The organism is Ruminococcus flavefaciens 007c (assembly GCF_000571935.1).
GTDB classification, from domain to species: Bacteria; Bacillota; Clostridia; order Oscillospirales; family Ruminococcaceae; genus Ruminococcus; species Ruminococcus flavefaciens_F.
Genome location: NZ_ATAX01000024.1, coordinates 115,344 through 197,742, shown reverse-complemented (window position 1 = coordinate 197,742; position 82,399 = coordinate 115,344). Strand labels below are relative to the sequence as shown.

The window sequence follows — 82,399 nt, the reverse complement described above, 5'->3', positions numbered from 1 at the left end:
TGATGAGTATCGGATTTTTTTATGCCATTGACTATTTTTCTGCGTTATGATATAATGTTAATTAATATAAAAGCGCTTCGTTCGCTTAAAAAAGGAGGAGTTTTATGATAGATCGCGATAAGGCATTTCGCACTCTGTCAGAATACGGACAGGAACATCTTATGGCACATTACGATGAACTGGATGAATCAGAAAAAAAAGATCTCCTGGATCAGATAGGCATTATTGATTTTTCCGTTCTTGATAATCTTGACGCAGAGAAAAACAGCAATTCTGTACGCGGCGTTTTTGAACCTCTCGGCGCTGTTACAATTGATGATATTGCTTCCAATAGTGTTAATTACGAGAAAACCGGAATAGAGGCTATAAAGTCCGGAAGAGTTGCAGCTGTTCTGCTCGCCGGCGGACAAGGAACAAGACTTGGCTTTGATAAGCCTAAGGGAATGTTCAATATAGGTGTTGATAAGGAATTATATATATTCCAATGTCTTATAAATAATATGCTTGATGTGGTGAAGCTCACAGGTGCATGGATCCCTCTCTATATCATGACAAGCGAGAAAAACCATAATGAAACAACAGCTTTCTTTGCAGAAAAGAATTATTTCGGTTATGATCACGGTTATATCCGCTTCTTTATACAGGACATGGCTCCTTCTGTTGACTTTAACGGAAAGATCATGATGGAAAGCAGATCAAGAATATCTGTTTCACCAAACGGCAACGGCGGCTGGTTCTCATCCCTCGTAAGAGCAGGTCTTCTTGATGAAATAAAAGAAAAAGGCGTAGAATGGATAAATGTTTTTGCTGTTGATAATGTCTTACAGCGAATTGCCGATCCCGGATTTGTAGGAGCTGTCATAGAGTCCGGGATGCAGTCGGGAAGCAAGGTCGTGAGCAAAGCATTTCCTGAAGAACGTGTTGGTGTACTTTGTCTTGAGGACGGTATGCCTTCAATTGTTGAGTATTATGAGATGACAGAAGAAATGAGGACTTTACGTAACGAAAAGGGTGAACTCGCTTATAAATACGGGGTTATACTCAATTATCTCTTTAACGTTGAAAAGCTTGAAGAGATATGCGACAGAAAGCTTCCTATTCATGTAGTCGAAAAAAAGATACCATATATGGCGGAAAACGGCGAACTTATCAAGCCTGATACTCCTAACGGTCATAAATTTGAGACCCTTGTGCTTGATATGGTTCATATGCAGGACAGCTGTCTTGCTTATGAAGTGGTTCGTGAAAAGGAATTTGCGCCTGTAAAGAATGCGACTGGTACGGATTCCGTTGACTCTGCCCGTGAGCTTCTGAAGGCGAATGGCATCGAAATATGATCTTATGCGGTATTTCATATTGAAATGCCGCTTTCATCGTATTGAATAAATTGACAAGCAGGTGAAGATACACTAATGAGAGAGCTTTTGAAATATCTTAAAAATTATAAAAAAGAACTTGTTTTGGGTCCTTTTTTCAAGCTTTTGGAGGCCATTTTTGAGCTTATTGTTCCGATAGTGATGGCAAAGATAATTGATAAGGGGATTTCACAGAATGAAAGCTCATATATTTTCAAAATGAGCGGTGTTATTGTCCTTCTCGGAGTCAGCGGACTGTGCTTTGCACTGACTTGTCAGTATTTAGCCGCAAGATGTGCATATGGTTTTGGAACCGAGTTGAGAACAGCGCTTTACAAACATATAAATTCTCTTTCATATACCAGTATCGATAAGATCGGAACTTCTTCGCTTGTAAACAGACTTACAAATGATACAAACACTGTTCAGAACGGCGTGAATATGTTCATTCGCCTTGCCGTGAGAGCTCCTTTTCTTGTAATAGGTGCTGCTGTCATGGCGATGATCATTGATCTCAGGCTGTCCCTTGTGTTTTTGGTAGTGGCCCCTCTGATTTCTATAATAATATTTATTATAATGAAAAAAACAGTACCTATGTACAAGAAAACGCAGCAATGTCTTGACAGAACATCCGTGCTTACACGGGAAAGTCTTGAGGGTGCAAGAGTAATTAGAGCTTTTTCGCGGCAGCAGGAGGAGATTGATGAATTCAAAGAAGCAGTTGATGATATAGCAGCAAATTCTGTTGCCGTGGGAAAAATATCAGCGATACTTAATCCTGCTGCATTTATGGTTATGAATCTCGGCATAATTGCTGTTATCTGGTTCGGCGGCAAGAGAATTAATATCGGCGGCCTGACCCAGGGCGAACTCACCGCCTTTACAAACTATATGACGCAGATACTTTTTGCTTTGGTGGTTCTTGCAAATCTTGTTGTTATTTTTACAAAAGCATTTGCATCAGCAAACCGTATAAGCGAGGTTCTGTCTCTTCCGTCGGAAGAGGATGGAAATATGCTTCCCGACTACAATAATGAAAATATAATAACATTTAATGATGTTTCTTTTGCTTATGAAGGCGCAGGCGATTATTCTTTGCGCAATATAAGCTTTTCAGTAAAAAAAGGGCAGATGCTTGGAATTATCGGCGGTACAGGCTGTGGTAAGTCAACGCTCGCAGGCCTGATACCATGCTTTTATAAAGCAACTGAAGGAAGTGTTCATGTTTGCGGAACCAATGTTGCAGAACTCGGAAATTCAGTTTTACGCGGCAGGATCGGCTGCGTTCCGCAGAAAGCTGTACTTTTTACGGGAACGATACGCGATAATATGAGATGGAGAAAGGCAGATGCCTCCGATGAGGAGATCATCAATGCTCTTAAAACGGCTCAGGCATGGGAGTTCGTTGAACGTTTGCCTGATAAACTTGATACTGTTATTTCACAGGGCGGAAAAAATTTATCCGGAGGTCAGAAGCAGAGAATTGCTATTGCAAGAGCCCTTGTCGGTTCTCCGGATATTTTGATACTTGATGATTCCACAAGTGCCCTTGATTATAAGACAGATCTGTCATTCAGGCACTCATTAAGCAGTGATCTTCCGGATACAACGGTTGTAATGATCTCTCAGCGTTCTACTTCACTGAAAAATGCGGATAAGATAATTGTAATGGAAGATGGTGCGGCAGTCGGCATAGGCACTCATTCACAGCTTCTGAAAACCTGTGATGTATACCATGATATATATATTTCTCAGATGAATGAAAAGGAGGATAAGGCCGATGCTTGAGACATTAAAAAGAGTATTTGTTTACGCAAGGCCTTATCTGCGTTTTTTTCTTATGACATTGCTTTTTGCAGCGCTCGGTGTGTCCATGTCTCTTGCGGTTCCTGTATTTATAGGCGAAGCTGTAGATTGCTGTGTAGGAAAGGGGAGTGTCGACTTTGAAAAACTTGTAAAAATAATAATCCTTCTTGCTCTGACCGTTATATTCAGCACTTTTTTTCAATGGCTTATGAGCTTATGCACCAATAAGCTTGCATTTCTTACTATACGTGATCTGAGAGCAGATGTTTTCAATAAACTTGAAAGAGTTCCGCTGAAATATATCGACGGTCATACAAAAGGCGAACTGACAAGCCGCGTAATAAATGATATTGAAATAGTATCCGATGGTCTATTGCAGGGATTTACTCAGTTTTTCAGCGGAATAATGACTATCATAGGCACTCTTATATTTATGATGATGATCAATTACAAGATAGCTATTGTTGTTGTAATTCTGACGCCTCTTTCTTTTATTGCAGCATCTAAAATAACCAAGGCGTCACATGATTCGTATATGAAGCAATCAAAGCTTCGGGGGGATATGGTTGCTTTTGCTGAGGAAATGGCCGGCAATCAGAAGATCGTCAAGGCTTTCGGATACGATAAGCGTGCGGAAGAAAAATTTGATGAGATCAATAATGCCTATGGAAAAATAGGCGTAAAGGCGACCTTTTTCAGTTCAATGACAAATCCGACAACACGTTTTGTCAACGGACTTATCTATGCTTCCGTTGGTCTTCTTGGAGCTCTGGGCGTTATAGGCTATTCTACATTCATCGGAACAATGACAGTAGGTAAGCTTTCAAGTTTTCTTGCATATGCAAACCAGTACACTAAGCCTTTCAATGAGATCTCAGGCGTTTTTGCCGAACTTCAGAATGCCGTTTCATCTGCAGAAAGAGTATTCAGTATTCTTGATGAAGAAGAAATTGCTGATGATTCAGACAAGGAAGTATTGACTTCTTGTGACGGTACACTAAGTTTTTCCAATGTTTTCTTTTCGTATGATCCTAAAGTAAAACTTATTCGGAATTTCAGTCTTGATGTCAAATCCGGACAGCGTATAGCTATCGTTGGTCCAACAGGATGCGGAAAATCCACTATCATAAATCTGTTACTGCGTTTTTATGATATTGACAGCGGAAAGATAGAATTATCAGGAAAAAGCATTTCCGATATAACAAGGGATAGTCTGAGAAGCTGCTTTGGTATGGTTCTTCAGGAAACGTGGGTATTTACGGGAACTGTTGCCGAAAACATAGCATACGGAGTTCCTGATGCTGACAGAGAGAGGATTATTGAGGCAGCAAAGGCTGCATATGCTCACAGCTTTATCAAACGCCTTCCGCAGGGATATGATACTGTTATAAGTGAAGACTGTGGACTTTCCCAGGGACAGAAGCAGCTGATATGTATCGCAAGGATTATGCTGATGGATCCGCCGATGCTGATACTTGATGAGGCTACAAGCTCTATTGATCTTCGTACTGAACTGCGTATACAGCGTGCTTTTTTGAAGCTTATGGAAGGACGTACAAGCTTTGTTATTGCTCATCGTCTTTCGACTATCAAGAATTCGGATGTTATACTTGTTATGAAGCAGGGGAATATCATCGAGCAGGGAAATCATGCGCAGCTTATCGAGAAAGGCGGCTTTTACGCCGAGCTCTACAATAGTCAATTCGTTTCGTGAGAATTATTTAAAACTCCATAAGTATTGGGGGGATTTTGATTGAACAAAGAATGGTCTGAACTGAACAAAACTATGCAGCTTCAGTTAAAAAAGGAAGAAACGTATAATAGCGGAAAAGAAACGCTGTTTAATCTCAGAGAACAGCTTATGGGTGTTTTGCTTTCTTTAAAAAGCGAGCTTATAAGGGAAGATTTTTACGCTATGCCTTTTATTAATGCGGAAGGCTATCATTCAAAGAGCATTGCTTATTCTGTGTGGCATATTTTCCGCATCGAAGATATAGTTGCTCATACACTTATTAACAATGACGAGCAAGTCTTCTTTAAAGATGGCTATAAAGAGCGTATCAATTCTCCTATAATCACTACAGGGAATGAACTTGTCAAAGATGAGATAGCTGCTTTTTCAAAAAAGTTAGACATCGATGAGCTGTATTCATATGCTGCAGCTGTCAAAAGCAGTACAGAGATTATAGTAAATGCTCTTACTTTTAAATCGCTGAAGAATAAGATCCCAAATGAACTAAAAGAAAAACTGGTGGATATGAATGTAGTCGATAAAGGCGAGAATTCGGCGTGGCTGATAGATTATTGGTGCGGGAAAGATATTCGCGGATTAATACAGATGCCTTTTTCAAGGCATTGGATAATGCACATCGAAGCCTGCCTGCGTATAAAAAATAAACTGAATAAGTAGCTTGTATAGAATATCCCGAGAGTATTTATGATGTTTTCGGGATATTCTTTTTATGTATAATCTTAAGTGTAAAAAAATACTTTGTTTAATTCTTGACAAACTGATCGAAATGATGTAAAATAAAATAGTATACTTATGTATTGAAAGGAATGGTCTTCAATGGGTTTAACTTTAACTGAAAAGATCCTCAGAGCACATTTAGTTGACGGTGAATATGTCAAAGGACAGGAGATCGGTATACGTATCGATCAGACTCTTACACAGGATGCTACTGGTACAATGGCTTATCTTGAATTTGAAGCTATAGGTGTTCCTCGTGTAAAAACGGAGCGTTCCGTTGCTTATATAGATCATAACACACTGCAAAACGGTTTTGAGAACGCTGATGATCACAGATTTATCGGAAGTGTAGCTAGAAAGCATGGTATTTACTTCTCACGTCCGGGTAACGGAATCTGTCATCAGGTACATCTTGAGCGTTTCGGAATCCCCGGTAAAACTCTCATAGGCTCTGACAGCCATACTCCCACAGGCGGCGGTATCGGTATGATAGCTATCGGCGCAGGCGGACTTGATGTTGCTGTTGCAATGGGCGGCGGTGCTTATTATATCACTTGTCCTAAGGTTGTTAAAGTTGAACTTACAGGCAAGCTCAGACCTTGGGTGGCTGCAAAGGACGTTATTCTTGAAGTTCTGAGAAGAATGTCTGTCAAGGGCGGCGTCGGAAAGGTTATCGAGTATTGCGGCGAAGGCGTAAAGACACTTTCTGTTCCCGAGAGAGCTACTATCACAAACATGGGAGCAGAGCTTGGTGCAACAACTTCTATTTTCCCATCTGATGAGATCACAAAGCAGTTCCTTAAGGCTCAGAAGCGCGAGGAAGTATGGACTCCTCTTGCTGCTGATCCCGATGCTGTATATGACGAAGAGCTTCAGATCAATCTCAGCGAGCTTGTTCCTCTTGCTGCCTGTCCTCATTCTCCCGATAACGTTAAGAGCGTTGAAGAGATAGGCAGACTCAAGATAGATCAGGTTTGTATCGGTTCATGTACAAACTCTTCGCTCCTTGATATGCTCAAGGTCGCTCATATCCTCAAGGGCAAGACTGTAAACCCCGATGTTTCGCTTGCAATCGCTCCCGGTTCAAAGCAGGTACTCAATATGCTTGCTCAGAACGGTGCACTTTCCATCCTTATAGACGCAGGAGCAAGGATCCTGGAGAGTGCTTGCGGTCCTTGTATCGGTATGGGACAGTCACCTAACTCAAAGGGTATCTCACTCCGTACATTCAACAGAAACTTTGAAGGACGTTCCGGCACTAAGGATGGTCAGATATATCTTGTATCTCCTGAAATGGCAGCTGTTTCTGCTCTTACAGGCTATCTTACTGACCCCAGAGAGCTTGGCGATATGCCTGATTTCCAGCTTCCCGAGGAATTTATTATCAATGACAATATGGTCGTTCCTCCTGTTGATGAAGCTGATATGGACAGCGTTGAGATTCTTCGCGGCCCCAACATCAAGCCTTATCCCGAGACATCACCTCTTCTTGAGACAATCGATGCTCCCGTATCTCTAAAGGTCGGTGATAATATAACCACAGACCATATTATGCCCGCCGGTGCAAAGATACTTCCTCTTCGTTCAAATATTCCGAAGATCTCACAGCACTGCTTTGCAGTATGCGACGAGAGTTTCCCTGAGAGAGCGAAATCTCTCGGAAAGAGCATTATTGTCGGCGGTTCAAATTACGGCCAGGGTTCTTCAAGAGAGCATGCTGCACTTGCGCCTCTTTATCTCGGTGTAAAGGCTGTTCTTGTAAAGTCTTTTGCAAGAATTCACCGTGCTAACCTTATAAACGCCGGTATTCTTCCTCTTACATTTGTAAACGAGGCTGATTATGACAACATCTCTCAGGGCGATGAGCTTGTACTTGCAGATATCAGAAAGGCTGTAGAAGCAGGAAAGTCAGAGATTACAGTTCTTAATAAGACTAACGGCAAGGAGATCCCTGTACTCTGCGAACTTTCGGGACGCACAAAGGATATCATGCTTGCAGGCGGACTCCTTGATTTCACAAGAGAATCCATGAAGTAAACATAAATGAAAATCTCAGAGATCTTACGTGATATCTTTACTGATGTGGATATAGCCAATCAGAAGTACAAAAAGGATTTAGCCGATATTTATCCGTCATCTTACGGAACGAGACACAGTGGATCATCAGCAGGTTTTTTCAAACTGTTTCTTCCTCAGTTTATCGGATTTATAATAGGGCTTGCTTTTACAAAGCTTATCGGTGCAAGTGGGGCTGCTTACATAATTTTTGGCAGTATATTCGCACTTGCGATCGGCGTATACAAAAGTGTTTCTTTTGATAAGATTGCTTTAATACCTGCAGTTATAAGAAATATCATCATCATGCTGTTGTTCTGCTTGTTAAGCGGAATAGCAGTATTGATGATGGAATGATCATTATACATTTTCATTGAATTAGATGGAGGTACGAACCAATGGCAAAAATAACCATGAAAACTCCGCTTGTTGAAATGGACGGAGATGAGATGACAAGAATACTCTGGCAGTGGATCAAGGAGACTCTCCTCGAACCATATGTAGAGCTTAATACTGAATATTATGATCTCGGTCTCAAGCACAGAGAGGAAACCAAGGATCAGGTTACTCTTGATTCTGCTGAGGCAACAAAGAAATATGGCGTAGCTGTAAAATGTGCAACTATAACTCCAAATGCTGCAAGAATGCCCGAATATAATCTTACACAGATGTGGAAGTCTCCTAACGGTACTATACGTGCGGCTCTTGATGGTACAGTATTCCGTACACCGATAATTGTTAAGGGCATAGAACCTTATATCCCTACATGGACCAAGCCTATCACAATAGCTCGTCACGCATACGGCGATGTATATAAAAATACAGAAATGCGCGTTAGCAAGGGAAGCAAGGCCGAACTTGTCGTTACTGACGAAAACGGAAACGAAACCCGCGAGCTTATCCATGATTTTACAAAGTGTGATGGCATCATACAGGGACTTCATAATCTTGATGCTTCTATCGCCGGCTTTGCAAGAGCTTGTCTCAATTACGGACTTGACCTTAAGCAGGATGTATGGTTTGCTTCAAAGGACACTATCTCTAAGAAGTATGATCACCGTTTCAAGGACATTTTCCAGGAAATTTATGATAATGAGTACAAAGAAAAGTATGAAGCTGCAGGAATTGAATACTTCTATACTCTTATTGATGATGCTGTTGCAAGAGTTATTCGTTCAAATGGCGGATATATCTGGGCTTGCAAGAACTACGACGGCGATGTAATGTCGGATATGGTGTCTACAGCTTATGGAAGTCTTGCTATGATGACATCTGTACTGGTATCACCTGATGGAATTTACGAATATGAGGCTGCTCACGGTACAGTACAGCGCCACTACTATAAGTACCTCAAGGGTGAAGAGACTTCAACAAATTCTGTTGCAACAATTTTTGCATGGAGCGGTGCTCTCCGCAAGAGAGGTGAGCTTGATGGTACACCTGAGCTCTGCAGCTTTGCTGATAAGCTTGAAAAGGCTACAATACAGACTATTGAAGATGGAGTAATGACAGGCGACCTTTATCTTATCTCCAAGCTTGACAACAAGAAAAAGGTTGATTCCAAGACTTTCCTTGATGAAATTAAGGTCAGACTTGAAAAATTAATGTGATAAGAGAGAAGGCACACCGTAATGTCAAAGAGTTCAATATCTAATTCAGTAATAAGAAGGCTTCCTCGGTACTACCGTTTCCTTGGTGAGCTGGAGAATAACGGCTATGTCCGCATTTCTTCAAGAGAGCTTTCAGAAAAAATGGGACTTACTGCGTCCCAGATACGCCAGGATTTCAACTGCTTCGGTGAGTTCGGACAGCAGGGATACGGTTATAACGTAAGTGACCTTCGTATTGAAATAGGCAAGATCCTCGGACTTGACAAGCAGACACCAATGATACTGCTCGGTGCAGGAAATCTCGGAAAGGCTATTGCTGCTCACATTGATTTCCGCAATAAAGGCTTTGATCTTATCGGAGCATTTGATGTTAATGAGGGGATCATAGGTAAAGAAATAGGCGACCTGAAGGTCAGAGGAATAGATGAACTCAGTACATTCTGCGCTGAGAATAAGCCTGTAGCTGCTATTCTCTGTGTACCGATGGGTGCTGCTGAGAAGCTTGCAAATACCCTTATAGAATGTGGCGTCAAGGCTTTCTGGAATTTTACACATTATGACCTTAAGGTAACACATAAGGGTGTAGCCGTTGAAAATGTTCATCTCGGCGATAGCCTTACAACTCTTTCGTACTGTTTGAATAATCTAAACAATAGCGAAAAATAATCATTAAAGCAGGTTATTCTATAACCTGCTTTTCTTCTGTGAAGAATGTGAAAAAAATATCAATGTTTTACGCTTGATATATGTTATTTTATATTTTGCAATTCCGAATAGTTATTGCGTCTTGAAAGGCATGGCAAGCGCGGTGCACTAAACCTATGGTTGAAGGTCGCTGTTTTAGTTATCAAAACTATCGTATTAATAATACGCAAAAGCTTATTTTACCAGAAAAGCTCAAAATCGCAAGTTAAATGCAACAAAAAATGTGCGATATTTTCACATATATATGTGATGTACAAATTTGTGATATACAAACTAATATACCATTAACACGCGCACTCATTTTGAGCTTAATATGCTATTGTTAATTATATATCAATATAAGAATAGCGATATTCTTAAACTGAATTTGAATTTATACGCAGATACTGGTATACTTATTATATAAGTTTGTAATAGAGGCGCTTTCTGTTGTTTTGATGGTCAGCGCTGTGACTATTATATGGGAGAGTTGATTTATATGGATTATCGTATTGAACATGATTCTATGGGTGAAGTAAAGGTTCCTGCCGACAAGTACTGGGCTGCTCAGACTGAACGCAGTCATGAAAATTTTCTTATTGGAGTCGGAATCGAGACTATGCCGAGAGAGATTACACATGCTTTCGGTATACTGAAGAAGGCTGCTGCACTTGCAAACCATGATCTTAAACCTGAGAAGATGACCGACGAAAAGCTTTCTGCTATTTCAAAGGCTTGCGATGAGGTCATAAGCGGTTCACTTAATGATCATTTTCCTCTGGTTGTATGGCAGACAGGAAGCGGAACACAGTCAAATATGAATGCCAATGAGGTAATTGCCAACAGAGGTAATGAGATCGCAGGTAAAAAGCTTCTTCATCCGAATGATGATATAAATATGAGCCAGTCTTCAAACGATACTTTCCCTACTGCAATGCATATTGCAGCTGTTATCTCGATTGAAGATAAAGTTGTTCCTGCTTTGGATATTCTTATTGATACTTTCAAACGTCTTGAGGAAGAGAATGAAGGTATCGTAAAAAGCGGACGTACACATCTCCAGGATGCTACACCTATAAAATTCTCTCAGGAAATAAGTGGTTGGAGAGCTTCTCTCGAAAAAGACAGAAAAATGATACTTACAGCCTGCGATGAACTTCGCGAGCTTGCTCTCGGAGGTACTGCTGTAGGCACAGGACTGAACGCTCCTAAGGGTTTTGCAGAGAAATCTGCCGAGGCTATCAGTGCTCTGACCGGCAAGAAGTTTGTTACATCACCGAATAAATTCCATTCGTTAACCTCCAAAGATGAGATAGTTTTTGCTCACGGTGCGCTTAAAGCACTTGCCGCTGACATGATGAAAATCGCAAATGATATAAGATGGCTTGCATCAGGTCCACGCGATGGTCTCGGAGAGATCTTCATTCCCGAGAACGAACCCGGTTCGTCTATCATGCCCGGAAAGGTAAATCCTACACAGTGTGAGCAGGTGACTATGGTCGCAGTTCAGGTTATGGGTAACGATGTGGCTGTAGGTATGGCTGCATCACAGGGTAATTTTGAACTTAACGTATTTATGCCCGTATGTGCATATAATTTCTTGCAGTCAGCAAGACTTCTTACTGAGTCTATCGTTTCGTTCAATAAGAACTGTGCTGTCGGAATTAAAGCTAATAAAGAGAAGATGCATCACAATCTTCATAATTCACTTATGCTCGTGACTGCTCTTAATCCTTATATCGGATACGAAAATGCGGCTAAGACCGCTAAGAAGGCATTTAAAGACAATATTTCCCTTAAGGAGGCTTGTGTTGAGCTTGGTTTTCTCACAGCTGAACGCTTTGATGAAGTTTTCCATCCCGAGGAAATGGTCTGATATAAAATGAAAGGATGCGTAAATATGGAAACTTTTACATATTATCCGGGCTGTACGCTGAGAACCCAGGCGAAGGATCTTGACAGATATGCGAGATCTTCGGCTGAAGCTCTCGGCATCTCTCTTGAGGAGCCTTCGGACTGGCAGTGCTGCGGCGGAGCATATACCACTGCAAAAGATGAAATTGCTACAAAACTTTCAGCTGTAAGGACACTTAATTCCGCAAAGGAAAACGGAAGACCTCTGATCACAGTCTGTTCGGCTTGTCACAACGTTATAAAACAGACCAATTATGATATTTCCAATGATGAGGAAATGGCTTCAAAGGTAAATAATTACCTTAAGCTTGACGAACCTTATAACGGTGAAACAACTGTATATCATTATCTTGAGCTGTTGCGCGATGTAATAGGCTTCGACAATCTTTCGCAAAAAGTTGTAAATCCATTTAAAGGCAAAAAGATCGCCGCTTATTACGGATGTCTTCTTTTAAGGCCTTCCAAGGCTCTGGCTATGGACGATCCTGAAAATCCCGTTATAATGGAGGATTTTATCAAGGCTATCGGCGGTACACCTGTGATCTATGCGCAGAGAAATGAGTGCTGCGGCGGATATATAACTCTTGAAGATAAAGCTCAAGCAGCTAAGAGAAGCTCTGCTGTAATGCAGTCCGCCAAGGATCAGGGAGCAGATATGATAATAACTGCCTGTCCGCTTTGCCTTTACAATCTAAAAAAGAATTCAGGCTCAGATTTGCCTGTTTACTACTTTACCGAGCTCCTTGCCGAAGCTCTTGGCGTAAAGGAGGAGAGCAATGAATAACAATCTCAAAGAACAGGTGCTTCGTTCAAGCGGTGTAAACGTGCTAAAATGTATGCGCTGCGGTAAATGTTCGGGTACTTGTCCGTCATATGATGAAATGGAATATCATCCTCATCAGTTTGTCTATATGGTAGAAAAAGGCGATATTGATACTCTTATGAACTCAAAGTCCATATACAAATGCCTTACCTGCTTTGCCTGTGTAGACAGATGCCCCCGTAACGTTGAGCCTGCCAAGGTCGTTGAGGCGGTACGTCTCGCTGCGGTTCGCCAGCAGGGAAACAACCATATGAATCCTAATCAGATACCTGATATGCTTGATGACGATATGCCACAGCAGGCTATTGTTACAGCTTTCAGAAAGTACATAAAGTAAGGAGGAGATCACATTATGCAGAGAATAGGAGTATTCGTCTGTCATTGCGGAACGAATATTGCTGCTACGGTTGACGTTAAGACTGTGGCGGAAACTCTTGGGCATGAACCGGGTGTGGTCATCTCCCAGGATTACCAGTATATGTGTTCGGAATCGGGTCAGAATCTTGTAAAGAATGCTATCAAGGAGCATAATCTTACAGGCGTTGTGGTTTGTTCATGTTCTCCGCGAATGCATGAAAATACATTCAGAAAGGCAGCTGCTGCTGCCGGTCTCAACCCTTATCTCGTTGAGATAGCAAATATAAGAGAACAATGCTCATGGATACATAAGGATATCGCGACCGCAACCGAAAAGGCTGTGATTCTTGGTAAAGCAGCTGTAGCCAAGGTTCATCTCAACGCGCCTCTTACAGCAGGAGAGAGTCCTGTCGCGAAGAGGGCACTTGTTATCGGCGGAGGAATTGCTGGAATTCAGACTGCTCTGGATATTGCCGAAGCAGGTTTCGATGTGGACATAGTTGAGAAGAATCCGACTATCGGCGGTAAAATGGCTCAGATAGACAAGACCTTCCCGACTCTTGACTGTGCAGCTTGTATTCTCACGCCTAAGATGGTCGAAGCTTCACAGAATGAGCATATAACAATACATTCATTCAGCGAAGTTACTGATGTAAAAGGTTTTGTAGGCAACTTTACTGTTACGATAAAGAAAAAGGCACGTTATGTCGATGAGACAAAGTGCACAGGCTGCGGTCTCTGTACGGAAAAATGTCCTATGAAAAAGGTGCCTAACGAGTTCAATATGGGGCTTGACAACAGAAGTGCGATATATATTCCTTTTGCACAGGCAGTTCCTAAGGTAGCGACTATTGATCCGAATTACTGTATGATGATGAAGACAGGCAAATGCGGTGCATGCTCAAAGGTCTGCTCAGTAGGCGCTATCGACTACAAGCAGCAGGATAAGTTCATTGAGCAGAAGTACGGCGCTATTGTGGTTGCTACAGGCTTTAATCCGATAAATCTCGATAAATATGACGAGTTCGCATACAATCAGTGTCCTGATGTAGTTACTTCTCTTGAACTTGAGCGTCTTATGAATGCCGCAGGACCAAACGGCGGAACTCTTCTTCGTCCTTCGGATAAGACCCATCCCCATAAGATAGTTTTTGTACAGTGTGTTGGTTCAAGATGCGATGACAGTAAGGGCAAGCCTTACTGCTCCAAGATATGCTGTATGTATACCGCAAAGCACGCAATGCTAATACGTGAGAAATACCCCGATACTGAGGTGTATGTATTCTACATTGATGTTCGTACTCCCGGTAAGAATTTTGACGAATTCTATCGCCGTGCAGTTGAACAGTACAATGTTCATTACATCAAGGGTATGGTAGGCAAGGTAACTCCTCGTTCAGACGGAAAGATAGATGTTCAGGCTTCAGATCTGCTTGCAAACGAACAGCTCCATATCGATGCGGATATGGTAGTTCTTGCAGCTGCTATCGAACCTGATAAGACTGCACGTCCGCTGGCAACAATGCTCACGACTCAGATGGATACAAATGATTTCTTTACCGAGGCTCATCCGAAGCTTCGTCCAGTAGAGAGCGCCACAGCAGGTATCTTCCTTTCAGGCGCTTGTCAGGGACCAAAGGATATACCTGAAACAGTTGCACAGGCAAGTGCGGCAGCAGCAAAGGCTATCGGACTTCTTGTAAAGAACAGTATAACCTGCAATCCTTGTGTTGCTCATTCCGACGAGCTAATGTGCAACGGCTGTTCGTCATGTGAAAAGGTTTGTCCTTACGGAGCTATCACATATATTGACAAAGAATTCAGAATGCCTGATCGTACAACAGCTTTAAGAAGAGTTGCAAGCGTAAATCCTGCTGTATGTCAGGGATGCGGTGCTTGTACAGTTGCTTGTCCTTCGGGAGCTATGGATCTTAACGGCTTCTCGAACAGTCAGATTATGGCGGAGGTAGACGCGATATGCAAGTAAATGAAAATAAAGAATTTGAACCGCTGATCGTTGCCTTCTGCTGTAACTGGTGTTCATATGCAGGCGCCGATCTTTCGGGTACAAACAGACTTAATTATCCTACAAATGTTAAAATAATCAGAGTGCCTTGTTCTTGCAGAGTAAATCCTATGTTTATTCTCAGAGCTTTCCAGCGCGGAGCTGACGGAGTAATTCTCTGCGGCTGTCATCCCGGTGACTGCCATTATACATCAGGCAACTATTTTACCAGAAGAAGAATGACTCTTCTTTTCAGTATGCTTGATTTCCTTGGTATCGAGCGTGACAGAACAAGAGTTGAATGGGTTTCGGCCGCTGAAGGCGCTAAATTTGCCGCTACAATGAATGAATTTACCGAATCAGTCAAGAAGCTCGGACCTAACCGCAGATTGGAGGATTTACGATGCAGGAAGCAATGATAAATAAAGCAAAGCAGCTTTTGGCTGACGGCACCGTGAATCGTGTTATCGGCTGGAAGAGGGGAGAATTCGCTTACGATATTACTCCTGCTGTTTTTGAAAGCGCCGAAGAACTCGATAGCGAATTCGTATATGATGATTTTACCTCTGCTAATGTGTCAAAGTATCTTGTAAAAGAGTGTAAAAAAGAAGGCAGGATCCTTGCTTTTCTCAAACCTTGTGATACATACAGTTTTAACCAGCTTATAAAGGAACACAGGGTTGTTCGTGAGAACGTTTACATCGTCGGTATACCGGGCGGTCCTAAGCTTGACGCTGAGAAGATAAAAGCAAAGGGAATAACAGGTATACTTGGCGTGAAGAACGAGAATTATACTCTTAAAATAGACACAGTTTACGGCGAGGAGACTATGCCTTTCTATGAGGCTATCCTTGATAAGTGCGCTTCATGCAAGAGCAAAAAGCACGTTGTTTATGACGAACTCATTGGAGAGGACGGAGATGTTCTTGACTCCAACCGCTTTGATATGGTAGAAAAGCTTGAGAATATGAGCGCACAGGAGCGTTATGACTTCTGGCGTGAGCAGCTTTCAAAGTGTATACGCTGCAATGCGTGCAGAAATGTCTGTCCTGCCTGCACTTGTGAGAAGTGCGTATTTGATAACCCGAATTCAGGCGTTGAGAATAAAGCTCCTGCTGACAGCTTTGAAGAGAATATGTTCCACATTATCCGTGCATTTCATGTTGCCGGAAGATGTACAGACTGCGGCGAGTGTTCAAGAGTATGCCCTCAGAATATCCCGCTTCATCTGCTGAACAGAAAATTTATTAAAGATATAAACTCTCTTTACGGCGAGTATCAGGCAGGTGAGGATACTACTTCAAGAGCTCCTCTTAATGATTACAATAAGGATGACTGCGAAGCAAGTATTGTCCATGAAAGGGGAGTAGAATAATGCTGAAAATATCACTTGATAAGCTCGATAAGCTTTTTGAAGCAATTGCAGCTTCACAGACTCTCTATATCCCTGCTGACCGTGAAGACGGAGCTGCTGAGTACAGAAAGTATGAAAGCGGAATGAAACTCAGCAATAAGCTCAATACTCTGCGCAGTGCAAAGGATTTCTTCTTCCCTCAGACTGAAAATCTTGTTGATTTCAAGATGGAAGGCAAGAATATAGATGTCATTGATGTCAGGGAAGAATCGGAAGATTTTGTTATATTCGGCGTCCGTGCCTGCGACGCAAGAAGCTTTACAATACTTGACAAGGTATTTCTTGCCGAACCCGTAGACAGCTACTACAAGAATCGCCGTGATCACAGTACGGTTGTTACTATGGCTTGCACTCGTCCTGCAGAGACCTGTTTCTGCGGCACTTTCGGCATTGATGCATCTGCTCCGGAAGGCGATGCTGCCTGCTTCAGTGATGGTGAAAACCTCTTCTTTGAAGCACATAACGAAAAGGGACAGAAGTTTATTGATTCTATATCGTCTTTACTTGAAGAAGGTAATACCTCTAAGCTTGACGATGTGCGCGAAAAGACAAGAGATATCCTTAAAAAGCTTCCGCTTGCCAATCTCTCTACTGATAATTTTGGTGGAGACAAGCTCAACGAGTACTTCAACTCCGACAAGTGGGGAGAGCTTTCAGAGAGCTGTCTCGGCTGCGGTACCTGTACTTTTGTATGTCCTACCTGTCAGTGCTATGACATTAAGGACTTCAATACAGGCCATGGTATTAAAAGATTCCGCTGCTGGGACTCATGTATGTATTCAGATTTTACCAAAATGGCTCATGGTAATCCGAGACTTACTCAGCTTGAACGTTTCCGTCAGCGATTCATGCACAAGCTGGTGTACTTCCCTGCAAACAATAACGGCGAATTCGGCTGTGTTGGCTGCGGAAGATGTCTCTCAAAGTGTCCGATATCCATGAATATCGTCAAGGTAATGAAAGCATTGGAGGTAAAGTGATGAATAACGATACATTGATACCTTACATTGGTGTAGTTACCGATATAAGACAGGATACTCCCGATGTAAAGACATTCAGAGTTGTTTCTCCCGAGGGCGGAAAGGTATTCGAGCATATGCCCGGCCAGTGCGCAATGCTCTCCATTCCTGGCGTTGGTGAAGCTATGTTCTCGATAACTTCTTCTCCTACGAACACAAAATTCATGGAATTCAGCATAAAAAAATGCGGCTGTCTCACTACATGGCTCCATGCTATGGACGTCGGACAGCAGATAACGATAAGAGGACCTTACGGAAACGCATTTCCTGTTGAGACTGAATTAAAGGGAAAAGATCTTCTCTTTATTGCAGGCGGTATCGGTCTTGCGCCTCTCCGTTCCGTTATAAACTATGTACGTGATAAACGTGCCAACTACGGCGATGTACAGGTAATATACGGCTCACGTTCAAAGGATGACCTTGTTGACTACAAGGAGATAATAGACGAGTGGATGACCGATGACGGTATAAAAGTTGATCTTACAATAGATAATCCGCAGGAAGGCTGGGACGGTCATGTCGGATTCGTCCCCAACTATGTGAAGGAGCTCAATCCTTCAATAAATAAGACTGTTCTGATCTGCGGACCTCCGATTATGATAAAGTTCACTCTTGCAGGTCTGAAGGAACTTGGTTTCAAGGAAACTCAGGTCTACACTACTATGGAGCTTCGTATGAAGTGCGGAGTCGGCAAGTGCGGACGCTGCAATATCGGCAATAAGTATGTATGTAAGGACGGACCTGTTTTCCGTTTTGATCAGCTTGGGGAACTGCCCGACGAATACTAATAAGGAGATACTCGCATGGATAATATGTTGAATGTTTACCTGTTCGGCAAGAAGTACGAAGTGCCCGCAGGTCTTACAATAATGACAGCTATGGAATATGCAGGCTACGACCTTGTAAGAGGATGCGGCTGCCGAAACGGCTTCTGCGGAGCTTGTGCAACTATATACAGAATAAAGGGCGAGATAGAGCTTCACGGATGTCTTGCCTGTCAGACTGAAATTCAGGAAGGTATGTATATCGCTACACTTCCTTTCTTCCCTCTTGAAAAAAGAATTTATAACATTGAAGAGATAAAACCCACACAACAGATAATGATGCAGCTCTATCCTGAGATTTACAGCTGTATCGGCTGCAATGCCTGTACTAAAGCTTGTACTCAGGAACTGAATGTTATGCAGTATATCGCATACGCTCAGAGAGGCGAGTACGACAAATGTGCTGAGGAAAGCTTTGACTGTGTAATGTGCGGAGTATGTTCATCAAGATGTCCCGCAGGTATTTCCCACCCACAGGTAGCTATGCTTGCAAGACGTCTTAACGGCAAGTACATTGAACCCGAGTGCGGACATCTCTCCGATAGAGTAAAGGAAGTAAACGAAGGTATCTTCGATAAGGAGATCGAAGAACTTATGACAAAGGCGGTTGATAATATCGAAGAGATCAAAGATATGTACAACCACCGCGAGATCGAGAAGTAAGGGGGAGAGAGTAATGTACAAGATTGATAAACTTAACGAGCTTGCAAAGGTAGTTGCTGCCAAGAGAGCGGAAAATGCAGCTCTTGAACCCAGACGTATGACAGCTGAAGAGAAGGATGAGCTCCTTGCTCACTTCCACCCCGATTACAAGCAGGATGAATTTACAGTGCTCTCTGCAGGTGTAAATAAGGGAGATAAAGTTCCAACACAGCTCGCTGCTCTGCTTCAGGGCAAGAGCCGTATCAGTGCTTCCGATGTTGATCTTTCAGCTCCAGATTATGATACAGATGTACTTATCATCGGCGGCGGCGGTGCAGGTGCATCAGCTGCTATCGAAGCTGACGAGGCCGGCGTAAAGGCAATGATAGTTACAAAGCTTCGTATTGGCGACGCTAATACAATGATGGCTGAGGGCGGAATTCAGGCTGCTGACAAGCCAAATGACTCTCCGGCGATACATTTTCTCGACGCTTTCGGCGGGGGACATTTCGCTGCAAAGCCCGAGCTTGTAAAGAAGCTGGTTACAAAGGCTCCTGAGGCTATCCAGTGGCTCAATAAACTTGGCGTTGAGTTTGACAAGGAGTCCGACGGCACAATGGTTACTACTCACGGCGGCGGTACTTCACGCAAGAGAATGCACGCTGCAAAGGACTACTCAGGTGCTGAGATCATGCGTACTCTCCGTGATGAAGTAATCAATCGCGGTATCCCTGTAATTGATTTTACTGCTGCTGTTGAGATAATACTTGATGAAAACGGTAAGGCAGCAGGTGCTGTACTCATGAATATGGAGACAAAGGAGCTTCTCGTTGCAAGAGCTAAGACAGTCATCATCGCTACAGGCGGTGCAGGTCGTCTTCACTATCAGGGCTTCCCGACTTCCAATCACTACGGTGCAACTGCTGACGGACTTATCCTCGGCTACAGAGTAGGAGCTAAGCTTCTCTACGCTGATACTCTTCAGTATCACCCAACAGGTACAGGCTATCCTGAGCAGATCTTCGGTGCGCTCGTTACCGAAAAGGTTCGTTCGCTGGGAGCTAAGCTCGTAAATATTGACGGTGATGTATTCATGCATCCGCTTGAGACCCGTGACGTTACAGCTGCTTCCATTATCCGCGAATGTACAGCACACGACAAGGGTATTGAGACAAATCTCGGAAAAGCGATCTGGCTTGATACTCCTATGATTGAGTACATACACGGCGAAGGCACAATAGAAAAGCGTATCCCTGCGATGATGAGAATGTTCGGTAAATACGGTATTGATATCAGAAAAGAACCTATACTTGTTTATCCTACACTTCACTATCAGAACGGCGGACTTGATATATCTGATGACTGCGCTACAGGTGTTGAAAATCTTTATGCAGCAGGTGAGGTTGCTGGCGGAATACACGGACGCAATCGTCTTATGGGCAATTCTCTCCTTGATGTTATTGTTTTCGGCAGAAATGCAGGTATATATGCTTCAGCCAAGGCTAAGGAGACTGCTGTTCCTGAAAAGCTTACTCTTGAGCATATAGAAAAATTCAATAATGAGCTTAAGGTTTGCGGAGCTGCAAGTGAAGTTGCTTCTCCCATGCTGCTTCCTCATTATGCAAGAAAGAAATAAAAGAAAAGGGACGCTTATCAAAGCGTCCCGAAGTATGTTATTATAAAAGAAAGTCAAGTGATAAATAATGGATATGTTTAATGGGATCCTTTCGATCCATGGTGTTTCGTTCCTTATGATCTCGGTTATTGCCATTGCTGCTCTTGGATATGTACTTGGAAGAATTACAATAAAAGGCATTTCTCTCGGTACCGCAGGTGTATTTATTGTAGCCCTGATCTATGGCTGCGTTTTCTATAAGCAGCTTTCGGAAGAGATCAATACCGATTTTGTAGGCAATGCATTGAAAATAGTTGATAATCTCGGACTCATACTTTTTGTTACAGCTGTCGGATTTATTGCGGGACCTAATTTCTTCGGAAATTTCAAGAAAAACTTCAAATCCTATGTAATTCTTGCAGTAATAATTATTTTAAGCGGCGGACTTGCCTGCGCAGGCTGTATCATGGTCGGCAGGAACTTCACAGACCTTTCCAACGAAGAATTTACGGCAATGCTCACGGGTATACTCTCCGGTGCTCTTACAAGCACCCCCGGCTTCTCGGCTGCCAAGGATGCGGTGGGAAGCGACCATTTACAGAGTATCGTTTCCGTGGGTTATGCCATAGCATATATCTTTGGCGTTATTGGTGTTGTTCTCTTTGTTCAGATAATTCCAAAGCTTGCAAAGGCTGATATGGCAAAGGAAAGAGAAAAGCTTGCTCCTACCGCTAAAAAGGACACAAAAGAAAAGAAAATGTTCAAGCTCATCGAAATGGACAGCTTTGGCATTATGCCGTTTGCAATGGCTGCATTTTTCGGTATAATAATAGGTTCGTTCAAGTTCGGCAACTTCTCACTTTCGACAACGGGAGGATGTCTGCTGGTATCACTTATATTCGGGCATTTCGGACGTATCAGCAAGTTCTCGGTAATGCCGAAGGATTCGACACTCAAGGTTTTTCGCGAGCTTGGTCTTATGTTCTTCCTCATTGGTGCAGGTGTATCAGGCGGAGCAAAATTTGTTCAGTACTTTGATGCAGTATATTTCCTCTATGGAATGATAATGACTATCGTACCGATGATAATAGGTTACCTTTTTGCAAAATATGTATTGAAATTGAGCCTTCTCAATAATCTTGGCTCTATCACAGGCGGTATGACATCTACTCCTGCTCTTGGAACACTGATCAGCACTGCAGGTACAGAGAATGTTGCTTCTGCATATGCAGCTACATATCCCGTTGCTCTTATCTCTGTTGTACTTGTTTCGCAATTCCTTATTATACTATTCAAATAATATTCCATGATAAAGCTCCCTCTGAAGCTTACAATTATGCTTCAGAGGGATTAATTATATAAATGAGTATTATACGCCAATGAATGTAATATTTTAATAAGTAACTCACGGCAAAGCCGTGAGTTTCAGATTACAAAAAAGAGCGGGAGCATTAAGATAAGAATGCTCCCGCTCTTTTTTCCGAGAAATTATTTAACACCGTACTGCTCTCTGTATTCGAGCATTTTATCAAGATATTCCTTACCCGAAACAATATCATTCTTTATAGCGTCTATTATATCTTCCATTGTAACAATGGGATATACTATAACACCAAAATCACGCTTTACTTCCTGAACAGCTGAAAGCTCTCCTGTTCCTTTTTCCATACGGTCAACAGTTATAACCATACCCGTAACATTTACATCGGCTGCTGTCATAAGCTTTGGCATTGATTCTCTGAGAGCCTTTCCAGAAGTCATTACATCATCTATGATGATAACTCTTTCTCCGTCTGTAAGATTTTTTCCTACAAACATTCCGCCCTCGCCATGGTCTTTTACCTCTTTCCTGTCAAAGCAATATGAAACATCGATGCCGAATTTATTGCTCAGTGCAACTACAGCCGAAACCGCAAGAGGGATGCCCTTATAAGCAGGGCCGAAAAGCGTATCAACAGGGATATTATTGGCATTTATGCACTCTGCGTAGTATTCACCGAGCTTAGCAAGCTGAGCTCCTGTTTTGTAATTTCCGCAGTTGATAAAATACGGAGCTTTTCTGCCGCTTTTCAGAGTGAACTCTCCGAAGGTGAGGACACCGCAGTCCACCATGAATTTTATAAAACTTTCCTTGTAAGTCATTTTAATAACCTCCGTTATGTATTTTAATATCCTGTATTGCACAGGTTATAGACATTTTTATATTGCTTCGTATATATGGCCACAAAACGGACATCTCGGATAATCAACATCGATCTCTGCTCCGCATTCTGTGCAAACCTTTTTCGGCAGAATATCAATATTGTCATCAATATCCTGTTTGAATTTGCCCGCAAATCCGGTAGGATGAGTTACAGGGAATATACCTATGAGCATACCGCATTCGGAACAATAATAACCAAGAGTTGTGTCAACAGGAACTTCGCAGAGCTTCTCAAGTCCGTCATAGAATGTCGAAACGGGATATACAAGAGAAGATCCCTTTGTAGGAATACCACGTTTCTCGATCTTGAACAAGCCCTTCAACATGGTTTTTCCACAATGTATCATAGATTATCCCTCCTTACGAAGTTATACTATAATTATAATCTATTTCAGAAGATAATTCAAGTGTTATAATAAGAAAATAAAAAACTTGGAAAAATGACATAAATCACTTGAAATAAATGCAAAAAAGAGGTATAATATATTCATATGCCACCCGGCAATATCTCGGTTTGCCGAATACCGTAATTCGGCAGCTCTCTGATGAGTCAGGAGAAAATATGGCTAAAAAGAAAAGTATAACAAGGATCTCCAATAAAAAAAGAGGACGACCAAAGGTCAAATTCAGTATCTGGGTATTGCTTTTGATATTTGTCCTATCGTTTGCAACTTTTTTTGTACTGTATATGTTAGCAGCTAATTTTAATGAAAACTTCTTTGATGAAGAGTTTGGCAATGTTGTTGTGGAAGAACAGAATGATGATCCTACTGTTCCTGATAACGGTGAAAAGACTGAAGATGGTGATCCGACAGGTAAAGCCGGAGGTCTTTCGGTAACTAATCCTATCGCACAGTCAGAGGCAAAGGATGCGTCGTATTTTGAATCATGCTGTATCATTACTGATTCTACACTGATAGATATGGCTAAGTACACAGGTTTAAAGGATGTTGTCGCAAGTGATCAGCTGAGCGCTGTAAGCTGCAATACAACAGTAATAGAGTCATCGTACGGTTCAAAAACAGCTTATGAAACTATTCAGATCAAAAAGCCGAAGAACGTTTATATAATGCTCGGAAGCGATATAGGCAAGTCGTCTGTTGATGATATGATAGCAAGCTATACAGAGCTTGTAAAGAATCTCAGAGGATACCTGAAGGAGTCTGATATCTATATAATGCAGCTGCCTCCCGTAAGGAATGATGATACAGCTGTAAGCAACTCAGCCATTAACGAGTTCAATACCAAACTGCTTACGATCGCCAATACAAATAATGTATATTGTATTGACACAAACACAGCACTTAAAGGTGTTGACGGAATGATCTCGGAACAGTACCGGAACGCCGAAACAGGTGTTCTGTCAGAAGCAGCATATAAAACTTTAGCTGATTATATACTTTGTCATACTGTATAATTTTTAAGCCCAACACTATATATAGTGTTAGGCTTTCTACATTTTGTAGACCGCTTTTAAACGCCGAAATATAGCCTAAATCTATTTTAATAAATGATTTATGCACTTTTATCACAAAAAAATCAGATTATTTCGCATGGTGATTGTACAGGTATCACATTGACAACTGCCCTCTAATGCTTTATACTATACATTAGAGCAATTGAAAGACAGACACTATATATTGTGTTTGGAGGTATGATAAAGAAATGATAATCCATATTATTAAAAGAGACGGAAGAAAAGTTCCTTTTAATATAGAGAAGATCGCAAACGCTATCTTCAAGGCTGCACAAGCTCGGGGGGGCACGGATTTCAATGTGGCAATGGACGTTGCCGTTGAGGTCTGCAGACTTTACGAGGAGCAAAATCCGGGAAAGACTCCCACTGTTGAAGAGATTCAGGATCTTGTTGAGAAAGTTCTTATTGAAAAAGGCCACGCAAAAACTGCAAAGGCATATATTCTCTATCGTTATGAGCGTACACGCTCTCGTGAGATGAAAACCAATCTGATGTGCGTACTCAATGAGCTTACCTTCAGCCCCGCAAAAGACAGTGACATAAAGCGTGAAAACGCTAATATAGACGGCGATACCGCTATGGGAACCATGCTCAAGTATGGATCGGTATCAGCTAAGGAGTATTATGAGATGTATGTTCTTGAGCCCGCACACGCAAAGGCTCACCGCGAGGGGGATATACATATTCATGATCTCGATTTCTATACATTGACTACAACCTGTACACAGATAGATCTGAAGAAGCTTTTCACAAACGGCTTCTCTACGGGACATGGATTCCTCAGAGAGCCTAATGATATTGCAAGCTATTCAGCTCTGGCGTGTATTGCTATACAGTCGAACCAGAACGATCAGCATGGCGGTCAGAGTATACCGACATTTGATTACGCGATGGCAGACGGTGTAAAGAAAACATATGCTGCACGTTATACTCAGAATGTTGCAAGGGCTCTTTCGCTTATCGGCGGTGTCGAGAACGAATTTGATGTTGTTGATGAGATAAAGAAAGAAATCCTCGAAAACTCCGGACTTAAGCCTGTTCTTTCCAATGATAACGGATATAAAGAAAAAGAGATGGAACTGCTGCTGAAGTATACCGATAAGGAAACTGCTGAGAAAATTCAGGCTTTCGCTACAAGAAATGCTGAAAAGGAAACAGACAGAGCTACTTATCAGGCTATGGAAGCACTTATACACAATCTCAATACTATGAACAGCCGTGCAGGTGCTCAGACTCCGTTCAGTTCGATAAACTACGGAACAGATACAACTCCCGAAGGAAGAATGGTAATAAAGAACGTTCTCCTTGCACAGGAAGCAGGTCTCGGTAACGGCGAGACTCCTATTTTCCCGATACATATTTTCAAGATCAAGGACGGTATTAATTACAATTCAACCGATCCTAACTATGATCTTTTCAAACTTGCTTGCAGAGTTTCCGCAAAGAGACTCTTCCCGAATTTCTCGTTTATTGACGCACCGTATAATCTCCAGTATTACAAGGAGGGCAATCCTGATACAGAGATCGCATATATGGGATGTCGTACACGAGTTATCGGAAATAACTATGATCCTTCAAGAGAGATCGTTACAGGCAGAGGAAACCTCAGCTTTACATCCATAAATCTACCTCGTCTTGCAATAAAGGCAGATCATAACGTTGGCCTGTTCTTTGAAATGCTTGAAGAGAAGATGGAGCTTGTTATTGATCAGCTCATGCACCGCTTCAATATCCAGTCTCAGAAGAGAGTCAGAAACTACCCCTTTCTTATGGGACAAGGAATATGGATCGATTCCGATAAGCTTGCTCCCGATGATACAGTCGGTGAGGTGCTTAAGCACGGAACACTTTCCGTTGGATTTATCGGTCTTGCAGAAACATTAAAGGCTCTTATAGGTGTACATCACGGCGAAAGTGAAGAAGCACGTGAACTTGGTCTTGAGATCGTTTCGGCCATGAGAAAGCGCCTTGACGAAGAATCCAAGAGGACAGGTCTTAATTTCTCACTTCTTGCAACTCCTGCAGAAGGACTTTCTGGCAGATTTGTTCGTATGGATGCAAAGAAGTACGGAATCATCGAAGGCGTAACAGATCGTGAATATTACACAAACTCTTTCCATGTACCGGTATACTATCCTATAAGCGCATTTGACAAGATCAAAATAGAGGCTCCATATCACGAGCTTACAAACGCAGGTCATATCAGCTATATCGAGCTTGACGGTGATCCGCTTGAAAATCTCAGCGCATTTGAGAAGATAGTTCGCTGCATGAAGGAGTCCGGAATAGGATATGGCGCAATAAACCATCCTGTTGACCGTGATCCTTGCTGTGGATACACAGGAATCATAGGCGAAACCTGTCCTTGTTGCGGCAGAAAAGAACATTCAAACAATGTTGCTTTTGACAGGATACGCCGTATTACAGGTTATCTTGTTGGTACACTTGATCGTTTTAACAACGGTAAGCGTGCCGAAGAGCATGACCGAGTAAAGCATAATGTATAAGGTGATATAATGGAACTCAGGATTGCCGGAACGGTTAACGATTCTATTGTGGACGGACCGGGAATAAGATTTTCAATATTTGTACAGGGCTGCCCTCATAACTGTGAGGGCTGCCATAATCCTCAGACTCATGATTTCAACGGCGGAAGTATTATAACGACTGAGGAGCTTCTTGAAAAGATAAGATCAAATCCGCTGCTGGACGGCGTGACGTTCAGTGGAGGAGAACCGTTTTGTCAGGCAGAAGCTCTTTCAGAACTCGGAAAAGAGATCAGAAAGCTTGGACTTAATATCGTGACATATACGGGCTACACTTTTGAGCAGCTTTTTGAAGGACACCAAAATAATCATTGGGGCGAACTTTTATCTGTAACAGATTTTCTTGTGGACGGACCTTTTATCCTTGCACAGAAGGACTGGGAAATAAAGTTCAGAGGAAGTTCGAATCAGCGCTTTATTGACTGTCAGACTTCTTATAAAGAAGGAAAAGCAATCGAGTGCGAACCATAAAAATAAAGCGGTTTCCGATGTAACGGAAACCGCTTTTATAATTGTGTAAAAAATCCGCCTTGCCGTCATATAGTGCATAAAACCCGCACGAAGCAGGTGGGTAAACGCCCTTATGCTTCTCGCTCCCTTCTTCCGCAGGGCGGGAGGTCTGCAGTCCACATACGGAGTCGAATTCCCTAGGATTATGTGTTGGATTATAAAAACTATAATTACTCGAACAAGGCAGAATATTTTCTTTTGTATATTTATTATAGCACAAAGATTTCAAAAAATCAATAGATTTTTATGTAAAATGATTAAAATATGATCGTATCACTCTTCAAAAGCATCCTGTAATCTTTCCATAAAATATGATGATACAGTTTCAAATTCATCTTCATCGTCAATAGAAACAAGTATTTCTTCATCATCTTCTTCAACAGACTTTAATATAACGAGCTCACAGTCTGAATCAAGGAAATTATCATCTTCGATAGCGGGAAGCATTGCAAAATACTGTTCTCCATTGATCTCTGCAATGTCAAAAAGTTCAAATTGCTTTTTGTTTCCTTCTTCATCGATAAGCTCGAAAAGATCAGGCGTAAATTCATTCATTTCCGACATATTCATTCACCTCACAGGCTTTTTCTTTACAAATAACATTATACACTAATATAACAAAAAAATCAAGTGGAAAAACAAGGAGAATATAATAGTCAGATTGCATAATTTGGGATTTTGTTATTTGTTGGATATGCCGAATTACATTAAAATAGTGTGCGAGTTTAAAGAAAACTATTGACATTGCACATAAGATGTGGTAATATATAATCAAAGAAAAGGAGAGCTCAACAGAGTTTTCCAAGCTATATTTACTTGGACTGAGGCAACGCCTCAATGTAAATGATTTTATGCGGAAGGGAGAGTGAGTCCAATGGAAGGAAATTCAATTTACAGTAATGAAGCCGGCGGGCTTGCTGAGTAATCGGAAAGAAAGTAGGGAATATAGGCTTCGTGCTTGTTCCATTGATAAAGCTCATTAAATGCTATATATCTGATTATAAGGCTGACGTGTAATTGATTTGTAGATCTGAACGGCTTCATGTTAAGAAATTATTCCGATACAGTGTTATCTGAAATTTCGACAGTAGTCTTTAGATATACTGAAAATATTTAAGTAAAGGTTGAGTCCAATGAGAATTTAGGTTATTACTTTATGATCTTGCATGATATTCGGAGCGGATGTGTACCGTAACGGATAAATACAACTTTATAGGTGATTCCAATGGAGAATTTTTATTAAGCTTGATTACTTTATTTAAAGGATTGATGTACAATGAAAAATAGGTACACATTAAAAATCTGATCCGAAAGGGTGAGTCCAAAGGGTAATTTAGCAAAGTGATGAAAGTCGCTTATATAAAATTGAATAGTAACACCGCCCCGATCATGTGATCGGGGCTTTGGGTTTTATTTAGCAATAATATATATCCATTATGATTTGATTTTCCGTATGTTATCATATAATTATCACAAAAATGGTTATAATATATTATAATGATTAATTATGCGGAAAGGATGAACGAGATGTCGGATAATTATGATGACAAGGATGGTTTCGGCTCTAATAATTGGAGAAAAAACGATCAGGATTATAATGATTACAGATCGGATCATTCAAGTGATTTAAATAACAGTAATGAGCAATTTGATTCTGGTTCGTATACATTTACTTCGGAAAACTCACAGAAAAAGAGTAAGAAGCGTTCATATACTTTTTGGAAGTGTTTAGCCGGTGTACTTGCACTTGTTATTGTTGGTGCCGGAGGAGTAAAGGTAATAAAATTTCTTCGTGAAACAAGAGATGAGCTTGCAGAGTTTTCTGGAAGTACAAACAAGACTGTTGTTAATAAAGTAGATGAAATAAAACCTACAGAAAATGACGAAAAAGAGAAGATGCCAAGCTTGATTGAGCTTGCTTCAAGAGCAGATGCAAAACCTCTTCCGGATATTGTTGATTCTATTATGCCTTCGGTTGTGGGAGTTGCTTCGACATTTGAATTTACGCCTCAGCAGTCTTTCAGTATCTGGGGATGGAATTCTCAGCCTCAGCCCCAGAAGGCAAGAGCAACCGGAACAGGATTTATTATTTCAGATGATGGATATATTGTTACAAACGCTCATGTTGTATATGATGAAAACTATAACGCAGGTGAAGCTATTGAGGTATCTGTCCTTTTCAGTGATGAGACAGAGCATGAAGCAAATATTATCGCTTACGATCCCGAAACAGATATCGCCGTGCTGAAAGTTAACGAGACCGGTCTTAAACCCGCGGAACTTGGTGACAGTGACGAGCTTCGTGTCGGCGAATTGGTTATTGCTGTCGGTAATCCTCTCGGATTTGACCTTTTTGGTACAGTTACAAGCGGAATAGTTTCCGCACTTAACAGAAAGATCGATATCAATGAAAAGAAAATGAGTCTTATTCAGACGGATGCAGCTATAAACAGCGGCAATTCCGGAGGCCCCCTTCTTAACAGCTGTGGACAGGTTGTTGGAATCAATTCAGCAAAAATGTCATCAAGTTACAGCAGCAATATGGCAAGTGTAGAAGGGCTTTGCTTCGCTATTCCGATGAAGGAAGCAAAAGGCATCATTGATGACCTCATAAATTATAAATACGTTACCGGAAGGCCTCAGATCGGCGTATATACAAATGATATCAGCGAGGCCGAATCGAGATACTGGAATATTCCTGTTGGTGTATATGTTTACACTGTCCAGGAGGGCGGTGCTGCTGAAATGGCCGGAATCCAGGTCGGCGATGTAATAATTGATATCGAAGGTGAAGCGATCGCAACACACCAGGAGCTTCAGGAAGTTATCAATAAGTTCAAAGCAGGAGATACAATCAATATTACAGTTTCCAGACAAGGTAAGGATTTGAAGTTCAAGGTCGTTCTTCAGGAAAAGAAGTATCTTTCTGAAAAACAAAGGGCATTCATGAAGGATAATTCAAGAACTGTTGAAAATTAAACAGTAATCAATTTTATTTATAAGATAAAAAAGCTCCAATAGAATCTATTGGAGCTTTTATTATTTATATTTTTGAATATGTTTTCTGAATGAATTTATCACCGTACACAAGAAATCTCTTATGTATTCCGGAGCCTATATCGCCGGCTTCATCATAAGCTTTCACCGAAAAGATCAATTCACGGCCGTTTACTTCAAGGAGCTCGGCCTCGGCGCAAACCTTCATATTTTTTGGAGTAGCAGAAGTATGCTTGACATTCATTTCCGTTCCAACAGTGGTTTCGTCACCTTCAAGGTACTCTGTAATACAGCTGCAGGCAGCTTTTTCCATAAGCATTATCATAACAGGCGTTGCAAAAACCTCAAGGCTGCCGCTGCCAACATTTTTGGCCAGTTCATTCTCTGAAACTGTTAGCTCTGATGTACCTGTAAGACCTATTGTAATATCTTTCATTTCAATCTCCTTAATTATGAGTTGACAGTTCTTCTTCCGGAATAGGTGAAGGTGAAAATTCCTCCATGACAACTCTGTCTATTGTAAGTATGTCGAGTTCGTCATTCTTTGGAATTTCGCTGTTATACTCCGAAGAATACACAGGTAATTCATTCATATAGTTATTCATTTTCTCAATAAAGGCATCTCTCGGAGCATCAATTATATTAAGAATAATATACGGAATATAGAAAAACGAAGTCTCATTTTTGGGTATGTATGAAAAATCAGCATTATAATTGCTCCAGAAGAAGTATTTTTGCTGATACAGAGGAGAACAGTTTTCACCTGTAAGACCAAGCTGATTATAAACACTTGTTTCTCCTCTGAGAGAAGGGAAGTGATCTCCTACAAAGAATACCAGCGTCGGTTCATCTATTTCTTTAAGCTCATCAAGGAACTTCTTAAGTCCCTGATTGGTATGCTCTATCCAGGTCAGATAATTGCCGAATTCATCATCTGGATCATCACCCTGATTATATGGCTGATGATTCTGCATGGTAGTTGTATGCAGATATATCGGCTTATCGGAGTTCTTAATCTCATAAATTATCTGATCGAATACAGTCGAATCATCAACGTAAGTACCAAAATGTTCAACAGGTACTGTAAAATCGGTGGTATGAGAATAATCATCATGATAGATCATTTTCTCGAAGCCGAAATGTCCATATATCTTTGCTCTGCTGTAGAATCCGCTCTGGAAGGGATGAACATATATTGTCTCATATCCCCAGCTTTTATAATACTGTGCAAGTGCGGGCTGCTCACGGTCAGCAAGCTCACGCTGAGGCATATTAGGTGTATTCAGACCTCTTACAGGAAGTCCGAAAAGAAGCTCGAATTCCGAACGGACAGTCCAGCTTGCATAGGTAGGAGTTATGGCGATACCTCCCTGACCTTCGGAAATAGCTCTGTCGAAATACTTATAGTACTTCTTATCAATATCCAACTGGTCAAAAGCACGGAAATCTGCATAAGATTCGCTCATTACAACGATTACATTTGGCTTTTTGCCTCCGTTGAAATCCTCGTTGGTATCGACAGGTATGTCCATTATTTCCTGAATATACTCTTCGCTGTAATCTTCGGGTACAACGAGTCTGTTGGAGTAGCTTTCAGTGGCCGTCTGTATAAGAAATGCAAGAAAATGATTATTTTCAAATTTTTCATTAAGCTTGAATGTGTTTGTAGCATCTGTGGTGTCAAGCTTGAAAGTCCTGTATACAGGCTTATAAAACGAGGGAAGAACTATCATTGCTGTAACAGGAAGCACACAAGCGCATGACGCAGTTACTCTCTTCAGAGGCGAAGCCTTTATTTTAGGATTGAAGTACATAGCTATAAGCAGAAAAGCAATAACTATCAGGTAACAGATTATCAGTCTTGGTGTAATTTTTATATATGCAAATGAGGTAAGACTCTTAACACTTTTTACCAGCTTCATATCGGAAAGTATCAGGTGGTTGCCGTTGGTTCCGTATTTAAACAGCTCTGTTGTGCTAAGAGCAGTAAAAATAAAGCTGTGAACAAGCATTGCTACCCAGCCTTTTTTCAAAATACTCAGCAGGAATACGAAAACTAAAGCTGTCAGCAGAATACCAAAGACAAAAACGGTTGGTCTGCCCGTAAAAAAGTTCAGACATGACGAAAGACTCTTGGATTGTGTTATTTCAGCCATGCAGCATATAAATACAGGAAATATTATCATCAGGAAAGTATTGAATTTTTTATACTTTTCTGTGTTTCTTTCTCTTTTCTCATTGAATTTATGTAATTTGGGAAAACGTATCTTTTTGTTTTCCTTTGTTTCTACCGATTCAAGAGCAGCTTCAATCGGATCGGCAGAGTCCTTAATGAGCGTTTCGTCTTTTTTTATCTCGTTTTTCCGAGTGCTCACTATTGACTTTTTCGGCATTATCATCATCCTTCTTCTATATTTTTATAAAATATCTTATGTTTCTTATTTTAAATACATATTATAAATATATCATAATCAGGACGAAAGTTCAAGATTTGAGAAAAAATATCATCATTTATTCACGAAATTCAGCGCATTAGTAATTGTGCACGGTAATAAAGTGTAAAAATTGTCTATTTTGATGATACTATATCTTGAGCCAACCTTTTGAAGCAGCATCAACTATTACTGACTTTATGAGCTTTGCAAGTTCTTCCGATTCGCCGAAGTAATCCTTGTTTCGGTTCATTACCTGCTCCTTGTAAATGTCGTGTTCTTTCCATGATATACCTTTTTTGGTATAATTCAGCATTAAAGGCTGAAGTCGGTCAAGAACAGCAGCAAATCGTGCTTCATTGGTTTTACAGTCCTCAAATTCTCTCCAAAGCCCATAGAATATATCTTTCTGATCATGCGGAAGTAAACCGAATATCCTTTGAGCTGCATTTTCTTCTCTTTCGGCTTTGGTAGAATTCCCCTCAGAATCATAGCAATATGTATCGCCTGCATCTATCTCAACGATATCGTGAAGCAGAACCATTTTCATTACTTTTACTGTATCTATCTCCTTGTCAGCGTATTCAGACAGAAGCAAAGCCATTACAGCAAGATGCCAGCTGTGTTCCGCATCATTTTCCTTCCTGTCTTCATGCAGAACATAGGTCTGGCGGTAAAGATTTTTCATTTTATCAAGTTCAAGCACGAAGTTTATTTGTTTGCAAAGTCTTTCATTCATATCAATCATCTCAGATCACCATTCCTCCGTTGACAGCAAGAACCTGTCCGGTTATATACTCAGATTTATCGGATGCAAGAAAAGATACCGCATCGGCAATATGCTTAGGTTTACCGAATATTCCAAGAGGAATATCTTCAAGTATAAGGGAAAGATCTTCCTCGGAAAAACGGCTGTTCATTTCTGTCATAATAAATCCGGGAGCAACACAGTTTACTCTTATGCCTGAAGGAGCGATTTCCTTTGCAAGTGCCTTGGTGAAGCCTATCATGCCTGCTTTGGAAGCAGAATAATCCACTTCGCAGGAGGCTCCGCACTGTCCCCACATCGATGAAATATTTATAATATTGCCGTTGTGTTCTTTTATCATATTTTTTAATGCTGCTCTTGCGCAGTTCATAGCGCCCTTCAGGTTGATATTGAGGATCTTTTCGGAAATATCATCAGAAATATCGGTGAAAAGCCCGATTTCAGATATACCTGCATTATTTACGAGCAGATCAAGATGACCAATGGAACAGAATACAGAATCAACTTCTTTTTTACCGGAGACATCAAAACGTATGGCTTTTCCGTTTATCTCTTTTGCGATTTTAAGTGCTTTTTCTTCGGAATGAGCGTAATTCACGTATACTTCAAAACCATCTTCCGCGAGTCTGCGGCAGATCGCTTCGCCTATGCCGCCTGCTCCGCCTGTAACAAGTGCTGATCTCATTTTTTCCTCCTTAAAAATGCTGTATTTGCATTTATTATAACATATATTCACGTAAAAATCCAGTATTGTACTTGAAATTAGACGTGATTCATGTTACAATATATAATATATTAATCTGGGAGTGTTGGATTTGGAACAGAAAAAAATTGATCGTATAAACGAATTGGCAAGGAAATCAAAGGCTGAAGGCCTGACAGAAGCTGAAAAAGCTGAGCAGACTGAGCTCAGGAACGAGTATCGCAGAGCGGTTACAGGTAATCTTGCCGCTCAGCTTGAGAATACATATATCATGACACCTGACGGAAAAAAGAAAAAAGTTGGCAAGGGAAGGTGAAACATATGACCAGTAGTGAGCTTTTTGATGCTGCAGTAAAAGCAGCAGAGAAGTCATATTCTCCATATTCGGGATTTTCAGTCGGCGCAGCTCTACTTACTTCGGACGGAAAGCTTTTTACAGGCTGCAATATCGAAAATGCTTCGTATTCCCTCACTATCTGTGCTGAAAGAACAGCTGTGTTCAAGGCAGTATCAGAGGGCTATAAAAAATTTTCAGCTATTGCTGTTGCCGGAAGCAATAACAGCGACTTTTCAACACCGTGCAGTCCTTGCGGGGCTTGTTTGCAAGTTCTTGGCGAGTTCTGCGGTGACGACATGAAAATTGTTCTTGCAGACGGTGAACACTTCCTTTCGGAATTCTTTCCTTTACGCTTTTCAAAGGAAAATCTTAAATGATTGAAATATACATATTTTTCGGCGATAAGTGAAGCTGTAACGAACTTCTCATATCGGTGACGAGCAGTAAGGTGTGATTCGGCGTTATCAGAAATTTTTAACGATAACCATGAACATTCGTAATATAAGCGGGTGTTCGATTATTTGATATGATATGTTTTGAAAAGGAGCTTGTCGGACATTATGGAACAGATAGAAAAGGTTTTACCTAAATACGGTGAAAATATTATTGTCGGTGTTATTTACAAAAAGCATTTTGAATGGTATGTTGCTCCCAAGAACTTGTGGAAGATGGATTATAAAAAGCTGTATTCAGTATGGAAAACACTCTACGAGCGCAGCGGCAAGTCTTTAGCACTGTTTGAAGCAGATAAAGGAACTTTCGAGCAGTTTTGCAGAAAAAGATGGGGAATAGAGGTATTAAACGATGATACTGCAAGTCATTTTCTCGGCCATCTGTTTAAATGCAGATATTCAGCTGATGAACTCAGACTGCTTAGAATGATCGCCCATGACGACCGTAAAAATGACTATGATAAGTCTCTTTTTATTGATTTTGACAGCAGGATAATGTATTCTCAATTTCCGAAACCGGAAAATTTCGAGAATTTCGTGCCTGACGGCTGGACAGGGAAGTACGGCGATTTTTCGCGTTATATACCTTCAGATAAACAATTATGATCGGAGGATTTATGCTTAAAAATCTCATAGAAAAACACCTTCTTGAAGTTCAGAAACCATCAAGATATATAGGCGGCGAAGTAGGAAGTGTTATAAAAGACAAATCCAAGATAGATGTTCGTTTCGCTTTTTGTTTTCCCGATACATATGATATAGGAATGTCTCATCTGGGAATGAAAATTCTATATTCTCTGACAAATGAAAGGGAGAATTACTGGTGTGAGCGCTGCTTTGCTCCGGGTGAGGATTTTGAAAAAATAATGCGCGAAAACGGTATACCGCTTTATGCACTTGAAAGCCTTGATCCCGTCAGTGAGTTCGACTTTATCGGCTTTACCATGCAATATGAACTTTCGTATACAAACGTTCTGAATATGCTTGATCTTGCAGGAATACCGATCCTGGCAAAAGAAAGATCTCAGGAGCTCAGGCAGATCGTAGTTGCGGGAGGTCCTTGTGTGTGCAATCCCGAGCCTCTTGCGGACTTTTTTGACATATTTATCCTCGGTGAAGGTGAAGAAGTAAATCTTGAGCTTATGGATCTTTATGCTGAATTGAAAAAGAGCGGTGCTTCAAAAGATGATTTTCTGCGCAAGGCTGCCCGTATCGAGGGAGTATACGTTCCTAAGTTTTATAATTTTGTGTATAAGTCTGACAGAACAATCGATCATGTTGAAGCTGCCGAGGGTGCTCCCGATATCATACAAAAAAGGATAATAAGGGATCTTGATAAGGTCTACTATCCTGATAATTTTGTTGTACCTTTTACGGAAATAGTTCAGGACAGAGTTTCTGTTGAAGTGCTGCGAGGCTGTATAAGAGGCTGCCGTTTTTGTCAGGCGGGCTTTATTTACAGACCTTTTCGCGAAAAGCATACCGATACAATATGCAAAGAGGCGAAATGCCTGTGTGAAAACACTGGATATGATGAAGTTTCGCTTGCATCACTCAGTACCAGTGACCATTCCGAAATAGATCCTATGCTTACAAAACTGCTTGATTATACCGTTAAAGAGCGTATAAACCTCTCTTTACCGTCTCTTAGAGTTGATAATTTTTCGGAATCCCTGCTTGAAAAGATAAAAAAAGTACGTAAAAGCGGACTGACATTTGCAGCTGAAGGCGGTACGCAGAGACTTCGTGATGTCATTAACAAGAATGTCAGCGAAGAAGAGATAATGAACACCTGCAAGATTGCTTTTGAGGGTGGATATTCATCCGTAAAGCTTTATTTTATGATGGGTCTCCCGACTGAGACAGATGAAGATATTGTCGGTATTGCGGAGCTTGCCGAGCGTATTATCGATCTTTATTACAGTATTGAGAACCGTCCGAAGGGCAGGGGAGTACAGATCTCCATAAGCTGTGCTACCTTCGTTCCAAAGCCATTTACGCCTTTCCAGTTCGAACCACAGGATACAAGAGAAATGATCGAACACAAGCAGAAACTACTGCTTGACTCAGTAAAGACCAAAAAGATCAAGGTCAGCTATCATAATCCTGATGTCAGCCTTCTTGAGGTCATTCTTGCAAAGGGCGACAGAAGGCTTTGCAAGGCTGTATATACTGCATGGAAGAAGGGCTGTAAATTCGACAGCTGGGAAGAGCATTTCCACTTTGACAAGTGGCTTGAAGCTTTTAAAGAATGCGGTATAGATACGTCATTTTACGCTAACCGTCGTTTTGATTACGATGAGGTGCTGCCATGGGATCATCTTGATTATCTTGTGTCAAAGGAATTCCTTATAAGGGAAAACAAGACCGCTCATCAGTCAAAAACTACGCCGAATTGTCGTCTCAGATGCTCGGGCTGTGGTGTTAATAAAAAAGTTGGGAGGGAATGTTTTTGCTGAGAGTCAGAGCAACTTTTAAGAAAACAGGCCGTGCAAAGTACATATCTCATCTCGATCTAAACCGCTGTATGCTGAGAACATTCAGGCGTTCGGGGCTTCCGATATGGTATACGGAAGGCTTTAATCCGCATCCTTATTATTCATTTGCTCTCGCCTTGTCATTAGGCTTTGAGAGCGAATGTGAGATACTGGATTTTAACATTACAGACGATAATATGTCCATGGAAGAGATACGAGACAGACTAAATGCAGTCATGCCCGAAGGAATGGGGATAATATCTGTTGCAGAACAGGTGCAGAAAATAACGGCTATTGCCAAAGCAGAGTACAGCTTCTCACTTTCCGCAGATTCTCCGGATGAATTACTCAGTGAAGTTGAAGCTTTGATCGCTGCTCCCGAAATACTTATTGATAAGAAGACCAAAAAAGGCATCAAGACTGTTGATATAAAGCCGGATATGGAGATAATATCATGTACAAGATCCGGTAATTCCGTTGATATTGTTATGAGACTGCCGGCAGGAACACTGACTAATTACAATCCTACGCTTTTCTGCGATGCGCTGAAAAAAAATGGTTCCGGTATGTTCGAGGCCGAAAGATTTGTGCGCAGAGCAATTCTATGCGAGGATAATTCGATTTTCAGGTGATACGATATGGAGATAATCAATAAGAATATAGACGGCGGAAAGGCTTTTGACTGGGGACGTACTTCCTCAGATTATGCAAGATTCAGAGACATATATCCGCCTGTATTCTATGATAAAATTGCAAACAGAGGTCTTTGTATTGAAGGTCAGAAGGTTCTTGACCTTGGAACAGGTACAGGTGTACTGCCGAGAAATATGTACAGATACGGTGCAGAATGGATCGGAACGGATATTTCGGAAGGACAGATAGAACAGGCAAGACGTCTTTCTGCGGAAAGCGGCATGAATATCGAGTATATCGTAAGTTCAGCGGAAGATCTTGATTTTCCTGACGAGACATTCGATGTTATAACTGCCTGTCAGTGTTTCTGGTACTTTGATCCTAAGACTGTCATACCAAAGCTCTACAGACTGCTCAAGCCAAATGGCAGGCTCGTTGTACTTTTTATGGGCTGGCTTCCCGATGAAGATGAGATAGCTGGAAAAAGCGAGGAACTTGTATTGAAATACAGTCCCCAGTGGACCGGTGGGGGATATAAGCGTCAGCAGGCTTACATATCTGAAAAGACCTACGATTATTTTTATATGACGGAACATGAGGAGTTCGATTTAATGGTTCCGTTCACACGTGAAACATGGAACGGACGTATGAAAGCCTGCCGAGGAATAGGCGCTTCACTTAGTCAGGACGAGATCGCAAAGTGGGAAAAAGAGCATCTGGAGCTCCTTGAAAAGCTTGCTCCGGAGAAATTTGAGGTATTGCACAGTGCTTCGATAGTAGTTCTTTCAAAAAAATAAAAATAATTTTCTATTTTTTTGAAAAAAACTCTTGCAATTTCCTTTAAAGTATGGTATGATATAAAAGCATTTGAAATCCGTTCGGGTATTTTTATGCCCGGATGAGAGTTAATGCCGAAAGACATTAAATCGGATAGTCCGCTGCCTGATGCTCATTATTTGAGCCCTTGCGCTGTATATGCGCGATTATTTAGTATTTTCTGCATTTGCCGAATGCTGAACGGCTTATGGCGGAACAGGTATGAATGTTCGGAAATTTTAGGAGGAAAATAAAATGGATGCACTTAAGTTAATCAGCGATTCAAGCATGAAGGAAAATGTTCCGCAGTTCAACGTAGGTGATACCGTAAAGGTTCACGTTCAGATCAAGGAAGGCGACAAGAGCCGTATCCAGATCTTTGAGGGTACTGTAATTGCAAAGAAGCACGGCGGAATCAACGAGACTTTCACTGTAAGACGTGTTGCACACGGTTGCGGTATCGAAAGAGTATTCCCGCTTCACTCTCCTGTTGTTGACAAGGTAGAGGTTGTAAGATGCGGTAAGGTTCGCAGAGCTAAGCTCTACTACCTCAGAGACAGAGTTGGTAAGGCTGCTAAGGTTAAGGAACAGATCCGCTAACAGGTTGCAGACTGAGTTCAGCCGAAATATATCGGCTGACTCATCTTCTTTCCTTAAGGGACTTAAAGTCCCTTTTTTGCTACATTTTGATAATTATTAAGTCTGGAGGCAGCAATTATGGCTGATATAACAAAAGATAAAACAGAAAATAATGAAATAGAAGAAATTGCCGATGCAGTTGAGGAAACTGTCGAAGAGACAGCTGAAACAGCTGAGGAGATCGCTGAATCGCTTGACGATGACGATGAAGAGACTGTAAAAGAGCAGGACGAAGAAGCTGAAAAAAAGGAAAGCAAGATAGTCGATGATATTCTTGAAATAATCGAGTCCACTCTTTTAGCTGTATTTGTCATTGTAATGATATTTACATATCTGCTACATCCTGTTAATGTAGTAGGAGGCTCTATGAACGATACACTCGTTAACGGCAACAGGATTTTTATGACAACTGTTTACACAGGGCCGCATTACGGTGATATTATTGTTATCAACAATGATATGGCATATCTTCTTGATCAGAGCGGAAACGTCATTGACAAAGACATAACCGGCTCAGATCTTAAAGAGTGTATCATAAAGCGTGTCATTGCCGAGCCTGGACAGACACTTGACATCGATGCCGAAAAAGAACAGGTCATCGTCGACGGAAAGGTTCTTGACGAGCCTTACATTAAAGAAACAGTAAACAGCACCGGCGGAGCTTTCAATTTCCCCATAACTGTTCCTGAAGGTTATTATTTTGTAATGGGTGATAACAGAAGAGGTTCTGCTGACAGCCGTTTCCCTGAGGTAGGTCTTATCAAGAAGGAGCAGATATACGGAAAGGCAGTTCTCAGATATTCACCTATAAAGGATTTTAAGATCCTTTTATTCTGAGATCAATGAATGCTATTTCAGGCATAAATACATAAAAGTTGCGGGAGGTTAGTGTGGATAACACCGATATGAAACAGATCCAGTGGTTTCCTGGACATATGGCAAAAACAAGGAGGCTTATTGCTTCTAATCTTTCTCTTGTTGATGCAGTTGTTGAGATCGTTGATGCACGCTCGCCTCTGAGCAGCCGTAATCCCGAAATGGATCACCTGACAAAGAATAAGCCAAGACTTGTTATTCTTAACAAAAGTGATCTTGCAGATGATAAAACAACTCAGCGCTGGATCAATTATTTCAGATCTGAGGGCAGCGAAGCAATTGCTGTAGACTGCAAGTCAGGAAAAGGACTTAAATCAATACTTCCTGTCATAAAAAAAAGCGTGCTGAAAGAACTTATGGATAAAAGGGCAAGAAACGGCATGACAGGTGCTGCTGTCAGACTTATGATAGTCGGTATACCAAATGTCGGAAAATCGTCTATTATAAATAAGTTAGCTGGCTCTAAGCGTGCCAAGGTCGAGGACAGGCCGGGAGTTACCCGTACAAAACAATGGGTAAAGCTGGATGATAATACAGAGCTTCTGGATATGCCGGGAGTACTCTGGCCTAAATTTGAAGATCAGGATGTTGCTATAAGACTGGCATTTACAGGCGCTATAAGCGATGATATTCTTGATATAGAAACTCTGGCTATGAAGCTTCTTTCTTATCTTGCGGAAAATTATCCCGAATCCATTATTGAAAGATATAATATAGACATTTCTGATAATGAAACCGGGCTTGATCTTCTCGAAAACGTCGGAAAAAAACGCGGAATGGTCATATCAGGCGGCGAGATCAATACCGAAAGAGCTGCAATTACCGTTATCGATGAGTTCAGGGGCGGTAAGCTCGGTAGGATCTCTTTGGAAAATCCGCCCGAAAAGGAGCTGTAATGGCAAGGATAATACTTCATAAAGAGCTTTTTGATTATGATGAAGAGCTTCGCAGACAGTATCCTGTAATATGCGGAGTCGATGAAGCAGGACGCGGACCTCTTGCAGGTGATGTTTATGCTGCTGCTGTAATTCTGAAGGACGGGGTTCTGATAAATTATCTCAATGACAGCAAGAAAATATCAGAAAAGCACCGTGAACTTCTTTATGATGAGATTATAGAAAAAGCAGAGGCTTACTGTGTTGCAACTGCCAGTGTCGAGGAGATCGACAGGCTAAATATTCTTCAGGCTACAATGACAGCCATGAAAAGAGCTGTGGCAGGACTTGGCTTAAAGCCTGATCTTGCACTAATTGACGGCAACAAACTGCCGGAGCTCGAGTGTGAAAGCCGATTTGTTATACACGGTGATGCTGTTTCAGCTTCGATCGCAGCTGCATCTGTACTTGCTAAAGTGTCCAGAGACAGGTATATGCGTGGACTTGACGAGAAATATCCTCAGTACTGCTTCAGCCAGCACAAGGGCTATGGTACAAAGCTGCATTATGAAAGAATTGCAGAATTCGGCATTTCTGATGTCCATCGCAGAACATTTCTGAAAAATATCATATGACTAACAGCGAAATAGGAAAGCTCGGCGAAGACAGCGTATGTGCATATCTTGTCGGGCATGGATATACTATCGCCGCAAGGAATTACCGTATAAAAGGCGGCGAGATCGATATAATCGCCGAAAACAGCGAATATATCGCCTTTGTTGAAGTCAAGGCACGCAAACCGGACAGTATGGTATCGGGCTTTGAAGCTGTCAACAAGCGAAAACGCGGTCTGGTTATCAAAACAGCCGCAGATTATTGTTGTAAGCATCCCAATTTGTTGCAACCCAGATTTGATGTCGCACAAGTCATCATCGACCGAGGAAGGGTGCTCAGCATTGATTATATTATAAATGCCTATGATACCACAGGCTACAATTTCATATTTTGAAGGGTGATATTATGTTCTATAACAGCACAAGAAACAGTGAGGTAAAAGTAAGCAGCGCTGAGGCTATTACTCAGGGAATTTCCGTTGAAGGCGGTCTTTTTGTTCCTGAAACCATCCCGCAGCTTTCTCTTGATGAGATAAAATCTATCGGAGATATGAAGTATGCGGACAGAGCGGCTTATATTTTTGCAAAGTATCTCACTGATTTTACCGAGGCTGAGATACATTATTGTACTGATAATGCTTACAGTACCAGAAATTTTGAAACAGAGAGCATCGCAGAGATCGCTCATCTTTTCGACGGAACATATATGCTTGAGCTCTGGCATGGTCCAACCTGTGCTTTCAAGGATATGGCTTTACAGATACTTCCTTATTTCCTTACCACCTCTGCCAAGAAGATTAATCTTGACAAGAAGATCGTTATTCTTGTAGCAACTTCGGGAGATACAGGAAAAGCTGCTCTTGAGGGCTTTAAGGACGTTGAAGGTACTTCAATACTCGTTTTCTATCCCGAGGACGGAGTAAGTCCTATGCAGAAGCGCCAGATGAAAACTCAGGAAGGCTCCAATGTCGGAGTATGCGCTATAAAGGGCAACTTTGATGACTGCCAGAATGGTGTTAAAGCTATTTTTACCAATGATGACGTAAAAAAGTCCCTTGACAACAAAGGCATGATGTTCTCAAGTGCTAATTCCATAAACTGGGGAAGACTTGTACCTCAGGTCGTATACTATGTGTCTGCTTATGCCGTACTTGTTAAGGACGGCGAGATCGAACTGGGCGAAAAGATCAATATAGTTGTTCCAACAGGTAATTTCGGTAATATTCTTGCCGCATATTATGCAAAGCACATGGGAGTGCCTGTAAATAAGCTTATATGTGCTTCAAATATTAATAATGTTCTTACAGACTTTATAAATACAGGTGTTTATGACAGAAACAGACAGTTCTATGCTACTGTTTCTCCTTCAATGGACATACTCATCTCAAGCAATCTCGAGAGACTTCTTTACATAATGACAGGCAGAGATGACGCTCTTATCCGCGAATGGTTCGGAAAGCTTGCTTCTGAAGGCCGATACGAAGTAAACGCTGAAGTAAAGGCAAAACTCAAGGAAGAATTCGCAGCAGGCTTCTGTGACGACAGCCAGACAAAGGCTACTATACACGCTATATATGAGAAGTATTCATATACCTGCGATACTCATACTGCTGTTGCTGTAAAGGTTTACAACGATTATAAAGAAACCACAAAGGATAATACAAAGACAGTCATCGCTTCTACTGCAAGTCCTTACAAGTTCAGTGCTGCTGTTCTTGAAGCTCTTGAAGGTAGAAATTCAGATATTGACGAGTACGATAAGGTCGGCCGTATCGCTGAGCTTTCAAACATACCTGTTCCTGCTGCTCTTGCTGAATTAAGAAATAAGCCCGAGCGCTTCAATGACGTTATAGACAAGTCTGAACAGAAGGAATATGTGCTCAGAACACTGAGTATATAACCTATGAGCCTGTTCGTACTCGCTGATCTTCACCTGTGTCATGAAGATCCCGAAAAGACTATGAGTATCTTTCCGGGGTGGACAGACTATCAGGAGAGGATCGAAAAGAACTGGACCGAGCTCGTCAAAGAAGATGATACAATCGTACTTCCCGGGGATATATCATGGGGAATGACTCTTGCAGAGGCTGCTCCTGATTTCCGTTTTATAGAAGGACTTCCCGGGAAAAAGATTATCATAAAGGGAAACCACGATTACTGGTGGTCGACCATGCGGAAAATGGAGGATTTTCTTGAAGCAGAAAGGTGTTTCTCGATAAAAATACTGCATAATAATCATTTCAGATATGAAAACTACGGTATATGCGGTACAAGAGGCTGGGTCAATATGCCCGGTGAGACTCAGGACGAAAAAGTTCTGAAAAGAGAAGTACAGCGTCTTGAGACATCTATACTGTCTGCTTTGAAAGAAGAATTGGAACCAATAGTGTTCCTGCATTATCCACCAATTTTTGCAACTAATTTCAATTACGACATACTTGAGATACTGTACCGGTATAAAATAAAAAATTGCTATTATGGGCATATACATGGGCGTTCAGCACATGAATTATGTGTAAAAAACACCTATGATGACATTAATTTTCATCTGATTGCAGGTGATTATTTACAATTTATACCTGAAAAAGTCTTGTGATTTGTGCATTATACAGAAGTGTGGAAAATCAGTAGAAAAATTTTCGGAAATGTGGTATAATATACCAAGTATGTTATATAAATATTGGAGGACGTATCAAAATGAGTTTAAAATCATCAAACAAAACAGATGTGAATACTACCGAGTTAGTAATTTCTATTGACGCAGCTACCTTTGAGGAAGCTGTTGAGAAGGAATATCAGCGTCAGAAGAAGAATATCCAGATCAAGGGCTTCAGAAAGGGCAAGGTTACAAGAAAGCTTGCTGAGAGAGAGTTCGGTGAGGGTGCTTTCTACGAGGGTGCTATCAATTCTCTTCTCGGTCCCGAGATCGATGCCGCTGTAAAGGAGACAGGTCTTGTTCTCGTTGACAGACCCAACGTTGAGGTTAATTCTATCGACAAGGAGAACGGCGTTGAGATCAAGGCTGTGTGCGTAACAAAGCCTGAGATCGAGATCTCTGACTATATGGGTATCAAAGCTCCCAAGGAAGTCAAGAAGATCACAGATGAGGATATCGAGAAGCAGATCGACATCATCAGAAAGAAGAATGCTCGTATAGTTTCTGTTGACGACAGAGCAGCTCAGATGGACGATGAAGTTGTTATTGATTTTGAAGGCTTCTTCGGCGATGAAGCATTTGAGGGCGGCAAGGGTGAAGATCATCCTCTTCGTCTTGGCAGCGGTCAGTTTATCCCCGGATTTGAGGATCAGATCGTTGGTCACAACATCGGCGATGAGTTCGATGTAAATGTTACATTCCCCGAGGACTATCAGATGTCTGATTATGCAGGCAAGGCTGCTACATTCAAGTGCAAGCTCAAGTCTATCAGCTATGAGGAGCTTCCTGAGATCAACGATGATCTCGTAAAGGATGCAACCGAGTTCGAGACCGTTGCCGAGTATAAGGACGATATTAAGACAAAGCTTGAGGAAGCTGCTGTAGGTCAGGCTGATTCTGGTTTTGAGAATGCTGTAATGAACGCTCTTATCGAAAAGGTAGATGCTCCTATTCCTAATTGTATGTTTGAGCAGAGAATAGATGCTCTTATGAGATCATTTGAGCAGCAGCTCCAGCAGCAGGGTATGGACATAAAGCTCTACTTCCAGTATACAGGCATGGATATGGATTCCTTCAGAGAGACATACAGAGACAGAGCTGTCAGCGAAGTTAAGCTCAGACTTGCTCTCGAGAAGATCGCTGATCTTGAGAACATCGAAGTATCAGAGGAAGAGATCAATAACGGTCTTGCTGATCTTGCTGCTGCTAACAATATTGATGTTGAAACAATAAAGAGATTTATCCCTGTTGAAGATTATGTAACAGATCTCAGAGTTCAGAAGGCTATTGAGCTTGTTAAGGAAAATGCTGTTGTGGATAACTCTGTTGCAGAGGAAAAGGCTGAATAATTCCTTTTCCGACATATAAATCAAAATAATCCGAGGTTGTCCCGCAGCAATTGTGGGACAACTGTTTTTAAAGAAAGGGCGATATACTATGAGCGTACTGGTACCTTACGTTGTTGAACAGACAAGCCGAGGAGAAAGATCATATGATATTTACTCGCGTCTGCTCAATGACAGAATAATTATGCTTTCCGATCAGGTTAATGATGCAACAGCAAGTGTTGTAGTTGCGCAGTTGCTGTATCTTGAAAGTCAGGATTCGGAAAAGGACATATCACTTTATATAAACAGCCCCGGAGGTTCTGTAACAGCCGGTATGGCAATATATGATACTATGAATTATATCAAGTGTGATGTTTCGACAATCTGTATCGGTATGGCTGCTTCTATGGGAGCATTTCTTCTCTCATCCGGAGCAAAGGGCAAAAGGATCGCACTCCCGAACAGTGAGATCATGATACATCAGCCGCTTATCGGCGGCGGATTAGGCGGTCAGCAGACTGATATTATGATCCACGCAAAAAATCTTGAACGCACAAGAGATCGTCTCGAAGAAATTCTTGCTAATAATACAGGTAAGAGTATTGAAGAGATACACGCTGCTTGTGAACGTGACAATTATATGACAGCCAATGAAGCTCTTGAATACGGGCTTATTGACAAGGTGATAACAAAAAGGTAGGGGTTATTAAATGGCTGAAACGTTTAAATCGTGCAGCTTCTGCGGCAAAGGGGAAAACAGGGTACGCAGTATGTTTTCTGCAGGTTCATCAAATATATGTGATGAATGTGTAACTTATTGCTATGAGATGCTCTATGGTCCGGGTGTTGCTAAAGCTCACAGAAAGGCTGCAAAGCCGGAATCTGAAAATGATACTTCTCTCATTAAGCTTATGAAGCCTAAGGAGATCAAGGCTTTTCTGGATGAATATGTTATCGGACAGGACGATGCAAAAATTTCTCTTTCAGTAGCCGTATATAATCATTATAAGCGAATAATGAGCCAGGATAATGAAAAGAATCTTGTAGATGATGACGGCGTTGAACTTCAGAAGAGCAATGTCCTTCTTCTTGGTCCGACAGGTGTCGGAAAGACTTTTCTTGCCCAGACTCTTGCTAAGCTTCTTAATGTTCCTTTTGCAATTGCAGACGCTACAACAATTACAGAAGCAGGCTATGTCGGCGATGACGTAGAAAATGTCCTTCTCAGACTCATTCAGGCAGCAGATTTTGATATAAAGGCTGCCGAAAGAGGCATAATCTATATAGACGAGATCGATAAGATAGCCAGAAAATCTGAAAACACTTCGCTTACAAGAGACGTAAGCGGCGAGGGTGTTCAGCAGGCTCTTCTGAAGATAATAGAGGGTACTGTATCAAATGTTCCTCCACAGGGAGGTAGAAAACATCCTAATCAGGAAGTTATCCAGATCAATACAAAGAATATTCTGTTTATATGCGGCGGAGCTTTTGACGGTCTGGAAAAACAGATACAGAAGCGAATAGGCAAGTCCACTATCGGTTTTGGCGGCGAATTAAAGCCTCATTCCGAAGAAATGGACAATATCTTCAAGAAGGTCGTACCGAAGGATCTTGTAAAATTCGGTATGGTTCCAGAGTTTGTCGGCAGACTTCCGGTTATATCTGTTCTTGAAGAGCTTGACGAAGCTTCTCTCGTAAGAATACTTACTGAGCCCAAGAATGCTCTTATCAAGCAGTATAAGAAGCTCTTCAACTATGATGATATAGAACTTGAGATCAAGGATGATGCGCTTGTAGAGATCGCTAAAAAAGCTATCGTTCAGAAAACAGGTGCCCGCGGACTTCGTTCTATTCTTGAATCCATTCTCATGGATACAATGTTCACTGTTCCGTCTGACGGAAACTTTCACCAAATCAAAGTTTGGTGAAAGTTTAGGTGGAGTTTTAACACTACGCCATGAACATGGGGTCTATATCTTCCTTATTAGCTATACCATATGAATACCGGAATTTCTCACATATTTCATTCATTAAATCACTCCTTGCTTTGTAGGTTATGTAGTCGGGAGCGTTGGACGGATTCCGACTACTTTTTTATTTGCTTGTCTTCTCAGCTTGCAAGCGTTCTATTTATACTTTGAACTGTTCATTCACTTGTCCGTTTATAAACCTTATTACTTGACAAAATCATTATTTGATGATATACTATTTTAAAGAGCGAACCGCTCGATTGTGACTAATGAGATTGACGGCTATTTGTGCTTGTCAATCTCTTTCTTTATACCTTGATATAATTTATATTTTTTTGGAGATGTACATTGATGAAACGTCTTTTTACTATGGATATGAAGGATTACGATCTTTCATTTTCACGATTTATTCGCCCATCTGTAAGAGCTGTTATAATTTGCTGCAATAAAGTCGCTATGGTTTATAGTAAAAAATTTGATTATTATAAATTCCCGGGCGGAGGTATTGAAAATACGGAAGACAAAATGTCCGCCCTGAAGCGTGAAGTTCTTGAGGAAACAGGACTTTCCGTAATTGAGGACTCTATAAATGAGCTTGGTTCGGTACTTAGGATCCAAAAGAGCAGGTTTGCTGAAAACGAAATTTTCGAGCAGGAAAACTTTTACTATTTCTGTCGTGTCAATAGTAATATCAGCTCACAGTCTTTGGATCAATATGAATCTGACGAAGGTTTTACGCTCGAATTCGTAACTGCCGAACACGCAATATCTGTAAATCGTTTTAATGATCATTCAGATTATGACAAATATCTTATTGAACGCGAAGCCAGAGTTCTTGAATATTTATTGGAGAAGGATTATTTATGAAAAATCTGAACAACGATTCAAACCCTGAATTTCTAAATGAATATCTTGTACATATGAAAATAGTAAAGCTTCTTGCTGAGCGTACTATTGAAGAATATTATACAGATATCAGACTTTTTCTCAGATTTGTGTATGAAAATACGCATAATACCGGAAAAGACCTTGAAGATATTGATATTAAGGATTTTACAGTTTCCGATCTCAGAAATATCTCAATTTCTGATATTTATAACTTTATCTTTTATACTTCTGACGAAAGACATAATAAGGATAGAGCGCGTTACAGAAAAATTTCTTCTCTCAGAAGCTTTTTTAAATACCTTGAAAAAGTAGCACATATTATCGAAAAGGATCCTACAAAAGACCTTGATGTGCCTGTACCCAAAGCTTCTTTACCAAAATTTCTTTCTCTGAACGAAAGTCTAAGACTCCTGGAAACAGCTGATAATGCCGATTCCAAACGCGATTATTGTATTCTTACTTTGTTTTTGAACTGCGGTATGCGTCTAAGTGAACTTGTTGGCATTAATATAAAGGATATTGATTTTTACGAGAATCGTCTGAAGGTTCTTGGCAAACGAAGTAAGGAACGTATGGTTTATCTCAATCCCGCTTGCATTGATGCTCTTAATAAATACCTGGCTATAAGAAAAAGTAATCCCAAGGCTGCTGATGAGCCTGCACTATTTATCAGTAATCAGAACAGGCGCATATCCAAACGCCGTGTTCAGCAAATAGTTGAAGAGACTTTGCAAAAAGCCGGGCTTGACGGAAAAGGCATAACCACTCATAAACTGCGCCATACTGCCGCTACACTTATGTACCAATACGGTGATGCAGATGTTCTTACCCTCAAAGAGCTTCTCGGCCACGAAAGCACATCCACTACCGAGATATATACTCACCTTAATAATGAAAATGTAAGAAATGCTGTTGAAAGCAATCCGCTTGCTAAAGTTAAATCTGACGAAAACGAAAATAAATAGTATTTTGAGTGTTGCAAATTATATCGATTTGTAGTATAATATTCTGGGAGATTTAATAGTTAGTAATCGGAGGTCACATATATATGTGCGGAATTGTAGGTTTTTCAAATAATGTAAGCGATGCTGACGAAGTTCTCGGTAGAATGCTTGACAGAATCAAGCACAGAGGACCAGATGCAGAGGGAAAATACATAGATGAAGGTATTGCGCTTGGTCATCGCAGACTTAGCATTATAGACGTAAGCTCAAGCGGAGATCAGCCTATCTTCAATGAGGACGGCTCACTTGTAATTATTTTCAATGGAGAGATATATAATTACAGAGAGATCCGTGAAAAGCTCATTGAAGCCGGACATAAATTCAGTACGAACACAGATACAGAGGTTCTTATCCATGGTTATGAAGAATACGGTGAAAAGCTTCTGAAAATGCTCAGAGGTATGTTTTCCTTTGTCATCTGGGATAAAAATAATAAGGAACTTTTCGGAGCTCGTGATTTTTTTGGCATAAAGCCAATGTATTACGCTAACATGAACGGTACATTTATGTTCGGTTCTGAGATAAAAAGCTTTATTGAGCATCCTTCATTTGTTAAGGAGCTTAATACAAATGCACTTGAGAATTACCTTACATTCCAGTACTCCCCTACTTCAGAAACGTTTTTTAAAAATGTTTACAAGCTCCCTCCGGCACATTTTTTCAGATTCAAGAACGGCAGATTTGAAGCAAAACGTTACTGGGATGTACATTTCAACGCCGATGAAAAAACTCAGCTCGAAGATTGGGTAAACAGAATATCCGATACTTTCCATAATTCCGTTGAAGCCCACAAGATCGCCGATGTAGAGGTAGGTTCTTTCCTGTCGAGCGGAGTCGATTCAAGTTATGTAGCAGCTATAGCAGATGTCGACAAAACCTTTACTGTAGGATTCGGTTCCGATGAAAAGTATAACGAAATAGGCTGGGCAAAGAACTTTTCAAAGGCCATAAATAAAGAGAATACAAGCAAAGTTATTACACCTGATGAATACTGGAACAGTCTTTCAATGATACAGTATCATATGGATGAACCGCTGGCTGATCCTTCTGCTGTTGCACTTTATTTTGTATGCAATATTGCGTCCGATAAACTAAAGGTCGTTCTTTCCGGAGAAGGAGCTGATGAGATCTTCGGCGGATATAATGTATACAGTGATCCAAACGGAACAGTTTATGACAGGCTGCCGCGGATTATCAAACGAGGAGTCGGAAAAATCGCAGAAAAACTTCCTGCAAAGCGCGGAGTAAACTTCTTTGTGCGCAAGGGCAAGGACGTTGAGGAGCGCTTTATCGGTAATGCATATATGTTCAGGCCTGATGAGCGCAAGGAACTCCTGAAAATAAAGACAGATGCCCCGGATCCATGTGCAATAACAAAACCATTCTATGACAACGTCAGAAACAAAGATGATGTTACAAAAATGCAGTATCTTGATCTTCATATGTGGATGGCAGGAGATATTCTGCTTAAAGCTGATAAAATGAGCATGGCCAATTCACTGGAGCTTCGTGTCCCCTTCCTCGATAAGGAAGTGATGGCTCTTGCGGAAAAGATACCCACTAAATACAGAGTTACGCACGATAAGGGTACCGATGAGACAAAATATATCACAAAATATGCTATGAGACTGGCTGCAAAAAAGGACACTCCGGAACAAACAGCCAAAACAGCTGCAAAAAAGAAGCTCGGCTTCCCTGTACCTATTAGAGTATGGCTAAAGAAAGATAAGTATTATGACCTTGTAAAGAGTTATTTTGAGAGCGAGAGTTCAAGACAGTTCTTTAATACCGCTCCCCTTCTAAGACTTCTTGACGATCATCGCAGCGGCAAAGCAGATAACAGCAGAAAAATATGGACTGTGTTTATCTTCCTGATATGGTATAAGGTATATTTTGAAAATAACGGAAAATATTGATATACAGGAGAATTTATGCCAAGTATAGTTACTTATAAATATATAAAGCAAAATCCCGATATTATGGAGTATATCAGAAGAGCAGACAAAGCTCTTGAAGCTCTTGGATATACCGAACATTCATTTCCTCATGTGGAAAGAGTGGCACATGTATCTTCGATGATACTCAGTGAACTGGGATATGAAGAAAGAACAGTAGAACTTGCGAAAATCGCTTCTATAATGCATGACATCGGAAATGTTATCAACAGAGTCGATCACGCGCAAAGCGGCGCTGTAATGGCCTTCAGGCTTCTTGATAATCTCAGTATGCCCGCAGACGAGATCTGCTCGATAATATCAGCCATCGGCAATCACGACGAGGGAACCGGCCAGCCATTGGACGCAATCTCGGCGGCAATGATAATTGGTGATAAAACCGATGTACGCCGCAGTCGTGTGCGCAATACGGATCTTCTTACTTTTGATATACATGACCGCGTTAATTATGCCGTTGAACAGTCCAATGTAAGATTTAACGACGATAAGACCTCTATAATACTTGAACTCCAGATAGATACACAGATCTCATCTGTGCTTGAATACTTTGAGATATTCATGGAGAGGATGCTGCTTTGCAAAAGGGCATCAATGTATCTGGGCGTTCAGTTTGAAATGATCATAAACGGAAGTAAAATACTGTAATTCATACAACGGAGGTTTAATATATATGTTTTCAGAATATCAGCATCTTATTGATCTTAATGACTACCCTGTTTCTTGGTGGAAAAAAGTCGTAGAGCTCGGTGAGGAGATATACAGCGATCCTGCTGCTTTTGCTCACGAATGTGACGGGAAGATAATGGCTACTCTTTTTTACGAGCCTTCCACAAGAACGCAGATGTCATTCCAGACAGCTATGATAAGACTTGGCGGTCAGATCATCGGATTTGATAATCCTGCCAATTCATCGGTAGCAAAAGGCGAAACTATTAAGGATACTACAAAGATCGTGAGTAATTACGCTGATGTACTTGTTATACGTCATCCTATTGCCGGAGCTGCAAAAGCAGCATCCCTTACTGCTGACTGTTCTGTTATCAACGCAGGTGACGGAGGGCATCTCCACCCTACACAGACACTGACGGACCTTCTTACTCTAAAGATAGAAAAGAAAACTCTTTCAGGTCTGACGATCGGTATGTGCGGAGACCTTCTGAATGGAAGAACTGTTCATTCTCTCTGCAAAGCTCTCAGTATGTTTGAAAATAACAAGTTCGTCTTTATATCCACATCCGAGCTGGGAATGCCTGCTTATATAAAGGACATCATCAAAGCTAACGGCAGCAGCTACACTGAGGTAAACACTCTTGAAGAAGCTATCGTAGATCTTGATGTGCTTTATATGACAAGGATACAGCAGGAAAGATTTGCAAGTGAAGAGGAGTATCTGGCTCAGAAGAATACCTATGTTCTTGACAGAAAAAAAATGCTCCTTGCTCGCAAGGATATGATAGTTATGCATCCGCTGCCGCGTGTTGACGAGATCACTGTTGATGTGGATGATGACGAAAGAGCTATGTATTTCAAACAGGCCAAATACGGTATGTATGTAAGAATGGCTCTTATTATGACAATATTAAAGGAAAAGAAGCAGTCAGAGACTCTTAAGGGCAAGGTGTTCGGCGGAGTCAAGTGCTCTAATCCTAAATGTATAACAAATCACGAGGAGTACCTGCCTAAGAGCTTCCGTTCAAGCGGAGACGAGACACTCCTTGAATGTGAGTATTGCGACGAAAGAAAACTTATATAATAAAAAGCCTCCTGATTTTTTCAGGAGGCTGATTTTATAATGTTGCATAAAGGTTGGTTTCCCATGCAGGAATATAAAGCTGATGTCTTATAAAAAGCTTATAAGACGGATTGAGCTTTTTGATCAGAAGCGGGATCTCAAAAATATCCTCGTTTCTATGATACAGAGATACCATCATTTTAGGTGCATAATGAGCGATGGTCAATGCAGCTCCCCAGATAGCTTCACGTTCAAAGCCTTCAACATCCATTTTTATTATGGTCGCAGGCTTTTTGGCAAGAATGCTGTCAACTGACAAAGCCCCCACCATATTATCGGAATTGGCGCTGATAGCCGACTGACGGCCTGCTTTTGCCGAAAACGGAAGCTCCGTATCAATGCACCATGCTGCAGAATTATATGCGTAAACATGAGGCATACCATCAACGAATTTCGCAAGCTTCTTGAAATTCTTCTTATCAGGTTCAAGAGCGTATATGGACACATATTTACCATGGGTAAATTCAAGGATCTCCTTGATAGTGTCACCGTTGTAGGCACCAAGATCAACATATATTTCGTTGAGGTTAGGCTTGATTATTTTCTTGTATATCTCTGCTTTTGAAGTAGTAACAGCTGAAAGATACTCTATTTTGCCGCTGATTTTAAAGTTTATGATATTGGCATATACCTTTCTGGAGTAGTCATCTGCAAGGCTGTCATAAACCTGCTGTATCTTATCGGCATTCTGTTCACAGTATTCATATGTAAACAGGCCGCCGCCTATAACAGGCACGTCAGGTACGTATAATGTGTGCCTTGAAGCAATATCCTGCACCTTGTCGACTATTTCCTGATAGCCTGCAGCAAATGCAAGTACTACCACAAAATCATCAACTGCTTCTTCTATCTCTGAAAGCTTATGTACTCTATACCCCTCGAATGAATGTCCGCGTACAAAATCATCACTTGCAAAGATACCTGCTACTGTTATTTTCATTTCACGGAAAACAGCCATTATCTTCAATGCGCCGTCTCCCATTCCGTATATGAATATAGGACGTTTTTCAGCTTTTAGCCTGTCCCAGCTGGATTGTTTTTCAGTAATAAACGAGAGCATTCCCACAATCACCTCTGAAATCAATAATCACCATCGTCGTGCATATCGTCGTAATCGTCATAGTGATCGTGAGCTGAATGGAAGCCCATCATATCTCTTCCTCTTATGCCGTATTTATCACGCATGATGGTGAGGTATTTATCGATCAGTTCAGAGACCTTCCTGACATTCTTTACACAGTGAACTTCTTTTGAAGGAGTATCGGCATCACGACTGTATATAATTATCGTTCCGCAGTTGAAAAGGCGCTGGAAAAACGGATATTTTACTTTCTTATCAGTGATCTTGTAAAGATCTATCTCATCCTCGTCTATATTTAGAAAACCGGTACGTGTAATGAACTTGGACTCGGTAAGATAATAACGTGTAAAAGTAAGAGGCAGACCGAAAAGTGAACGTTTTTTATCTGTCCATACATAGTCGAAAGCATTTTTTTTCATAACCTTAATCCTCCAATCATTAAAAGGCAGACCTCTGTACATATATTTTACCACATAACGCATTAATAGTCAACCATCTTCTTTAAGAAAACTGTCAAAACCGCGGATATACCGCTGGATACAAATATATTTTTCGCAAAAATTCGAAAAAAGGCTTTACAAAAGTGTTTTTATGTGGTATAATATTATCACCGTGTACTTGGTTCGGGGCTTGTCCTCGACTTTCACCCCCTACTGAGTTAACGGAATATTTATTTAAGAGGTGCTTCAAATGTTATTGAAGGATGAAAAGACAGCCGTTATCGAGGCTAACAGAACACACGAAAACGACACAGGTTCTCCTGAGGTTCAGATCGCTATTCTCACAAGAAGAATCAATGATCTCACAAACCACCTCAAGAGCCACAAGAATGACCACCACTCAAGAAGAGGTCTTCTCAAGATGGTTGGTCACAGACGTAACCTTCTCGGATATCTTAAGAAGAAGGATATTAACAGATACCGTGCTATCGTAGAGAAGCTCGGTCTCCGTAAGTAATTATGAGTGTAAAGGCAGTGGGGTATTATTATACCCTTCTGCCTTTATGTCTATCAGAGTGAAGGGATTAGAAGTCAGAGGCAAGAGTCAGAAAACTATTGTTCTGGTTTTTACCTCTAACTTCTAAAGGCTCTCCTCTGACAAAAATTTTAAAAATGGAGGCTAAACAGATGTTTGAAAACTACAGAACTTTTGAAACGACATATGCGGGCAGACCGCTGGTTGTTGAAACGGGTAAGACCTGCGGACTTTCTAACGGTTCATGCTGGGTAAGATACGGTGAGACCGTTGTAATGGCAAACGTTACCGCAAGTGCAAAGCCCAGAGAGGGCATTGATTTCTTCCCTCTTTCAGTTGATTACGAAGAAAGACTTTATTCGGTAGGAAAGATCCCCGGTTCATTCACTAAGCGTGAGGGCAAGCCTTCCGAAAAGGCTATCCTTACATCAAGATGCGTTGACAGACCTATTCGTCCCCTCTTCCCCAAGGATATGAGAAATGACGTTTCTGTTGTAATGACTGTACTCGCAGTTGAACCAGATAACTCACCTGAGATCGCAGGTATGATAGCTACATCTATCGCAATCTCTATTTCCGATATCCCGTGGAACGGACCTATTGCAGGTATAAATGTAGGTCTCGTTGACGGTGAGATCGTACTCAATCCTACTCTTGAGCAGAGAGCTAAGACTGATCTGACTCTTACTGTTGCAGGTACTGCCGATAAGATCGTTATGATCGAGGCAGGCGCTAACGAAGTACCCGAGGATACAATGCTTGACGCTATTCTTAAGGGACATGAAGAGATCAAGAAGATGGTATCTTTCATTAATGACATCCGTGCTCAGATCGGTAAGCCCAAGTTCGAGTTCGAGTCAATGGAAGTAGATCACGATATGTTTGATGCTATCGAGGCATTTGCTTCTGACAGAGTCAAAATCGCTCTTGATACAAACGACAAGAATGTACGTGATGAGAGACTTGCCCCCATCATTGATGATATTCACGCTAACTTTGACGAAAAGTACCCCGAGCAGATACCCATGATCGACGAGTGTATCTATAAGCTTCAGAAGAAAATCGTTCGTACATGGCTCTATGAGGGCAAGCGTGTTGACGGCCGCGGAATTGATGAGATCAGACCTCTCGCAGCTGAGGTAGGAGTTCTTCCCAGAGTTCACGGTTCAGGTCTCTTCACAAGAGGTCAGACACAGGTGCTCACTATTGCAACACTCGGTCCTGTAAGCGATGCTCAGAAGATTGACGGTCTCGACGAGGAAGATTCGAAGAGATATATGCACCAGTACAATTTCCCGAGCTACTCCGTCGGTGAAACAAAGCCCAGCAGAGGTCCCGGACGCCGTGAGATTGGTCATGGTGCGCTTGCTGAGAGAGCACTCGCTCCTGTTATTCCTCCTGTTGAGGAATTCCCCTACGCATTAAGACTTGTTTCTGAGGTTCTTTCTTCCAACGGTTCTACATCACAGGGATCAATATGCGGTTCAACTCTTGCTCTTATGGACGCAGGCGTACCGATCAAGGCTCCCGTTGCAGGTATTTCCTGCGGACTTATCACACTTCCCGACAGTGATGAGTTTATGACAATGGTAGATATCCAGGGTCTTGAGGACTTCTTCGGCGATATGGACTTCAAGGTAGGCGGTACTCACAAGGGTATCACAGCTATCCAGGTCGATATTAAGGTAGACGGACTTACACCTGCTATCATAAAGGAAGCATTCGAAAAGACAAGAAAGGCTCGTCTGTACATCCTCGACGAGATCATGCTGAAGGCTATTCCCGAAAGCAGACCTACTGTTAACAAGTATGCTCCCAAAATGCTTCAGACAAAGATCCCTGTCGACAAGATCCGTGAGGTTATCGGTCAGGGCGGTAAGGTTATCCAGAAGATCTCAGCTGACTGTGACGTTAAGATCGACATCAGCGATGACGGTAATGTATTTATCAGCGGTGTTGATGCTGACAATGCAAACAAGGCACTTCAGATCGTTCATACAATTGCTAATGATCCCGAGGTAGGCGCTATTTACAAGGGCAAGGTAGTAAGAATCATGGACTTCGGTGCATTCGTTGAAATTGCTCCTGGTAAGGACGGACTTGTTCATATATCCAAGCTGGACAAGCAGAGAGTTGAAAAGGTAGAAGACGTTGTTTCTATCGGCGATGAGATCGTTGTTAAGGTAACAGAGATCGACCGTCAGGGCAGAATCAATCTCTCACGCAAGGACGCTCTTGCAGACATCGAAGCTAAGAAGAACAACTGATTATAGTTATAATAAAAATTCCGCGTACTAATTCTTTACGCGGAATTTTTTTGTTCAGATATCAAAAAAGCAGCTATAAAAGCTGCTTTTTTCTTAATGATAATGATGGCTGTCCTTGAGTACCATTTCCTTGACCTTCATAAGAGATGTTGTAGTGCTTCTTTCGTTTTCCGAAAGCTTCATAGTTATATACTTTATAGTTTCCTCATAATCCGGAATCATTATATGCTCCAAAGCATTTACACGGCGACGGGTCTTTTCGATCTCATCTGCCATTAGCTGACAGGCCTTTTCAACCTCTGCAAGCCTTATCATCATTGGGAAAACAGCACTTAAAGCACTTACTGCACCGTCAAGGTCGATGGAAGTAAAAGCCATGCCGTATGAATATATATCGTTTGTATCCTCGGTACGGAATTTAGGTTTGAACTCTGGAATATAAACGCTCATGACATTTTTATCATTTACTTCAAGCTCAACCTCCTGCTTTGGCAGCATGAGAGCAGTTTCAAGAACCTCTCTCTGCATCACAGAGCCCGCAACAGCCATATACCGATTGGCTTCATTTATAGCCTTTTCGACCTCGTTTCTCAGCTGTCGGTTTTCTCTAATGAGGTTCATGAACTGACGCATAAGTTCGTCTCGCTTATCCTTGAGAAGCTTATGACCTCTTCTTGCTGAAGCAAGCTTTTTTTTCAGCTTGCTAAGCTCCATACGGGTGGGATTAACATTCAGTCTTGCCAATCAGCTCACCTCAATTCTGAGTATCATAATACTTGACCAGATATTCCTCTCTGATTCTGCGAAGCTCGCTTCTCGGAAGGAGTTTCAGAAGCTCCCATCCTATTGAAAGTGTTTCTTCAATACTTCTGTTGTTTTCAAAGCCCTGAGAAACATATCTTTTCTCAAATTCATCAGAAAACTTAGCATAGAGCAGATCTGTAGGTGTAAGAGCAGCTTCGCCAAGTACTACCATAAGCTCCTTGGCATCTTTTCCACGGGCGTATGCCGAGAAAAGCTGGTTCATGGTATCGGAATGATCAGCACGAGTTTTTCCATCGCCTATTCCCTTATCCTTAAGACGGGAGAGTGATGGCAGAACATCAACAGGAGGATTTATTCCCTTTCTGTAAAGCTCACGTGAAAGTATTATCTGTCCCTCAGTGATATAACCTGTAAGGTCAGGGATAGGATGAGTTTTATCATCCTCCGGCATAGTGAGGATCGGTATCATGGTGATACTTCCCTCTTTGCCGTTCTGACGGCCTGCACGTTCATATATTGTAGCCAGATCGGTATACATATAACCCGGATATCCTCTTCTTCCCGGAACCTCCTTACGTGCAGCCGATACCTCACGAAGAGCATCAGCATAGTTTGTAATATCTGTAAGGATGACAAGAACATGCATCCCCTTTTCAAAAGCAAGATACTCCGCAGCTGTAAGTGCCATTTTAGGAGTGGCAAGACGTTCAATGGCAGAATCGTTTGCAAGATTTATAAAGAGTACAGTTCTGTCAAGTGCGCCTGTGCTCTTGAAGCTCTGAACAAAGTATTCTGATTCCTCAAAAGTGATACCCATTGCAGCGAATACTACAGCAAACTGCTCGTTTTTACCGCGCACCTTAGCCTGACGTGCAATCTGTGCTGCGAGCTGTGCATGAGGAAGTCCGCTGGCTGAGAATATAGGCAGCTTTTGACCTCTTACAAGTGTATTCAAACCGTCGATAGCAGATACTCCTGTCTGTATGAACTCCTGAGGATATTGTCTTGCAACAGGATTCATAGGCAGTCCATTTACATCCATACGCATATCAGGAATTATTTCTGGGCCGTCGTCTATCGGTCTGCCCAGACCATCGAATACTCTTCCCAGCATATCTTCAGATACACCGAGTTCCATCTGGTGACCTGAAAAAACAACACTGCTATCCTGTAAGTTTATACCTGCAGCATTTTCAAAAAGCTGCACAAGTGCATTTGTACCGTCTATCTCAAGAACACGGCAGCGGCGTTTTTCACCGTTTTTAAGTCTTATTTCAGCAAGTTCGCCGTATTTTACGTTCTCAACATCCTTTACCAGAAGAAGGGGACCTGCCGCTTCTTCAATTGTTCTGTATTCTCTTGGCATCAGTCTTCCTCCTTATTGATTAATTCGTTGAGTTCTGAAGAGATCTCTAAAGAAAGCTTCTGGAATTCGGCATCCGTCTTTTCTTCCTCAATATACTTGAAACGACCGATTTTTTCTCTAACAGCCAGATTGGCAACGCTCTCCACATCTGCGCCCTTACTGATAGCATCCCCCGCCTCATCATTGAAGTTCAGAATAAGCTTCATCATATAAAGCTGTTTTTTAAGACTTGTATATGTGTCTACCTCATGGAAAGCCAACTGATGCAGGAAATCCTCACGTATTGAACGTGCTGTTTCCATTTTAAGACGATCCTTTGCTGAAAGAGCATCCATACCGATGAGCTTTACAATCTCTTTAAGTTCAGCTTCATCGTGAAGGATCTGCATAAAACGTGCTCTTGACTTCATCCAGTCTTTAGATACATTATTGTCGTACCATTGGGCCAGTGAATCTGCGTAAAGAGAATAGCTTGTAAGCCAGTTTATAGCTGGGAAATGTCTCTGATAAGCCAGGTTTGAATCAAGTCCCCAGAATACTTTTACTATACGGAGCGTAGCCTGGGAAACTGGCTCGGATATATCTCCTCCGGGAGGTGAAACTGCTCCGATTACCGAAAGAGTTCCCTCTCGTTCATCTGAACCATTGGATATAACTCGGCCTGCACGCTCATAGAACTGTGCAAGACGGCTTCCGAGATATGCAGGATAACCTTCATCACCCGGCATTTCCTCAAGACGTCCTGACATTTCACGAAGCGCCTCTGCCCAACGTGATGTGGAGTCAGCCATAAGAGCAACAGAATAGCCCATATCCCTATAATATTCTGCAATAGTGATACCTGTATATACAGAGGCTTCACGTGCAGCAACAGGCATATCCGATGTATTGGCTATAAGAACAGTTCTTTCCATAAGGGATTTGCCTGTGTGAGGATCGATAAGCTCCGGGAATTCATTCAAAACGTCTGTCATTTCGTTTCCGCGCTCACCGCAGCCTATATAAACAATGATATCAGCCTCTGCCCACTTTGCCAGCTGATGCTGTGTGACTGTCTTTCCGCTTCCGAAAGGTCCGGGGATAGCGGCTACGCCTCCCTTAGCTATCGGGAACAGACAGTCAACGACTCTCTGACCTGTAACAAGAGGCATATCGGGCGACAGCTTCTTCTTATAAGGTCTGCCTCGGCGGACGGGCCATTTCTGGAAAAGAGAAAGCTCTCTCTCCCCTTTTTCTGTTTCGATGATACATACCGTATCATTTACGTGGAATTCGCCCTCCGAGATCTTCTTTACAGTACCGTTAATGCCGTTTGGTACCATTATTTTGTGAAGAACTATATCAGTCTCGGGAACTGTACCGATCACGTCTCCGCCAATGACTTTGTCACCGACCTTTACTGAGGGAGTAAACTTCCAAAGCTTCTCTCTCTTTAATGAAGGAACTTCAACTCCGCGCTGCAGATTGTTTCCGCATACTTTTCTTATATCATCAAGCGGACGCTGAATTCCGTCGAAAATACTTCCTATGAGTCCTGGACCAAGCTCAACGCTCATTGGCTCGCCTGTTGATTCGACGTTCTCACCAGTGCCGAGACCTGAAGTCTCCTCATATACCTGAATCGAAGCACGATCACCGTGCATCTCTATTATTTCACCTATAAGCCGCTTTTCGCTGACGCGGACAACGTCAAACATATTAGCGTCCCTCATACCTTCTGCAACTACAAGCGGGCCTGAGATTTTAATTACTTTACCTTTGCTGTTCATTTCTGTTTATCCGCCTCTTTCCTAATTCAATATATCCGAACCGACAGCCTTTTCCACTGCCTCATGCAGAGCTCTCATGCCGTCGCCTGTATTACCCTCTATTGCAGGTATCAATATTATCGCCGGAAGCTTACAACTTCTGTATTTTGCAATAGTATCGGTAACCAATGCTGCGGCAGGTTCGGTAATGTATATGACTGCAAAATCATTCGCCGCAAGTCTTGAAATGAGTTTTGAAACCTTTTCAGGCTCGGTTTCACGAAATACAGAAAGTCCGAGAGCAGCAAATCCTGAAACACTGGCACTATCGCCTATAACTGCGGCTTTATACATAAAGCTTTCTCATCCTTTCTGTTATTGTTTCCTTATCTGCACCGAATTCCTTGCATACTGACAAGATACGAAGATTTTTGATCTCAGCCTCTTTGGCAATAAAGTAAGCGGCAAGAGGCTCAGAGCCGAAAGCAAGCATTCTTGCGTCTTCTGCCAGTTCCATTATCACATCATCACACCATTTTTCGTACTTTGCTGACGACTCCTTCAACAAAGCGGCCGCTTCACTGTAATGCGTCGTTTCAAGATATGTGAATAACTGTTCTGTTCCCGCAAGAGCAGATTTGATAAGCTCATCCTTTTCAATCTCTGGACTGCCGCAAACAGCATTTTCCATAAACTGCGCAGATTTACCGAGTATACAGCATCTGTATGCTGTCTTTATGTCAGAGCAGGCAGTTATCAGCTGAGCGTATTTTTTCATGAATTCAATACCGCATTCTTCCGAAGATTTCTGTACAGCTTCGAGAGCTGATCTGTCAATAAATGAATCAGAAAGCTGACCGTCCAATGTTTTTGTCAGAAGCTCATAAGCCTCTAAAGCAGTTTTCTGCATATACTTCGGCAGCAGATCATATTCCTTTTTGCTCACAGCATCAGTAAGTTCTGAAAGACCAATATTTGAAGGAGCAATATAATACTGCTCGGGATCTCTGTTTGAGATGATCGCTTTAAGAACAGCCTTGAGATTATGAAAATCATTGCGATAGAGCAGGATTTTCAGTTCCTCACAGTCGGGAGCATATTCGCAAAGAAAGTTCCATACATCATTCAGATCTGCCAACTGATTACCCGTTCTGGAAGAAAAGATAGATTTAACTTCGCTTTTGCTTCTTGCATTAATAAGCTGTTCAATATCACTTTTCCCGAGCAGAGTGTTCTCCATTGCTCTGACAGCACCGACAGCATCAGCGTATTTTGTTCCGTTCATACTATCACCTACCCGAACAGCAGCCTTGCTGCGGTATCCTTTATATCATCCTTCTCTGCTTCTATTATAGCGCGAAAGCTGCAATTCTCGGAAACAAGACCGTAGCTTAGGATAAAACCGTTTTCTATATCGGCGGTATTCTTCGAGAGCGTGATACTTCCACCATTCTTTTCAGCAAGCTCTTTTAATCGAGGCATAAAATCATCCGGAACACGGTCAAGGTCTTTTTTGCAAAGCGTCAGTTCTCCCTTCTCGGGTTTGAGATTACGAGTTATGAGTCTTACCATCAGATCAAAATACTCTTCCGAAGGTAATGAATCCAGCTTGCTTATTGTTTTTTCAATAGTTTCATTTATAAGCCCAATCTTGCAGGCAAGGAGCTTTCTCTTCATTGCCGCATCAACAGATGCACATGAATTTTCATAATCTTTTTCGGCACGATTTTTTGCTTTTTCAAGGCTATCTTCATATGCCTTGCGAGCTTTTTCATCACCTTCGGCGATAATTGCCTCCGCCTTGCTTTGTGCGGCTTTCAGTATGCTTTCCTCAGACTGTTTCTGCTGAGTTTCTATAAGGTTTAAGATTCCGTCAAGTCCTGACATATATCTTACCTCCGTCATACATTGATATTCAGTATCATAAGGACTGATATAAGAAGTGCAAGAATAGCGTATGTTTCAACCATAGCTGCCATAATGATAGCCTTACCGTTGTGGTCAGGCTTTTTAGCAGTGATGCTAACGCCGGCAGCCGCTGTCCTGCCCTGCATAATACCGGATATAAGTCCGACAACAGCTATCGGAAGTGAGGCTGCAAGGAAACCAAGTCCCTGCTGAACTGTCAGATCAGCTGCTCCGCTTCCAAGTACGCCTGTACGAAGAAGTATGAACATAGCTGCAATAAGTCCGTAAAGTCCCTGAGTACCGGGAAGAAGTTCAAGAAGAAGCACCTTGCTGAATTTTGAGGGATCAACAGATACAACACCTGATGCTGCCTCACCTACAAGGCTTACGCCCTTTGCCGAACCAATTCCTGCTAAAAGTGCTGCAAGTGCAGCTCCTATGATAGCTAATACTAAACCGTTAGTCATTTTTATTTTCCTCCTTGAATTTTATATACTTTGTATTGACCGTCAGCGGAGCGAATTCTCTTCCACCGCCGGTATAGAATTTACTGAAAAGCTCTACGAACTGTAATCTGTCGGTATGAACATAAGCACCAAGCAGGTTTATTGCCAGGTTTGCAGTATGACCGACTATAAATACGATTATCAGCAGTATAAGCTTGATTATCTTATTTTCAGGCATTGTGCCGATAAGATTTATGACGCTTGCGATACTTCCTGTCGCAAGTCCCAGCGCAAGAAGTCTCGAGTAAGAAAGTATATCTCCGAGATAACCCGTTGCTGTATTATACAGCGCATATAAGCCGCCGAAAAATTTTCCGAATACAGATTTAGAAGTTCTTCCGGCTGTCAGTACAAGTATGGCTACTCCCGCAATGAGCATATATATACCGGTAGTTTTAAGCACAGATGGCACGGATATAAACATTCCCGCTCCTATGGGAGCAACTCCGAGAACTATGAGATATATGGGCAATGCGTCAAATATCGCATCCAGCTTTTTTCCTGTATCCCATGTCATCTTGAAGGCAACTGCTACACCAAGGAAAAGATGAAGTATCCCCAGCCCGAAGGATACGAGCAGAAGCTTTACAGGATCAGTCAGAGGTTCAAACCAAATAGCGATACTGCCGATCTCTTTACCAAAGAACTGCCTTGCAACCACCTGAACTATGTCACCGAACCAGCTGCCGAAAAGAGCTCCCCAGAAAACAGTGGATATACCGCAGTTTCTGAACATAGTAAGCGTTTTCTTCATACTGGTCTCAAGCTTGAATTTCTTCAGGGCAAGAGTTGTTCCGATTATCATTAAAAGACCGTATCCTGCATCCGATAACATCATTCCGAAGAAAAGATAGTAGAAGAAAGACATTACAGGTGTGGGATCCACATCGCCTTTTGCAGGCATTGCATACATTTTTGTTATTCCCTCTACAGGCGATGAGAATATACTGTTTTCAAGAAGTACAGGCACGTCGTCATCTTCATCAGGATCAGTAAAGGTGATGGAAGCTGTGTATTTATCTTCTATCTCCTTTTTCAGCTGTTCCGAATACTTCTCCGGAATATATCCTGTAAGAATGAATGTGGTTTCGGTAAAACCGAGACCGCTGAGTGCGTCGTACTTTTCTTTTCGCATTTGCAGATAGTCGACCACAAATTGCAGCTGCTTACGGTTTGCCGCAAGCTTTTCTATGTTTTCCCGAGCTTTTTCCATTTCATCTTCATGAGATTTGATGTTCTGATTGTAAGTGTCATAAAGCTCAGAAGGCTTTTTCGGATCCTTCTCGGAAAGAGATACAAAGGTAAGCTTTCTCAGGATATCTCCTGCTTCATCATATGACTGTTTACTGCACAGGATGAAAAGATTTGTCTGTTCCTTCGAACCGCTGACAACTTCAGCGGAACAATTCTCGGGCAATTGCTCCTCAAGCTCTTCCGCTGTTATCTGATACGGCAGAGTACCGATATAAGCGGACGTTGACGATGTGCCTTTAAAATTTAACGGAACATCCAAAGGAAGCCATCTGTCAAGCATATCACACTTGATCTCAAGCTGAGATATGGCCGAGGAAGCATCATTAATAGAGCGCTGATTTTTTATGATCTCATTGGCTGCAGCCATGATCTTTTCCATCTTCATTGCTTCTTTTCCAAACTCATGCTTTTCGACCTCGGTTTTACCGTTGAACAGATCCGCAAGTCCTGCTTTTTCCGGAGCATAGGTATCAATTATCTCAAGAGCCTGTGCAGCGGTGTTTCTAAACTTTTCAAATTCACCTACAACTGCCGTAACGTTAGTATTTTCTAGCTCTTCATCAGTATTCTGAGATATTTCAACCACTCCGCGCCGCTGAAGAAGTTCGATGATCTTTTTACTGTCAGTAAGCATAGCAATAAGCTCGATTTTTTTCATTTTGAGCTTCGCCATATTTTACATCACTCTCCTTTATAGATAAATACCTCAGAAAAACCTATCTATTATCTCTTTTATTGCCTTATCTGAGTTCTTTTCGGCAAGCTGTCTTATACTTTCGATCTTTTTTTCACATTCTGCCTCCGAATCACCTGTATATTCGGCAAGCTTTTTATCATACTCGGCTTTTAGTTTGGCAGCTTCTGAAGAAGCTTCGCTTATTTTCTTCTGAATAGCAAGAGAAGAGCTTCCGGATGCAGAATTAATGATCTCATCACGTTTTTTGCGTGCTTCGTTAATCATCTTATCCGATAACGCTTCTGCTTCAAGAATTTTCTTTACAGCTTCCGATGCCATTTGAGTACCTCCTTCAAAAAATGACTATTGGTCATTTAATGTGTTTAGTATATCACTTTTTTGTTATACAGTCAATATATATTTTGTTAATGACCTCTAACAAAACAGAAAGGGAGCATGACCTTCAGACAGCTCCCTCTTTGGATATTTAAATCACAATAAATATTATAATCTATTTCGAATAAAATGTCAATGAAAATTTCGTCGAAAAACAAATTTTTTTGAAATATTTATATTCCAAATATTTCAAAAATCTCATTTTTTAATGATATTGAACGATAGGCGCCTTTATTCAGCGTATTATCCCTATCATTGATGTAAGCATTCAGAATAGCACGGCTCATGTTTGTAATATCTCCCCTTTTCACAGCTTCATCCGGAGTCAGCAAAAGAACTTCACTGTTCTCATATCCGTCGGATTTAGGATCACCTGAAATATATTTCAGTTTAAATACGATTATCCACTGCTGTGTACGGAATTGTACAGCAAAAACAGAGTCTGCTTCCGCACTAACGCCGGTTTCTTCGAATAATTCTCTTCTTATTGCATCTGTGGGAAGTTCATTTTCCTTGACATATCCTCCGGGGATAAGTATCCTTTCCTTTGCAGGTCCGTATGTATGCCTTACAAAAAGTATCTTACCGCCAATTTCAAGTATCCCACATACCGCATAGAATCTGTTACTCATCTTCTTTTTTTACAACGCTTATTCCAAGCACATCAAGACTCTCATCATCAACATATGACGGACACTCAGACATAAGCTCGCTTGCATTCTGTACCTTCGGGAATGCTGTGACATCACGGAGGCTGTCAGCCTTACACATGATCATAGCGATTCTATCAAGACCGATGCCCATTCCTCCGTGAGGAGGTGCACCGTAACGATAAGCATCAACGAGGAATCCGAATTTAGCCTGTATCTCCTCATCAGTCATACCAAGTGCCTCAAACATCTTCTGCTGGAGTTCAAAATCAGTAATACGCATAGATCCGCTTGAAAGCTCTGTTCCGTTGAGAACAAGATCCCATGCCTTTGCACGTACATTTTCAGGATCTGTGTCAAGATACTCAAGGCTTTCCTCCATAGGCATAGTGAACGGGTGATGTGCAGCAACCCATGTATTATTATCGTCATCGTGCTCAAAGAACGGCATCTCTGTTATCCAGAGGAAATTATACTTATCCTCCGGAATAACATCAAGCTTCTTGGCACAGATAAGTCTTATTGCTCCAAGTGTAGCAAGAACAGTCTTTGTTCTGTCTGCGCATATAAGCACAAGATCTCCCTCATGTGCATCAACAGCGGAACAGATCTTTTCGAGTTCACCATCTGCAAGGAACTTCCTGAATGAGCAGTTTGGCTCATCGGCCCAACGGATATATGCGAGTCCCTTTGCTCCTATACCCTTTGCGTGATCGACCAGCTTGTCAATCTCCTTACGGGTATATGTTGCGGCTCCGTTCTTAACATTGATTGCACGAACGCTTCCGCCCTCTGCAATAGCATTTTTAAATACAACAAAGTCAATATCCTTTACTGTATCTGTAATATCCTGAATCTCAAAACCGAATCTTGTATCCGGTTTATCGGAACCATAACGATTCATAGCATCTGCAAAAGTTAAACGAGGAAGCGGTATAGGTATATCAACACCGAGAACTTCACTGAAAAGACGGCTTATGTAGCCTTCAACGCAGCCCTGTATATCCTCGGCATCAACAAATGACATTTCAAGATCGATCTGAGTAAACTCAGGCTGTCTGTCTGCACGGAGATCCTCATCACGGAAACAGCGAGCAAGCTGGATATAACGGTCAAATCCCGATACCATAAGAAGTTGCTTGTAGATCTGCGGAGACTGAGGCAGAGCATAGAACTTTCCCTGATGAACTCTTGAAGGTATAAGATAGTCTCTTGCACCTTCGGGAGTTGACTTCATCATCATAGGCGTTTCTATTTCAAGGAAACCGTTTTCATAGAAATATTCACGTGTAACTCTTGCGATCTCATGACGTCTGATGATATTTTCCTGTAAAGGAGCACGTCTGAGATCAAGATAACGATATTTGAGACGAAGCTCATCATTTACCTTTGTTTCATTAGTTATCTCAAAAGGCGGAGTCTGAGCCTTTGCAAGGGTCCTGAGATCAGTTACGAATATCTCTACGTTACCTGTTTTCAGCTTGTCATTCTTGCTTTCACGCTCACGTACTTCTCCTTTGGCCATAAGGACATATTCACTCTTGCAGGAAGAAGCCTTCTCGAATATAGCACGATCTGTTTCATCATTAAAAAGAAGCTGAACAACACCGGTTCTGTCACGGAGAACAATAAAAATAACACCGCCCTTGTCTCTTATTCTGTCAACGAAGCCGCCTACTACGACCTCTTTGCCTGCTTCTGTGACTTCGCCGCAGTAATGAGTACGCTTCAATCCCTTCATAGTATCTGCCATTTTATTTATCCTCCCCTGCGAACGCGAACATTGATCCGTTTTCGTCGTCCATTACATCCAGAATTTTATTGAAGTATTCATTTTCAAAATTAGCGGTAAACTTCTCATTAAGAATCATTTCCTTCTCTTCGCCGCTTTCCATTTCCTTAAGACGTGCTTTACCGTCATTGAGCTCATTATCTCCGAGAACCATAGTATATACTGCACCGATCTTATTGGCATACTTCATCTGAGCCTTTATGCCGCGGCCCATAAGGTCGTACTCCGCACAGTAACCATATTCACGTAGTCCCTTGACGAGCTCCATAGCTTTTTCAAGAGCCGCATCACCCATTGTAGCGAAATAGATGTCGCATTTCTTGGGAGTAAGATAATCACAGCCCTGCTTGTCCATAACGAGAAGAAGCCTTTCAAATCCCATAGCAAAGCCAAGTGCAGGTGTATGTTGGCCGCCAAGCTGTTCGATTAGACCATCATATCTTCCGCCTGCACAGACTGTTCCCTGTGCGCCTATTTCAGTGGTGATGAACTCAAATACAGACTTTGTATAATAGTCAAGACCTCTTACGATCTTGGGATCAACAATAAATTTGATACCGAACTTAGAAAGGTATTTCTGGAATTTTTCAAAATGTTCACTGCACTCATCACAGAGATAATCAAGGATTACGGGCGCGTCCTTGCCTATTTCCTTGCATATAGGGCTCTTACAGTCAAGGATCCTCATCGGGTTCTTGACAAGCCTTTCCTTGCAGGTGTCGCATAATTCTTCCTTATGAGGCTCAAAAAACGCACGGAGAGCTTCATGATATTTAGCTCTGCAAGAAGGACAGCCTATGGAATTAATATGAAGCTCGATATTCTTCAAACCAAGACGATCGAGAAGAGTTTTAGCAAGCATGATTACCTCTGCATCAGCTGAAGGAGCAGCACTTCCTGCCATTTCGATACCGAACTGATGGAATTCACGTAGTCTTCCAGCCTGCGGACGTTCATGCCTGAAGCATGAAAGCATATAGTATACCTTCTGAGGAAGAGCTTCGTTGAGCAGACCGTTCTGAAGCATTGCTCTGATAGTGCCTGCTGTACCCTCGGGACGAAGTGTGAACTCTGTCTCCTTTGCCTTTACGGTATACATCTCTTTCTGTACAACGTCTGTTGTTTCTCCTACGGAACGAAGGAAAAGATTGGTGCTTTCAAATGTAGGTATCCTGATTTCTGAAAAGCCGAAGCTTTCAGCAGTTTCCCTGGCAATTTTCTCAATGGTATGCCATTTGTAAACATCCTTTGGAAGAACGTCTTCGGTTCCGTTGGGGCGCTTGATATTCATAGCCATATATTTCAAACCTTTCTATTGGGTTATTACATGAAAATTGTCCCTTAATGAAGGGACAATTAAATTCAGATACTGGGATTGCCGACTTCACGCCAATCAAGATCTCCTCTTTCGAGGGCAAGTATCAGCGCTTCTGCGGTAGCAATATTGGTTGCTACAGGCACGTTATGAACGTCACAGAGTCTGAGAAGATTCATACCGTGAACATCAGCAGCCTTGGGATTGATAGGATCTCTGAAGAACAGAAGTACATCAACTTCATTACATGAAAGAAGTGCGAGTATCTGTTCTGCTCCTCCCTGTCCGCTGAGGTATCTTTTTATGGGAAGGCCGGTTGCTTCACTTACCTGTTTACCTGTTGTATTTGTTGCTATAAGAGTATGCTTTGATAATATTCCGCAGTAAGCGCTGCAGAACTGAACCATAAGCTCTTTTTTAGCGTCATGCGCAATAATTGCGATCTTCATATATATGTCCTTTCCCCGCAAAGCGGAATAATATTCTGATAATTATACAGTTTTTACTGTAAGCGGAACAAATTCTCCGCCAAGTCGCTTTGAAATAGCGTCAAATGCTTTAAGTGCTTCGCTGTCTGTCGGGATAGGAGTACCTTTACCTGTTGCAACCGTCATCTTGAAGTCATCAGGAATAACTCCGATGAGCTGTACGCCTACCTTATCAATTATTTCATCGAGATTTGAGATGAGCTCACTGCCGATAATCCGCTTGCTGATTTTATTGATAATAAGACGCTGGCTCTTGTTGCCTCTGTTGTAGAATTCATCAGACATAAGGCTTGCATCTCTTATGCAAACAGGATCCGGAGTAGAAATAACGAGAATAAGATTTGCTTGTTCAACAATATCGAATACATGAGAGTTTATACCTGCACCTGTATCGATAATGATGTACTCAAAATACTTCTTGACAGATCTGCAGATCTCAACGATCTGTTCCGCGTTTACAGCAGTCAGTGTCTTTGGTGCGCAAAGGATATTGAGATTTGATGCCATAGGAATCTGGGCAACAGCCTCAAGAGCTGTTTTTTTACCGCTCAGGACATCTCCTAAGTCGTATTTGATATTATCCTCAACTCCGAATATTATATCAAGACATCTGAGACCAAAATCAAGCTCGATAATAAGAGTTCTGTGCCCCTGCTTTGCAAGAGTGTAACCAAGACCTGCACAAACGGTAGATTTACCTGTACCGCCTTTTCCTGAGGTAATAGCAATAATTTTAGACATTTTATTTCCTTTCCGATATCCGCAAGACAGAGCAGTATTGCTGCATAAACGTTCCCGGATTCTGATAATTATAGATAATAATAATCCTACTGTACATTATAACACATAATTACCTAAATGTCAAAGAAGTTTTTGATATAAAAGATAAAATTGTGCAAAACAGCTTTTTTTTAAGCTTACAATTGTGCAATACTTATAAACCACGCTTTACTTCGGCAACAATTTTATTTACAGTCTTTTCTATATTGCAGCCGTTTTCATCAATGGTTATCTGTGAATATTTTTCATACAAAGCTGTTCTCTCTTTAAAAAGCCCGCTGAGAGACTGTCCTTTACGGATAACGACTCCCCTGTTTTTTATATTTCCGAGGCGGTATTTAAGCTTATTGTAGTCAAGCTTGAGATAAACAATAATGCCGTTTTTAGCAAGATTAGCCATAGCATTTTTGCTGTAGACAACACTTCCTCCCGTGGCTATAACAGAATTTTCGGCTTTGAATGATTTCAGGATCCTGTCTTCAGTATCAAGAAATCCGTCAATTCCCTTCTCTGCAATGATTTCTCTTAGAAGTTTTCCTTCTTTTTCCTGTATAACAAGGTCGGTATCAACGAACTTATATCCAAGTATCTTGGCAAGAATCACACCTACTGTGCTTTTGCCGACACCCGGCATACCGATCAAGACAATATTCTTTTTCACGTGTTTTCTCCCCTATTTTTGTTACATTATTATTTTAACTCACTTTGTGCAAAATGTCAATAGAAAATCCGCCCATATATTGCGATATTTATTTTTTATATACTAATCATTGACAAAAATCCGATCATATGATAACATATTTACACAAGGAGGAGTGTTATGAGCGAAAATCCCTTTGTTTATTCGATGGATAATAAACGTTATCACACATTAAATTATCATAACAGAATGCTTTTTGGAGAAAAGATTTATAAAGCTGTCATCGACTGCGGCTTCACGTGTCCGAATATAGACGGAACCAAAGGTACAGGCGGATGTATATTCTGCGACGGAGGAAGCGGATATTTCACTCACGGCGGGATAGAAGTTGTATCTCAGCTTGAGTATGAGAAGATGCGCATTTCAAAGTCATATGGTAAAAATCAAAGGTTTATTGCATATTTTCAAGCAAACACAAACACCTACGCTCCTGTTGACGTTCTGAAGGAAAACTTTTTTAAAGCAATGAAATTTGACGGAGTATGCGGATTATCCATAGGTACACGTGCGGACTGCATATCGGATGATGTTCTTGCGCTTCTCAAAGAGATCAGTCAGCAGACATATCTTACAGTCGAGCTTGGCATGCAAAGCTGCCATAACAGTACGATAGAACTCATTAATCGCTGCTGCACGGTCAAAGAGTTTGAGGAAGGATATTATCGTTTAAAAAATGCAGGGATACGAACTTGTCTGCATATAATAAACGGGCTGCCAAAGGAATCAGATGAAATGATGATCAAAACAGCAGAAAATGTGGCAAAGCTTCATCCTGATGCCGTCAAATTGCAGATGCTTCACCTAATCAGAGGTACAAAGCTTGAAAAAATGTACTTAGCTGACGATTTCGGTCTCATTTCGCGTGAGGAATATATTGATATTATCGTCAGACAGCTTGAAGTCCTCCCTGCTGATATCGTAATTGAAAGGATCACAGGAGACGGCGATAAAGCCAAACTTATTGCTCCTATGTGGAGTGCTGATAAGATTGCTGTACTCGGAGGCATAGATAAAAAACTGGCTGAGCTTGATACTTGGCAGGGCAGATTATATAATAAATAAATGGGCAGGATCACCTGCCCATTGTTTTATATGTCTTTTTTTATGATATCGTCAAGCGTCTCCCTTTTTACAACGATTCTCGACTGGCCGTTATTTACGAACACAACAGCCGGCTTCTGCAACCTGTTGTAATTTGATGACATAGAATAGTTGTATGCTCCTGTAGCGCAGACTGCAATGATATCACCTGATTCTGCGTGCTGAAGAGGCATATTCTCACCGATAAGATCACCGCTTTCACAGCATTTTCCTGCTATAGTGACTTTTTCACTTCTTTCTTCCGAAGCCTTGTTTGCTACGATCGCATCATATTCGGAACCATAGAGTATATATCTCGGATTATCTGCCATTCCACCGTCAACAGAGACATATGTCCTTATATTCGGTATCTCCTTGCGAGCTCCGACAGTATAAAGAGTGATTCCGGCAGGACCTGCTATTGAGCGGCCGGGCTCAATAAACATTTTCGGAAGTTTTATGCCAAGTCTGTCACATTCGGATTTTACGACAGCAGATACTCTTTTTATATATGTCTCAAACGGAGACGGATCGTCCTTGCCGGTGTATTTTATGCCAAATCCTCCGCCAAGATTAAGACCTTCGATTTCAAAACCGAGCTTGTTCTTGATTTCGGAAATAAATCCGAGCATAACCTTTGCAGCTTCTTCAAAAGGAGCAATATCAAAGATCTGTGAACCTATATGACAGTGAAGTCCGTACAATTTTACATTTTTACAGTTTACAGCCTCCTTCACAGCTTCAAAGGCTTCTCCTGTTTCAAGAGCAAAACCGAATTTACTGTCTATCTGACCTGTTTTTACAAAATCATGTGTATGTGCATCTATTCCGGGCTTTATTCTGAACATTATATGAGGAACAGCATTCATTTCAGCGGCGATCGCCTCGAGCCTGTGAAGCTCGCTGATATTATCAACAATAATATGTCCTACTCCGTATTCAATGGCAAGCCTCAGTTCTTCATTTGTTTTATTATTACCGTGAAAACCGACCTTGCCCATAGGGAAGCCTGCTTTATATGCAGTGTAAAGTTCGCCTATTGATACTACATCAAGTCCGTCGCCTTCATCGGCAACTATTCTGCACATTTCCATACAGGAAAAGGCTTTGCTTGCAAAATGCACCTCACCGTTTCCACTGTAATACTGATTCATACTGTCATGGAACTGACGCAGACTGTTTCTGATAACCTGCTCGTCCATAACATAAAGCGGTGTACCGTATTTCTCGGCAAGTTTAACAGTATCAACCCCGCCGACAGTGAGATTTCCATCGGAATTGATACCAAGATTATCTGATACAAACATATTTAACATCCTTTCGGGTATTTTATTCGTCGACAGGATCGTTGTCATCAGCGATCTCATCAACAATCTGTCTGAGTTCTTCAACTCCCTCAAATGTCTGTGATGAGAAAGGTATACTATGTATATCCTCAAAGCAAGGTATCTCGTGCTTGAATGCTTCGAGGCGCTTTGCTCTTTCTGTTTTGTTAAGCTTGTCCGCTTTTGTAAGTACAAGTACAAACGGCATTTCAGTGTCGATAAGGTAATCTATCATCTGAATGTCGTCCTTGGTAGGTGCATGACGCATATCTACAAGCATAAAGACAAGCCTGATATCGCGTTCAGAACTGAGATATCCCTCAATAAGCCCTGACCAGCGCTCTTTTTCGGATTTTGAAACCTTTGCATAGCCATATCCCGGCAGATCGACAAAATACATATTGTCAAGCCCGTAGAAATTAATTGTAGCTGTTTTTCCGGGCACCGAGCTGACCCTTGCCAGATTTTTTCTGTTGAAAAGCTTATTGATAAGTGTTGATTTTCCGACGTTCGAGTGGCCCGCAAAAGCGATCTCGATCCTTTCGGGAGGCGGAAGCTGCGAAAATTTGCCGTAGGCAGCTGTAAACTCCGCTTTATTATAATTAAGCTTCACGGCACTTCCTCCTTGGAGCTGTTATTTGATAAGTGCTGTGTCAAGAACATCTGTAAGATCATCAGCATAAGTGAAGTTTATAGCGTCCTTGACTACCTGATCGACCTCTTCAAGATCTGGCTTGTTCGCAACAGGAATTATTACATTCTTAATACCTGCTTTATAAGCAGCCATTGTCTTTTCACGAAGTCCGCCGATCGGCAGAACTTTACCGTGAAGTGTAACTTCACCTGTCATTGCAATATCTGATCTTGCCTTCAGTCCCGAAAGAGCCGATACAAGCGCTGTAGTCATTGTAACGCCTGCCGAAGGGCCATCCTTCGGAACCGCTCCCTCAGGTGCGTGGATATGAACGTCCTTCTCTTTATAAAAATCAGGATTGATTCCATACTTATCAGCAATACTGCGTACATAGCTGACTGCAATACGTGAACTTTCCTTCATGACCTCACCGAGGGAACCTGTGACCTCGATTTTTCCGGTGCCGTTCATTACAAGAACTTCGATGGGCATAAGAACACCGCCCACTGATGTCCAGGCAAGACCGTTTACGACACCTACCTGATCCTTTTTGGACGAAAGATCGTTAAGGTATTTATGTATTCCAAGATAATCGGTAAGATCCTTTGCCTTGATAGTTACCTTCTTCACCTCGCCTGCGGCGACCTTTTTAGCAACCTTGCGGCAAAGCGAAGCAATATTTCTTTCAAGTGTACGAACGCCAGCTTCCTTCGTGTAATACTGAACTATATCATTTATAGCATCGTCACTGATCTTCAGCTGTGAAGCTTTAAGGCCGTGTTCCTTGAGCTGTTTTGGAACAAGATGTTCCTTGGCAATATGGAATTTTTCCTCAGCAGTATAGCTTGGAAGCTCGATAACTTCCATTCGGTCAAGAAGAGGTGCGGGAATAGCGCTTACATTATTTGCTGTTGTAATAAATACAGCCTTGCTGAGGTCAAAAGGAACCTCAATGAAGTGATCGCGGAACGCATTGTTCTGCTCGGAGTCGAGGACTTCAAGCATGGCAGATGACGGATCGCCCTTTATGTCGCTACAAAGCTTATCTATCTCATCAAAAAGTATAAGGGGGTTAGCAGAACCTGCCTGAGACAGAGCAGTTATTATACGTCCCGGCATTGCGCCGACGTAGGTCTTTCTGTGTCCTCTTATATCAGCTTCGTCGCGAACGCCTCCAAGAGAGACCCTCGCATACTTTCTGCCCATAGCCTTGGCAATGGACTTTGCAATAGAAGTTTTACCAATACCAGGAGGGCCTGCAAGACAGATTATCTGTCCCTTAATTTCGGGGTTAAGAATATGAACAGCAAGGAATTCAAGTATACGCTCCTTGACTTTCTTAAGACCGTAATGATCCTTTTCAAGAACAGCTTCCGCTTTGTCAATGGAAAGCTTTGCCTTCGTATACTTTCCCCAAGGCAGATCAAGAACAGTATCAAGATAATTTTTTATGACAAATGCTTCCTGTGAAGAAGGAGGAAGCTTTGTAAGCTTATCAGCTTCCTTCAGAAGCTTCTCCTTATTCTTTTCATCCAGCTTAAGATCCATTATGTCATTTATATAGCTGAAGGCTTCTTCTCCCTCATCTTCGCCAAGCTGCTCCTGTATTACCCTGAGTTGCTCACGAAGATAGAATTCACGCTGCCCTTTATCTATGCTGTTTTTTGTCTGCTCGTTAATAAGGTTTTCAAGCTCAAGTATCTCAACCTCAGATGTAAGACAGGCAAATAAGACTGAAAGCTTGTTTATAACGCTTGTCTCCTCAAGCAAAGTCTGCTTGTCACGATAATTGAGATTGCAGTTGAACGTAACTGTCTCAAAAAGCTTCAAAGGAGAGTCCTGAGTCATAATTGATGTAAGGAGTTCCTTTGGCATTCTCGGAAAGAAGGAAGCATACCGTTCAAAAACGTCCTTTACAGAACGCATGAGAGCTTCGGCTTCAACTTCATCATATTTTGCTCTCGAATATGTCGGCGTGCGCTTTACTTCCGCCTTGAGAACTTCCCCGTCGTCTATAAGACGAACAAGATTCGCCTTATATGAGCCTTCGACAAGAACCTTCATAACGTTATCTGGCAGCTTAAGAACCTGTTTTATCTCGGCTACAACACCAACTTTATAAAGATCCGAAGCCTTGGGATTTTCAACATATGCTTCATGCTGAGTTACAAGAAAAAGCTTTCCGTCAGCCTTGAGAGCCTTCTCGACAGCCATCATTGACTTGCTTCGTGAGACATCAAAGTGCATCACCATCTTCGGAAAAGCAACAAGCCCGCGCATTGCTACTGTATAGAGGATATTAGCCTCTTCTATATTCTTATCGCTTTTTATTGTCTGTTCCATAAATTCACCGCGTTTCTTTTGTTATCATATTTATCCATACAGCCGTTTACTAACGACCTATTTTATTATACTATAAAAATAATAATATTTCAAGTACTTTGGTGCTTTTGAAGCTGCTGAATTATAATGCTGATAATATTTGCTTAATTTAAAGGTTGTCGGTCTTCATTTAAGTCCGATTATTAAACCCAAGGTAATATCATATACGGAAATTTGCTGATTTAGCACTTACTTACCCATTTTTTGCGGACTTTATAAAATCTCCTTTACTTTTTGTTTAGAATGTGTTATGATATACACAAAGGTGTATGCTCTTTTATGACTTTTTACCTTACATTTTATGTATCGTTCTTTGTATTGACTTACTTTTTGTAGAAAAAGGCTTTACTTTTACGGAATAATGTGTTAAAATGTAAAGTAAGAAATTGTTGCTTACGCCTTTATGGCAGATTGGAGAATTACTATGATCGACAAAATTAAATCAGAAAGTATGGATCTGCTCTTTGAAGCTATTCTGACTCTTGATTCGGTTGATGACTGTTATAAGTTCTTTGATGATCTTTGTACAAGTATCGAGCTTAAAGCATTTGCTCAGCGTCTTCATGTTGCTAAACTTCTTGATGAACACAGAGTATATAATAGTATCGTTACCGAAACCGGTGCCAGCACGGCGACCATCAGCAGGGTTAATCGTTCCCTTAAAGACGGAAATGACGGATATAATATTGTTTTCGACAGACTTAAAAAGAAAAATCTGCTGAAGTAAAACGGCTAAAGCGGAGTATTTCATAGGCTGGAATACTCCGTTAGATATAAAATTACTCTTGAAAGGAAGATCTAAATGAAAAAGGCGAAGATATTCAAAAAATCATTAGCCTGCCTTTCTGCAGCCGCAACACTTCTGTCAAGCGGTATAATAACATCAGCTAATGCTGCTGTTATAACAGAGGGCAAACCCAACAATTACGACAACTTTGCTGAAGCTCTTCAGCTTGCATTGTGTTTCTACGATGCAAACAAGTGCGGAGACGAAGTTGCAAACGACGGCTACTATTCCTGGCGCGGAAACTGCCACGTTAAGGACGCCGAGATCCCGCTCCAGCCAATGAACCCTATGCCTGAGCTTTACGGTGAGGCAAAGAACGACGGTTCTCAGAATGGCAAGGATCAGCCTAAAAAGGAAGATGAACAGCCTAAGGGCGAAGGTGACGGCGACGGCGGTCTCAGTGCTGCAAAAGGACTTTATGAAGGCGTTAATATGTCTTCATCATTCATCGAAAAGAACCGTAAGTATCTTGATCCGGACGGCGACGGTAAACTTGATCTCACAGGCGGTTGGCACGACGCCGGTGACCATGTAAAGTTCGGTCTCCCCGGAAGCTTCTCTGCTTCAACCGTCGGCTGGGGATATTATGAATTCAGAGACGCATACAAAGAAATGGGCCTTGATAAGCACGTTGAGGACGAGATGCGCTGGATCAACGATTATTATATGAAGGCTACATTCCTTGATGATGATGGCAACGCAATTGCTTATTGTTATCAGGTCGGAGAGGGTAATAACGACCATAACTACTGGTGTGCTCCCGAGCTTCAGGTTGATGATACTGTTGTTGCATCATCAAGCTGTGCGGTAAAGAGACCCGCTTACTTTGCAACAACTGAAATGCCCGCTCCCGATCAGTGTGCAGGCGCTTCAGCTTCTCTTGCTATCAATTATCTCAATTTCAAGGATACAGATCCTGAATATGCTGCAAAGAACCTTAAATATGCAAGAGCACTTTATGAGCTCGCTGTTGCAACACATGAAGAGTCATGGACTCCCGGTTCTACGCCCAGCTCGCTGGTTCTCGGATATGACGGCGGATTCTATCACTCAAGCTACGATTATGATGAGCTTTCCTGGGCTGCTGTATGGCTTTACTATGCAGCTGTTGCCGAAGACGAAACTCAGAAGGACGCAGCATACGATAAATATATCAGAGCTATCATCGATGTTGATGAAACTACAACAAACGATAAGGGCGCTCATCCTTACACAGGATATATGAAGCGTATAATCACAGATACAGGTAACTGCTGGCAGAATATCTGGGTACACTGCTGGGATACAGTATGGGGCGGAGTTTTTGCTAAGCTTGCTCCTATAACAAATACTGCCCGTGACTGGTATATTTTCCGCTACAACCTTGAGTTCTGGTCAGGCTGCAGCGCAAAAACAGATACATCAAAGTGGGGCTATGAACCTGTTCACGGTCATAAGTACTTCGGAATGGATGACTATCTCTGGAATACTCCTATGACATGCGATCAGATCCCTGATCTCCCCGACAGCGACACAAGCAGCGACTTTATCGCCAAGTCACCTTACGGCTGGGCAGTTGTTGCAGGCTACGGTTCAGCACGTTACAATACCGCAGCAGGTCTGTGTGCTTGCGTATACGCAAAGACGACCGGTGATGAGACTTTCCTCCCCTGGGCAAAGGCTCAGATGGAATACATCCTCGGTAAAAACCCCATGGGATATGCTTATGAGGTAGGATACGAGAACAACTTTGCATCACAGCCTCATCATCGTTCTTCACACTGCTCAGGTAAGCAGAGCATGGAAGATCCTGTAGTTCAGGTACATACTCTCTGGGGCGCACTTGTCGGAGGTCCCGATCTTGACGACGTACACGTTGATATTACTAAGGATTACATTTATAACGAAGTTACAGATGACTATAATGCAGGCTTCTGCGGAGATCTTGCCGGTCTGTACCACTTCTACGGTGCAAAGGGCAAGGAACTCGAAAAAGAAAATCACATAATTCCTGATTTCGATATGTCCAAAAACGCTATCGGTTACGATCAGATAGATGCAGACGGCAATCCTCTGCCTGTAGGTCTCTACTGTGCAGGAGGAAAGAACCAGGAACAGGACGGCAGCGTTCAGCTCAAAGTAGTTGTTTACAACAGAACTATCAACCCGCCTCGTTTCGAGAGCAACCTCAAGGCAAGATATTACTTCAATATCAAGGAACTCGTTGACGCAGGATACGATCCTGACCAGTATATCTTCTACCGTATCGACTACGATCAGGAAAAGAGCTATTCAAACGGTAAGAATGAGGCCAAATTCACAGGACCCGTCAAGTACGACGATGACGGCACATACTACGTTGAGATGCAGTGGCTGAACTGTGACTTCTACGGCAGCCGCGTATTCCAGTTCGCACTTGGATACAAGCAGGATCTCGAAACTTATGAAGACGTTATCTGGGATTCCAAGAATGACTACAGCTATGCTGATATCGTTTCATTTGCTGATGAAAACGAAGCAGCTGCAATAACCGATAAGATCACACTTTACGCTGATGACAAGCTGGTATGGGGCGAAGAACCTGACGGAACAAAGCCGGAAGATACACCTTCAAATATTACCCCCGGCACTGTTATCCCCGGAGATCCTTCTAATCCAGGAGGTCCCGGTTCTTCCGGTCCTGATCCCGTTGATATTTTATACGGAGACGCAAACTGTGACGGAAAGGTTGATCTTTCAGATGCAATCCTTATTTTACAGGCACTTGCAAATCCCAACAAATACGGTGTTGGCGGTACAGCTGCTAAGCCCCTTACTTCAATTGGAAATATCAACGCTGATGTTGACCTGTCAACAAAGGGACTTTCAGGCGACGACGCAGTTCGTATCCAGCAGTTCCTTCTCAAGAAGATCACTTCACTTGATCCTTCTAAGGCATAATAAAATCAAAAGCTGCACGTTTTAACGTGCAGCTTTTTTTACTGATAATATTCATCCTTGTTATATTACAAAATTTAGTGGCATACCATTCTTCATAATAGCATGAAGCTCTCCCTGGATAAGAGGCATAAGATAATCATATGCAGGCGGAAGAACGTTATTTCCTTCTTCATTTATCCATTCACGTGGGAAGAATTTTTCGGAATTTGCAGCCTTTGAAGCATCTGTTGTATCGATCCTGTAGCTGTAGGGCATATCAGACTCTCTTACAAATGTCATCATACAGCCTGATTTACCGGAAATGCCAGCTTCAACAGCTGCCATTCCTATTGCTTCCGATGACTGTATGTCCTCCAAAGAAGCGATATGCGAACTACAGCGCTGCATAACGTTAAGCTCAATCGAACGTACTTTACAGCCAATTTCAGCAGCAACAAGCTTTTCAAGGAATTTTCCTATTCCTGAAAGATAACTGTGTCCGAAAACATCCTTCTGACCTGACTGATATTCTTCGGCAGCAAATTTGCCCTCAGCAGTTTTTACTCCCTCTGATACGACAACGATTACTGCTCTGTGTTTTTTCATTTCATTTTTAACATCTGCTAAAAATCTTTCTATGCTGAATGTTGTCTCGGGAAGGTATATCAAATGAGGAGCAGCTTCTCCGTTTGCTCTTATACAGCAGGAAGCAGCTGCAAGCCAACCTGCATGGCGTCCCATTGTTTCAATTATAGTTACGGAAGGTATACTGTATACATTACTGTCACGTGTTATTTCCTGAACTGTTGCAGCTACATATTTAGCAGCAGAACCAAATCCGGGCGAATGATCGGTTTCGCAAAGATCGTTGTCAATGGTCTTGGGGATGCCGATTATTTTTATATCATCAATATTGTTGCACCTGAGATAATCCGAATACTTTGCGACAGTATCCATAGAATCGTTTCCGCCGATATAAAAAAACATACCGATCCCTCTTTTTCTGAGGATTTCCGTTATCTTCTCATATATTTCGGACTTTTCCCTGTGATCGGGAAGCTTTTTTCTGCACGAACCAAGTACA

77 protein-coding genes and 1 other RNA gene (1 of these 78 running past the window's edge) are annotated in these 82,399 nt (G+C 41.6%); 49 read left to right on the top strand and 29 right to left on the bottom strand.

Annotated elements, in window-relative coordinates:
• Positions 1-104: 104 nt before the first annotated feature.
• From RF007C_RS08850 to RF007C_RS08760, 19 genes are all read left to right on the top strand, one after another.
• Positions 105-1,337, top strand: coding sequence for a UTP--glucose-1-phosphate uridylyltransferase (locus RF007C_RS08850; RefSeq protein ID WP_051456602.1), 1,233 nt, complete (start codon positions 105-107; stop codon positions 1,335-1,337).
• Positions 1,338-1,412: 75 nt separating this feature from the next.
• On the top strand, positions 1,413-3,143 hold the full coding sequence (locus RF007C_RS08845) for an ABC transporter ATP-binding protein (RefSeq protein ID WP_037299190.1): 1,731 nt from the start codon (positions 1,413-1,415) through the stop codon (positions 3,141-3,143).
• Positions 3,136-4,875 carry an ABC transporter ATP-binding protein gene (locus tag RF007C_RS08840; RefSeq protein ID WP_082316739.1) on the top strand — a complete coding sequence of 580 codons (1,740 nt, stop codon included), beginning with the start codon at positions 3,136-3,138 and terminating at the stop codon, positions 4,873-4,875. The genes RF007C_RS08845 and RF007C_RS08840 overlap by 8 nt, the downstream gene beginning before the upstream one ends.
• A gap of 39 nt (positions 4,876-4,914) precedes the next feature.
• Positions 4,915-5,571 (top strand): hypothetical protein, encoded by a 657-nt coding sequence (locus RF007C_RS08835; RefSeq protein ID WP_037299188.1) that lies wholly within the window; start codon positions 4,915-4,917, stop codon positions 5,569-5,571.
• A gap of 159 nt (positions 5,572-5,730) precedes the next feature.
• Positions 5,731-7,668 carry an aconitate hydratase gene (locus RF007C_RS08830; RefSeq protein ID WP_037299187.1) on the top strand — a complete coding sequence of 646 codons (1,938 nt, stop codon included), beginning with the start codon at positions 5,731-5,733 and terminating at the stop codon, positions 7,666-7,668.
• 6 nt (positions 7,669-7,674) lie between these two features.
• On the top strand, positions 7,675-8,043 hold the full coding sequence (locus tag RF007C_RS08825) for a hypothetical protein (RefSeq protein WP_037299186.1): 369 nt from the start codon (positions 7,675-7,677) through the stop codon (positions 8,041-8,043).
• Between the two features lie 41 nt (positions 8,044-8,084).
• Positions 8,085-9,296 carry an NADP-dependent isocitrate dehydrogenase gene (locus tag RF007C_RS08820; RefSeq protein ID WP_037299185.1) on the top strand — a complete coding sequence of 404 codons (1,212 nt, stop codon included), beginning with the start codon at positions 8,085-8,087 and terminating at the stop codon, positions 9,294-9,296.
• 21 nt (positions 9,297-9,317) lie between these two features.
• The gene (locus RF007C_RS08815; RefSeq protein ID WP_037299184.1) at positions 9,318-9,962 is read left to right on the top strand and encodes a redox-sensing transcriptional repressor Rex; all 645 of its coding nucleotides are present in this window, start codon (positions 9,318-9,320) and stop codon (positions 9,960-9,962) included.
• Between the two features lie 517 nt (positions 9,963-10,479).
• A complete protein-coding gene (gene fumC / locus RF007C_RS08810; protein ID WP_037299183.1) occupies positions 10,480-11,856 on the top strand; it encodes a class II fumarate hydratase in 1,377 nt (458 codons plus the stop codon).
• Positions 11,857-11,880: 24 nt separating this feature from the next.
• The gene (locus tag RF007C_RS08805; RefSeq protein WP_037299182.1) at positions 11,881-12,678 is read left to right on the top strand and encodes a CoB--CoM heterodisulfide reductase iron-sulfur subunit B family protein; all 798 of its coding nucleotides are present in this window, start codon (positions 11,881-11,883) and stop codon (positions 12,676-12,678) included.
• Positions 12,671-13,054: a 4Fe-4S dicluster domain-containing protein gene (locus tag RF007C_RS08800; protein ID WP_037299180.1), complete on the top strand. Its 384-nt coding sequence runs from the start codon at positions 12,671-12,673 to the stop codon at positions 13,052-13,054. The genes RF007C_RS08805 and RF007C_RS08800 overlap by 8 nt, the downstream gene beginning before the upstream one ends.
• Positions 13,055-13,069: 15 nt before the next feature.
• Positions 13,070-15,061 (top strand): CoB--CoM heterodisulfide reductase iron-sulfur subunit A family protein, encoded by a 1,992-nt coding sequence (locus RF007C_RS08795; RefSeq protein WP_037299179.1) that lies wholly within the window; start codon positions 13,070-13,072, stop codon positions 15,059-15,061.
• Positions 15,052-15,498, top strand: a complete 447-nt coding sequence (locus RF007C_RS08790; RefSeq protein ID WP_019678722.1) for a hydrogenase iron-sulfur subunit — start codon at positions 15,052-15,054, stop codon at positions 15,496-15,498. Before RF007C_RS08795 ends, RF007C_RS08790 begins: the two co-directional genes overlap by 10 nt.
• Positions 15,483-16,454: a 4Fe-4S dicluster domain-containing protein gene (locus tag RF007C_RS08785; protein ID WP_037299177.1), complete on the top strand. Its 972-nt coding sequence runs from the start codon at positions 15,483-15,485 to the stop codon at positions 16,452-16,454. The genes RF007C_RS08790 and RF007C_RS08785 overlap by 16 nt, the downstream gene beginning before the upstream one ends.
• On the top strand, positions 16,454-17,473 hold the full coding sequence (locus RF007C_RS08780; protein WP_037299175.1) for a 4Fe-4S dicluster domain-containing protein: 1,020 nt from the start codon (positions 16,454-16,456) through the stop codon (positions 17,471-17,473). Before RF007C_RS08785 ends, RF007C_RS08780 begins: the two co-directional genes overlap by 1 nt.
• On the top strand, positions 17,473-18,300 hold the full coding sequence (locus tag RF007C_RS08775) for an FAD/NAD(P)-binding protein (RefSeq protein WP_037299173.1): 828 nt from the start codon (positions 17,473-17,475) through the stop codon (positions 18,298-18,300). The genes RF007C_RS08780 and RF007C_RS08775 overlap by 1 nt, the downstream gene beginning before the upstream one ends.
• A gap of 15 nt (positions 18,301-18,315) precedes the next feature.
• Positions 18,316-18,999, top strand: a complete 684-nt coding sequence (locus RF007C_RS08770; RefSeq protein WP_037299171.1) for a 4Fe-4S dicluster domain-containing protein — start codon at positions 18,316-18,318, stop codon at positions 18,997-18,999.
• 13 nt (positions 19,000-19,012) lie between these two features.
• Positions 19,013-20,614, top strand: coding sequence for an FAD-dependent oxidoreductase (locus RF007C_RS08765; RefSeq protein WP_037299169.1), 1,602 nt, complete (start codon positions 19,013-19,015; stop codon positions 20,612-20,614).
• A gap of 67 nt (positions 20,615-20,681) precedes the next feature.
• Positions 20,682-21,893 carry a permease gene (locus tag RF007C_RS08760; RefSeq protein ID WP_037299167.1) on the top strand — a complete coding sequence of 404 codons (1,212 nt, stop codon included), beginning with the start codon at positions 20,682-20,684 and terminating at the stop codon, positions 21,891-21,893.
• Between the two features lie 188 nt (positions 21,894-22,081).
• On the opposite strand, the gene pyrE is transcribed toward RF007C_RS08760, so the two are convergent.
• Entirely contained in the window at positions 22,082-22,735 is a 654-nt protein-coding gene (pyrE, locus tag RF007C_RS08755) for an orotate phosphoribosyltransferase (protein ID WP_019678716.1), read from the bottom strand.
• 57 nt (positions 22,736-22,792) lie between these two features.
• A complete protein-coding gene (locus RF007C_RS08750; RefSeq protein ID WP_019678715.1) occupies positions 22,793-23,143 on the bottom strand; it encodes a hypothetical protein in 351 nt (116 codons plus the stop codon).
• A 215-nt stretch (positions 23,144-23,358) separates the two neighbouring features.
• Here RF007C_RS08750 and RF007C_RS08745 point away from each other — a divergent pair, with 215 nt between their 5' ends.
• The 3 genes from RF007C_RS08745 (at position 23,359) to nrdG (ending at position 27,290) form a co-directional block, all read left to right on the top strand.
• On the top strand, positions 23,359-24,213 hold the full coding sequence (locus RF007C_RS08745) for a hypothetical protein (protein ID WP_037299165.1): 855 nt from the start codon (positions 23,359-23,361) through the stop codon (positions 24,211-24,213).
• Positions 24,214-24,461: 248 nt separating this feature from the next.
• On the top strand, positions 24,462-26,780 hold the full coding sequence (locus RF007C_RS08740; protein ID WP_037299163.1) for an anaerobic ribonucleoside triphosphate reductase: 2,319 nt from the start codon (positions 24,462-24,464) through the stop codon (positions 26,778-26,780).
• A 9-nt stretch (positions 26,781-26,789) separates the two neighbouring features.
• The gene (nrdG, locus tag RF007C_RS08735) at positions 26,790-27,290 is read left to right on the top strand and encodes an anaerobic ribonucleoside-triphosphate reductase activating protein (protein ID WP_037299161.1); all 501 of its coding nucleotides are present in this window, start codon (positions 26,790-26,792) and stop codon (positions 27,288-27,290) included.
• Between the two features lie 47 nt (positions 27,291-27,337).
• On the opposite strand, the gene ssrS is transcribed toward nrdG, so the two are convergent.
• Both ssrS and RF007C_RS08730 read right to left on the bottom strand, forming a co-directional pair.
• Positions 27,338-27,522, bottom strand: a non-coding RNA gene (ssrS, locus tag RF007C_RS16970) — 6S RNA.
• A gap of 80 nt (positions 27,523-27,602) precedes the next feature.
• Positions 27,603-27,893 carry a DUF1292 domain-containing protein gene (locus RF007C_RS08730; RefSeq protein WP_019678711.1) on the bottom strand — a complete coding sequence of 97 codons (291 nt, stop codon included), beginning with the start codon at positions 27,891-27,893 and terminating at the stop codon, positions 27,603-27,605.
• A 963-nt stretch (positions 27,894-28,856) separates the two neighbouring features.
• Between RF007C_RS08730 and RF007C_RS08725 the strand changes: the two genes are divergently transcribed.
• The gene (locus RF007C_RS08725) at positions 28,857-30,308 is read left to right on the top strand and encodes a S1C family serine protease (RefSeq protein ID WP_037299159.1); all 1,452 of its coding nucleotides are present in this window, start codon (positions 28,857-28,859) and stop codon (positions 30,306-30,308) included.
• 64 nt (positions 30,309-30,372) lie between these two features.
• On the opposite strand, the gene RF007C_RS08720 is transcribed toward RF007C_RS08725, so the two are convergent.
• The 4 genes from RF007C_RS08720 to ymfI form a co-directional block, all read right to left on the bottom strand.
• Positions 30,373-30,762: a thioesterase family protein gene (locus tag RF007C_RS08720; RefSeq protein WP_037299157.1), complete on the bottom strand. Its 390-nt coding sequence runs from the start codon at positions 30,760-30,762 to the stop codon at positions 30,373-30,375.
• A gap of 10 nt (positions 30,763-30,772) precedes the next feature.
• Positions 30,773-32,719 carry an LTA synthase family protein gene (locus tag RF007C_RS08715; RefSeq protein ID WP_037299155.1) on the bottom strand — a complete coding sequence of 649 codons (1,947 nt, stop codon included), beginning with the start codon at positions 32,717-32,719 and terminating at the stop codon, positions 30,773-30,775.
• Between the two features lie 190 nt (positions 32,720-32,909).
• Positions 32,910-33,497, bottom strand: a complete 588-nt coding sequence (locus RF007C_RS08710; RefSeq protein ID WP_343203235.1) for an HD domain-containing protein — start codon at positions 33,495-33,497, stop codon at positions 32,910-32,912.
• Positions 33,498-33,507: 10 nt separating this feature from the next.
• Positions 33,508-34,212, bottom strand: a complete 705-nt coding sequence (gene ymfI, locus RF007C_RS08705; protein WP_037299152.1) for an elongation factor P 5-aminopentanone reductase — start codon at positions 34,210-34,212, stop codon at positions 33,508-33,510.
• A 130-nt stretch (positions 34,213-34,342) separates the two neighbouring features.
• Here ymfI and RF007C_RS08700 point away from each other — a divergent pair, with 130 nt between their 5' ends.
• The 21 genes from RF007C_RS08700 (at position 34,343) to pyrB (ending at position 53,503) form a co-directional block, all read left to right on the top strand.
• Positions 34,343-34,546, top strand: coding sequence for a DUF896 domain-containing protein (locus tag RF007C_RS08700; RefSeq protein WP_037299151.1), 204 nt, complete (start codon positions 34,343-34,345; stop codon positions 34,544-34,546).
• 5 nt (positions 34,547-34,551) lie between these two features.
• Positions 34,552-34,944, top strand: coding sequence for a cytidine deaminase (locus tag RF007C_RS08695; RefSeq protein WP_019678703.1), 393 nt, complete (start codon positions 34,552-34,554; stop codon positions 34,942-34,944).
• Positions 34,945-35,127: 183 nt separating this feature from the next.
• A complete protein-coding gene (locus tag RF007C_RS08690) occupies positions 35,128-35,625 on the top strand; it encodes a hypothetical protein (protein ID WP_051456601.1) in 498 nt (165 codons plus the stop codon).
• Positions 35,626-35,636: 11 nt separating this feature from the next.
• A complete protein-coding gene (locus tag RF007C_RS08685; protein WP_037299149.1) occupies positions 35,637-37,478 on the top strand; it encodes a TIGR03960 family B12-binding radical SAM protein in 1,842 nt (613 codons plus the stop codon).
• Entirely contained in the window at positions 37,472-38,128 is a 657-nt protein-coding gene (locus RF007C_RS08680; RefSeq protein ID WP_051456600.1) for a TIGR03936 family radical SAM-associated protein, read from the top strand. The genes RF007C_RS08685 and RF007C_RS08680 overlap by 7 nt, the downstream gene beginning before the upstream one ends.
• A 6-nt stretch (positions 38,129-38,134) precedes the next feature.
• On the top strand, positions 38,135-38,926 hold the full coding sequence (locus RF007C_RS08675; protein ID WP_037299146.1) for a class I SAM-dependent methyltransferase: 792 nt from the start codon (positions 38,135-38,137) through the stop codon (positions 38,924-38,926).
• A gap of 274 nt (positions 38,927-39,200) precedes the next feature.
• Positions 39,201-39,545 (top strand): 50S ribosomal protein L19, encoded by a 345-nt coding sequence (gene rplS / locus RF007C_RS08670; RefSeq protein ID WP_019678698.1) that lies wholly within the window; start codon positions 39,201-39,203, stop codon positions 39,543-39,545.
• Positions 39,546-39,662: 117 nt separating this feature from the next.
• Complete coding sequence (gene lepB / locus RF007C_RS08665) at positions 39,663-40,421, top strand: signal peptidase I (RefSeq protein WP_037299145.1); 759 nt, start codon at positions 39,663-39,665, stop codon at positions 40,419-40,421.
• A 53-nt stretch (positions 40,422-40,474) separates the two neighbouring features.
• On the top strand, positions 40,475-41,356 hold the full coding sequence (gene ylqF / locus RF007C_RS08660; RefSeq protein WP_242836290.1) for a ribosome biogenesis GTPase YlqF: 882 nt from the start codon (positions 40,475-40,477) through the stop codon (positions 41,354-41,356).
• A complete protein-coding gene (gene rnhB / locus RF007C_RS08655; RefSeq protein ID WP_037299143.1) occupies positions 41,356-41,970 on the top strand; it encodes a ribonuclease HII in 615 nt (204 codons plus the stop codon). Before ylqF ends, rnhB begins: the two co-directional genes overlap by 1 nt.
• The gene (locus RF007C_RS08650) at positions 41,967-42,344 is read left to right on the top strand and encodes a YraN family protein (RefSeq protein WP_037299142.1); all 378 of its coding nucleotides are present in this window, start codon (positions 41,967-41,969) and stop codon (positions 42,342-42,344) included. Before rnhB ends, RF007C_RS08650 begins: the two co-directional genes overlap by 4 nt.
• Positions 42,345-42,355: 11 nt before the next feature.
• The gene (gene thrC / locus RF007C_RS08645) at positions 42,356-43,849 is read left to right on the top strand and encodes a threonine synthase (protein ID WP_037299141.1); all 1,494 of its coding nucleotides are present in this window, start codon (positions 42,356-42,358) and stop codon (positions 43,847-43,849) included.
• Positions 43,850-43,852: 3 nt separating this feature from the next.
• Entirely contained in the window at positions 43,853-44,545 is a 693-nt protein-coding gene (locus tag RF007C_RS08640; RefSeq protein WP_037299140.1) for a metallophosphoesterase, read from the top strand.
• 101 nt (positions 44,546-44,646) lie between these two features.
• On the top strand, positions 44,647-45,954 hold the full coding sequence (gene tig / locus RF007C_RS08635; protein WP_037299139.1) for a trigger factor: 1,308 nt from the start codon (positions 44,647-44,649) through the stop codon (positions 45,952-45,954).
• An 88-nt stretch (positions 45,955-46,042) separates the two neighbouring features.
• The gene (gene clpP / locus RF007C_RS08630) at positions 46,043-46,633 is read left to right on the top strand and encodes an ATP-dependent Clp endopeptidase proteolytic subunit ClpP (RefSeq protein ID WP_019678690.1); all 591 of its coding nucleotides are present in this window, start codon (positions 46,043-46,045) and stop codon (positions 46,631-46,633) included.
• A gap of 10 nt (positions 46,634-46,643) precedes the next feature.
• Positions 46,644-47,861: an ATP-dependent Clp protease ATP-binding subunit ClpX gene (gene clpX, locus RF007C_RS08625; RefSeq protein WP_082316738.1), complete on the top strand. Its 1,218-nt coding sequence runs from the start codon at positions 46,644-46,646 to the stop codon at positions 47,859-47,861.
• A 393-nt stretch (positions 47,862-48,254) separates the two neighbouring features.
• Positions 48,255-48,770 carry an NUDIX hydrolase gene (locus tag RF007C_RS08620; protein ID WP_051456599.1) on the top strand — a complete coding sequence of 172 codons (516 nt, stop codon included), beginning with the start codon at positions 48,255-48,257 and terminating at the stop codon, positions 48,768-48,770.
• Positions 48,767-49,756: a tyrosine recombinase XerC gene (locus tag RF007C_RS08615; protein ID WP_037299137.1), complete on the top strand. Its 990-nt coding sequence runs from the start codon at positions 48,767-48,769 to the stop codon at positions 49,754-49,756. The genes RF007C_RS08620 and RF007C_RS08615 overlap by 4 nt, the downstream gene beginning before the upstream one ends.
• Before the next feature lie 83 nt (positions 49,757-49,839).
• On the top strand, positions 49,840-51,711 hold the full coding sequence (gene asnB, locus RF007C_RS08610; RefSeq protein WP_037299136.1) for an asparagine synthase (glutamine-hydrolyzing): 1,872 nt from the start codon (positions 49,840-49,842) through the stop codon (positions 51,709-51,711).
• Positions 51,712-51,726: 15 nt separating this feature from the next.
• Positions 51,727-52,395 (top strand): HD domain-containing protein, encoded by a 669-nt coding sequence (locus RF007C_RS08605; RefSeq protein WP_019678683.1) that lies wholly within the window; start codon positions 51,727-51,729, stop codon positions 52,393-52,395.
• Positions 52,396-52,420: 25 nt separating this feature from the next.
• Complete coding sequence (pyrB, locus tag RF007C_RS08600; RefSeq protein WP_037299134.1) at positions 52,421-53,503, top strand: aspartate carbamoyltransferase; 1,083 nt, start codon at positions 52,421-52,423, stop codon at positions 53,501-53,503.
• Positions 53,504-53,537: 34 nt separating this feature from the next.
• On the opposite strand, the gene RF007C_RS08595 is transcribed toward pyrB, so the two are convergent.
• A complete protein-coding gene (locus tag RF007C_RS08595; protein WP_019678681.1) occupies positions 53,538-54,602 on the bottom strand; it encodes an FkbM family methyltransferase in 1,065 nt (354 codons plus the stop codon).
• A gap of 20 nt (positions 54,603-54,622) precedes the next feature.
• Entirely contained in the window at positions 54,623-55,042 is a 420-nt protein-coding gene (locus RF007C_RS08590; RefSeq protein WP_037299133.1) for a PH domain-containing protein, read from the bottom strand.
• Positions 55,043-55,313: 271 nt separating this feature from the next.
• Between RF007C_RS08590 and rpsO the strand changes: the two genes are divergently transcribed.
• Both rpsO and RF007C_RS08580 read left to right on the top strand, forming a co-directional pair.
• A complete protein-coding gene (gene rpsO, locus RF007C_RS08585) occupies positions 55,314-55,580 on the top strand; it encodes a 30S ribosomal protein S15 (RefSeq protein WP_037299132.1) in 267 nt (88 codons plus the stop codon).
• A gap of 170 nt (positions 55,581-55,750) precedes the next feature.
• On the top strand, positions 55,751-57,865 hold the full coding sequence (locus tag RF007C_RS08580) for a polyribonucleotide nucleotidyltransferase (protein ID WP_037299131.1): 2,115 nt from the start codon (positions 55,751-55,753) through the stop codon (positions 57,863-57,865).
• Between the two features lie 93 nt (positions 57,866-57,958).
• On the opposite strand, the gene RF007C_RS08575 is transcribed toward RF007C_RS08580, so the two are convergent.
• The 15 genes from RF007C_RS08575 to RF007C_RS08505 form a co-directional block, all read right to left on the bottom strand.
• Entirely contained in the window at positions 57,959-58,609 is a 651-nt protein-coding gene (locus RF007C_RS08575; protein ID WP_082316737.1) for a V-type ATP synthase subunit D, read from the bottom strand.
• 10 nt (positions 58,610-58,619) lie between these two features.
• Positions 58,620-59,996 carry a V-type ATP synthase subunit B gene (locus RF007C_RS08570; protein ID WP_037299130.1) on the bottom strand — a complete coding sequence of 459 codons (1,377 nt, stop codon included), beginning with the start codon at positions 59,994-59,996 and terminating at the stop codon, positions 58,620-58,622.
• The gene (locus RF007C_RS08565) at positions 59,996-61,765 is read right to left on the bottom strand and encodes a V-type ATP synthase subunit A (protein WP_037299129.1); all 1,770 of its coding nucleotides are present in this window, start codon (positions 61,763-61,765) and stop codon (positions 59,996-59,998) included. The genes RF007C_RS08570 and RF007C_RS08565 overlap by 1 nt, the downstream gene beginning before the upstream one ends.
• A 21-nt stretch (positions 61,766-61,786) precedes the next feature.
• Entirely contained in the window at positions 61,787-62,098 is a 312-nt protein-coding gene (locus tag RF007C_RS08560; RefSeq protein WP_019678675.1) for a V-type ATP synthase subunit F, read from the bottom strand.
• Positions 62,091-63,029 (bottom strand): V-type ATPase subunit, encoded by a 939-nt coding sequence (locus RF007C_RS08555; protein ID WP_037299128.1) that lies wholly within the window; start codon positions 63,027-63,029, stop codon positions 62,091-62,093. The genes RF007C_RS08560 and RF007C_RS08555 overlap by 8 nt, the downstream gene beginning before the upstream one ends.
• A gap of 8 nt (positions 63,030-63,037) precedes the next feature.
• Positions 63,038-63,631, bottom strand: coding sequence for a V-type ATP synthase subunit E (locus tag RF007C_RS08550; RefSeq protein ID WP_037299127.1), 594 nt, complete (start codon positions 63,629-63,631; stop codon positions 63,038-63,040).
• Between the two features lie 14 nt (positions 63,632-63,645).
• Positions 63,646-64,119, bottom strand: a complete 474-nt coding sequence (locus RF007C_RS08545; protein ID WP_019678672.1) for a V-type ATP synthase subunit K — start codon at positions 64,117-64,119, stop codon at positions 63,646-63,648.
• Positions 64,112-66,085, bottom strand: a complete 1,974-nt coding sequence (locus RF007C_RS08540) for a V-type ATP synthase subunit I (RefSeq protein WP_037299126.1) — start codon at positions 66,083-66,085, stop codon at positions 64,112-64,114. Before RF007C_RS08540 ends, RF007C_RS08545 begins: the two co-directional genes overlap by 8 nt.
• Before the next feature lie 33 nt (positions 66,086-66,118).
• On the bottom strand, positions 66,119-66,427 hold the full coding sequence (locus RF007C_RS08535; protein ID WP_037299125.1) for a hypothetical protein: 309 nt from the start codon (positions 66,425-66,427) through the stop codon (positions 66,119-66,121).
• A 230-nt stretch (positions 66,428-66,657) separates the two neighbouring features.
• Positions 66,658-67,116, bottom strand: coding sequence for an NUDIX domain-containing protein (locus RF007C_RS08530; RefSeq protein WP_019678669.1), 459 nt, complete (start codon positions 67,114-67,116; stop codon positions 66,658-66,660).
• Entirely contained in the window at positions 67,109-68,887 is a 1,779-nt protein-coding gene (gene aspS, locus RF007C_RS08525) for an aspartate--tRNA ligase (RefSeq protein ID WP_037299124.1), read from the bottom strand. Before aspS ends, RF007C_RS08530 begins: the two co-directional genes overlap by 8 nt.
• A 1-nt stretch (position 68,888) precedes the next feature.
• On the bottom strand, positions 68,889-70,223 hold the full coding sequence (hisS, locus tag RF007C_RS08520; protein ID WP_037299123.1) for a histidine--tRNA ligase: 1,335 nt from the start codon (positions 70,221-70,223) through the stop codon (positions 68,889-68,891).
• A gap of 65 nt (positions 70,224-70,288) precedes the next feature.
• Positions 70,289-70,690, bottom strand: a complete 402-nt coding sequence (locus RF007C_RS08515; protein ID WP_009984662.1) for a methylglyoxal synthase — start codon at positions 70,688-70,690, stop codon at positions 70,289-70,291.
• Positions 70,691-70,732: 42 nt separating this feature from the next.
• Positions 70,733-71,470 (bottom strand): AAA family ATPase, encoded by a 738-nt coding sequence (locus RF007C_RS08510; protein WP_019678666.1) that lies wholly within the window; start codon positions 71,468-71,470, stop codon positions 70,733-70,735.
• A gap of 193 nt (positions 71,471-71,663) precedes the next feature.
• Positions 71,664-72,170, bottom strand: a complete 507-nt coding sequence (locus RF007C_RS08505; protein ID WP_173907776.1) for a shikimate kinase — start codon at positions 72,168-72,170, stop codon at positions 71,664-71,666.
• Positions 72,171-72,329: 159 nt separating this feature from the next.
• On the opposite strand from RF007C_RS08505, the gene RF007C_RS08500 reads away from it, so the two are divergent.
• Complete coding sequence (locus RF007C_RS08500) at positions 72,330-73,271, top strand: TIGR01212 family radical SAM protein (RefSeq protein ID WP_037299121.1); 942 nt, start codon at positions 72,330-72,332, stop codon at positions 73,269-73,271.
• 26 nt (positions 73,272-73,297) lie between these two features.
• On the opposite strand, the gene lysA is transcribed toward RF007C_RS08500, so the two are convergent.
• From lysA to lon, 3 genes are read right to left on the bottom strand one after another with little or no spacing between them, the layout of a single operon-like run.
• Positions 73,298-74,596 carry a diaminopimelate decarboxylase gene (gene lysA, locus RF007C_RS08495; protein ID WP_037299119.1) on the bottom strand — a complete coding sequence of 433 codons (1,299 nt, stop codon included), beginning with the start codon at positions 74,594-74,596 and terminating at the stop codon, positions 73,298-73,300.
• A 22-nt stretch (positions 74,597-74,618) separates the two neighbouring features.
• Positions 74,619-75,227, bottom strand: coding sequence for a ribosome biogenesis GTP-binding protein YihA/YsxC (gene yihA / locus RF007C_RS08490; RefSeq protein ID WP_019678662.1), 609 nt, complete (start codon positions 75,225-75,227; stop codon positions 74,619-74,621).
• Positions 75,228-75,248: 21 nt separating this feature from the next.
• A complete protein-coding gene (gene lon / locus RF007C_RS08485; protein ID WP_019678661.1) occupies positions 75,249-77,591 on the bottom strand; it encodes an endopeptidase La in 2,343 nt (780 codons plus the stop codon).
• Positions 77,592-78,054: 463 nt separating this feature from the next.
• Here lon and RF007C_RS08480 point away from each other — a divergent pair, with 463 nt between their 5' ends.
• Together RF007C_RS08480 and RF007C_RS08475 are read left to right on the top strand one after the other, a co-directional pair.
• Positions 78,055-78,357, top strand: a complete 303-nt coding sequence (locus RF007C_RS08480; RefSeq protein WP_019678660.1) for a YerC/YecD family TrpR-related protein — start codon at positions 78,055-78,057, stop codon at positions 78,355-78,357.
• A 75-nt stretch (positions 78,358-78,432) separates the two neighbouring features.
• Positions 78,433-81,336: a glycoside hydrolase family 9 protein gene (locus RF007C_RS08475; protein ID WP_037299117.1), complete on the top strand. Its 2,904-nt coding sequence runs from the start codon at positions 78,433-78,435 to the stop codon at positions 81,334-81,336.
• 60 nt (positions 81,337-81,396) lie between these two features.
• On the opposite strand, the gene RF007C_RS08470 is transcribed toward RF007C_RS08475, so the two are convergent.
• Positions 81,397-82,399: the 3' portion of a 6-phosphofructokinase gene (locus RF007C_RS08470; RefSeq protein ID WP_037299115.1), read on the bottom strand. The gene runs 215 nt beyond the window's last position; only the last 1,003 of its 1,218 coding nucleotides appear in the window; its start codon lies beyond the right edge, outside the window; it ends in the stop codon at positions 81,397-81,399.

What these genes read in the sequence shown, in the direction of transcription:
- RF007C_RS08850 (WP_051456602.1), top strand. Translation starts at nt 105, where the DNA reads ATGATAGATCGCGATAAGGCATTTCGCACTCTGTCAGAATACGGACAG.
- RF007C_RS08845 (WP_037299190.1), top strand. Translation starts at nt 1,413, where the DNA reads ATGAGAGAGCTTTTGAAATATCTTAAAAATTATAAAAAAGAACTTGTT.
- RF007C_RS08840 (WP_082316739.1), top strand. Translation starts at nt 3,136, where the DNA reads ATGCTTGAGACATTAAAAAGAGTATTTGTTTACGCAAGGCCTTATCTG.
- RF007C_RS08830 (WP_037299187.1), top strand. Translation starts at nt 5,731, where the DNA reads ATGGGTTTAACTTTAACTGAAAAGATCCTCAGAGCACATTTAGTTGAC.
- RF007C_RS08825 (WP_037299186.1), top strand. Translation starts at nt 7,675, where the DNA reads ATGAAAATCTCAGAGATCTTACGTGATATCTTTACTGATGTGGATATA.
- RF007C_RS08820 (WP_037299185.1), top strand. Translation starts at nt 8,085, where the DNA reads ATGGCAAAAATAACCATGAAAACTCCGCTTGTTGAAATGGACGGAGAT.
- RF007C_RS08815 (WP_037299184.1), top strand. Translation starts at nt 9,318, where the DNA reads ATGTCAAAGAGTTCAATATCTAATTCAGTAATAAGAAGGCTTCCTCGG.
- fumC (WP_037299183.1), top strand. Translation starts at nt 10,480, where the DNA reads ATGGATTATCGTATTGAACATGATTCTATGGGTGAAGTAAAGGTTCCT.
- RF007C_RS08805 (WP_037299182.1), top strand. Translation starts at nt 11,881, where the DNA reads ATGGAAACTTTTACATATTATCCGGGCTGTACGCTGAGAACCCAGGCG.
- RF007C_RS08800 (WP_037299180.1), top strand. Translation starts at nt 12,671, where the DNA reads ATGAATAACAATCTCAAAGAACAGGTGCTTCGTTCAAGCGGTGTAAAC.
- RF007C_RS08795 (WP_037299179.1), top strand. Translation starts at nt 13,070, where the DNA reads ATGCAGAGAATAGGAGTATTCGTCTGTCATTGCGGAACGAATATTGCT.
- RF007C_RS08790 (WP_019678722.1), top strand. Translation starts at nt 15,052, where the DNA reads ATGCAAGTAAATGAAAATAAAGAATTTGAACCGCTGATCGTTGCCTTC.
- RF007C_RS08785 (WP_037299177.1), top strand. Translation starts at nt 15,483, where the DNA reads ATGCAGGAAGCAATGATAAATAAAGCAAAGCAGCTTTTGGCTGACGGC.
- RF007C_RS08780 (WP_037299175.1), top strand. Translation starts at nt 16,454, where the DNA reads ATGCTGAAAATATCACTTGATAAGCTCGATAAGCTTTTTGAAGCAATT.
- RF007C_RS08775 (WP_037299173.1), top strand. Translation starts at nt 17,473, where the DNA reads ATGAATAACGATACATTGATACCTTACATTGGTGTAGTTACCGATATA.
- RF007C_RS08770 (WP_037299171.1), top strand. Translation starts at nt 18,316, where the DNA reads ATGGATAATATGTTGAATGTTTACCTGTTCGGCAAGAAGTACGAAGTG.
- RF007C_RS08765 (WP_037299169.1), top strand. Translation starts at nt 19,013, where the DNA reads ATGTACAAGATTGATAAACTTAACGAGCTTGCAAAGGTAGTTGCTGCC.
- RF007C_RS08760 (WP_037299167.1), top strand. Translation starts at nt 20,682, where the DNA reads ATGGATATGTTTAATGGGATCCTTTCGATCCATGGTGTTTCGTTCCTT.
- pyrE (WP_019678716.1), bottom strand. Translation starts at nt 22,735, where the DNA reads ATGACTTACAAGGAAAGTTTTATAAAATTCATGGTGGACTGCGGTGTC.
- RF007C_RS08750 (WP_019678715.1), bottom strand. Translation starts at nt 23,143, where the DNA reads ATGATACATTGTGGAAAAACCATGTTGAAGGGCTTGTTCAAGATCGAG.
- RF007C_RS08745 (WP_037299165.1), top strand. Translation starts at nt 23,359, where the DNA reads ATGGCTAAAAAGAAAAGTATAACAAGGATCTCCAATAAAAAAAGAGGA.
- RF007C_RS08740 (WP_037299163.1), top strand. Translation starts at nt 24,462, where the DNA reads ATGATAATCCATATTATTAAAAGAGACGGAAGAAAAGTTCCTTTTAAT.
- nrdG (WP_037299161.1), top strand. Translation starts at nt 26,790, where the DNA reads ATGGAACTCAGGATTGCCGGAACGGTTAACGATTCTATTGTGGACGGA.
- RF007C_RS08730 (WP_019678711.1), bottom strand. Translation starts at nt 27,893, where the DNA reads ATGTCGGAAATGAATGAATTTACGCCTGATCTTTTCGAGCTTATCGAT.
- RF007C_RS08725 (WP_037299159.1), top strand. Translation starts at nt 28,857, where the DNA reads ATGTCGGATAATTATGATGACAAGGATGGTTTCGGCTCTAATAATTGG.
- RF007C_RS08720 (WP_037299157.1), bottom strand. Translation starts at nt 30,762, where the DNA reads ATGAAAGATATTACAATAGGTCTTACAGGTACATCAGAGCTAACAGTT.
- RF007C_RS08715 (WP_037299155.1), bottom strand. Translation starts at nt 32,719, where the DNA reads ATGCCGAAAAAGTCAATAGTGAGCACTCGGAAAAACGAGATAAAAAAA.
- RF007C_RS08710 (WP_343203235.1), bottom strand. Translation starts at nt 33,497, where the DNA reads ATGAATGAAAGACTTTGCAAACAAATAAACTTCGTGCTTGAACTTGAT.
- ymfI (WP_037299152.1), bottom strand. Translation starts at nt 34,212, where the DNA reads ATGAGATCAGCACTTGTTACAGGCGGAGCAGGCGGCATAGGCGAAGCG.
- RF007C_RS08695 (WP_019678703.1), top strand. Translation starts at nt 34,552, where the DNA reads ATGACCAGTAGTGAGCTTTTTGATGCTGCAGTAAAAGCAGCAGAGAAG.
- RF007C_RS08690 (WP_051456601.1), top strand. Translation starts at nt 35,128, where the DNA reads ATGGAACAGATAGAAAAGGTTTTACCTAAATACGGTGAAAATATTATT.
- RF007C_RS08685 (WP_037299149.1), top strand. Translation starts at nt 35,637, where the DNA reads ATGCTTAAAAATCTCATAGAAAAACACCTTCTTGAAGTTCAGAAACCA.
- RF007C_RS08675 (WP_037299146.1), top strand. Translation starts at nt 38,135, where the DNA reads ATGGAGATAATCAATAAGAATATAGACGGCGGAAAGGCTTTTGACTGG.
- rplS (WP_019678698.1), top strand. Translation starts at nt 39,201, where the DNA reads ATGGATGCACTTAAGTTAATCAGCGATTCAAGCATGAAGGAAAATGTT.
- lepB (WP_037299145.1), top strand. Translation starts at nt 39,663, where the DNA reads ATGGCTGATATAACAAAAGATAAAACAGAAAATAATGAAATAGAAGAA.
- rnhB (WP_037299143.1), top strand. Translation starts at nt 41,356, where the DNA reads ATGGCAAGGATAATACTTCATAAAGAGCTTTTTGATTATGATGAAGAG.
- RF007C_RS08650 (WP_037299142.1), top strand. Translation starts at nt 41,967, where the DNA reads ATGACTAACAGCGAAATAGGAAAGCTCGGCGAAGACAGCGTATGTGCA.
- thrC (WP_037299141.1), top strand. Translation starts at nt 42,356, where the DNA reads ATGTTCTATAACAGCACAAGAAACAGTGAGGTAAAAGTAAGCAGCGCT.
- RF007C_RS08640 (WP_037299140.1), top strand. Translation starts at nt 43,853, where the DNA reads ATGAGCCTGTTCGTACTCGCTGATCTTCACCTGTGTCATGAAGATCCC.
- tig (WP_037299139.1), top strand. Translation starts at nt 44,647, where the DNA reads ATGAGTTTAAAATCATCAAACAAAACAGATGTGAATACTACCGAGTTA.
- clpP (WP_019678690.1), top strand. Translation starts at nt 46,043, where the DNA reads ATGAGCGTACTGGTACCTTACGTTGTTGAACAGACAAGCCGAGGAGAA.
- clpX (WP_082316738.1), top strand. Translation starts at nt 46,644, where the DNA reads ATGGCTGAAACGTTTAAATCGTGCAGCTTCTGCGGCAAAGGGGAAAAC.
- RF007C_RS08620 (WP_051456599.1), top strand. Translation starts at nt 48,255, where the DNA reads ATGAAACGTCTTTTTACTATGGATATGAAGGATTACGATCTTTCATTT.
- RF007C_RS08615 (WP_037299137.1), top strand. Translation starts at nt 48,767, where the DNA reads ATGAAAAATCTGAACAACGATTCAAACCCTGAATTTCTAAATGAATAT.
- asnB (WP_037299136.1), top strand. Translation starts at nt 49,840, where the DNA reads ATGTGCGGAATTGTAGGTTTTTCAAATAATGTAAGCGATGCTGACGAA.
- RF007C_RS08605 (WP_019678683.1), top strand. Translation starts at nt 51,727, where the DNA reads ATGCCAAGTATAGTTACTTATAAATATATAAAGCAAAATCCCGATATT.
- pyrB (WP_037299134.1), top strand. Translation starts at nt 52,421, where the DNA reads ATGTTTTCAGAATATCAGCATCTTATTGATCTTAATGACTACCCTGTT.
- RF007C_RS08595 (WP_019678681.1), bottom strand. Translation starts at nt 54,602, where the DNA reads ATGCTCTCGTTTATTACTGAAAAACAATCCAGCTGGGACAGGCTAAAA.
- RF007C_RS08590 (WP_037299133.1), bottom strand. Translation starts at nt 55,042, where the DNA reads ATGAAAAAAAATGCTTTCGACTATGTATGGACAGATAAAAAACGTTCA.
- rpsO (WP_037299132.1), top strand. Translation starts at nt 55,314, where the DNA reads ATGTTATTGAAGGATGAAAAGACAGCCGTTATCGAGGCTAACAGAACA.
- RF007C_RS08580 (WP_037299131.1), top strand. Translation starts at nt 55,751, where the DNA reads ATGTTTGAAAACTACAGAACTTTTGAAACGACATATGCGGGCAGACCG.
- RF007C_RS08570 (WP_037299130.1), bottom strand. Translation starts at nt 59,996, where the DNA reads ATGCCAAGAGAATACAGAACAATTGAAGAAGCGGCAGGTCCCCTTCTT.
- RF007C_RS08565 (WP_037299129.1), bottom strand. Translation starts at nt 61,765, where the DNA reads ATGAACAGCAAAGGTAAAGTAATTAAAATCTCAGGCCCGCTTGTAGTT.
- RF007C_RS08560 (WP_019678675.1), bottom strand. Translation starts at nt 62,098, where the DNA reads ATGTATAAAGCCGCAGTTATAGGCGATAGTGCCAGTGTTTCAGGATTT.
- RF007C_RS08555 (WP_037299128.1), bottom strand. Translation starts at nt 63,029, where the DNA reads ATGAACGGAACAAAATACGCTGATGCTGTCGGTGCTGTCAGAGCAATG.
- RF007C_RS08550 (WP_037299127.1), bottom strand. Translation starts at nt 63,631, where the DNA reads ATGTCAGGACTTGACGGAATCTTAAACCTTATAGAAACTCAGCAGAAA.
- RF007C_RS08545 (WP_019678672.1), bottom strand. Translation starts at nt 64,119, where the DNA reads ATGACTAACGGTTTAGTATTAGCTATCATAGGAGCTGCACTTGCAGCA.
- RF007C_RS08540 (WP_037299126.1), bottom strand. Translation starts at nt 66,085, where the DNA reads ATGGCGAAGCTCAAAATGAAAAAAATCGAGCTTATTGCTATGCTTACT.
- RF007C_RS08535 (WP_037299125.1), bottom strand. Translation starts at nt 66,427, where the DNA reads ATGGCATCGGAAGCTGTAAAGAAAATTCTTGAAGCAGAAGCGTTATCG.
- RF007C_RS08530 (WP_019678669.1), bottom strand. Translation starts at nt 67,116, where the DNA reads ATGAGTAACAGATTCTATGCGGTATGTGGGATACTTGAAATTGGCGGT.
- aspS (WP_037299124.1), bottom strand. Translation starts at nt 68,887, where the DNA reads ATGGCAGATACTATGAAGGGATTGAAGCGTACTCATTACTGCGGCGAA.
- hisS (WP_037299123.1), bottom strand. Translation starts at nt 70,223, where the DNA reads ATGGCTATGAATATCAAGCGCCCCAACGGAACCGAAGACGTTCTTCCA.
- RF007C_RS08515 (WP_009984662.1), bottom strand. Translation starts at nt 70,690, where the DNA reads ATGAAGATCGCAATTATTGCGCATGACGCTAAAAAAGAGCTTATGGTT.
- RF007C_RS08510 (WP_019678666.1), bottom strand. Translation starts at nt 71,470, where the DNA reads ATGTCTAAAATTATTGCTATTACCTCAGGAAAAGGCGGTACAGGTAAA.
- RF007C_RS08500 (WP_037299121.1), top strand. Translation starts at nt 72,330, where the DNA reads ATGAGCGAAAATCCCTTTGTTTATTCGATGGATAATAAACGTTATCAC.
- lysA (WP_037299119.1), bottom strand. Translation starts at nt 74,596, where the DNA reads ATGTTTGTATCAGATAATCTTGGTATCAATTCCGATGGAAATCTCACT.
- lon (WP_019678661.1), bottom strand. Translation starts at nt 77,591, where the DNA reads ATGGAACAGACAATAAAAAGCGATAAGAATATAGAAGAGGCTAATATC.
- RF007C_RS08480 (WP_019678660.1), top strand. Translation starts at nt 78,055, where the DNA reads ATGATCGACAAAATTAAATCAGAAAGTATGGATCTGCTCTTTGAAGCT.
- RF007C_RS08475 (WP_037299117.1), top strand. Translation starts at nt 78,433, where the DNA reads ATGAAAAAGGCGAAGATATTCAAAAAATCATTAGCCTGCCTTTCTGCA.